The organism is Pelagovum pacificum, assembly GCF_016134045.1.
GTDB lineage: Bacteria > Pseudomonadota > Alphaproteobacteria > Rhodobacterales > Rhodobacteraceae > Oceanicola > Oceanicola pacificus_A.
Window position 1 is genome coordinate 3,929,810 of sequence record NZ_CP065915.1, and the last position, 111,057, is coordinate 4,040,866.

Annotated in this window: 112 protein-coding genes (1 of these 112 running past the window's edge); 53 read left to right on the top strand and 59 right to left on the bottom strand. The window is 65.7% G+C overall.

The annotated features are described in order from the left end of the window. The 3 genes from I8N54_RS19325 to secA form a co-directional block, all read right to left on the bottom strand. On the bottom strand, positions 1-963 hold the 5' portion of the coding sequence (locus tag I8N54_RS19325) for a phosphate ABC transporter substrate-binding/OmpA family protein (protein ID WP_232790412.1). Its footprint begins 450 nt before the window's first position; only the first 963 of its 1,413 coding nucleotides appear in the window; its start codon is at positions 961-963; its stop codon lies off the left edge, out of view. A 170-nt stretch (positions 964-1,133) separates the two neighbouring features. Then, positions 1,134-2,567, bottom strand: coding sequence for a hypothetical protein (locus I8N54_RS19330; RefSeq protein WP_140194856.1), 1,434 nt, complete (start codon positions 2,565-2,567; stop codon positions 1,134-1,136). 116 nt (positions 2,568-2,683) lie between these two features. Then, complete coding sequence (gene secA / locus I8N54_RS19335) at positions 2,684-5,437, bottom strand: preprotein translocase subunit SecA (protein WP_140194854.1); 2,754 nt, start codon at positions 5,435-5,437, stop codon at positions 2,684-2,686. A gap of 184 nt (positions 5,438-5,621) precedes the next feature. On the opposite strand from secA, the gene I8N54_RS19340 reads away from it, so the two are divergent. The 4 genes from I8N54_RS19340 (at position 5,622) to I8N54_RS19355 (ending at position 8,393) form a co-directional block, all read left to right on the top strand. Then, complete coding sequence (locus I8N54_RS19340; protein ID WP_140194852.1) at positions 5,622-6,464, top strand: foldase protein PrsA; 843 nt, start codon at positions 5,622-5,624, stop codon at positions 6,462-6,464. Positions 6,465-6,469: 5 nt separating this feature from the next. Then, on the top strand, positions 6,470-7,684 hold the full coding sequence (gene argJ / locus I8N54_RS19345; protein ID WP_140194850.1) for a bifunctional glutamate N-acetyltransferase/amino-acid acetyltransferase ArgJ: 1,215 nt from the start codon (positions 6,470-6,472) through the stop codon (positions 7,682-7,684). 1 nt (position 7,685) lies between these two features. Next, positions 7,686-8,108 carry an 8-oxo-dGTP diphosphatase MutT gene (gene mutT, locus I8N54_RS19350; RefSeq protein WP_140194848.1) on the top strand — a complete coding sequence of 141 codons (423 nt, stop codon included), beginning with the start codon at positions 7,686-7,688 and terminating at the stop codon, positions 8,106-8,108. Positions 8,109-8,252: 144 nt separating this feature from the next. Then, the gene (locus tag I8N54_RS19355; protein ID WP_197097565.1) at positions 8,253-8,393 is read left to right on the top strand and encodes a hypothetical protein; all 141 of its coding nucleotides are present in this window, start codon (positions 8,253-8,255) and stop codon (positions 8,391-8,393) included. Between the two features lie 191 nt (positions 8,394-8,584). Here I8N54_RS19355 and infB read toward each other — a convergent pair whose 3' ends face one another. The 6 genes from infB to pip form a co-directional block, all read right to left on the bottom strand. Continuing rightward, entirely contained in the window at positions 8,585-11,086 is a 2,502-nt protein-coding gene (infB, locus tag I8N54_RS19360; RefSeq protein ID WP_140194846.1) for a translation initiation factor IF-2, read from the bottom strand. 5 nt (positions 11,087-11,091) lie between these two features. Further along, the gene (locus I8N54_RS19365; RefSeq protein WP_140194844.1) at positions 11,092-11,712 is read right to left on the bottom strand and encodes an RNA-binding protein; all 621 of its coding nucleotides are present in this window, start codon (positions 11,710-11,712) and stop codon (positions 11,092-11,094) included. A gap of 9 nt (positions 11,713-11,721) precedes the next feature. Further along, entirely contained in the window at positions 11,722-13,341 is a 1,620-nt protein-coding gene (gene nusA, locus I8N54_RS19370; RefSeq protein ID WP_140194842.1) for a transcription termination factor NusA, read from the bottom strand. Further along, entirely contained in the window at positions 13,341-13,934 is a 594-nt protein-coding gene (rimP, locus tag I8N54_RS19375) for a ribosome maturation factor RimP (protein WP_140194840.1), read from the bottom strand. Before rimP ends, nusA begins: the two co-directional genes overlap by 1 nt. A 145-nt stretch (positions 13,935-14,079) precedes the next feature. Next, a complete protein-coding gene (locus I8N54_RS19380; protein WP_140194838.1) occupies positions 14,080-14,961 on the bottom strand; it encodes an ABC transporter substrate-binding protein in 882 nt (293 codons plus the stop codon). Beyond that, the gene (pip, locus tag I8N54_RS19385) at positions 14,958-15,953 is read right to left on the bottom strand and encodes a prolyl aminopeptidase (protein ID WP_140194836.1); all 996 of its coding nucleotides are present in this window, start codon (positions 15,951-15,953) and stop codon (positions 14,958-14,960) included. The genes I8N54_RS19380 and pip overlap by 4 nt, the downstream gene beginning before the upstream one ends. 65 nt (positions 15,954-16,018) lie before the next feature. Here pip and ubiG point away from each other — a divergent pair, with 65 nt between their 5' ends. Beyond that, complete coding sequence (gene ubiG / locus I8N54_RS19390) at positions 16,019-16,768, top strand: bifunctional 2-polyprenyl-6-hydroxyphenol methylase/3-demethylubiquinol 3-O-methyltransferase UbiG (RefSeq protein WP_140194834.1); 750 nt, start codon at positions 16,019-16,021, stop codon at positions 16,766-16,768. 24 nt (positions 16,769-16,792) lie between these two features. Here the strand turns inward: ubiG and I8N54_RS19395 are convergent, their stop codons facing one another. From I8N54_RS19395 to I8N54_RS19410, 4 genes are read right to left on the bottom strand one after another with little or no spacing between them, the layout of a single operon-like run. Continuing rightward, on the bottom strand, positions 16,793-17,236 hold the full coding sequence (locus I8N54_RS19395) for a MarR family winged helix-turn-helix transcriptional regulator (protein ID WP_140194832.1): 444 nt from the start codon (positions 17,234-17,236) through the stop codon (positions 16,793-16,795). Beyond that, positions 17,233-18,063: a carbon-nitrogen hydrolase family protein gene (locus tag I8N54_RS19400; protein WP_140194830.1), complete on the bottom strand. Its 831-nt coding sequence runs from the start codon at positions 18,061-18,063 to the stop codon at positions 17,233-17,235. The genes I8N54_RS19395 and I8N54_RS19400 overlap by 4 nt, the downstream gene beginning before the upstream one ends. After that, the gene (gene grxC / locus I8N54_RS19405; RefSeq protein WP_140194828.1) at positions 18,060-18,317 is read right to left on the bottom strand and encodes a glutaredoxin 3; all 258 of its coding nucleotides are present in this window, start codon (positions 18,315-18,317) and stop codon (positions 18,060-18,062) included. Before grxC ends, I8N54_RS19400 begins: the two co-directional genes overlap by 4 nt. A gap of 32 nt (positions 18,318-18,349) precedes the next feature. Next, positions 18,350-19,069, bottom strand: coding sequence for a ComF family protein (locus I8N54_RS19410; protein ID WP_140194826.1), 720 nt, complete (start codon positions 19,067-19,069; stop codon positions 18,350-18,352). 29 nt (positions 19,070-19,098) lie between these two features. Here I8N54_RS19410 and I8N54_RS19415 point away from each other — a divergent pair, with 29 nt between their 5' ends. The 9 genes from I8N54_RS19415 (at position 19,099) to I8N54_RS19455 (ending at position 27,645) form a co-directional block, all read left to right on the top strand. Then, complete coding sequence (locus tag I8N54_RS19415) at positions 19,099-19,926, top strand: methyltransferase domain-containing protein (RefSeq protein WP_140194824.1); 828 nt, start codon at positions 19,099-19,101, stop codon at positions 19,924-19,926. A gap of 58 nt (positions 19,927-19,984) precedes the next feature. Continuing rightward, the gene (gene hemH / locus I8N54_RS19420) at positions 19,985-21,043 is read left to right on the top strand and encodes a ferrochelatase (RefSeq protein WP_140194822.1); all 1,059 of its coding nucleotides are present in this window, start codon (positions 19,985-19,987) and stop codon (positions 21,041-21,043) included. Positions 21,044-21,150: 107 nt separating this feature from the next. Next, positions 21,151-21,816 carry an FtsZ-binding protein FzlA gene (fzlA, locus tag I8N54_RS19425; protein ID WP_140194820.1) on the top strand — a complete coding sequence of 222 codons (666 nt, stop codon included), beginning with the start codon at positions 21,151-21,153 and terminating at the stop codon, positions 21,814-21,816. Between the two features lie 75 nt (positions 21,817-21,891). Next, on the top strand, positions 21,892-23,022 hold the full coding sequence (gene queG / locus I8N54_RS19430; protein ID WP_140194818.1) for a tRNA epoxyqueuosine(34) reductase QueG: 1,131 nt from the start codon (positions 21,892-21,894) through the stop codon (positions 23,020-23,022). 47 nt (positions 23,023-23,069) lie between these two features. Beyond that, entirely contained in the window at positions 23,070-24,254 is a 1,185-nt protein-coding gene (locus I8N54_RS19435) for a PQQ-dependent sugar dehydrogenase (RefSeq protein ID WP_140194816.1), read from the top strand. Further along, complete coding sequence (locus I8N54_RS19440; protein ID WP_140194814.1) at positions 24,251-25,300, top strand: App1 family protein; 1,050 nt, start codon at positions 24,251-24,253, stop codon at positions 25,298-25,300. The genes I8N54_RS19435 and I8N54_RS19440 overlap by 4 nt, the downstream gene beginning before the upstream one ends. Before the next feature lie 146 nt (positions 25,301-25,446). Then, a complete protein-coding gene (locus tag I8N54_RS19445) occupies positions 25,447-26,370 on the top strand; it encodes a DMT family transporter (RefSeq protein ID WP_140194812.1) in 924 nt (307 codons plus the stop codon). Between the two features lie 66 nt (positions 26,371-26,436). Further along, on the top strand, positions 26,437-27,036 hold the full coding sequence (gene pncA, locus I8N54_RS19450; RefSeq protein ID WP_140194811.1) for a bifunctional nicotinamidase/pyrazinamidase: 600 nt from the start codon (positions 26,437-26,439) through the stop codon (positions 27,034-27,036). A gap of 24 nt (positions 27,037-27,060) precedes the next feature. Next, a complete protein-coding gene (locus tag I8N54_RS19455; RefSeq protein WP_140194809.1) occupies positions 27,061-27,645 on the top strand; it encodes a hypothetical protein in 585 nt (194 codons plus the stop codon). 12 nt (positions 27,646-27,657) lie between these two features. Here I8N54_RS19455 and efp read toward each other — a convergent pair whose 3' ends face one another. Continuing rightward, positions 27,658-28,227, bottom strand: coding sequence for an elongation factor P (efp, locus tag I8N54_RS19460; RefSeq protein ID WP_140194807.1), 570 nt, complete (start codon positions 28,225-28,227; stop codon positions 27,658-27,660). 74 nt (positions 28,228-28,301) lie between these two features. Here efp and epmA point away from each other — a divergent pair, with 74 nt between their 5' ends. Both epmA and I8N54_RS19470 read left to right on the top strand, forming a co-directional pair. Further along, positions 28,302-29,312 carry an EF-P lysine aminoacylase EpmA gene (gene epmA / locus I8N54_RS19465; protein ID WP_140194805.1) on the top strand — a complete coding sequence of 337 codons (1,011 nt, stop codon included), beginning with the start codon at positions 28,302-28,304 and terminating at the stop codon, positions 29,310-29,312. A gap of 233 nt (positions 29,313-29,545) precedes the next feature. Continuing rightward, a complete protein-coding gene (locus I8N54_RS19470; RefSeq protein ID WP_140194803.1) occupies positions 29,546-31,024 on the top strand; it encodes an NCS1 family nucleobase:cation symporter-1 in 1,479 nt (492 codons plus the stop codon). Positions 31,025-31,058: 34 nt separating this feature from the next. Here I8N54_RS19470 and I8N54_RS19475 read toward each other — a convergent pair whose 3' ends face one another. Then, on the bottom strand, positions 31,059-32,009 hold the full coding sequence (locus I8N54_RS19475) for an ABC transporter substrate-binding protein (RefSeq protein WP_197097564.1): 951 nt from the start codon (positions 32,007-32,009) through the stop codon (positions 31,059-31,061). Positions 32,010-32,172: 163 nt separating this feature from the next. On the opposite strand from I8N54_RS19475, the gene pncB reads away from it, so the two are divergent. Further along, complete coding sequence (gene pncB, locus I8N54_RS19480; RefSeq protein ID WP_140194799.1) at positions 32,173-33,465, top strand: nicotinate phosphoribosyltransferase; 1,293 nt, start codon at positions 32,173-32,175, stop codon at positions 33,463-33,465. A gap of 216 nt (positions 33,466-33,681) precedes the next feature. Then, a complete protein-coding gene (locus I8N54_RS19485; protein WP_140194797.1) occupies positions 33,682-34,683 on the top strand; it encodes a serine hydrolase domain-containing protein in 1,002 nt (333 codons plus the stop codon). On the opposite strand, the gene I8N54_RS19490 is transcribed toward I8N54_RS19485, so the two are convergent. The 7 genes from I8N54_RS19490 to I8N54_RS19520 form a co-directional block, all read right to left on the bottom strand. Beyond that, complete coding sequence (locus I8N54_RS19490; protein WP_140194794.1) at positions 34,684-35,613, bottom strand: L-lactate dehydrogenase; 930 nt, start codon at positions 35,611-35,613, stop codon at positions 34,684-34,686. A gap of 13 nt (positions 35,614-35,626) precedes the next feature. Continuing rightward, positions 35,627-36,046, bottom strand: coding sequence for an alternative ribosome rescue aminoacyl-tRNA hydrolase ArfB (gene arfB / locus I8N54_RS19495; protein WP_140194792.1), 420 nt, complete (start codon positions 36,044-36,046; stop codon positions 35,627-35,629). 267 nt (positions 36,047-36,313) lie between these two features. Further along, entirely contained in the window at positions 36,314-36,940 is a 627-nt protein-coding gene (locus I8N54_RS19500; protein WP_140194790.1) for a queuosine precursor transporter, read from the bottom strand. An 81-nt stretch (positions 36,941-37,021) separates the two neighbouring features. After that, positions 37,022-37,861, bottom strand: coding sequence for an esterase-like activity of phytase family protein (locus tag I8N54_RS19505; RefSeq protein ID WP_197097563.1), 840 nt, complete (start codon positions 37,859-37,861; stop codon positions 37,022-37,024). Position 37,862: 1 nt separating this feature from the next. Then, positions 37,863-38,807, bottom strand: a complete 945-nt coding sequence (gene mepA, locus I8N54_RS19510; RefSeq protein ID WP_140194786.1) for a penicillin-insensitive murein endopeptidase — start codon at positions 38,805-38,807, stop codon at positions 37,863-37,865. Next, the gene (locus I8N54_RS19515) at positions 38,792-40,171 is read right to left on the bottom strand and encodes an MFS transporter (RefSeq protein ID WP_140194784.1); all 1,380 of its coding nucleotides are present in this window, start codon (positions 40,169-40,171) and stop codon (positions 38,792-38,794) included. Before I8N54_RS19515 ends, mepA begins: the two co-directional genes overlap by 16 nt. Before the next feature lie 120 nt (positions 40,172-40,291). Beyond that, the gene (locus I8N54_RS19520; protein ID WP_140194782.1) at positions 40,292-40,825 is read right to left on the bottom strand and encodes an acyl-CoA thioesterase; all 534 of its coding nucleotides are present in this window, start codon (positions 40,823-40,825) and stop codon (positions 40,292-40,294) included. Positions 40,826-40,955: 130 nt separating this feature from the next. On the opposite strand from I8N54_RS19520, the gene I8N54_RS19525 reads away from it, so the two are divergent. Further along, positions 40,956-41,243 (top strand): YggT family protein, encoded by a 288-nt coding sequence (locus tag I8N54_RS19525; RefSeq protein ID WP_140194780.1) that lies wholly within the window; start codon positions 40,956-40,958, stop codon positions 41,241-41,243. A gap of 37 nt (positions 41,244-41,280) precedes the next feature. Here I8N54_RS19525 and I8N54_RS19530 read toward each other — a convergent pair whose 3' ends face one another. Further along, a complete protein-coding gene (locus I8N54_RS19530; protein ID WP_140194778.1) occupies positions 41,281-42,162 on the bottom strand; it encodes an SDR family oxidoreductase in 882 nt (293 codons plus the stop codon). Positions 42,163-42,300: 138 nt separating this feature from the next. Between I8N54_RS19530 and recQ the strand changes: the two genes are divergently transcribed. Further along, positions 42,301-44,340: a DNA helicase RecQ gene (gene recQ, locus I8N54_RS19535; protein ID WP_140194776.1), complete on the top strand. Its 2,040-nt coding sequence runs from the start codon at positions 42,301-42,303 to the stop codon at positions 44,338-44,340. Positions 44,341-44,386: 46 nt separating this feature from the next. Next, a complete protein-coding gene (gene yaaA / locus I8N54_RS19540; protein WP_140194774.1) occupies positions 44,387-45,160 on the top strand; it encodes a peroxide stress protein YaaA in 774 nt (257 codons plus the stop codon). On the opposite strand, the gene I8N54_RS19545 is transcribed toward yaaA, so the two are convergent. After that, on the bottom strand, positions 45,135-45,971 hold the full coding sequence (locus tag I8N54_RS19545; RefSeq protein WP_140194772.1) for a DMT family transporter: 837 nt from the start codon (positions 45,969-45,971) through the stop codon (positions 45,135-45,137). The two genes, yaaA and I8N54_RS19545, sit on opposite strands and share 26 nt — an antisense overlap. Then, complete coding sequence (locus tag I8N54_RS19550; RefSeq protein WP_140194770.1) at positions 45,968-46,405, bottom strand: VOC family protein; 438 nt, start codon at positions 46,403-46,405, stop codon at positions 45,968-45,970. The genes I8N54_RS19545 and I8N54_RS19550 overlap by 4 nt, the downstream gene beginning before the upstream one ends. A gap of 113 nt (positions 46,406-46,518) precedes the next feature. On the opposite strand from I8N54_RS19550, the gene I8N54_RS19555 reads away from it, so the two are divergent. Beyond that, positions 46,519-51,948 carry an alpha-2-macroglobulin family protein gene (locus I8N54_RS19555; protein ID WP_140194768.1) on the top strand — a complete coding sequence of 1,810 codons (5,430 nt, stop codon included), beginning with the start codon at positions 46,519-46,521 and terminating at the stop codon, positions 51,946-51,948. Beyond that, on the top strand, positions 51,945-53,978 hold the full coding sequence (gene pbpC, locus I8N54_RS19560) for a penicillin-binding protein 1C (RefSeq protein WP_140194766.1): 2,034 nt from the start codon (positions 51,945-51,947) through the stop codon (positions 53,976-53,978). The genes I8N54_RS19555 and pbpC overlap by 4 nt, the downstream gene beginning before the upstream one ends. Positions 53,979-53,981: 3 nt before the next feature. Here the strand turns inward: pbpC and I8N54_RS19565 are convergent, their stop codons facing one another. Then, a complete protein-coding gene (locus tag I8N54_RS19565) occupies positions 53,982-55,148 on the bottom strand; it encodes an acetyl-CoA C-acyltransferase family protein (RefSeq protein ID WP_140194764.1) in 1,167 nt (388 codons plus the stop codon). A gap of 306 nt (positions 55,149-55,454) precedes the next feature. Between I8N54_RS19565 and I8N54_RS19570 the strand changes: the two genes are divergently transcribed. From I8N54_RS19570 to selD, 6 genes are read left to right on the top strand one after another with little or no spacing between them, the layout of a single operon-like run. Next, positions 55,455-55,712 (top strand): hypothetical protein, encoded by a 258-nt coding sequence (locus I8N54_RS19570; protein WP_140194762.1) that lies wholly within the window; start codon positions 55,455-55,457, stop codon positions 55,710-55,712. A gap of 55 nt (positions 55,713-55,767) precedes the next feature. After that, positions 55,768-56,424 carry an ABC transporter ATP-binding protein gene (locus I8N54_RS19575; protein ID WP_140194760.1) on the top strand — a complete coding sequence of 219 codons (657 nt, stop codon included), beginning with the start codon at positions 55,768-55,770 and terminating at the stop codon, positions 56,422-56,424. Continuing rightward, positions 56,421-58,796, top strand: a complete 2,376-nt coding sequence (locus I8N54_RS19580; RefSeq protein WP_140194758.1) for an FtsX-like permease family protein — start codon at positions 56,421-56,423, stop codon at positions 58,794-58,796. Before I8N54_RS19575 ends, I8N54_RS19580 begins: the two co-directional genes overlap by 4 nt. After that, on the top strand, positions 58,786-59,823 hold the full coding sequence (locus I8N54_RS19585; protein ID WP_140194756.1) for a lipocalin-like domain-containing protein: 1,038 nt from the start codon (positions 58,786-58,788) through the stop codon (positions 59,821-59,823). Before I8N54_RS19580 ends, I8N54_RS19585 begins: the two co-directional genes overlap by 11 nt. Further along, positions 59,820-60,344, top strand: a complete 525-nt coding sequence (locus I8N54_RS19590; protein ID WP_140194754.1) for a PNPOx family protein — start codon at positions 59,820-59,822, stop codon at positions 60,342-60,344. The genes I8N54_RS19585 and I8N54_RS19590 overlap by 4 nt, the downstream gene beginning before the upstream one ends. Beyond that, positions 60,341-62,482, top strand: coding sequence for a selenide, water dikinase SelD (selD, locus tag I8N54_RS19595; protein ID WP_140194752.1), 2,142 nt, complete (start codon positions 60,341-60,343; stop codon positions 62,480-62,482). Before I8N54_RS19590 ends, selD begins: the two co-directional genes overlap by 4 nt. Here selD and mnmH read toward each other — a convergent pair. Next, positions 62,476-63,528 carry a tRNA 2-selenouridine(34) synthase MnmH gene (gene mnmH, locus I8N54_RS19600; RefSeq protein WP_140194750.1) on the bottom strand — a complete coding sequence of 351 codons (1,053 nt, stop codon included), beginning with the start codon at positions 63,526-63,528 and terminating at the stop codon, positions 62,476-62,478. The genes selD and mnmH overlap by 7 nt on opposite strands. A gap of 90 nt (positions 63,529-63,618) precedes the next feature. Here mnmH and I8N54_RS19605 point away from each other — a divergent pair, with 90 nt between their 5' ends. Continuing rightward, positions 63,619-65,181, top strand: a complete 1,563-nt coding sequence (locus I8N54_RS19605) for a hypothetical protein (protein WP_140194748.1) — start codon at positions 63,619-63,621, stop codon at positions 65,179-65,181. 4 nt (positions 65,182-65,185) lie between these two features. On the opposite strand, the gene I8N54_RS19610 is transcribed toward I8N54_RS19605, so the two are convergent. The 4 genes from I8N54_RS19610 to I8N54_RS19625 all read right to left on the bottom strand — a co-directional run bounded on the left by I8N54_RS19610 (position 65,186) and on the right by I8N54_RS19625 (position 68,143). Then, positions 65,186-65,935 carry a helix-turn-helix transcriptional regulator gene (locus I8N54_RS19610; protein ID WP_197097562.1) on the bottom strand — a complete coding sequence of 250 codons (750 nt, stop codon included), beginning with the start codon at positions 65,933-65,935 and terminating at the stop codon, positions 65,186-65,188. A 131-nt stretch (positions 65,936-66,066) separates the two neighbouring features. Further along, entirely contained in the window at positions 66,067-66,417 is a 351-nt protein-coding gene (locus I8N54_RS19615) for a VOC family protein (RefSeq protein ID WP_140194744.1), read from the bottom strand. Between the two features lie 3 nt (positions 66,418-66,420). Further along, the gene (locus tag I8N54_RS19620; RefSeq protein WP_140194743.1) at positions 66,421-67,353 is read right to left on the bottom strand and encodes an alpha/beta hydrolase; all 933 of its coding nucleotides are present in this window, start codon (positions 67,351-67,353) and stop codon (positions 66,421-66,423) included. A gap of 16 nt (positions 67,354-67,369) precedes the next feature. Then, positions 67,370-68,143, bottom strand: a complete 774-nt coding sequence (locus tag I8N54_RS19625) for a metallophosphoesterase (protein ID WP_231592581.1) — start codon at positions 68,141-68,143, stop codon at positions 67,370-67,372. Between the two features lie 79 nt (positions 68,144-68,222). On the opposite strand from I8N54_RS19625, the gene I8N54_RS19630 reads away from it, so the two are divergent. Further along, positions 68,223-68,366: a hypothetical protein gene (locus I8N54_RS19630; RefSeq protein ID WP_197097615.1), complete on the top strand. Its 144-nt coding sequence runs from the start codon at positions 68,223-68,225 to the stop codon at positions 68,364-68,366. 44 nt (positions 68,367-68,410) lie between these two features. On the opposite strand, the gene I8N54_RS19635 is transcribed toward I8N54_RS19630, so the two are convergent. The 3 genes from I8N54_RS19635 to I8N54_RS19645 all read right to left on the bottom strand — a co-directional run bounded on the left by I8N54_RS19635 (position 68,411) and on the right by I8N54_RS19645 (position 72,261). Continuing rightward, positions 68,411-69,298 (bottom strand): DMT family transporter, encoded by an 888-nt coding sequence (locus I8N54_RS19635; protein WP_140194741.1) that lies wholly within the window; start codon positions 69,296-69,298, stop codon positions 68,411-68,413. Positions 69,299-69,421: 123 nt separating this feature from the next. Next, positions 69,422-71,014, bottom strand: coding sequence for a phosphoglycerate dehydrogenase (gene serA / locus I8N54_RS19640; protein WP_140194739.1), 1,593 nt, complete (start codon positions 71,012-71,014; stop codon positions 69,422-69,424). Positions 71,015-71,106: 92 nt separating this feature from the next. Further along, on the bottom strand, positions 71,107-72,261 hold the full coding sequence (locus I8N54_RS19645; protein ID WP_140194737.1) for a phosphoserine transaminase: 1,155 nt from the start codon (positions 72,259-72,261) through the stop codon (positions 71,107-71,109). A gap of 258 nt (positions 72,262-72,519) precedes the next feature. Between I8N54_RS19645 and serB the strand changes: the two genes are divergently transcribed. Both serB and I8N54_RS19655 read left to right on the top strand, forming a co-directional pair. Next, entirely contained in the window at positions 72,520-73,389 is an 870-nt protein-coding gene (gene serB, locus I8N54_RS19650; protein ID WP_140194735.1) for a phosphoserine phosphatase SerB, read from the top strand. Between the two features lie 105 nt (positions 73,390-73,494). After that, the gene (locus tag I8N54_RS19655; protein WP_140194733.1) at positions 73,495-74,115 is read left to right on the top strand and encodes a TetR/AcrR family transcriptional regulator; all 621 of its coding nucleotides are present in this window, start codon (positions 73,495-73,497) and stop codon (positions 74,113-74,115) included. Here I8N54_RS19655 and I8N54_RS19660 read toward each other — a convergent pair. Beyond that, a complete protein-coding gene (locus I8N54_RS19660; RefSeq protein WP_140194731.1) occupies positions 74,112-74,837 on the bottom strand; it encodes an NYN domain-containing protein in 726 nt (241 codons plus the stop codon). The genes I8N54_RS19655 and I8N54_RS19660 overlap by 4 nt on opposite strands. Before the next feature lie 124 nt (positions 74,838-74,961). On the opposite strand from I8N54_RS19660, the gene I8N54_RS19665 reads away from it, so the two are divergent. Next, the gene (locus I8N54_RS19665) at positions 74,962-75,948 is read left to right on the top strand and encodes a DUF3137 domain-containing protein (protein WP_140194729.1); all 987 of its coding nucleotides are present in this window, start codon (positions 74,962-74,964) and stop codon (positions 75,946-75,948) included. A gap of 110 nt (positions 75,949-76,058) precedes the next feature. Here the strand turns inward: I8N54_RS19665 and I8N54_RS19670 are convergent, their stop codons facing one another. Further along, positions 76,059-77,171 (bottom strand): S-(hydroxymethyl)glutathione dehydrogenase/class III alcohol dehydrogenase, encoded by a 1,113-nt coding sequence (locus I8N54_RS19670; protein WP_140194727.1) that lies wholly within the window; start codon positions 77,169-77,171, stop codon positions 76,059-76,061. A gap of 101 nt (positions 77,172-77,272) precedes the next feature. Between I8N54_RS19670 and I8N54_RS19675 the strand changes: the two genes are divergently transcribed. Genes I8N54_RS19675 through I8N54_RS19685 form a run of 3 tightly spaced genes read left to right on the top strand, consistent with a single transcriptional unit; the run spans position 77,273 to position 78,303 of the window. Further along, a complete protein-coding gene (locus tag I8N54_RS19675; protein WP_140194725.1) occupies positions 77,273-77,602 on the top strand; it encodes a hypothetical protein in 330 nt (109 codons plus the stop codon). Further along, positions 77,599-77,916, top strand: a complete 318-nt coding sequence (locus I8N54_RS19680) for an I78 family peptidase inhibitor (protein ID WP_332872148.1) — start codon at positions 77,599-77,601, stop codon at positions 77,914-77,916. The genes I8N54_RS19675 and I8N54_RS19680 overlap by 4 nt, the downstream gene beginning before the upstream one ends. Before the next feature lie 45 nt (positions 77,917-77,961). Beyond that, on the top strand, positions 77,962-78,303 hold the full coding sequence (locus I8N54_RS19685; RefSeq protein WP_140194724.1) for a DUF2794 domain-containing protein: 342 nt from the start codon (positions 77,962-77,964) through the stop codon (positions 78,301-78,303). A 6-nt stretch (positions 78,304-78,309) separates the two neighbouring features. On the opposite strand, the gene I8N54_RS19690 is transcribed toward I8N54_RS19685, so the two are convergent. The 3 genes from I8N54_RS19690 to I8N54_RS19700 all read right to left on the bottom strand — a co-directional run bounded on the left by I8N54_RS19690 (position 78,310) and on the right by I8N54_RS19700 (position 81,028). After that, positions 78,310-79,146 carry a C40 family peptidase gene (locus I8N54_RS19690; RefSeq protein ID WP_140194722.1) on the bottom strand — a complete coding sequence of 279 codons (837 nt, stop codon included), beginning with the start codon at positions 79,144-79,146 and terminating at the stop codon, positions 78,310-78,312. Beyond that, complete coding sequence (locus tag I8N54_RS19695; RefSeq protein ID WP_140194720.1) at positions 79,146-80,537, bottom strand: leucyl aminopeptidase family protein; 1,392 nt, start codon at positions 80,535-80,537, stop codon at positions 79,146-79,148. Before I8N54_RS19695 ends, I8N54_RS19690 begins: the two co-directional genes overlap by 1 nt. Positions 80,538-80,620: 83 nt before the next feature. Further along, positions 80,621-81,028 (bottom strand): hypothetical protein, encoded by a 408-nt coding sequence (locus I8N54_RS19700; protein ID WP_232790416.1) that lies wholly within the window; start codon positions 81,026-81,028, stop codon positions 80,621-80,623. A gap of 129 nt (positions 81,029-81,157) precedes the next feature. On the opposite strand from I8N54_RS19700, the gene I8N54_RS19705 reads away from it, so the two are divergent. Continuing rightward, positions 81,158-81,805 carry a carbonic anhydrase gene (locus I8N54_RS19705; RefSeq protein WP_140195712.1) on the top strand — a complete coding sequence of 216 codons (648 nt, stop codon included), beginning with the start codon at positions 81,158-81,160 and terminating at the stop codon, positions 81,803-81,805. A 26-nt stretch (positions 81,806-81,831) separates the two neighbouring features. Here the strand turns inward: I8N54_RS19705 and fliP are convergent, their stop codons facing one another. From fliP to fliF, 4 genes are read right to left on the bottom strand one after another with little or no spacing between them, the layout of a single operon-like run. Next, positions 81,832-82,560 carry a flagellar type III secretion system pore protein FliP gene (gene fliP / locus I8N54_RS19710; protein ID WP_140194716.1) on the bottom strand — a complete coding sequence of 243 codons (729 nt, stop codon included), beginning with the start codon at positions 82,558-82,560 and terminating at the stop codon, positions 81,832-81,834. A 3-nt stretch (positions 82,561-82,563) separates the two neighbouring features. Beyond that, positions 82,564-82,851, bottom strand: a complete 288-nt coding sequence (locus I8N54_RS19715) for a FliM/FliN family flagellar motor switch protein (RefSeq protein WP_140194714.1) — start codon at positions 82,849-82,851, stop codon at positions 82,564-82,566. Next, positions 82,844-83,422, bottom strand: coding sequence for a FliH/SctL family protein (locus I8N54_RS19720; protein ID WP_140194712.1), 579 nt, complete (start codon positions 83,420-83,422; stop codon positions 82,844-82,846). Before I8N54_RS19720 ends, I8N54_RS19715 begins: the two co-directional genes overlap by 8 nt. A 1-nt stretch (position 83,423) precedes the next feature. Further along, a complete protein-coding gene (fliF, locus tag I8N54_RS19725; protein WP_140194710.1) occupies positions 83,424-85,067 on the bottom strand; it encodes a flagellar basal-body MS-ring/collar protein FliF in 1,644 nt (547 codons plus the stop codon). Between the two features lie 117 nt (positions 85,068-85,184). On the opposite strand from fliF, the gene I8N54_RS19730 reads away from it, so the two are divergent. The 9 genes from I8N54_RS19730 (at position 85,185) to I8N54_RS19770 (ending at position 93,938) form a co-directional block, all read left to right on the top strand. Further along, positions 85,185-85,676: a flagellar basal body-associated FliL family protein gene (locus I8N54_RS19730; RefSeq protein WP_140194708.1), complete on the top strand. Its 492-nt coding sequence runs from the start codon at positions 85,185-85,187 to the stop codon at positions 85,674-85,676. 10 nt (positions 85,677-85,686) lie between these two features. Continuing rightward, on the top strand, positions 85,687-86,040 hold the full coding sequence (locus tag I8N54_RS19735) for a hypothetical protein (RefSeq protein ID WP_140194707.1): 354 nt from the start codon (positions 85,687-85,689) through the stop codon (positions 86,038-86,040). Further along, positions 86,037-86,579, top strand: coding sequence for a MotE family protein (locus I8N54_RS19740; RefSeq protein WP_140194705.1), 543 nt, complete (start codon positions 86,037-86,039; stop codon positions 86,577-86,579). The genes I8N54_RS19735 and I8N54_RS19740 overlap by 4 nt, the downstream gene beginning before the upstream one ends. A gap of 67 nt (positions 86,580-86,646) precedes the next feature. Next, positions 86,647-87,516, top strand: a complete 870-nt coding sequence (motA, locus tag I8N54_RS19745) for a flagellar motor stator protein MotA (RefSeq protein ID WP_140194703.1) — start codon at positions 86,647-86,649, stop codon at positions 87,514-87,516. 131 nt (positions 87,517-87,647) lie between these two features. Next, positions 87,648-89,666 carry a hypothetical protein gene (locus I8N54_RS19750; RefSeq protein ID WP_198571740.1) on the top strand — a complete coding sequence of 673 codons (2,019 nt, stop codon included), beginning with the start codon at positions 87,648-87,650 and terminating at the stop codon, positions 89,664-89,666. 24 nt (positions 89,667-89,690) lie between these two features. Next, positions 89,691-91,778, top strand: a complete 2,088-nt coding sequence (flhA, locus tag I8N54_RS19755; RefSeq protein ID WP_231592579.1) for a flagellar biosynthesis protein FlhA — start codon at positions 89,691-89,693, stop codon at positions 91,776-91,778. After that, positions 91,775-92,539 carry a flagellar biosynthetic protein FliR gene (locus I8N54_RS19760; RefSeq protein WP_140194699.1) on the top strand — a complete coding sequence of 255 codons (765 nt, stop codon included), beginning with the start codon at positions 91,775-91,777 and terminating at the stop codon, positions 92,537-92,539. The genes flhA and I8N54_RS19760 overlap by 4 nt, the downstream gene beginning before the upstream one ends. Next, entirely contained in the window at positions 92,536-93,582 is a 1,047-nt protein-coding gene (flhB, locus tag I8N54_RS19765) for a flagellar type III secretion system protein FlhB (protein WP_140194697.1), read from the top strand. The genes I8N54_RS19760 and flhB overlap by 4 nt, the downstream gene beginning before the upstream one ends. Beyond that, a complete protein-coding gene (locus I8N54_RS19770; RefSeq protein WP_140194695.1) occupies positions 93,573-93,938 on the top strand; it encodes a hypothetical protein in 366 nt (121 codons plus the stop codon). Before flhB ends, I8N54_RS19770 begins: the two co-directional genes overlap by 10 nt. Positions 93,939-93,943: 5 nt before the next feature. Here the strand turns inward: I8N54_RS19770 and I8N54_RS19775 are convergent, their stop codons facing one another. From I8N54_RS19775 to I8N54_RS19815, 9 genes are read right to left on the bottom strand one after another with little or no spacing between them, the layout of a single operon-like run. Then, complete coding sequence (locus tag I8N54_RS19775; RefSeq protein WP_140194693.1) at positions 93,944-94,477, bottom strand: flagellar basal body-associated FliL family protein; 534 nt, start codon at positions 94,475-94,477, stop codon at positions 93,944-93,946. Positions 94,478-94,486: 9 nt separating this feature from the next. Further along, positions 94,487-95,239, bottom strand: coding sequence for a flagellar basal body L-ring protein FlgH (flgH, locus tag I8N54_RS19780; protein ID WP_140194691.1), 753 nt, complete (start codon positions 95,237-95,239; stop codon positions 94,487-94,489). Beyond that, positions 95,226-95,639, bottom strand: coding sequence for a flagellar basal body P-ring formation chaperone FlgA (gene flgA, locus I8N54_RS19785; RefSeq protein WP_140194689.1), 414 nt, complete (start codon positions 95,637-95,639; stop codon positions 95,226-95,228). Before flgA ends, flgH begins: the two co-directional genes overlap by 14 nt. Continuing rightward, a complete protein-coding gene (gene flgG, locus I8N54_RS19790; protein ID WP_140194687.1) occupies positions 95,639-96,424 on the bottom strand; it encodes a flagellar basal-body rod protein FlgG in 786 nt (261 codons plus the stop codon). Before flgG ends, flgA begins: the two co-directional genes overlap by 1 nt. Positions 96,425-96,435: 11 nt before the next feature. After that, positions 96,436-97,152, bottom strand: coding sequence for a flagellar hook-basal body complex protein (locus tag I8N54_RS19795; RefSeq protein ID WP_140194685.1), 717 nt, complete (start codon positions 97,150-97,152; stop codon positions 96,436-96,438). A 2-nt stretch (positions 97,153-97,154) separates the two neighbouring features. Continuing rightward, complete coding sequence (locus I8N54_RS19800) at positions 97,155-97,424, bottom strand: flagellar biosynthetic protein FliQ (protein WP_140194683.1); 270 nt, start codon at positions 97,422-97,424, stop codon at positions 97,155-97,157. Beyond that, positions 97,424-97,696 carry a flagellar hook-basal body complex protein FliE gene (fliE, locus tag I8N54_RS19805; RefSeq protein WP_140194681.1) on the bottom strand — a complete coding sequence of 91 codons (273 nt, stop codon included), beginning with the start codon at positions 97,694-97,696 and terminating at the stop codon, positions 97,424-97,426. The genes I8N54_RS19800 and fliE overlap by 1 nt, the downstream gene beginning before the upstream one ends. A gap of 10 nt (positions 97,697-97,706) precedes the next feature. Next, positions 97,707-98,099 carry a flagellar basal body rod protein FlgC gene (gene flgC / locus I8N54_RS19810; protein WP_140195708.1) on the bottom strand — a complete coding sequence of 131 codons (393 nt, stop codon included), beginning with the start codon at positions 98,097-98,099 and terminating at the stop codon, positions 97,707-97,709. Between the two features lies 1 nt (position 98,100). Then, positions 98,101-98,466 carry a FlgB family protein gene (locus I8N54_RS19815; protein WP_140194679.1) on the bottom strand — a complete coding sequence of 122 codons (366 nt, stop codon included), beginning with the start codon at positions 98,464-98,466 and terminating at the stop codon, positions 98,101-98,103. A gap of 90 nt (positions 98,467-98,556) precedes the next feature. Between I8N54_RS19815 and I8N54_RS19820 the strand changes: the two genes are divergently transcribed. Then, entirely contained in the window at positions 98,557-99,864 is a 1,308-nt protein-coding gene (locus tag I8N54_RS19820; RefSeq protein ID WP_140194676.1) for a FliI/YscN family ATPase, read from the top strand. A 6-nt stretch (positions 99,865-99,870) separates the two neighbouring features. Here I8N54_RS19820 and I8N54_RS19825 read toward each other — a convergent pair whose 3' ends face one another. The 5 genes from I8N54_RS19825 to I8N54_RS19845 form a co-directional block, all read right to left on the bottom strand. Then, positions 99,871-100,692 carry a DUF1217 domain-containing protein gene (locus I8N54_RS19825; RefSeq protein ID WP_140194674.1) on the bottom strand — a complete coding sequence of 274 codons (822 nt, stop codon included), beginning with the start codon at positions 100,690-100,692 and terminating at the stop codon, positions 99,871-99,873. Then, positions 100,689-101,096 (bottom strand): flagellar biosynthesis repressor FlbT, encoded by a 408-nt coding sequence (flbT, locus tag I8N54_RS19830; protein WP_140194672.1) that lies wholly within the window; start codon positions 101,094-101,096, stop codon positions 100,689-100,691. The genes I8N54_RS19825 and flbT overlap by 4 nt, the downstream gene beginning before the upstream one ends. Next, positions 101,093-101,461 (bottom strand): flagellar biosynthesis regulator FlaF, encoded by a 369-nt coding sequence (gene flaF, locus I8N54_RS19835; protein ID WP_140194670.1) that lies wholly within the window; start codon positions 101,459-101,461, stop codon positions 101,093-101,095. Before flaF ends, flbT begins: the two co-directional genes overlap by 4 nt. Before the next feature lie 88 nt (positions 101,462-101,549). Further along, positions 101,550-102,818, bottom strand: coding sequence for a flagellin (locus I8N54_RS19840; RefSeq protein ID WP_140194668.1), 1,269 nt, complete (start codon positions 102,816-102,818; stop codon positions 101,550-101,552). A gap of 558 nt (positions 102,819-103,376) precedes the next feature. Further along, on the bottom strand, positions 103,377-103,628 hold the full coding sequence (locus tag I8N54_RS19845; protein WP_140194664.1) for a rod-binding protein: 252 nt from the start codon (positions 103,626-103,628) through the stop codon (positions 103,377-103,379). A gap of 105 nt (positions 103,629-103,733) precedes the next feature. On the opposite strand from I8N54_RS19845, the gene I8N54_RS19850 reads away from it, so the two are divergent. Both I8N54_RS19850 and I8N54_RS19855 read left to right on the top strand, forming a co-directional pair. Further along, positions 103,734-105,173 carry a flagellar hook-length control protein FliK gene (locus I8N54_RS19850; protein WP_140194662.1) on the top strand — a complete coding sequence of 480 codons (1,440 nt, stop codon included), beginning with the start codon at positions 103,734-103,736 and terminating at the stop codon, positions 105,171-105,173. A gap of 9 nt (positions 105,174-105,182) precedes the next feature. Beyond that, complete coding sequence (locus I8N54_RS19855; RefSeq protein ID WP_140194660.1) at positions 105,183-105,842, top strand: flagellar hook capping FlgD N-terminal domain-containing protein; 660 nt, start codon at positions 105,183-105,185, stop codon at positions 105,840-105,842. An 89-nt stretch (positions 105,843-105,931) separates the two neighbouring features. Here I8N54_RS19855 and ubiB read toward each other — a convergent pair whose 3' ends face one another. Both ubiB and ubiE read right to left on the bottom strand, forming a co-directional pair. Next, positions 105,932-107,455, bottom strand: coding sequence for a 2-polyprenylphenol 6-hydroxylase (gene ubiB / locus I8N54_RS19860; RefSeq protein ID WP_140194658.1), 1,524 nt, complete (start codon positions 107,453-107,455; stop codon positions 105,932-105,934). Beyond that, complete coding sequence (gene ubiE, locus I8N54_RS19865) at positions 107,456-108,208, bottom strand: bifunctional demethylmenaquinone methyltransferase/2-methoxy-6-polyprenyl-1,4-benzoquinol methylase UbiE (protein WP_140194656.1); 753 nt, start codon at positions 108,206-108,208, stop codon at positions 107,456-107,458. Positions 108,209-108,293: 85 nt separating this feature from the next. Between ubiE and mutM the strand changes: the two genes are divergently transcribed. The 3 genes from mutM (at position 108,294) to rpsT (ending at position 110,424) form a co-directional block, all read left to right on the top strand. Then, positions 108,294-109,145, top strand: a complete 852-nt coding sequence (mutM, locus tag I8N54_RS19870; RefSeq protein WP_140194654.1) for a bifunctional DNA-formamidopyrimidine glycosylase/DNA-(apurinic or apyrimidinic site) lyase — start codon at positions 108,294-108,296, stop codon at positions 109,143-109,145. Between the two features lie 64 nt (positions 109,146-109,209). Beyond that, a complete protein-coding gene (locus tag I8N54_RS19875; protein WP_140194652.1) occupies positions 109,210-109,986 on the top strand; it encodes an enoyl-CoA hydratase-related protein in 777 nt (258 codons plus the stop codon). 174 nt (positions 109,987-110,160) lie between these two features. Then, positions 110,161-110,424: a 30S ribosomal protein S20 gene (gene rpsT, locus I8N54_RS19880; protein ID WP_140194650.1), complete on the top strand. Its 264-nt coding sequence runs from the start codon at positions 110,161-110,163 to the stop codon at positions 110,422-110,424. Positions 110,425-111,057: the final 633 nt, after the last annotated feature.

Below are 111,057 nucleotides of genomic sequence, written 5' to 3' on the forward strand. Positions count from 1 at the left end.
GTCGATCGGAATGCGCGACGCGCCTAAATCCACGAACCCGGCCCGGCGCACCACGAACTGGGCCGGCTGCGTGCGAAGCCAGTCTAGGAAATCGGTCACCACGGGAGGCACGCGCCGCATGGGCATGTAGAGGAACAGCGGCATCGACAGCGGATAATCCTGCGTCTTCAGCGTTTCGAGCGTCGCATCGATCCGCAGGCCGCAGCCACCGGAGACAGCCAGCGGATGCGCGTCGCCATAAGACTGATAGGAGGCGATGCCGATCGCCTTCGGGTCATGTCCGATCGAGGCGAGCAGGCCGGCCGGGCTCGCATGCCGCAGGATGTCGGGGCTCAGTTCGTCGCCGCTTTCGTTCATCACCGTGCCGGTGAAACCTTCCTCGTCCGCCGATCCCGCCGTGCCGAGGTGGGGGACGAGTTGCTCATCCGGCCCGCCGAGCGCGCTCCAGTTCGTGATGTCGCCCGAGAAGGCGGCGATCAGGTCGGTGATCGTGATCTCATGCAGGTCCTGCGCCGCCGAGACGACCGGCACGACCGCGTCGATGGCGACGATCCGGCTTCGCTCCGGCGCGCCGAGGTCGCCCAAGCCGGCGTCGATGCCGCGATCGCGTTCCTCTCTCGTGATCGGGCGGACGGAGAAGGCCATGTCGGCTTCGTTGGTGACGAGCGCTTCGATCCCGCCGTCCGATGTTGAGAGGCTGAAGTCGATGCGAAGCGAGACTATCCCGGATTCGGGATCGCTCAGGACGTAGGAGAAGGTGTCACGATCCGTCTCGACCCGCTCCGCGCTCAGGTTGCGTGCGTTGGCGTAGCCGGCGACGAGGGCCGGCATCAGGACTTCCCCCATGCGTCGCGCCCCGGCGAGGCGAAGCTCCGGCGTGAAGCCTTGCGGATCCGGGCAGGCGTCTCCGCTGCAACTGACCGTCTGATAATCCAGCGTGACCGGCCCGGCGGTGCTGTCCATGCGAAGATAACGACCATCGAAGCCAAGGTAGCGGCCCGTCAGTTCGACCCCGCCATCAAGGTGCGAGACGGTGATGTCCTGCGCCGCAGCCTGTTGGCCACAAAAGAAAAGTGCGGCGAAAATCGCCGCACGTTTCAATCGTCCAAATCGGGGTCGACAGGGATCGCGCGTCATCTCGAGGCGAGTGTCAGATCCGTCAGCATGTTTTTCAACACCAGAAAATCACCGACCGCATCACACTCCGGCATGGACATCGTGAGGTCCAGCGCATCGGGGTCGTGGTCCGGGCCGATCTGGATGGACTGGGCGGCAATCTCGCGGCCGCAATTGTCGGGCGTGATCTCCGCCTCGACGGTCAGTTCTACGACCCCCTCGCGACGTACGGTAGCGGTCGGGAACGAGTAGACTTCCGCCATCAGCGGCTCATTTCCGCGCGGGTCGCCGAGCCGGACGAGGAAGCCGCCTTCGCCGGCGATACCGCTTTCGGCGTTGCGCGCCGCGGCCTGCCAGACGTGGCCGGGATCGTCGTAGCCGGCGCCGAATTCGAGCGCGTGGATCTGCAGGCCGGTGTCGCCCTGCCATTGGAGCACGGCGCGGTCGTAGTTCACAAGCGCGGGAACCTGTGCGGTCGCGACGGCGCCAGTGCCTTCGTCGAAGGCCGCGATGAAGACCGCGTTGTCGGAAAGCGCGGGCACGACGACTTCGGCCTGACCGGCCCCGTCGGTGATGACGCTGAACAGCATACCCTGGTGGTGCATGGTCAGCTGCTCGTTCGGGTGACACGGCGCGTTGAGCGACAGGGTGACGAGCGCCGCAGTCCCGACAGAAGCGTCGAGCGTGCTGTCGCAGGTCATCGGCGCGGCGGCGGGGACGATGTTGTCCTCTTCACTCTGCTCCGGCATCTGGATCGCCACCGTACCGGAGGACGCGGGTTCGCTGTCGCTCTCGGTCTCACTGCTGGACGGCGGGGCACGATGGAAGACGGGCTGCGGCGCGATCGGAACGCCACCGGTTTCTTCTTCGGCGGCCTCCTCACCTTCGGCGGCGGCGACGTCTTCTTCGACGGGGCCGTCCTCTGTCATGTCTTCGACGGGGCGGTCCTCTGTCATGTCGGTGCTGTCTTCGGCGTCAGCCATGTCGGGCATCGGGGTCGGGACGCCGTCCACTGTCGGAGCGACGGGCATCGAGGGCGCCGCATCCATCGTGGCAACCGGCGGCTGGCTCTCGAACGGCTGTCCGCCTTCGGACGGCTGGATCAGATCGGCGACCGCTTCGTTCGGATCGCTCTCGGTTTCCATGGCCTGCGCCATGTTCAGCTCGCCCGGCTCACTGGGCGCGTCGGGAGCGATATTCTGCGTCGGAACCGTGGTGTCGGTCGCGACAACGGGCACCGGCGCGGTTTCCATGCGCGGCACGATCATCACGTCGTTGGCGTTCGCGGACACGGGGGAGACGCCATCGGAGAACGCGCTGTCGCTGTCCATCGTCGGCTCGTCCGAACCGAAGCGGGCAGCCATCGCGTCACCATTCTGCATGACGAAGCCGATAGACAGTGCGACCCCGAACGTCCCTGCGGCGACCATCACCTTGCGAATCTGCGACATCAAGAGCCCCTTTCCCTATGAGGAATTGGGACATGTCTTGCGATTCAGATGGGCCGCAGCACGACGGTGATGCGGAAATCTATGGACTCAAATGAGGCGGAAGTTTGCCGGCCCCGTCAGGTCAGCTTGCCGTGGCAATGTTTGAATTTCTTGCCGGACCCACAAGGACATAGATCGTTCCGTCCCGGGTTGCCCCAAGTCGTCGGATCGTCCTCGACGAAGCCTTCCTGCGGTTCGGCCTGCGGTGCCGGTGCCTCTGCCCCGGCGCCAGCCGGAACGGGGGCGGCAGCGGCAGGCGCGGCGGCAGCGGGTGTCGCCTCATCGGCAGGTTGCTGCAGCTTCTTCTGCTGAGTCATGAGCTGCTGCATCAGCTGCTTCTGCTCTTCCTCGGTCATCGGGCGGATCTGCGACAGCTTCTGCGTCACCTCGACCCGGAGCGAATCAAGCAGCGTTTCGAAGAGCTGGAAGGATTCCGTCTTGTACTCGTTCAGCGGATCGCGCTGCGCATAGCCCCGGAACCCGACGACGGAGCGCAGGTGTTCCAGCGTAAGCAGGTGCTCGCGCCATTTGGTGTCGATGGTTTGCAGCAGGATCTGCTTCTCGATGTTGCGCATCGTCTCGGCACCGAAGGCTTCCGCCTTCTCGGCCATGTACTTGTCGCTCTCTTCCTCGAGCCACTCGCGCATGACTTCGTCATCGACGCCGTCCTCGTCCGCCTTCTTCATCACCGGCACATCGACGCCGAGATACTTGATGACGTCGGCGTAGAGCGCTTCCGTCTCCCACTGGTCGGCATAGGACCGGGGCGGCATGTGCTGGGCGACGAGGTCCTCGATCACCTGATACCGCATGTCGCGCGCAATCTCGGAGAGGTCCTTGGCTTCCATGATCTCGCGACGCTGGGCGAAGATGACCTTCCGCTGGTCGTTCATCACGTCGTCGAACTTGAGGAGCTGCTTGCGGATGTCGAAGTTGCGGCCTTCGACTTTCGCCTGCGCCCGCTCGAGCGACTTGTTCACCCACGGGTGGACGATCGCCTCACCCTCTTTCATGCCGAGCTTGCCGAGCACGTTGTCGAGCCGGTCGGACCCGAAGATCCGCATGAGGTCGTCTTCCAGCGACAGGAAGAACGAGGAACGGCCCGGGTCGCCCTGACGACCGGAGCGGCCACGGAGCTGGTTGTCGATGCGCCGACTCTCGTGCCGCTCGGTGGCGAGCACGTAGAGGCCGCCTGCCTCGAGCACCTTCTTCTTGTCGGCGTCCGTCTCGGCGGCGAGCTTGGCGCGCAGCTCCTCGGGCTCGGCCTCCGGGTTCTCGGAGAGGGCCTGGAAGACCTTCATCTCGACGTTGCCGCCAAGCTGGATATCGGTGCCGCGACCGGCCATGTTCGTGGCAATGGTCACCGCGCCCGGCTTGCCGGCTTCGGCGACGATCTGGGCTTCCTGCTCGTGCTGGCGGGCATTGAGTACGTTGTGCTCGATCCCGGCTTGCGTCAGCAGCTGCGACAGAACTTCGGATTTCTCGATGGAGGTCGTGCCGACGAGGATCGGCTGCCCCTTCTGGTGCGCCGTGCGGATCGCGTCGACGATACCGTCGAACTTTTCCTTGGCGGTGCGGTAGACCTGATCGTCCTCGTCCTGGCGGGCGATCGGCTTGTTCGTCGGTACCTCGACCACGCCGAGACCGTAGATCGACATGAACTCCTCGGCCTCGGTGAGCGCGGTGCCGGTCATGCCGGCCAGCTTGTCATAGAGGCGGAAGTAGTTCTGGAAGGTGACCGAGGCCATCGTGATGTTCTCGGGCTGGATCTTGGCGCCTTCCTTTGCCTCGATCGCCTGGTGCAGGCCATCGGACAGGCGGCGGCCGACCATCATGCGGCCGGTGAACTCGTCGATCAGGACGACGTTGCCGTCGCGAACGATGTAGTCCTTGTCCTTCACGAACAGCTTATGGGCACGCAGACCCTGGTTCACGTGGTGGACCAGCGTCGTCGATTCCGGATCGTAGAGCGTCTGACCCTCGGGCAGCAGCCCGGCGGACATCATGCGCCGCTCGAGGAACTCGTTGCCCTCGTCGGTGTAGGTCACGTTGCGAGTCTTCTCGTCGAGCTCGTAATGTTCTTCGGTCAGTTCGGGGATGATCTTGTCGATCGACAGGTAAAGGTCCGACCGGTCCTGGCTCGGCCCGGAGATGATGAGCGGCGTCCGCGCCTCGTCGATCAGGATCGAGTCGACCTCGTCCACGATCGCGAAGTTGTGGCCACGCTGGCTCATCTGGTCCAGCTCGGACTTCATGTTGTCGCGCAGGTAGTCGAAGCCCAGCTCGTTGTTCGTGGCGTAGGTGATGTCGGCCTTGTAGGCCTCCTTTTTCTCCGCCTCGGGCTGCTGGGGATAGACCACGCCGGTCGTCAGGCCGAGCATGCCGTAGACTTTGCTCATCCATTCGGCGTCGCGTTTGGCGAGGTAGTCGTTCACCGTGACGATGTGGACGCCCTTGCCGGTCAGCGCGTTCAGGTAGGCGGGAAAGGTCGCGACGAGCGTCTTGCCCTCACCTGTCTTCATCTCGGAGATGTTGCCCTGGTGGAGGAAGATACCGCCCATCAGCTGCACGTCGAAGGCCCGCAGGCCGAGGGCGCGGCGCGCGCCTTCCCGGCAGTTGGCGAAGGCTTCGGGCAGCAGCGCGTCGAGGCTTTCGCCCCCCATCGCGCGCTTGGCGAGCTCTTCCGTCTTATCCTTCAGCTGTTCGTCGGAGAGCTTCTCGAACTCGGGTTCGAGGCTGTTGATCTTCTCGACGAGGGGGCGGGTGGCCTTGATCTTCCGGTCATTCGCCGTCCCGAAGACCTTCTTCGCGACATTTCCGATCCCAAGCATACTCTCTCCATGCGCGCCGATGCGCCAAGGTGTCATTCTCGTGAGAGGAGGTTGGTTGCCGTTCCTTGGCACGGCCCGTAGATACGAGGCCAGAAACCGGCCCCCTCGGAGCCATAGGGCGATGTAAGGGCCGCGAAACTCACTGTCAACGCCACGCCCCCTCGTGGCAGATCAAGGAAATAAGATGGTTCGCACTGTCAAGCTGCTGGCTCCGGTTGCCTTCGCCGCCACCCTCGCGGCGCCGCTTCAAGCGCAGGACGCCTCCGACGTGGTCGCCACCGTCAACGGCACCGACATCACGCTCGGAGAGCTCATCATCGCCAAGGCGCAGCTTCCCCAGCAGTATCAACAGCTTCCGGACGAAGTTCTGTTCTCCGGCCTGGTCGATCAGCTTATCCAGCAGCAGCTTCTTTCGGACCGTCTCGAAGAGGTCCCGACCCGCGTCGAGACCGCGCTCCGCAACGAGGAACGCAGTCTGCGCGCCGGTGAGACCATCACCCAGATCACCGACGAAGCCGTGACCGACGAAGCGCTGGAAGCCGCCTACGAGGCGCGGTTCGCCGATGCCGAGCCGGTGATGGAATACAACGCGTCCCACATCCTGGTTGAGACGGAAGAGGAAGCCGCTGCCCTGGTCGAGGAAGCCCGTGCGGAAGACGCCGACTTCGCAGCTCTCGCCGAAGAGAACTCGACCGGTCCGACCGCGACGTCGGGCGGCAACCTCGGCTGGTTCGCCGAAGGCATGATGGTCGAGCCGTTCCAGGAGGCCGTCGAAGGCATGGAGCCGGGCGAAATCGCCGGCCCCGTCCAGACGCAGTTCGGCTGGCATGTCATCAAGCTGAACGAGACGCGCATGCAGGAAGCTCCGCCGATGGAAGACCTGCGCGCCGAGCTGACGTCCGAGATCCAGCAGCAGGCGGTCGAGGACGCGCTTGCCGCCATGGAATCCGAGGCCGAGATCACGCGCCCCGAAGAGGGTGCCTTCGATCCCGCGATCCTCAGCGACATCAGCATTCTGGAGAACTGATCGACATGGCCGTATCGCCACTCGCCCCCGCGGGCTTTCCATCGCTGCCGGTGATCGGCGGTGTCCGCTTCGCATCCGCTCAGGCGGGTGTGCGATACAAGGGCCGGGTCGATGTGATGCTGGCCGAAATCGCCGAGGGTTCGACCATCGCGGGCGTGTTCACCACGTCCGCGACCCGGTCGGCCCCGGTGCTCGACTGCCAGGAAAAGATCGGCCGCGACGTCGCAGGGCGCGCGGCCTTTCTTGTGAACTCCGGCAATTCCAACGCCTTCACCGGCCGCGCCGGAGAAGAGAGCGTCTCCGCCGTCTGTGGCGCAGTGGCCGACGCGACCGGCATTCCGGTGGATCGGATCTTCACCTCCTCCACCGGTGTCATCGGCGAGCGACTGCCCCATGACCGCATCCTCGCGAAGGTTGAAGAGCTGAACGACAGCCTGTCCGAGGACGGGATCGAGGGCGCGGCCCGCGCGATCATGACGACCGACACCTTCCCGAAGGGCGCGACCGCGACGGTCGACATCGACGGCAGGCCGGTCCGGATCGCCGGCATCGCCAAGGGCTCCGGCATGATCGCGCCGGACATGGCCACCATGCTGGTCTACATCTTCACCGACGCCGCGATCGGGCGAGACGCGCTGCAGGCGCTGCTGAAGGCGCAGACGGACAAGACCTTCAACTGCATCACGGTCGATAGCGACACATCGACCTCCGACACGCTGCTGATGGCGGCGACCGGGGCGAGCGGTGTCAACGTGACCGACTCGGTCGCCTTCACGGACGCGCTCGGCAACGTGATGCTCGACCTCGCGCACCAGGTGGTGCGGGACGGTGAGGGTGCCACGAAGTTCGTCGAGGTCCGTGTGTCCGGTGCCGCATCCGACGACGACGCGCACAAGGTCGCGCTGGCAATCGCCAACTCGCCGCTGGTGAAGACCGCAGTGGCGGGAGAGGACCCGAACTGGGGCCGGATCGTCATGGCCGTCGGCAAGTCCGGCGCGCAGGCCGACCGGGACCTGCTGACGATCCGCTTCGGTGACATTCTCGTCGCGGAAAAGGGCTGGGTCTCGCCCGACTACACCGAAGAGGCGGGTGCCGGTTACATGAAGCAGCAGGAGCTGGTGATCGCCGTCGACCTCGGCCTCGCCGGGGGGATGTCCACGGTTTGGACCTGCGATCTGACCCACCGCTACATCGAGATCAACGCCGACTACAGGTCGTAGGATGGGTTCCCAAACCCATCCTGGCCGCAAGGTCGTGCTCGTCTCGGCAGTCGCGCTGATCGACACGGACGGTCGCGTGCTGCTTGCGCAGAGGCCGGAGGGCAAGTCGCTCGCAGGTCTCTGGGAATTTCCGGGGGGCAAGGTCGAGCCGGGTGAAACGCCGGAAGAGGCGCTGATCCGCGAGCTCGACGAAGAGCTCGGCATCGACACGTGGGCCTCCTGCCTCGCCCCGCTGACCTTTGCCAGCCATGGGTACGACGATTTCCACCTTTTGATGCCCCTCTTCGCTTGTCGAAAATGGAAGGGGACGCCGCAATCCCGTGAAGGGCAGGCGCTGAAATGGGCGCGAATCAGTGAGTTGCGCGACTATCCGATGCCGCCGGCCGATCTGCCGTTGATCCCGATCCTTCGCGATTGGCTGTGATTGCTGCACATCTTCAGGTAGAAAGCAGCGCAAGTTGTGAACAACTGTCGCGCATTCGTGCAATTCCGAGCGCATTTACTGAGTGAAAATTAACAATTTTGCGACTATATCATGACTTACGAGCGTTATCGGAGGAGTAGGTCAATGCTTCGCACCATCATCATCGGGACCTGCGTGTCGATTCAGGGCCACTTCGTACGCACTCTCGCCAACGGCCTCACGGTCGTTCAGGTCGGTGACCAGCTGTTTGCTGGCCGTCCTGTCGAGGGTCGTGTCGCCGCCTGACCGCAGGTTCTGACCCGAAGACCCGGTTCGCCCCAAACCGAACCGGCACGTGAATACCACCGCATCCATGCCGGTTCCCACTTGGCCGCGCGCGATGCGACGAAGATCAAGTAAGCAGTTCAAGTCATCCAACGAAGAACGCCCCGGATTTCTCCGGGGCGTTTCTTTTTGTCTGGACGCCGGGGGCGAGGTCAGAGCGAACGCTCGACCTCTTCCCGCGTGAAGATCTCGATCACGTCCTGCGGACGGATGTCGTCGTAGTTCTCGAACGCCATCCCGCATTCCTGACCGGAGATCACCTCGGACACTTCGTCCTTGAAGCGCTTGAGCGTCTTCAGCGTGCCTTCGTGGATCACCACGTTGTCCCGCAGGAGGCGCACACCGGCAGACCGGCGGGCGACGCCCTCGGTGACGAGGCAGCCGGCGACCTTGCCGACGTTCGACACCTTGAAGACCTCCTTGATCTCCGCGTAGCCGATGAAGGTCTCGCGAACTTCGGCGGAAAGCAGGCCGGAGGCGGCCGCTTTTACGTCGTCCACGAGGTCGTAGATGACCGAGTAGTAACGGACCTCCACACCCTTCTGATTGGCCGAGTTCCGGGCCGAAGCGTTGGCACGAACGTTGAAGCCCATGATCGGCGCACCGGAGGCTTCGGCAAGGCCGACGTCCGTCTCGGTGATTGCGCCCACACCGTAGTGCAGCACGCGCACGCGGACTTCGTCGTTGCCGATCTTCTCCATCGCCTGAACGATGGCCTCGGCAGAACCCTGCACGTCGGCCTTCACGAGGATCGGCAGCTCGGCGACGTTCTCGTCGGCCTTCGCTTTCGCCATCAGCTGTTCCAGCGTGGTGGCGGCACCGGCAGCGGCGCGCTTCTCCTTCGCGGCGTTGGCGCGGTATTCGGCGATCTCGCGGGCCTGCGCTTCGGTCGCGACGACGTTCAGGACGTCGCCGGCCTCCGGCGTGCCGTTGAGGCCGAGCACCTCGACAGGAACCGACGGACCGGCTTCCTTGACGCGCTTGCCCTGGTCGTTCTCCATCGCCCGGACCTTGCCCCACTGCTCGCCCACGACGAAGATATCGCCTTGGTTGAGCGTGCCGCGCTGAACCAGCACGGTCGCGACGGGGCCACGGCCCACGTCGAGCTGGGCCTCGATCACGGCGCCCTCTGCCTTGCGGCTCGGGTTGGCCTTCAGCTCGAGGATCTCGGACTGAAGCGCGATCGCTTCCAGAAGGTCGTCTAGGCCCTTGCCGGTGATGGCGGAGACTTCGACGTCCTGCACGTCACCCGACAGCTTCTCCACGATGACTTCGTGTTGCAGCAGGTCGGTGCGCACCTTGTCGGGGTTGGCGCCCGGCTTGTCGCACTTGTTGATCGCCACGATCATCGGGACCTTGGCGGCCTTCGCGTGATTGATGGCTTCGATCGTCTGCGGCATGACCGCGTCATCGGCCGCAACGACCAGCACGACGATGTCCGTCACCTGCGCGCCACGGGCCCGCATGGAGGTGAAGGCCGCGTGGCCGGGCGTGTCGAGGAACGTCAGCGTTTTGCCGCTGTCGCTCTGCACCTGGTAGGCGCCGATGTGCTGCGTGATGCCGCCGGCTTCGCCCTGAACGACCCGCGCATTGCGGATCGCGTCGAGGATGGACGTCTTGCCGTGGTCGACGTGGCCCATGATCGTGATGACCGGCGGGCGGTCCGTCATGTCTGCCGGATTGTCTTCCTCGGTCTTCAGCACGTCCTCGACGTCAGCGTCGGAAACGCGGTGCACCTTGTGGCCGAATTCCTCGATGATGAGTTCGGCGGTGTCGGCGTCGATCGTCTGGGTCTGCGTGGCCATGATGCCGTTCTGCATGAGCGACTTCACGACGTCAGCGACCCGCTCGGACATCCGGTTGGCAAGCTCGGAGACCATGATGGCCTCGGGCAGCTTAACTTCACGCACGACCTTTTCGCGCTCGACGGGACCGCCCATCGCCTTCTGGCGGGCACGTTCCTGCTTGCGCTTCATCGCGGCGAGCGACTTCTGCCGACCGCCTTCGCCGCCGGACAGTGCCTGGTTCAGCGTGAGCTTGCCGGCACGGCGGCCGCCATCGTCGCGCTGACCCTTCGCGTTGCGGGGCCGGTCGTCGCGGGAATCACGTTCACGGTCCGGCTTGCGCGGGGCCGAGTTCGGACGCGTGCCGGGATCGGCAGGCGGTCCGGGCTGCACGGCAGGGTCCGCGGCCGGAGCGGCTTTCGCGCTTGCGGCGCGGGCCTTTTCGGCTTCAGCTTCCTGACGCTTGCGTTCTTCTTCCTCGGCCTTGGCCTTGGCACGCTCTTCGCGCTCGCGCTCTTCACGCTCCTTCGCCTCGGCCTCATCGCGGCGGCGCTGACGCTCTTCCTCGCGGGCTTTTTCTTCAGCGGCGCGCTTCTCGGCATCTTCGGACTCGCGGGCACGGGCGAGGGCGAGTGCCTTCATCCGGCGTTCGAGTTCGGCTTCCGAGATCCCGGCAGGGCGTTTCGAAGGATCGCCCCCGGCCGGTGCGCCGTTGCCACCCTTGGCCTGTCCCGGCTTCGGGACGACCACGCGCTTGCGCTTGGTTTCCACCACGACGTTCTTGGTCCGCCCATGGCTGAAGCTCTGCTTCACGTTCCCCGGACGGGAGCCGCGCAGACCAAGTGTCTTCTTGCCGTCGGTATCGCTCATGTAGCTCAATTGTCCTTCCGTGCGGCCGGATCGCCGCCGTCTTTGGGCCGCAGGCCCCTAAGCTTTGCGGCTTCCTCTACAACACGGTCACTGAGTCCGCCAGTAGAGAGGGCGCCATGTATCACACTTTCCCGTCCGAAGGCCACACCGAGTTCCGACGACGTCAAGCAGTCGAAGTACCTCGCACCTTCGGGCGTCCAGAGCTTGGCCTTGCCGCGGACCGATCCGTCGCTTGCCTGCAGCAGAACGCGGACCGGTTTGTCGGCCAGCCAGTTCTTGACCTTCTCGAAGCCCGCCACGGCCAGCCCGGCCTTCCGGGCCAGCGCAATCAGTTCAGTGACACGCCGGGCGAGCTGACGCTCGACCTCGTCGGTCAGTCCTTCCGGAACGTCGACCTTGGCCTTGGCGGCGCGGGCGAACTGGCCTGCCTTCGCCTGGTCCAGAACGGACCGGTCGGCGGAAACCCAGATGCCCCGGCCCGGCAGCTTTTCAAGCACGTCGGGCACGATGACATTATCTGGGGATGAAACGAAGCGGATCAACCCCTCTCGCGGCTGAACCTCGCCGGTGACGATGCACCGGCGCTCGGGATCGCCGCGTTCCTTGCTATGTCCGCCTCGTGCCATGCTTGTGGATCAGGCCTCCGCCTCTTCCTCGGACGCCTCGGCGTCCTCTTCCTCGACTTCGGGGTTCAGGTCGTCGGGATCAACCCAGCCGAGCAGAACGCGGGCGGTCATCACCATGTCCTGCGCCTCTTCCAGCGAGACGTCGAACTTCTCGAGCACGCCGTCGTCCTTCACGCGCTCACCGTCGACCGTGGTCCAGCCGCCGGCCAGTTCCCAGTCGGCGCAGGTCGCGAAGTCCTCGAGCGTTTTCACGCCGTCCTCGGCAAGGGCCAGCACCATCTGCGGCGACAGGCCCTCGAAGTTGACGAGGCTGTCCTCGACGCCAAGCTCGCGCGCTTTCTCGAGCGCGACGCGGTTCTGCTCGTCGAGGTAGTCGCGGGCACGGGCCTGGAGTTCGGCTGCCGTGCTCTCGTCCACGCCGTCGATGACGAGAAGCTCGTCCTGCTCGACGTAGGCGACTTCTTCGAGGTTGGTGAAGCCTTCGGAAACGAGGAGCTGGGCGAAGAATTCGTCGAGGTCCAGCGTGTCCATGAACAGCTTGGTGCGCTCCTCGAACTCGGCCTGGCGACGCTTCGATTCTTCCTCTTCGGTCATGATGTCGATGTCGAGACCGGTCAGCTGGGAGGCCAGCCGCACGTTCTGACCGCGACGGCCGATGGCGAGGGAGAGCTGCTCTTCCGGAACGACGACTTCGATCCGTTCGGCTTCCTCGTCGAGAACGACCTTCGTCACCTCGGCGGGCTGCAGCGCGTTGACGAGGAACGTCGGAACGTCCTCGTTCCACGGGATGATGTCGATCTTCTCGCCCTGGAGCTCGTTCACGACGGCCTGAACGCGGGAGCCGCGCATACCGACGCAGGCGCCGACCGGGTCGATCGAGTTGTCGTAGGAGATCACGGCGATCTTGGCGCGCGAGCCCGGATCACGGGCGACGGCCTTGATTTCGATGATGCCCTCGTAGATCTCGGGGACTTCCATCTTGAACAGCTCGGCCATGAACTCCGGCGCGGTACGGCTCAGGAAGATCTGCGGCCCGCGCTGCTCGCGGCGGACGTCCTTGATGTAGCAGCGGATACGATCGTTCGGGCGATAGCTTTCACGGCCGATCTTCTCGTTCCGGCGCAGCACGGCTTCACCGGCGCCCACGTCGACGATGACGTTGCCGTATTCCTCGCGCTTGACCTGGGCGTTGATGATCGTGCCGGCGCGATCCTTGAACTCTTCGTACTGCTTGTCGCGCTCGGCTTCGCGGACCTTCTGCAGGATGACCTGCTTGGCGGACTGCGCGGCGATGCGGCCCAGTTCGACCGGCGGGATCTCTTCGACGAAGGTGTCGCCGATGACAGGATCGGTCAGATACTGCTTGGCCTGCTCGACGGTGAGCTCGGCCTGGTAGTTCTCCAGCTCCTCGTCCTCGACCACGGTGCGGACGCGCGTGAAGGTCGCACGGCCGGTGCGCCGGTCGATGGCGACACGGATGTCCATCTCGGCGCCGTAGCGGCTCTTCGCGGCACGGGCGAGCGACTCTTCCATCGCCTCCACGACCAGCGACGGGTCGATCATCTTTTCGCGCGCGACTGCCTCGGCGGTCTGCAACAGTTCAAGCTGGTTGGCCGATGTGATTGCCATCAGTCGTTCTCCTCATCCGAGCCGTCGAGGACGGTCTCAACCTCGTCGAAATTCTTCTCGTCGATCTGGCCCGCATCCTTACGGCCCTTCAGCACTTCGCGGATCAGCTCGTCCGTCAGGACAAGCTTCGCATCGCTGAGCCAGTCGAACTGGAGCCCGATCGTCAGAGGCTCCCCATGTTCCTCGATCTCGATCAGGACCTCGCTGCCTTCGGTCCCGTCCAGCACACCCTTAAAGCGGCGGCGGCCGTCGATCATCTCGGTCGTCTCGATCTTGGCGACGTAGCCTTCCCACTGGTCGAAATCCTTCAGCCGGGTCAGCGGCCGGTCGATCCCGGGGGAGGACACCTCGAGCGTGTAGGCGTCGAGAATCGGGTCCTCGACATCCATGACGGCGCTGATGGCGGTCGAAATCTCGGCGCAGTCGTAGACCTCGATCGTGCCGTCGGGCTTCTGCGCCATGACCTGCAGCGTCGGGTTGAGGCCGCCCTGAAGGCGGACACGCACGACCTCGTAGCCCATGTCCTCGACCGTGGGCGTGATGATCTCTGCGATTCTGCGGTCCATCGCCGTCTTGGCGATCAGGTCCGACATGTCACTACTCCAGACACAAAAAAACGGGCCAGCGGCCCGTTGAATTTTCCGGTGGAGCACCGGGTTTGGACCCCAGCGCACCGCTGTTGATCAGGCAGATACTCCCGGCCCCCGAGGATTTCAAGCCCTCTTGGCCGGGGGCGGGTCATGCCGCCCACCACCGCTCAATGAAACGGGCATCGTCCATCGGCCGCTTCGTGCCGATCCGGCCGGGCATTCCGACGCGGTGCGACACCGCCTGCACCCAGTCGCCGGCTTCGGATACGACGTGATCGCCCGACGCACGCAGCATGCCGACGGCGTGGAGGTCGACCCCGTCGATCGCATCCACCCGGCCCGAGCGCAGCGCGGCAAGCCGCACGGCGGAGGGATCGATGGCAAGGACGTCCACCTGCTCGAACCAGCCGGCGCGACCGTCTTTCCAATGCTCGTCCACCCGACGGCCGAGGAATCGGCGGCCCGGCTCGAACGCCCCAACGCGGTAAAGGCCTGTGCCGACCGGCGTGACCTCGCCGCGCGGCTGGACGAACAGGCGCGGGTCGGACAGCTCGAACGGCAGGTTGGCATTCGGCGCGGCGAGCGTCAGGCGCAGGCCAAGCGGCCCGGTCGCCTCGATCGACGTCACTTGCGCCAGCGGTCCGGCGGAGCCGAGCCGGTCGAAAGTCGCGACCACGTCCGCCGCGCTGAAAGGCGCGCCATCGTGGAAGCGGACCCCGTCGCGCAACGTGAAGTCCCAGGTGCGCGCGTCCGAGGACGGCTCCCATCCGGTCGCAAGCTCGCCCCGCAGGGCACCGTCGGCAGCGACTTCCGTCAGCGTGTCGAACACCGCACCAGCCGCCACGGCGGTCATGAAGAGCCCGTCGTGAGTTGCCCCGTCCCAGCTGTCCGTCGCGGACCCGCCGCCGAGCCCGGCGCGCAAGGTCCCGCCACGCACGCCACCGGCACGGACGGGCATACCCGACGCGGCGAAGACGGCGGCGGCAAGACCGGCGGCCAGCAGGTGACGACGATTGGCGCTGCCGCTCACGACGCCCACTCCAGCTTGTCGCGGCGCACCGCGAGCATGTCCATGATCTTGACCAGTTCGCTGCTGATCCCCGGTTCGGACAGCGCATGTCCGGCGCGCGGAATCATCTTCAGCTGCGCCTTGCTCCACTTCTTCGAAAGCTCGTAGGCGGAGATCGGAGGGCAGATCATGTCGTGGCGACCCTGCACGATCCATCCGGGAATCTGGTCGATCCGATCAACCCGGTCGAGGATCTGTCGGTCAGGCCCGAGGAAGCCGCTGTTCGTGAAATAGTGGTTTTCGAGCCGGGCGAACGCGCGGGCGTAGTCCGCCGGCGACTCGCCGCCCTGTCCGTCGTTGTGGATCGAGGCCAGCGCGTTTTCCCATGTCGCCCAGACCCGGGCAAACCGGGTTTCGGTCATCACCTCGCCCGAGAACAGGCGGCGGTGATAGGCGGCGATCAGGTCGTCGCGTTCATCTTCCGGGACCATAGATTCGAACTGGTCCCAGAGCTCCGGCCAGAACCGTCCGGCGCCCCCGCCGTAGAACCAGTCGAGTTCCTGCTGGCGCATCAGGAAGACGCCCCGCAGGACGAGTGCGGCCACGCGGTCCGCATGTTCCTGCGCGTAGATCAGCGCGAGAGTCGCGCCCCACGAGCCGCCGAACACGATCCAGCGATCGATGCCGAGCACGTCGCGGATCTTCTCGATGTCGGAGACGAGGTGCCACGTCGTGTTGTTCTCGACGCTGGCATGGGGCCGCGAGCGGCCGCAGCCCCGCTGGTCGAACAGGACGATGCGGTAGTGCTTCGGGTCGAAGTAGCGCCGCATGGCGGGCGAACAGCCGCCGCCGGGGCCGCCGTGCAGCACGACGACCGGCAGCCCGTCGGGGTTGCCGCATTGCTCCACGTAGACCCTGTGTCCGTCGCCGACCTCCAGCATCCGCTGATCGAACGGGTCGACCGGCGGGTAGAGGTGACTTTGCGTGCGCTTATGTCCCGAGACCTTGTCCATCTGAACTCTATATAGGGAACCGAGCGGGGGATCACCCCGGTTGAAATGACATTTCGCAGGGATCGATGCAAATGCCGACCAGCACCGTGGACGATGCCGAAGTCGCCAAGTTCCAGGCTATGGCCGAAGAATGGTGGGATCCGGATGGCAAGTTCAAGCCGCTCCACATGCTCAACCCGTGCCGCTTGGACTACATCGTGGCGCAGATCGCCGCCGAGTTCGGACGCGACCCGAAAGCCGCGCGGCCGTTCGAGGGGTTGCGCCTGCTCGACATCGGCTGCGGTGGCGGCTTGCTGTGCGAACCGATGGCGCGGCTCGGCGCGACAGTCGTCGGTGCCGACGCGGCGGAGCGGAACATTCCCGTCGCGCGCATCCATGCGGAGCAGTCCGGCCTCGATATCGACTACCGGCACACAACGGCAGAGGCGATGGCGGAGGCGGGCGAGCAGTTCGATGTCGTGCTCAACATGGAAGTCGTCGAACACGTGTCCGACCCGCTCGCCTACCTGACCGCCTGCCGGCAGCTGCTGAAGGCGGGCGGGCTGCACATCTGCTCCACCATCAACCGCAATCCCAAGAGCTTCGCGATGGCCATTGTCGGTGCGGAGTGGGTGATGCGCTGGCTGCCGAAGGGCACGCACGAGTTCACCAAGTTCATCACGCCGGACGAACTGTTCGCGCTGCTGCGAGAAGCCGGGCTGGACCCGGTGGACCGCAAGGGATTCGTGTTCAATCCGCTGGGCTGGTCGTGGTCGATCTCGGACCGGGACCTCTCGGTGAACTACGTGACGGCGGCGGTGAAGCCGGGTCAGTGACGATGCGCCCCCGCGGGGCACATCCTACTCGCCGTTGGTCAGCTTTAGTCGGAGTTCCCGCAGGACCGGCAGGGCGGCTCGGACCTTTTCCGCCCCGACCTTGTCCACGACGTCGGCGATCAGAGGTGTGATCGCCGAAAGCGCGGCGTTGCGAGCGGCAAGGCCGGAGGGCGAGATCGACACCATCTTGCGCCGCGCATCGTCCCAGTCGGGCCGGATGTGAACCCATCCGGCCCATTCGAGCTTGCCCAGCGTGTTGGTCATGGCACCGCGCGTCAGGTGGAAGCTCTTGGCGAGCTGCGCCGGCGTCCGCTCCAGCCCGGTATGGGCGAGATGATTGAGGACGGCGAACTGCGACAGCTCCATGCCCTTGGGCAGGACCTTGGCCACGTTGGTGCGGGCCAGCTGCTCGACCGTGATGATCTCCGAGAACAGCGTGACGGCAAGGTGATCGGACGCCTTGCTCATGGTCCCGAGAAGTCCCGGTCATGCGTCAGCGACGGCACCTTGCGCCGCGCCTCCGCCACTGCCGCCGGGTCGAGCTCGACGTAGCCGATGCCCGGGACGTCGCCGAGGTCGCACAGCACTTCGCCCCAGGGCGAGACCGCCATCGCGTGTCCCCAGGTCTTGCGCTGCCGGCCCTCCGTCGCAGGATGCTCTCCCACCTGTGCGGAGGCGAGGACGTAGCAACCGGTCTCAATCGCGCGGGCGCGCAGCAGCGTCTCCCAGTGCGCGGCGCCGGTGACGGGCGAGAAGGCGGAGGGCACGAGGATGATTTCCGCCCCCGCCTTCGCCAGCGCCCGATAAAGATAGGCAAACCGCACGTCGTAACAGACCGTCAGCCCGACGGTGCCGAACGGCGTTCGGGCCAGCACCGCTTCGGAACCGGGGCGGTAGCCCTTGCTTTCGTGGTAGGCTTCCGTCTCCGACACCGTGACGTCGAACATGTGCATCTTGTCGTAGCGCGCGACGATTGCGCCATCCGGCCCGATCAGAAGCGAACGGTTGGCGAACCGCCCGTCCGCATCGCCGGTCTTCACCGCGATGGAGCCCAGCGAGATCCAGATGCCGCGTGTCGCGGCCTCGTCCCGCAGACCGGCGAGAACCGGGTCGGAGGCTTCGTCCGTCAGCACCGCCTCTTGCCGGGTGCGGCTCTGACTGATGCAGTTCGAGACCTCGGGCGTCAGCACGAAGCCCGCGCCCTCGTCCGCCGCCTGGCCGATGAGGGTGCGGAGCATGTCGAGGTTCCGCGCGGGCTCGTCCGTCCCGGTGATCTGGAGCAGCGCCGCCTTCACGCCGCCAGCAGCGCGTCCAGCTTGCCCGCGCGCTCCAGCGCATAAAGCTCGTCACAGCCGCCGACATGAATGTCGCCGACGAAGATCTGCGGGACGGTGCGGCCGCCTTGCGCGCGCTGCACCATCTCGGCCTTGCGATCAGGATCCTGCATCACGTCGATCTCGTTGAAGTTAACACCCTTCTCGTTGAGCAGGCGTTTGGCGGCGTGGCAGAAGCCGCAGATGGGTGTCGTGTAGATTTCTACTGGCTGCATGGTCATATCCTCGGGAGGGTTCGACCCCAGACTTAAGGGTCTTTTGCCACTCTAGCCAGTACCAGCACGCGAACCTGCCCTGCGCCCTCCGCCATCAGTGCTTCGGTTGAGGCGGCGAGTGTCGCTCCGGTCGTCATCACGTCGTCGACCAGCAGGACAGCGCGCCCGGCCAGTCGCGCGAGGTGACGCGGATGTGTGCGTATCGCGCCGGAAAGGATCGCGAACCGCTCGTCCCGCCGATGAAAGTCGAGCGGTATCGTCCATCGGTGCCGTTGAAGCAGGTCCGGAACAACGGGCAGCGACAGCTCCCGCCCGATACGCTGCGCGAGCAGGGCGGACTGGTTGAACCGCCGCCGGGCGAGGCGGAGCCAGTGCAGAGGCACCGGAGCTATGATCGGGTTATCAGTGAGCAGCGGCGCGGCCGCGCGTGCCATCCAGCGGGCGGCGGGCCGGACGAGATCGGTCCGGTCGCCATGCTTCAGCGCCAAGGGGATCGACCGGCCGAGCCCGGAATAGGCGAGCGCCGCGCGGCCCTGTGCCCAGGGCCGCGCGATACGCAGGCAATCGTCGCACACCGTCTCCGGCCCCGGCGCCCCCGCGCCGGGAAGCGGCGTGCCGCAGAGGTCGCAGCACAGTCCCGTGATGAACGGCGTCTGCTTCCAGCAATCCGGACAAAGCCCGAACTCCGACCCGGTCAGCGTCTCGCACATCACGCAGGTGGCCGGGTAGATCGCCCGAAGAATCTTTTGCATCCCCGCCCTCCGCTGCCTACATGCGCCCGATGACCGACACGCCCCGCCTGACCGACCGCGACGCCCTGCTGCGCAACCGCCAGAAGGCGGCGCGCGCCCCGGCGACCTTCCTGCTCGACGCACTCGCCGACGAGACGGAGGAAAGACTGGAAGAGGTTAACAGGACGTTTTCGGATCAGGTGGTCGTGACTGGCTGGCCGGAGTTCTGGAGCGCCCGTCGACCCAGTGCCCGCATCGTGGCTGACACGCCCGTCCTCGATGTCGAGGAGAACAGCGCCGACCTCGTCATCCACGCTCTGTCCCTGCACTGGGCGGACGATCCGGTCGGGCAGCTCGTGCAGGCCCGCCATGCGCTGCGGCCCGACGGCCTTTTGCTGGCGTCGCTGTTCGGTGGCCAGACATTGCACGAATTGCGCGCTTCGCTGGCAGAGGCCGAGGCCCGCGTGACCGGCGGCCTCTCGCCCCGTGTCGCGCCGATGGGTGAAGTGCGCGATCTCGGCGCGCTGCTGCACCGGGCCGGCTTCGCCCTGCCGGTCGCCGACACGACGCCCTATACGGTGACGTACGAGACGCCGCTGCACCTGATGCGCGACCTTCGCGCGATGGGGGAGCAGAACGCGCTCTTCGGCCGGCTGCGCAAGCCGACGCGCCGCGCGGTGCTGATGGAGGCGATGGCGATATATGCCGACCGCTTCGCGCAACCGGACGGCCGGATCCCGGCAACGTTCGAGATCGTGACGCTGACCGGCTGGGCCCCGGACGAAAGCCAGCCGAAGCCGCTGCGACCCGGATCGGCGAAGTCCCGGCTGGCCGACGCGCTCGAGACGGACGAAATGCCGCTGGACCGCGAAGATTGACCCCCCGGTCGAGGGCGTTATCTGCCTGATCGGGATGCAGTCGGAGGGAAACGGACAGATGCTCGACAATTCGGATGCCAGCCGGCCGGCGCACGCGCCCGCCGATCACCCGCCGGTCAAACGCGAGAAGGTGGGCATCCTGCTCGCCAACCTCGGAACGCCTGACGCGACCGACTACTGGTCGATGCGGCGCTACCTGGGGGAGTTCCTCTCAGACAAGCGGGTGATCGACTACGCGAGCTGGAAGTGGCAGCCGATCCTGCAGCTGATCGTTCTGACCAAGCGGCCGTTCTCCTCCGGTGCCGCTTACCGGACGATCTGGAACAACGAGGCGGACGAGAGCCCGCTGATGACGATCACCAAGGACCAGACCGCAAAGATCGGGGACGCGCTGAAGGAACGCTACGGCGACGACGTCGTGGTCGATTTCTGCATGCGCTACGGCAACCCCTCAACCGAGTCGAAGGTGAAGGAGCTGATCGCGCAGGGCTGTCACCGGATCCTGTTCTTCCCGCTCTACCCGCACTACGCCGGCGCGACCTCGGCCACCGCGAATGACCAGTTCTTTCGGGCGCTGATGGCGGAGAAGTGGCAGCCGGTCGCGCGGATCGTGCCGCCTTACTTCGAGGAACCGGCCTACATCGACGCGCTCGCCCAGTCGGTGCGGCGGGTCTACGATGGGATGGCGCAGGAGCCGGACATGCTGATCTGCTCCTACCACGGCCTGCCGGAGCGTTACCTCCACGAAGGCGACCCCTACCATTGCCAGTGCCAGAAGACGACGCGCCTGCTCAAGGAGCGGCTCGGCTGGGACAACAGCCGGATCAAGACGACCTTCCAGTCGAAGTTCGGCCCCGAGGAGTGGTTGCAACCCTACACGGTCGAGGAGGTCGCCCGGCTCGCGAAGGCAGGGACGAAGCGGATCGCGGTCTGTGCGCCGGCCTTCTCCGCCGACTGCATCGAGACGCTCGAGGAGATCAACGAGGAGATCCGCGAGAGCTTCGAGCATGCGGGCGGCGAGAGCTTCACCTACATTCCCTGTCTCAATGACGACGCGGCGCATATCGACGCGCTGACGGGTGTGATCGAGACGAACCTGAAGGGCTGGCTCGACTGATCCGGGCCCGATGCCGCCGGTCCCCGCCCGCTTCGGGCGGGTGCTGTTGAAAAGCGGCGTCGTTCACGGCAAGACACGCGCATGTCCGACCATCCGAGCAATCCAACATGAACCGCCTGTACCACTACGCCCTCTCGCCCTTCTGCCGGAAGGTGCGCCTGACCCTCGCCGAAAAGAAGCTCGAGGTCGAACTGGTGGAGGAGCGGTACTGGGAGAAGGATCCGGAATTCCTGCGCCGCAGCCCCGCGGGCAAGGTCCCGGTGCTGCGCTACGGCAGCCGCATCCTCTCCGAGAGCACGGCGATCTGCGAATATCTCGACGAGACCGTGCCGACGCCGCCGCTGCTGCCGCGCGGGCCCGAGGCGCGCTACGAGGTGCGCCGGCTGGTCACGTGGTTCGACGACAAGTTCAACGAGGAAGTGACGACGAAGCTGATGGGCGAGCGGGTCTATCGCAAGGTGATGGGCACGGGCTATCCCGACAGCAGCAACGTGAAGGCCGGGGCGCGCGCCATTAAGGAGCACCTGTCCTACATGGAAAGCCTGCTAGACCAGCGGCGCTGGCTGGCCGGTAACGACCTGACATTGGCCGATTTTGCGGCCGCGGCGCATCTGTCGGTGCTCGACTATATCTCGGACGTCGACTGGAACCGGTCGGAGGTGGTGAAGGACTGGTATGCCAAGATCAAGTCGCGCCCCGCATTCCGGTCGCTGCTCGCCGACCAGATCCCCGGCTTTCCACCGCCATCCCACTACGCCGACCTTGATTTCTAGGGCCGTCGAATCTTCTCCGAAAATGCGGGGGCGTTGCCAGCCGGTGTCGGCTGCCTCCGGAGCAGTTCCGACCCAATGAGGGACGAGGGGCTCAAGGAGGCCCTGCGCCGCTACGCGCTGGAGGCCGGCTTCACCGAGATGGGTGTCTGTCGCCCCGATGCCGCGCCCGGCACCGCCGGGCGGCTGGCGGAGTTCGTCGCCGAGGGGCGGCATGGACAGATGCGCTGGATGGAAGAGCGGATGCACTGGCGTGGCGATCCGACGGCGCTCTGGCCCGAGGCGCGGTCGGTCGTGATGCTCGCCGAATCCTATACACCGGAGCATGACCCGCTTGAGGTGCTGGAGTACCGCGACCGTGGTGCGATCAGCGTCTATGCGCAGGGGCGGGACTATCACGATGTCGTCAAGAAGCGACTGAAGAAGGTCGGGCGCTGGCTGCTCGAGGAGGCAGTGAAGCGTGACCAGAGCCCGTCGCGGCACCGGGTGCCGCTTTCGGCGGGTTCTTCGCAAACGCCTGTCGCTCACGCGGCGGGTGCTATGCAACCGCCGGAGATCAAGGTCTTCGTGGATACGGCACCGGTGATGGAAAAGCCGCTCGCGGCAGCTGCCGGGCTTGGCTGGCAGGGCAAGCACACGAACCTGCTGGGGCGGGGGATCGGCAACTGGGTCTTCCTCGGCGCGATCTTCACAACCATCGATCTGGCGCCCGACGCACCGGGTGAGGAGCGCTGCGGCAGCTGCACCCGATGCCTCGACATCTGTCCGACCAACGCCTTCCCCGCGCCGTTCCAGCTCGATGCGCGGCGCTGTATTTCCTACCTCACGATCGAACATCACGGGCCGGTGGACGAGGCCCTGCGCCCGGGGCTCGGCAACCGGATCTATGGCTGCGACGATTGCCTCGCCGTCTGCCCGTGGAACAAGTTTGCCCAGACCGCGACCGAGACCCGCTATGCCGGCGGAAGCGAGCCGCCGCGTCTTGCTGAACTCGCCGCGCTGGACGACGCGAGCTTCCGGCAGCGATTTTCCGGCAGTCCGATCAAGCGCATCGGTCGCAACCGTTTCGTCAGGAATGTCGCGTATGCCATCGGCAATTCCGACGATCCGGCGCTTCGCCCGGTGGCGCAGACCCTGACCGATGACGCGGATGAGACTGTTCGTGATGCGGCGCGCTGGGCGGCGCTCCAGCTCGACAAGCGGGGTTGAGTAGCGCCCATGACCTTTGTCAGGATGCGCCCAGATTGGAGACCCTCATGCGTCTGACACTTGCCATTGCCTTCTGGCTGCCCGTCGCAGCTTGCGCCCAGCCCGTCCAGCAGGGAGAGCCGAACGCCGATTTCGAGCCTGCCTTCCCAGAACAGACCCGCGCCGAGGCGTTGCCCGAGACCGCCGTATCGGTCGAGGACTTTGTCACTGGCCTCGATGCCCCTTGGGGCATCGCGTTCCTGCCGGACGGCACCACGCTCGTGACCGAACGGCCCGGCCGCCTGCGCCACGTCGCGGAGGACGGCACCCTGTCCGATCCCATCGCCGGCGTTCCCGAAGTGGACGCCCGGCGGCAGGGCGGCCTGCTCGACGTCGCCGTGCGCGATGATTTCGCGGACACCCGTCGCGTCTGGCTGACCTATGCCAAGGCTGTCGACGGCGGCACCGTCACCGCCGCCGCGACCGGCCTGCTGTCGGAGGACGCGACGGAGCTGACCGAGGTCACGGACATCTTCGTGCAGGACCCGCCCTCGCAGAACCCGATGCACTACGGCAGCCGGATCGTCTTCGAGCCGGGCACCGACAACGCCTTCATCACCACGGGCGAGCATTCCGCCGAATCCGACCGCGTGCTGGCGCAGGATCTCGACACCACCTACGGCAAGGTGATCCGCGTCGATGCGGTCACCGGCGAAGCGCCGGACGACAACCCTTTCGCCGACGGGAGCGGGGTGGACACGATCTGGAGCTACGGCCACCGCAACATGCAGGGCGCGGCGATCGACCCGGACGGGACGCTCTGGACGATCGAACATGGCCCCGCCGGCGGGGACGAGCTGAACATGCCCGAACCCGGCCTGAACTACGGCTGGCCCGAGATCAGCTACGGCATCAACTATCGCGGCACGCCGGTCGGCACCGGGGACGCCGTGATGGAGGGGATGGAACAGCCGGTCTATTACTGGGATCCGGTCATCGCACCCGGCGGAATGATGTTCTATGAAGGCGACATGTTCTCCGACTGGCAGGGCGACCTGCTGATCGGCGGACTGGTCGCCGGCGCCGTCGTGCGTCTGTCACTGGAGGATGGTCTCGTGACCGGGGAAGAGCGCATTGCAGAAGGTATCGGCCGCGTCCGCGACGTCGAAGTCGCGCCCGATGGCTCGGTTCTCGTGCTGATCGACGCGCCGGCCCCGAACGGCGGCATCAAGAGGATCGTGCCGGCGGAATGAAGATGGTGGGCTATCTCGCCCGGTTCGTGCATCGCATCGAGGGGCTCTTCGACCGTCGCCAGCGACGGCGGCAAACCGGCGCGCAGCCAGTGATAGAGCCTTATATCGGCTACGCGACCCCGGAGGAGATCGTCCTTCGGGGGCGTGTGCTCACGGCGCTGCGCCGGTCCGAGCCGCGCCCCGACCAGCATTGGTTCACCAACTTTCGTCAGATGCTGCGGCTGTTCCTGACGGACGAGGTCTCCGGCGTCTCGATCCGGGCGCGGGGCTGCCGCGTGGCAAGTGACGAGGAAGGCTACTTCACCCTGTCTGTCCCGCGCGATGGCGTTTCGGGCTGGGTCGAGGTCAAGGTCGAACATCTCGACGAAGTGCCGGCGCCGGGCGGGCTGCCCTACGCTTGGGAAGACGGGGAAATGCCCGTGGCCGAGGCGGTGATGCCCGCCTTCGCTCCCGGTACGGACGCGGAGATTGGCGTGATTTCCGACGTCGACGACACCATGCTTCAGACCGGCGCTTGGTCGCGTATCCGGCTGGTGTGGACCTCGCTCATGGGCAACATCCACACCCGGCACATTTTCCCCGACGCGGTGGAGCTTATCAGCCGGCTCAGCGCCGGCGGGCGGAATCCGGTCTTCTACGTCAGCTCGTCGCCGTGGAACCTGCACGATTTCCTCGAGCGGGTCTTTGCACGGCACAACTTGGTTCGTGGGCCCATGTTCCTGCGGGACTTCGGGCTCAACGACAAGCGGCCCCTGGCGTCGAGCCACAGCGACCACAAGTCCCACGCCATCGACACGATCCTTGCCGCCAATCCGGGTCTGCCTTTCGTGCTGATCGGTGACACCGGCCAGTTCGATTCCGAGATCTACGCCGCCGCCGCCCGCCGTCACAAGGGACGGATCCAGCGGGTGATCCTGCGTGCGCCGCGCCGGAAGCGCGACGCCGCGACCGAGGTCAACGTTCGCACACTCCGCCAGAAGGGCATCCCGGTTCACGTCGGCCCCGATTTCAGCGAAGCGATCGAGGTCCTCGGCGGCGGTCGATAGGACGTCGCCGTCTCGACCATCTGCCAAACGACCGGCGGCACCGCGCGCCTGCGTAGCCGCGGCGGCGTCAGGAGTCCGTCGCGCCTCCTCGCTGACCTGACGAGGGCCACTGGCGGCCCGACGTGAACGGGCGTAGGTGAGGCGACATGTCAACTCAGCAAAGACCGATGCTCGGCGCGGTCCTCATGTCCCTCGCCGTGACCGCCTTCACGGTCATGTCCGCCTTCGTCAAAGCCGCCGACACCATTCCTGCCGGCGAGATCATGTTCTTCCGCTCCTTCCTCGCTCTTCCGGTGGTGATCGCGTGGCTCGCCATGACCGGCGGGCTGCAGGGCGGCATCAAGACGAAGAACTACAAGGGCCATGCGCTGCGCGGGATCGTCGGGTCGATGGCCATGGGGATCGGTTTTGCCTCGCTCCATTATCTCCCCCTGCCCGAGGTGACGGCCATACGCTTCGCAACGCCGGTCGTGATGGTCGTGCTGGCCGCGCTGATGCTGGGGGAGCGGCTCCGCGCAATCCGGATCACGGCGGTCCTCACCGGCCTGGCCGGGGTTCTCATCATCACCATGCCGCGCCTGAGCGCCGGAACCGGCACGTCCGAAGCGGTCGGCGCCGCGCTGGCGCTGAGCTCCGCCTGCCTCGCCGCGCTCGCCCAGATCTTCGTGAAGTCGATGTCAGGGAAGGAGACGACGGCGGCGATCGTCTTCTACTTCTCGCTGACCGCATCGCTGATGGCCCTGCTGACGATCCCGTTCGGCTGGGTCATGCCGCAGGGGACGGACTGGATCTGGCTCGTCGGCGCAGGCCTGATCGGCGGGGTGGGGCAGATCCTGCTGACCTCGGCCTACCGCTTCGCCGACGCCGGAGTTGTCGCGCCGTTCAACTACGTCTCGATGCTGTGGGCGATCATCATCGGCTACGTCTGGTTCGCCGAGATCCCGACCGTCGCGATGCTGGTCGGCTCCGCGCTCATCATCTTCGCCGGTGTCGTGATCGTCTACCGCGAGCGCCAGCTCGGCCTCGCCCGGACGGTCGAACGGCGGCAGGAGATGCGCGGCATGCAGTAGGATGGGGTTTTACCCCATGCGCTGCCGCAATAGGCTCGCGCCGACCCATCCAACCGGAGCCCGGACATGACCGACACCGCCCTCATCGTCATCGACGTCCAGAACGATTTCTGCCCCGGCGGCGCGCTCGCCGTCACCGGTGGGGACGAGATCGTTCCCGGCATCAACGCGTTGATGGACGAATTCGCCGCCGTCGTGCTGACGCAGGACTGGCACCCGGCCGGTCATTCGTCCTTTGCCTCGTCCCATCCGGGCAAGGCGCCGATGGAAATGACCGATATGCCCTACGGGCCGCAGGTGCTCTGGCCGGATCACTGCATCCAGGGCTCGAACGGTGCGGCGTTTCACGCCGACCTGCGCACCGACCCCGCCGACCTGATCATCCGAAAGGGCTACAACCCGGAGATCGACAGCTACTCCGCCTTTTTCGAGAACGATCACGAGACGCCGACCGGCCTCGAAGGATACCTGCGCACACGCGGTATCTCGAAGTTGGTGATGGTCGGTCTCGCGACCGACTTCTGCGTGAACTTCTCTGCCGTCGACGCCGCGAAGCTCGGCTTCTCGGTCGAGGTGCGCACGGATCTCTGCCGCGGGATCGACCTTGACGGGTCGCTTGCCGCGTCCCTCAATGGAATGGCGGCCGCCGGGGTTTCGGTGGCATGACTCGTTTCCGGGGGAAATATTTCAATGATCCGATTTCTGTTCGCGGCGCTGTTCTGCGCCGGACCCGCGTTCGCGCAATGCCCTGATCCGTCCCAACTCGACGCGGAGGGGATCACCATCGCCTTCGACGACGGGGCCATCGTCACCTACCAGCGGCTCGGTCCCGACCTCGTGCTCGAGATGAACGACCTCGAGTTCGACACCGGGTTCGGTGGCGTCTACCGCTTCGGAATGCTTCCGGTGGAGGAGTTCGATCTCGACGAGTCGGGCGGCATCATCGACGACTCGCGCTGGGTGACGAGCTACCCGCAGGGGGCACCCGGCGCGCTTCCACCGCCAAGCTCCAGCGTCGACGTCCCGTTCGAGCGCAACGCCCCGGGCGAAAGCATGTCGGGCACGATCACGTTTGAGGCTCTGGGTTACGGCAACCGCATCATCAGCGGCTGCCCGATCGCCACGCGGGGCTTCAAGGTGCGGGTGACCGAAGCCGACGGCTCATGGTACGAGCCGCGGTTCAACTACTTCACCGACTACGGCTTCTCGATCATGATCGGCTCGTCCAACAGCGCGGGCGAGGAATACAGCTACGATACGGAATGGATCGAGTAGGCGACTGCCACCTCAGTCCTTCGCACGCTCGACGTAGGAGGCATCCTCGGTGTTGACCACGACGCGGGTGCCGACGCCGATGTGCGGCGGGACCATGACGCGCACGCCGTTGTCCGCCTGCGCGGGCTTGTAGGACGACGACGCCGTCTGCCCCTTCACCACCGGTTCCGTCTCCACGATCTCGACCGTCACCTTCTGCGGCAGGTCCAGCGCGATGGCGATTTCGTTGTGGATCGACAGGAAGCAGATCATGCCTTCCTGCAGCCAGACCTTGCTGTCGCCCACCACGTCTTCCTGCGCCGCGACCTGTTCGAAGGTCTCGGGGTCCATGAAGTGGTAGCCTTCGCCGTCCTCGTAGAGGAACTGGAATTCTTTCTGTTCGACGTGGGCGCGCTCGACGCTGTCGGTCGTCTTCCAGCGGTCAGACACCTTCACGCCGTCGGAGATGCGGCGCATCTCGATCTGAGTGACGGGGGTGCCTTTGCCGGGGTGGAAGTTCTCCGCCCGGAGGATCACGTAGAGCTTCTCGTCAATGTCGACGACGTTGCCCTTGCGCAGCTGTGATGCGATGACTTTCGCCATTGGGCGTCTCCTTGTGGGTGTCTCTGGTTCGCGTTACCGGGTCCGTTACCGCATCAGCGCACGGAGGGCCAGTCATGTCGTGGTGGGACAGGGAGCATCACGCGGACCGTCGCCCTGTGTTGCTGGCCCGAAACCGGATTCAGCGGGCGATCCGTGACTGGTTCGAGGGCCGGGGCTTCGTCGAGGTCGATCCACTCTGCATGGTGACCTCTCCGGGGAACGAGACGCACCTCCACGCCTTCGAGACAGAAGAGATCGCGCCCAATCTCTCGACGCGTCGCCGCTACCTTCACACGTCGCCCGAGTTCGCGATGAAGAAGCTGCTGGCGGCGGGGGAGGAGCGGATATTCACCTTCTCTCACGTATGGCGCAACCGGGAGGGCGGTCCGCGCCACGGGTCTGAGTTCGTGATGCTGGAGTGGTATCGCGCGAACGCGCCCTACACCGTGCTGATGGAGGATTGCGCCGAGTTGCTGCGCGTCGCGGCCGAGGCGGCAGGGTCTTCCCTGCTGCGGCATGGTGAGGCCACCTGCGATCCATTGATCGCGCCGCGCCGGGTTTCGGTCGCCGACGCATTCGGCGAGGCCGGGATCGACCTGCTGTCGACACTGCCGGACGGCGTTCCGGATACCGGTCGCCTTGCGGCGGCGCTCGACCGGGTTGGCGTCAAACATATGGACGGGGAGACATGGTCCGATCTCTTCTCCCGCGTACTGGTCGGAGAGGTCGAGCCCGGGCTGGGCCACGCGGCGACCTTCCTCGACCGCTATCCGGCGCCCGAAGCCGCGCTCGCCCGGCGCTGCCCGGACGACCCGCGCGTCGCCGAACGGTTCGAGCTGTTCGCCTGCGGTGTCGAGCTCGCCAACGGCTTCGGAGAGCTGACCGACCCGGAGGAGCAGCGCGCCCGGTTCACCGCCGACATGGACGAGCGGGAGCGCATCTACGGCAGCCGCTATCCGCTGGACGAGGAGTTTCTCGCCGCGCTGGCCCACATGCCGCCGTCGTCCGGGATCGCCCTTGGGTTCGACCGGCTGGTGATGCTCGCGACCGGCGCCCCCCGGATCAGCGACGTCATCTGGGCGTAGGGTGCGCGCTCGATGCGCACCCCCGGTCGGACCCTTCGGGGTGCGCATCAAGCGCGCACCCTACGGATTCTGTTCTGCTCAATCGCTCGGCATCGGGCGGGTGGCCGGGGGAAACATTCCCGCATTCGTTGCATCCGGGCCTCGAAATGTCGGTCAGGGGCGAACCGGTCCCCCGGTGGGATGCAAAGGTTGATCCACGACTCGCGATAGATCGGGACACGGGGGATCACATCATGCCAGCCGACGATTTCGCCATTATCACTGCCGCCGAGACCGACGGCTCTCTCTACAACGAGGATCTCGCACCCCTGCCGCCGGAGAAGCGGAAGTGGGGCGCCTTCGAGATCTTCAACGTCTGGTCGAACGACATCCAGTCGCTGTTCGGCTACACGCTTGCCGCCTCTCTCTTCATCAGCTCGGGCATCAACGGCTGGTGGGTGTTCGCGGCCATCGTTCTAGCAGGGCTCATCGTCATGGGGCTGGTGAACCTCACCGGCCGGCCGAGCGTGAAATACGGCATCCCCTATCCGGTGATGGCCCGTGCGGCGATGGGCGTGCGGGGCGCCAACCTCCCGGCCATGATCCGCGGCATCGTCGCAATCTTCTGGTACGGGGTGCAGACCTACTTCGCCTCGACCGCCGTCGCGATGCTGATCTACGCGCTGTTCGGCGGCGCGGAGGGCGCGACCTTCCTCGGCCTGACCACCGTCGACTGGATCGCGTATGTCTTCGTCTCGATCTTCCAGGTGGCGCTCTTCATGCGCGGCATCGACTGGATCACGAAGTTCCTCAACTGGGCCGGCCCGCTCGTTTACGCGGTGATGATCCTGCTTGCGCTCTACATCTGGTTCCGTGCCGGGAACGGCCTGTTCTCGGAGCTCGGGGTCATCTTCTCCGGCGCGGCCGCGGAGGATGGCACGTCCGGCGGCGTCGGTGCCTTCATCGGTGTGGTCGGTACGATGATCGCCTACTTCGCGGCGGTCATCATCAACTACGGCGACTTCGCCCGCTTCGTGCAGACCGACGGCAAGATGCGTATGGGCAACTTCCTCGGACTGCCGGTCAGCCTCGCCGTCTTCTCGTTCCTCGCGATGTTCATCACGGCGGGCACGGCAGCGATCTTCGGCACGATCCTCACCAACCCGGCGGAGATCGTCGGCCAAGTGGACAGCGTGCTACTGACGCTGATCGCGGCACTCACGTTCTTCGCAGCGACAGTGGGGATCAACCTCGTCGCGAACTTCATCCCGCCGGCCTACGACCTCGCCAATCTGGCGCCCGCGCGCATCTCGGCGAGGACGGGTGGCATGATCACGGCGGGCCTCGCCTTCTTCATCGGGGCGTTCTGGGTGGCGGCGATCTCAACCATCGGCATCGCGGTGTTCGTCGACACGCTTGGCGCGATCCTCGCCCCGCTCTACGGCGTGCTGGTTGCGGACTATTACATCGTGAAGAAGCGGCAGCTCGACGTGCCCGCGCTGTTCTCGCCCTCTCCGACCGGCCTCTACTGGTACGAGGGCGGCTGGAACCGCAAGGCGCTCTATGCCGTCGGGATCGCGGGGGTCTTCTCCGTCGCGACGGTCTGGGTGCCGGTGCTCGGCGCGCTTTCGGGCTACGCCTGGTTGATCGGCGCGGCGCTGGCCGCGGCGTTGCATGTCTGGCTGATGGGCCGGGCGACGTACACGGCGCCGGCGCCTGCTCCCGCCGAATAAACAGAGGGGGCCGGGTCACCGGCCCCCGCATCGCCTAGTCGGCAGAGACCAGAGCCTCGATCTCTTCCAGGACGTAGTCCATCGCCGCGAAGGTCATCGGATAGACGTAGAACCGGTCCGAGGAGTGGAAGCGTCCGGCCGTCACCGCACCAAGCATATCCGTCGATCCCGGGGCGATCTGCTCGAGCGCGGTCAGCGCGGTCGTGTCGTCCTCGCCCCGGTCGGCGATGTGGGAGGTGAAGACCCAGTCGGCGTCGAGCTCCCTGATCAGTTCGGCCGAGATCGTCGTCTCCTGCGCCGCCTCGGGCACTTGGTCGACGACCGGCAGCGGCTCGAACCCGAGATCCTCCAGCACCTGCGACTGCGCGCCGTAGGTCCGGAACAGCCGGATCTGCACGTCGTCCGCATCCGGCAGGATGATGACGTAGGTCGGCGCTTCGCCCTGCGGCATGATCGCGGGTCGTAGCTCCTCGATCCGCGCGTCGTAGGCCGCCTGTAGCGCATCGAACGTTTCCGCCCGGTTCACCCAACCGGCGAATTCGGCATAGTTGGTCAGCGCGTCCTGCCCGTTCGCGGGATCGTAGATGATTGTCGGCGCGATAGCCGACAGCTGGTCGCGCAGGGACAGCGTATCGCCGAGGTTGCCGATGATGAGGTCGGGCTGCAGGGCGGCGATCTGCTCGACATCGATCTGCCCGTGCACGGAGGCAAGCGCGATGTCGTCGAACGTCAGCCCGTATAGCTCGCGGCCCGAGCGGACGAAGTAGCCGCCGTCGGACGTGACGCGGCCGGTGCTGCCGATCAGGTTCGCGCCCAGCTCCCACGCCATCACGGTCGCGGTCCAGTCGTGCAGGGACACGATCCGCTGTGGATCGGCGGGGAGCGTCACCTCGTGACCGGAATGGTCGGTGACCGTGCGCGTGTCCTGCGCGGCAGCGGGGACGGCGGACAAGAGGGCGAACGCGGCGAGGGCGATGTGTTTCATGGTCTTCCGGCACTTGATTCCTGGGGATCGGTCTCCTCCTGACCCTAGCCACAAAATACCTGACCACAATAGTAAACTATTATCGCCTTCCGCCGAGCGGGGCGAGTGCAGCTTTACGCCCCGCCGGACGGTTGCAATAAGAGGCGCAACTGAAGGAGCCGAAATGGTCGACATCGCGACACGTGTCTGGAACCACAAGTGGAAGATCGACCCGATCGTCCGCTCCCTGATCGACACGGATTTCTACAAGCTGCTCATGTGCCAGTCGGTGTTCCGCAATCACCCGGACACGAACGTCACGTTCTCGCTCATCAACCGCACGACCTCCGTGCGGCTCGCCGACCTGATCGACGAAGGAGAGCTGCGCGAACAGCTCGATCACATCCGCTCGCTCTCGCTCACGCGGGGGGAGAGCACATGGATGCGGGGCAACACCTTCTACGGCAAGCGGCAGATGTTCACGCCCGAGTTCATGGACTGGTTCGAGAACCTGCGCCTGCCGCCCTACGACCTGCAGAAGCGCGACGGCCAGTACGAGCTGACGTTCGAAGGCAAGTGGCCAGAGGTCATGTTGTGGGAGATTCCCGCGCTCGCCGTGCTGATGGAGCTGCGGGGCCGCGCCGTGCTGCGCGACATGGGTCGGTTCGAGCTTCAGGTGCTCTATGCCCGCGCCATGACGAAGCTGTGGGAAAAGATCGAGATGCTGCGCAAGATCGACGGCCTGAAGGTCGCGGACTTCGGCACGCGGAGGCGGCACTCGTTCCTCTGGCAGGACTGGGCTGTGCGCGCGATGGTCGAGGGGCTCGGCGATGCCTTCACCGGCACTTCGAACTGCGCCATCGCCCGCAACCGCGATCTCGAGGCGATCGGCACCAATGCCCACGAGCTTCCGATGGTCTATGCCGCGATGGCCGACGGGGACGAGGCGCTCGCCCGCGCGCCCTACGACGTGCTGTCCGACTGGCACGAGGAGCATGAAGGCAACCTGCGGATCATCCTGCCCGACACCTACGGAACGCAGGGCTTCCTCGACCGCGCGCCGGACTGGCTGACGGAATGGACCGGCATACGCATCGATTCCGGGGACCCCGCGGAAGGGGCGGAGACGGCGATCCGCTGGTGGAAGGAGCGTGGCGAGGACCCGCGCAACAAGCTGGTGATCTTCTCCGACGGGCTCGACGCCGACAAGATTGTGGAACTGCACGCCCGGTTCTCGGGCCGGGTGAAGGTATCTTTCGGCTGGGGCACGATGCTGACCAACGACTTCCGCGGCCTTGCGCCGGACGACGCGCTCGCGCCCTTCTCGCTGGTCTGCAAGGCCGTCGCCGCGGAGGGCCGGCCGACGGTCAAGCTGTCCGACAATCCCAACAAGGCGATGGGTCCGGAGAGCGAGATCGAGCGTTACAAGCGGGTATTCGGCGTCGGTGACCAGGTCGCGCGCGAGGTGGTGGTGTAGGGTGCGCATCGAGCGCGCACCCTACGACAGCGACAGGCCGTCCACGTAGGGTGCGCGTTCAATGCGCGCCACGAACGGGTATCCACTCGCGACAAACCTGTAGGGTGCGCATTCACTGCGCACCCGATCCCGCCCCCCACCAACCCCCACGCCCACGTGATTTCACCTTCGCCCGCGCCGCTCCTACCTTCCGGCCTGATATCACCCGGAGCGCCCATGATCACTCGCCGCACGACCCTCGCCTTGCTCGCCGCCGCCCCCCTCTCCGCTCGCGCGCAGGCGATGCCGCAGGGATGGGCCGACCTTCCCAGCCTTGCTGCGGAGTTGGACCAGTTCCACGCCATCGCCGTCGCCCACAGGGGCGAGTTGGTGCTGGAAGAGGCCGTGCGCGGGCCCTCCGTCGACACGCCGGCCAACATCAAGTCGGTGTCGAAGACCATCGTTGCAGGACTCCTCGGCTCCGTCCTCCAAAGCGGTGAGATCGCCGACATCTCCGCCACGCTGGAAGATGTCGCGCCGAACCTGATCCCAGGTGACGCCGATCCACGGGTCGGCTCCATCTCGATGGAGGATCTCGTGACGCTGCGCGCCGGGCTGGAGCGGACGAGCGGGCCGAACTACGGCAACTGGGTCGCGAGCGGCAACTGGGTGGCCAACGCGCTGGGCCGGGAGTTCGTGGACGAGCCGGGCGGTCGGATGCTCTATTCCACGGGCACGACCCACGTGCTCGGCGCGGCGCTGTCCGAGGCGACGGGCGACAGCCTCCTGACGCTGGCCCGGGACCGGCTGGGCGATGTGCTCGGCACCTACATCGTGCCGTGGACGCAGGATCCCCAGGGCCGCTACATGGGCGGCAACCAGATGGCCCTGACGCCCGCCGCGATGGTGCGGTTCGGTGAACTCTACCGCCTCGGCGGCAGCTACGACGGCACCCGTGTTCTGCCCGAAGACTACGTGACCGCCAGTTTCGAGCAGCGCACGCGGTCGCCCTATTCGGGGCTGTCCTACGGGTACGGCTGGTTCCTCGGCGAGGTGCAGGGGCATCCTTACGCGATGGCACGCGGTTACGGCGGGCAGATCATCTTCGTTGTGCCCGAGGCCGAGCTGACCGTCGCGATCACCTCCGATCCCAACCAGCCCGCGCGCAGCGACGGCTACTTCGGTGTGCTGCGCGACTTCCTCGAGCAGACCGTCGCGCCGCTGGCCTTGTCTGCCTGATTACAGCGACAGCGTCCCGACCTGATCCTTCAGCATGGCGGCGGAGGCTTCGAGCCCCTCCGCCTCTGCCGGCGACAGGTCGGGCAAGAGCTCCTGCGTCACGCCGTTCGCCCCGACGACTCGCGGCAGGGAGCAGGCGACGTCGCTGACGCCCAGAACGTCCGACACGGTCGACACGGTAAGGATCGCGCCCTCGTCCCCGCCGATGGCGGCGGCGATCCGCGACAGGCCCGCACCGATGCCGTACCACGTCGCGCCCTTGCCCTCGATGATGCGATAGGCGGCGCGGCGCACGCCGTCGTCGATCTCCTGCCGCACCTCATTCGTGATCGGACGGCCCACCTGCTCCGCTGCGCTGTCGGCAGGGACCGTGCCGGCGCGGGCCCCTGACCAGCAAAGCACCTCGCTGTCGCCGTGCTCACCCAGCACGTAACCGTGCACCGATTTAGGCGCGATGCCGAGGTGCCGGGACAGCAGCCACCGGAACCGCGCGGTATCGAGGATCGTGCCCGATCCGATCACCCGTCCTGCGGGGAGGCCCGAGATGCTCAGCGTGACCTGGGTCATGATGTCGACCGGGTTCGACGCAACCAGCAGGATCGCGTCGGGGCTGGCCGAGCGGACTTCACCCACGACGACGCGGAACACCTCGGCATTTCGCGCCAGAAGCTGCAGCCGGGTCTCGCCCGGTTTCTGTCCGACGCCGCAGGCGAGGATCACGATGGACGCGCCGGCGAGGTCACCGTAGCCACCTGCCTCGATCCGCGCGGGAGAGGCGAAGGGAATGGCGTGGGCGATGTCCTCCGCCTCCGCCCGGGCGCGCGCGTCGTCGAGGTCGACCAGCACGATGCGCGAGGCGACACCGCGCATGACCAGCGAAAAGGCAGCGGCAGAGCCGACCATGCCCGCGCCGACGATACCGATCTTCATGGGCGTCCCTCCCTCATGGATCGACCTTGCCGCGCAAGGTCTTCACTTCGCCGCGGCGCTTCTTCGTGTCCACGCGCTTGCGTTTCTGGTTGAGCGAGACGCGGGTCGGGATCCGCTTCTTCGGAGCCTCGCAGGCGCGGCGGATCAGTCCGATCAGCCGCTCCCGGGCGAGGTCGCGGTTTCGGGCCTGGCTGCGCTCTTCCGAGACCTGGATGATGAGCGCGCCGTCCTTCGTCCACCGCCGCCCCGCGATGCGTCGCAGCCGCCGCTTCACCGGGTCGGGCAGCGACGGCGACCGTTCTGCCTCGAAACGCAGCTCGACGGCGGACGAGACCTTGTTGACGTTCTGCCCGCCCGGACCGCCGGCGCGGACGAACTGTTCAACCAGTTCCCAATCCTGGATCTCGATCCGGTCGTTGATCTTCAGTGGCATGACGTCGTCCTTTCTCGTCCCTCCATATAACGAAAAGGGCCGCTCCGGCGACGGAGCGACCCTTCGAAAGTTCAGGAGGTGGGGTCGGTTAGGATCCCCAACTCAGGGGTTCAGTTCCCAAGGGCTGCCTCAGGAGCGGTCCTCCCAAGCTGTCCCGACACCTCTCTCCACCATCTTTCTAGACACTGGATCACCTCCTTTCATTGGTTTCGCCTGACTAGGAGGGTTACACAGAATTTGTGTAAGTCAAATAAATTTCCGCTATCCCTAGGCGGGCCCGGCCAGCAAACGCCCAACGATGAGGCGAAACGGAACGAGCGCAATCAGCGCAACCGCCAGTTTCACGGCCCAGTCCGCCACGCCGAGCGAGATCCACAGCGGAACCACCGGACCGACGGTCAGGAACGGCACGGCCTCGAGCGCCCAGCCGACTTGTTCGTCCGCCACTGCGCCGAAGCTCAGGAAGCCGGCGAAGGCGATGGTGAAGAACAGAACGCTGTCGACGGTCGAGCCGACGAGGGTCGATGCCAGCGGCGCGCGCCACCACGCGCCGTCGCGGAAGCGCGAGAACACGGCGACGTCCATCAGCTGCGCGACGAGGAACGCGGTGCCCGAAGCGACGGCGACGCGAAGCGGCACAGCCGGGCCGAATTCCAGCATGATCTGAGAGCCGATCAGCGAACAGATGATTCCGACGACAAAGCCGGCGAAGACCACGCGACGGGCCGGACCGGCGCCGTAGACCCGGTTCATCACGTCGGTGACGAGGAAGGCGAACGGGTAGGTGAAGGCGCCCCACGTGAGCAGGCCGTCGAGGATCAGGAATTGAACGAGGATATTGGAGGCCACCACGATGGCGGCCATGGCAAGGATGCCGGGCAGGGTGCGGGTCATGGACATGTTTCCGTTTTGGCAAGGTGCGGCACTTGGTTCCCCACCGCGGGGAACGGGCGGCCTTTAGGGGCCGCCCTGCTGTCAGTCAAGCCGGTATTCGACGATCTCGGTCTGCTGGATCGGATAGAAATTGTCGTCCGCGATCATCGTCAGGCGGATCGCGCCGCTCTCGTCCTGCCAGACGGCAAGCCCTTCGAGGTTGTCGTGCTGGTTGTACGGCGTGGTCAGCAGCACGGTCTCGTCCATTGTGCCGGGGACGATCCGCCGGACCTGGCTGCGGAAGCCGAAAGGACCCAGCTTGCGCCCCAGGAGGTAGAGTGCGCCATCCGGCCCGAAATCCGCACCGACGGCCATGAACCCCTCTCGCGGGCGGAGGCGAAAGGCGATGGACCATGTGCCCCCGGCATAGCGGTAGACCGGGAACAGGCCGTCGTCTCCGGGCACTTCGGGCAGCGTGTAGAGCGACCCGTCCGGTGCGAGGGCGAGCGCTTCTAACGCGCGGTTGTCGCGCATGCCCGCGAAGTCGGGATGCGCGGGAAGCTCTGTCGGGACCCCGTCGAGTTGAGAGTAGCGCAGGACGCGGGCCTCCCCTTCGAGCGAAATCCAGGCCGTGCCGTCCGGCGCGACGGCGAGGCCCTCCGTATCGTCCCGCATCTCCCCGCCGTCCGGCCGTCGAAGTCCCAGCTTCTCCGCCGTCACGCCTGTGATCCGGTCGCCATCCCGCGTGATCGTGCCGCGATAGAGGATCGACCGGTCGCTGATCGCGACGAAGCTGCTCCCGTCGTCCGAAAGCTCCAGTCCCGAGACGCCGCCGACGTGCCGCTCGTTCCAGATGTAAGTGCCGAGGTACGTCACCTCCGCAGACCCGACGAGGGGACAGGCGGCCAGAACGGCCGCCGTGAAAAAGGTTCGGAAGCTCAACTCAGTTCGACCGGGCAACGTCCTGACAGGCGCCGGGAAGCTGCGCCATCGTCACCGGACCGCGCGCCGGGGCGGGGTCCGCGTTCGGATCCGGCGGCGGCGGGTTGAGGATATTGTCGACCCACTCCTGCGCCTCCGCGCAGCCGTCGCCGGGGGGCGGTGGCGCCTGATCCTCACAGCCGGCAGCACCGGGCGGGCAGTTCAGGCGGACGTGGAAATGGTAGTGATGACCCCACCACGGGCGGATCTTGCTCAGCCATTCGCGGTCGCCGGTCTCGGCGTTGCACATGGCCACCTTGGCGCCGGCGAAGACGAAGATCCGCGCCACGCGCGGGTCCGACGCGGCCTGCCGGAGCAGCGCCATGTGCTGCGCGGTCCAGCGGTCGTTCGTGTAGGCGCCTTCCGCGCGCTGCATGGAGATCGAGGAAATCTGTTCCCGCTGATCGGTGGACAGGTCGAGCCGCTGCGGCGGCAGCATCCAGATGTCGGCGTCGAGCCCGATCTGGTGGCTGGCGTGGCCCGACAGCATCGGGCCGCCGCGCGGCTGGCTCATGTCCCCGATGTAGAGTCCTTCCCACCCCGGCAAGCTCGCCGCGAAGCGCGACAGGTCCTGCACGAAGTCGACGGTGATCGGCTGCGCCCAGTTGCGATTGCGGGACAGCCGCATCGCCTGCCAGGTCGGTCCGGTCTCGGGCAGCTGCACTGCGCCGGCCTGGCAGCCGCGCGAATAACCGCCGATCGGTTCGGATGTCTGGACGGACGCGGTCGACAGGTAACCGAAAACGTCCTTCGCGACGCGGCTGTCGGAGGGGTCGGCGGCTGCCGCGCTCGCCTCCGGCGCGCCGGGATTCGCGTTCTGGGTCGATGCGGTGGAGGTGCCGGAACTGCGCTGGCATGAGGCCAGCGCCAGAAGACAGGCACTGATGAGGACTAGGGTGCGGACCATGCTGCTCGATCTCCGTCTTTATTGACGAAGACTAGCAGAATGAGGCCGACCATGAAAAGAAGGATGACCGGCGAGATGCCCAGCCTCGGGTCCCCTGTGATGCTGGTGAAGACGAAGATCATCGCCGGGGCGAGGAACGCCGTCGCCTTGCCCGACAGCGCGAACAGTCCGAAGGCCTCCGTCGGGCGATCGGGATGGGTATGGCGCACCATCATCGTCCGCGAGGCTGCGTAGATCGCCCCGCCCGCGCCGCCGATCGCCGCGCCGCAGATGTAGAACAGCGTGTCCGGCAGGGTGGACCCTTCCGCGAGCGGGAAGCCGAAGACCATCTCCCGCGTCATGCCGACGATCACGGTGCAGACCACGATCAGGATCAGGATGCAGCCGACGATCACCGGCCTTGGCCCGTAGCGCGCGTCGAGCTGCCCGCCGACCCACGTCGCGATGCCGGCGGTCACCGCGCCGATGATCCCGAAGATCGCGATCTGGATCAGCGTCCAGTCGAGCACGAGCACCGCATACACACCGCCGAACCCGTAGAGCGCGTTCAGCGCGTCGCGGTAGAACATCGACGAGATCAGGAACCCCTTCAGGCTGTCCCGGCGGGCAATGCCTTTGATCGAGGTCCAGAGGTCGCCGAGCGCCTGCCGCACGCCGCCCTGTTTTGTCGCGGGCCGCGCCTCGCGCACCCAGGCGAAATAGGGGATCATGAAGACGACGAACCAAAGCGCGATGAACGGTCCGACGATGCGCGTGCCTTCCCGCGCCTCGGGGTCGAGCCCGAAGGCCGGCGGATTGCCGAGCAGCGTGGTCCCGGCTTCCGCGTCGGCTTCGAAGAACAGCAACAGCATGATGAACAGCGACGCCACGCCACCCCAATAGCCTATGGAAGCGCCGGTGCCGCTGATCTTGCCGATGGATTCCTCGGTGCCGAGCGACGGCAGCTGCGCATTCACGAAGATCAGGGCGAACTCCGCCGCGATGAAGCCCGCCGAGAACGCCCAGAGGCAGAACCACAGCGCGCTGCCGTCCGGCGCCATGGTCCAGAGCGCGGCCATCGCCACGATGTAGATCGCCGAGAACAGCAGGATCCACGGCATCCGCCGCCCCGTGCTGTCGGCGTAGGCGCCGAGCACCGGGCCGAGGATGCCGATGAACAATCCCGCCAGCGTCTGTGCCAGGGCCCAGACGGATTGCGCATGAGCATCGGCGGCAGTCGGGCTTTCGCCGGCAGCGGCAAAGTAGTCGGTCGCGACGGAGGCGAAGTAGGGGCCGAAGATGAAGGTGAGGCCGAGCGTATAGAACGGCTGGGTCGCCCAGTCGAAGGCCATCCAGCCCCAGATCCGTTTTCGCTCGTCGGTCATTTCGCCCCCACGTCCATCCCGCCGCGATCAAACGGAAAAGCTGACCCGCAGGCAAGGGGCGCGGGGTCGTCGGACTGGATCAATCCGGCAGGTGCGCCATCCATGCGACGCACCGCCCGTTCAATCCTGAAACGGCGGCCAGGGCCGGACCGCCTCGGCGTCGATCCATGCCTTCGCCCAGTCCGGGGGTGGATTGTCCTCGGGCAGGCCCATCGCCTCGGCCAGCCTGGCAGGCGGCACGATGCCGTCCGTGGAGGTAATGGCCGAGCGGATCAGAACATGGCTCGCGCAGTCGCCGGTCTTCTTCCACATCGACTGCTCGATATAGAAGAACCGGTGATCCCAGCCACAGCCCCGCGTCTTCATCTTCACCTTCTCGAAGGCCCGGACCCGGCGGCGGTAGCGCGTGGTGGATCCCGCGACCGTCAGACCCCAGCCCTTGTCCTTCATCACGGCCAGCAGACCGAGCCGCCGCGCCGCCGGAATGCGCCCGAGGTCGTAGAGCGTCAGCGTCCGCCCGTTGTTGAGCTCCATCCAAAGGTCGATGTCCCACGGCCAGCAGATGTGCTCGCTCTCGTGGATGTCCCGGATGCCGAGCGGCGGGTCGTTCCGGTGCCGGAAGTCCTGATAGAGAAGGCGGAGAAAGGGATACATCGGGCAGGCTCCTTCAACCCGGATTCGTGGGCGTGGGTGACGTAGACGTCAACAGTGACCCTGGGTCAGGGGATTGCTCCCGCGTCCCGGAATGCTTACCTGCCTTGCGTCAAGAACGGGACGGAGACATATGCAGTCGTTATTCCAGATCCTCCTGCTGGTGCTGGGCGTCGCGCGATTTTTCATCATCGTGCACTTCATCATGAGCTGGCTCATCAACTTCCAGGTGCTCAACATCAGGCAGCCTCTGGTCTCGCAGATCTGGTATGGTCTGAACCGTCTGCTGGAACCGATCTACGGGCCTATCCGGCGGATCCTGCCCGATCTCGGCGGGATCGACCTGTCGCCGCTGCTGGCGCTTCTGGCGATCTACGCGCTCGAGATCGTCATCCGGAACAACATGTACGCCTTCATGTGACGTGAAGCGCCGCCGGCAGGACCGGCGGCGCTCTTGGTCAGGCCGTCGGCGCGCCGCCGGTGACGCCGAGGATCTCGCCGATGGTGTAGCTTGCCTCGTCGCTGGCGAGGTAGACGAAGGCGCCGGCAAGTTCGGACGGCTGGCCCGGCCGGCCGATGGGTGCGCCCGCGCCGTGCTGCGTGACCGCCTCCTGCGTCTGCCCGCCCGATGGCTGAAGCGCCGTCCAGATCGGCCCCGGCGCGACGCCGTTCACGCGAATGCCCTTCTCGATGGCCTGCTTGGCGAGGCCGATCGTGAATCCGCGCATCGCGTACTTCGTCGTTGCATAGTCGAGCAGCTGCGGCGCCGGATCGTACCCCTGGATCGAGGTGACGGGAATGATCGACGAGCCCGGCGGCATGATCGCCATCGCCTCCTGGCACATCCAGAACATCGCGTAGACGTTCGTCTTCATCGTCTGATCGAACTGCTCGGACGAGATGCTGGCGATGTCGGGTTGCGTCACCTGCTTGCCGGCGTTCACGACCATGATGTCGAGCCCGCCCATCTTTTCTGCCGCGTCCTTCACCAGCTGCCGGGCGAAGGCCTCGTCCATCAGGTCGCCGGGCATCCGGTGCAGCGTGTTGCCGTCCGCCTCGAAGATCTCGGCGAGGGACTCCGCGTCGGGCTCTTCCTCGGGAAGGTAGTTGATGACGACCTCGGCCCCCTCGCGGGCATAGGCGATGGCAACCGCCCGGCCGATACCGGAGTCGCCGCCGGTGATGAGCGCCTTGCGCCCTTCGAGCCGTCCGTGTCCGACCCAGCTTTCGGCCCCGTCGGCCGGGACGGGCTTCATCTTCGCGTCGAGCCCGGGCGGGTCCTGAGGCTGTTTCTCGAACGGGGGTTGCGGATGCAGGGTGCGGGGGTCGCGGAGCGTCATTTCGGTCAATCCTTGCTGTTCAAGACGGCAACGACGAGTGTGGCAGAAGGTTTCAGCCGCCCGCTCTTGCCGCCGCACCCGCGCTGTGGGAGTCTGTTGAGTAACGAGCAGATAACTTGATGCTGGCAGGCTGCCCCCATGCGCGCTGAACCCCTTCTTCGCGAGGTTTTCGGATTCGACTCCTTCCGTCCCGGCCAGGCCGAGATCGTGGAGGCTGTTGCCCAAGGGGAAAACACGCTCGCCATCATGCCGACCGGCGGCGGCAAGTCGCTGTGCTTCCAGCTTCCCGCACTGATGCGCGACGGTGTGACAGTGGTGATCTCGCCGCTGATCGCCCTGATGCGCGACCAGGTGCGCGGCCTGAAGGAAGCGGGTGTGGAAGCCGGCGCGCTGACCTCCGGCAACACCGAGGAAGAGACGGCCGAGGTCTGGAGCGCGATCGAGGACGGGCGTCTGCGCCTGCTCTACATGGCACCCGAACGGCTCGCCTCTGGCGGGGCGCAGGCGATGCTGCGCCGGATCGGCGTCAGCCTGATCGCCGTGGACGAGGCGCATTGCGTCAGCCAGTGGGGGCATGATTTCCGGCCCGACTACCTCCGCATCGGAGAGCTGCGCCGCGACCTCGGCGTGCCGCTCGCCGCCTTCACCGCGACCGCCGATGCCGAGACCCGGGAAGAGATCGTCGCGAAGCTGTTCGACGGCGAGCGCCCGCGCGAGTTCCTGCGCGGTTTCGACCGCCCGAACATTCACCTCGCCTTCGCCGTGAAGGACCAGCCCCGCCGCCAGATCCTCGCCTTCGCCGAAGGCCGCAGGGGGCAATCCGGCATCGTCTATTGCGGCACCCGCGCCAAGACGGAGACGCTGGCCCAGGCGCTGCGCGAGCAGGGCCATTCGGCGTGCCACTACCACGGAGGGATGGACCCCGACGACCGCCGCGCGGTCGAGGGCCGCTTCGCCCGCGAGGACGGGCTGATCGTCGTTGCCACGATTGCCTTCGGCATGGGCATCGACAAGCCCGACATCCGGTGGGTCGCTCACGCCGACCTGCCCAAGAGCATCGAGTCCTACTACCAGGAGATCGGCCGCGCCGGTCGCGACGGCGCCGCCGCCGAAACGCTCACCCTGTTCGGCCCCGACGACATCCGCTTCCGCCGCAGCCAGATCGACGAGGGCCTCGCCCCGCCGGAGCGCAAGGCGGCGGACCACGGCCGACTGAATGCGCTGCTCGGCCTCGCCGAGGCGCTCGAGTGTCGGCGCAAATCGCTGCTGTCCTACTTCGGCGAGGAGGTGGAGACCTGCGGCGGCTGCGACCTCTGTGACAAGCCGCCGGAGCTTTTCGACGCCACGACCCCGGTGCGCATGGCGCTTTCCGCCGCGCTGCGGACGGGCGAGAGCTTCGGCGCCGGACATCTTATCGACATCGTGATGGGCAACGAGACCGAGAAGGTGCGCCAACGCGGCCACGAACAGCTGCCGACCTTCGGCGTCGGCAAGGACCTGTCCAAGGGCGAGTGGCAGGCCGTGTTCCGGCAGATGATGGGCCGCGACCTGATGCGCCCCGATCCGGAACGTCACGGCGCGCTCCGCATGACCGGTCGCGCCCGCCCCATCCTGAAGGGCGAGGAAAGCGTGACGCTTCGCCGCGACACGATCCGCGTCGCGAAGTCCGACCGGCCCGTCGTCCGCACGCTGGTCTCGGAAGAGGACGCGCCGCTGCTCTCCGCGCTGAAGGCCAAGCGACGCGCGCTGGCCGAGGCGCAGGGCGTGCCGGCCTACATCATCTTCAACGACCGCACCCTGATCGAAATGGCCGAGACCCGGCCCAAGACCCTCGACGACATGGCGCAAATCGGCGGTGTCGGGGCCAAGAAGCTCGACAGTTACGGGCGCGATTTCCTCGAAGTCGTCGCCGGCGAGGCGGAGAAGCTGCACCCCTCGCGCATGAAGCTCGCCGGGCGGAACGAGGGGATGATCTACGACCGCCTGATGCAGGTGCAGGCCGATCTCGCCCGCGGCGAGGACGGTACGGAAAAGCCGCTCTCCTGTTCCGCGACGATGCTGGCGAAGATCGCGCGGATGAAGCCGAGCGACGAGGCCGGAATCGCCCGATTGCTCGGCGACCGACATGCCGAACGCTTCGCCCGCGCCTTCCTCGACGTGCTGGGGGAGACGGCCTGAGCGGAGGGCGATGGACCTCCCCCCGCCGCCGTGCGATCACCCGCCCATGCTGGTCACCATCTCTCCCGCCAAGTCGCTCGCCGAGGGGCCGTTCCCCGGCGAGATCACCCGCCCCGTCTTCGAGGACGAGGCGCTGCGCCTCGCCAAGACCGCCCGCAACATGCCGTTGCGGGACCTCAAGGCGCTCATGGACCTGTCCGACGACCTCGCCCGGCTGAACCGCGACCGCTTCCGCGATTATCGCGATGACCCGGCGGACGAGGACCTCGCCCCCGCTGCCTTCCTGTTCGACGGCGATACCTATCGCGGGCTCGAGGCGAAGACGCTGGAGCCCGACGCGCTGTCATACGCACAGGATCACCTGCGCATCCTCTCGGGCCTTTATGGCGTGCTGCGCCCGCTCGACGGGATTCAGCCCTACCGGCTGGAGATGGGCGTGAAGCTGAAGACCCGCCGGGGCACCTCGCTCTACCAGTTCTGGCGCGACGAGGTGGCGAAGGCGCTCAATGCGCAGGCGGAGGAAGTCGGCACCGAAGTGCTGCTCAACTGCGCCAGCAAGGAGTATTTCACCGCCGCCGACCGTCCCGCGCTGAAGCTGAAGGTCATCACGCCGTCCTTCCTGGAAGAGCGGAACGGCAAGCGCACGATGGTCAGCTTTTTCGCCAAGCAGGCGCGCGGTGCGCTGGCGCGGTTCGTGATGGAAAACCGGGTGACGGATCCTGCCGACCTCTCCGGGTTCGAGACGGGGGGCTACCAGTTCGACCCGGAGGCGAGCACCGACGACGCCCCGGTCTTTAGCCGCCCCTACCCGGACGCCTGAGCGACACCGCGATCCCGCCGAGCACCAGCAGCGTCGCCAAGGCGAAGCGCAGTGTCACGCCTTCGGCGAGGATCAGCGCCCCGCCCGCCGCCGCGATGATCGGTACGGACAGTTGCGCGACCGCCGCCGTCGTCGCCGCGAGGCGTGGAAGTACCACGTACCAGAGCGCATAGCCGAGGCCCGAGGCAATCGCGCCTGACGCGACCGCGCAGGCGATCCCCGTCGCATCCGGCAACGTGCTCCCGACCAGCAGCCAACCCGCCAATCCCACCGGGGCGGCGAGTGCGAAGTTCACCGCCGTTCCCGCGAGCGCGTCCGCCTCTTTCCGCCCGCTCAAGGAGTAGAGCCCCCAGCCGACGCCCGCGCCGGCCATCAGGGCCGCGAAGCCGGGGCCCACCTGCATCGCCGCGCCGGGCCACAGCAGGACGACAAGACCGGTCAGCGCGATCCCCGCCCCGGCCCATCGTGTAGCCGGCACCGCCTCCCGCGACAGCAGCGCGGCGGCGAACATCGTCAGTTGCACACAGCCGAACAGGATCAGCGCGCCCAGCCCGGTATCGAGCCCGCGATAGGCGAGCGAAAACCCGAAGATGTAGACCAGCAGCCACGCGACGGACGCGGCACGCCCGGGTCGTCGCACCGCCGACCCCATCCGCCCACGCGCCAGCAGCGCCAACAGCAGCGCGCCCGACAGCAGCCGCACCGCGCCGAATGCCACCGGGTCCGTCCCGCCCGCGACTGCGACGCGATTCAGGACCGAGTTCGCCGCGAAGGCCGTCATCACCAGCGCGACGAGCGCGAACAGCTTCATTCCACGAGCAAGGTATCGTCGTAGGCGACCAGTTCGACCACGTTGCCTTCCGGATCCTCGGTGAAGATGCCACGCCAGCCGACCCAGTCGAAATGCTCGACACGGTAGGGCTGGCCGGTCTCCTCGTACCAGCGCATCACGGCCTCCTGCTCGGCGAACGGCAGGCTCAGCGCGATGTGGTGCAGCGACGATTGCGCCCCGGTGACCGGCCCGCCGGCAGCGTCCTCCTGCAGCGCCCGGTCGAACAGGGCGAGCACCGTCGTGTGACCGCCGAACCCTCCGGCGATCCGGAAGAAGGTGATCGGCGCGTCCTCTCCGCCCCGGAGCAACGTCAGCCCGATCCGGTCGCGGTAGAAGCGCACCATCGCGCCCATGTCCGCGACACGGATGGCCACTTCGCCGAGGGCGCGGACCGTGAAAGGTGGTTTGGACATGACGACTGCTCCGGAAAGTCAGGAAACCCGCACCCTATCTGCACGGGGGAATCGTTGCCAGCAAGCCGCGCCGCGTGGCACCTTGCGGGCATTATGATTTAGGAGTTTGGCCGATGACCCGTCTTTTTCTGACGCTGGTATTCGCTCTCGTTGCATCTGTCGCAGCTGCGCAGGACCCGATCCCGGACCGACGCGTCGCCATCTCCCGCAACCTCGATTTCTACGGCGCCGACCTCGCCACGATCTTCGATACGACACTCGACGCCTGTCAGGCCGCGTGTTTCGCCGACAATTCCTGCGTCGCCTTCACCTACAACCAGCGTAATGGCTCCTGCTTCCCGAAGAGCGGGGTCTCCGACGTGACCGCTTACGACGGCGCGGTGTCGGGCCGTCTGCTGCGCACCGATCCGCAGGTCTTTTCGACGATGGAGGCGCGGATCGAGTCCGCCTCGTTCCTGTCGCCCCGCGATTTTAACGCCGCGCGTGACCTCGGCCAGACGATCGGCCGGCTGCACAGCTCCGATGAGAATACCGCGCAGGAACTGCTCGCGACCGTGGAGACGAGCCGCCGCAACGACGACCTCTACACCGCGCTGCTATATACCGGCGCGGCGCTTGCGCTGACCGACCGCGCCGACCTCTGGGTCGACTACTCGATTCTCGCCCGCAGCGCGTCCGTCTCCGACACGTCCGAGCGCAACCGCATCCGCGACCGCGCGGTGCCCGCCGCGATCAACGGCTACCTTCGCGCCTCTGGTGCAGCGCAGCAGGCCACCGCCCTCGTCGCCCTTGCCGAGGCGCTCGAGGATGACGACCGGGGCCGTCTGATGATCGACGCGCTTCGCGCCGCGCAGGAGGCCGACTTCCGCCGCGACACCGAAACGCTGCTCGAGGATGCGATCGGCAAGTACGGCTTCAGGGTCACCGACACAGACGTCGAAAGCGACAGCGCCGAGCCCCGCCTCTGCGCGATCTTCAACGAACCGCTGGTCCCCGCCGGGGTCGACTACGCGCCCTACGTCCAGTTGCCGGACGAGAGCCTGACGGTTCAGGCCAGCGGCGAGCAGCTTTGCGTCGACGGTGTCGTGCACGGCTCCCGCTACCGGATCGTCCTGCGCGAGGGGCTCCCGGCGGAAAGCGGAGAGACGCTGATCCGCCCGATCGAGCTGACGATGTATGTCCGCGACCGCGCTCCGCAGGTCCGCTTCGCGGGCCGTGGCTATGTCCTGCCCCGTACCGGCGAGGCCGCGCTCCCGGTGGAAAGCGTGAACGTCGAAACGGTCGACCTGACGCTGTCGACCGTCACCGACCGCAACATCGTGCGCGCGATGCAGGAGGATCTCTTCGCCCGTCCGCTCTACGCCTACGATCAGGATTACTTCGAGACCTATATCGGCAACGAGGTCTGGACCGGCGAGGCCGACGTCCAGATGGAGCTCAACGCCGACATGACCACGCGGATCCCGCTGGCCGAGGCGATCGCCGACCAGCCGCCGGGCGTCTACGTGCTGCGCGCCAGCGTGCCGGGTCAGGACCCGTACGACGATCCGCCCGCAACCCAGTGGTTCGTGCTCTCAGACCTCGGCATCGCGACGATGATGGGGATCGACGGACTGACGGTCGTGGTGCGCTCGCTCGCCGACGCCTCCGCAACGGAAGGGGCGACGATCACGCTGATCTCCAACGCCAACGAAGTGCTTGAGACGGCGACCACCGATGCCACCGGCGTCGCGACCTTCGCCCCCGGCCTGACGCGGGGCACGGGCGCAGCCGCGCCCGCGCTGGTGACGGTGGAGCAGGGCGACGACATGGCCTTCCTGTCGCTGACCGGGCCGGCGTTCGACCTGTCCGACCGTGGCGTCGAGGGGCGGGAGCCGGCGCCGCCGGTCGACGTGTTCCTCGCCACCGATCGCGGCGCCTACCGCGCGGGGGAGACGATCCACGTCACTGCACTGATGCGCGACCAGACCGCGCTGGCGGAGGTGGGCCTGCCTCTCACCGCGATCCTGACCCGGCCCGACGGCGTCGAATATTCCCGCCACTACTCGGAAACGGACGCCGCCGGCGGCCATGTCTTCGCGCTGCCCGTCGCCGGCAACGCACCCCGCGGCGTGTGGGAGGTCGGGCTCTACCTCGATGTCGACGAGGCGCCGCTTGCCTCCGACACAGTGCTGGTCGAGGACTTCCTGCCCGAACGGATCGACGTCGCGCTCGACCTGCCCGAAACGGTCTCGCAGACCGATACGCCGCCGCTGAAGGTGCAGGCCGACTACCTGTTCGGTGCCCCTGCCGCTGGCCTCGACATCGTGGGCGACGTCATCATCCGCGCCGCCTCCTCCGTATCCGAATGGCCGGGCTATAGCTTCGGCCGTTACGACGAACCGCTCAGCCCGCGCGCCGTCTCGCTCGGCTCCGACTGGCAGACGGCGGAAGACGGCTCCGCCCTTGTCGATGTGAAGATCCCCGAGATCGAAAGCGGCGGCCGCCCGATGGAGTTGCTGGTCAACGCGTCCGTCAACGAACTGTCCGGTCGCCCGGTGGAGCGTCAGGCCACCGCGCAGGTGCTGCCCGACTCCGCGATGATCGGCATCCGGCCGGAGTTCGACGGAGTCGTCGGCGAAGGCACCTCTGCCGCCTTCTCTCTCATCGGCCTCGCCAGCGACCTGTCGGCACAGCCGATGGACGTCTCCTGGACCGTCAACCGCGTGACCACGACTTACCAATGGTATCGCGTGAACGGCCGCTGGAACTGGGAGCCGGTCACCCGGCGCGAGGAAGTCGCCTCCGACACCGCCACCCTCGGCGAGGACTCGGTCGAAGTCTCCGTTCCCGTCGACTGGGGGCGCTACGAGATCGTCGTCGAACGGACCGACGGCGCCTACCTTGCCTCTTCGCAGAGCTTCTATGCCGGCTGGTATGCCCCGGCGGACACCGGCGACACGCCCGACATGCTGGAAGCCTCGCTCGACGCCGAAAGCTACCTGCCGGGCGAGACGGCCGAGTTCCGCATCGTCCCGCGCTATGCGGGCACCGCGCTGGTCACCGTCATGTCCAACCGCGTGATCCGCATGGAAGCGGTCGACGTGACGGAGGGCGAGAATATCATCCCGCTCGAGGTCACGGAGGAGTGGGGCGCGGGCGCCTATGTCACCGCCAGCGTTATCCGTCCGATGGACGTCTCTGAAAGCCGCAATCCGGCCCGCGCGCTCGGCCTGTCCTACGCGCAGGTCGATCCCGGCGACAAGGCGCTCTCCGTCTCCATCGAGGCCCCCGAAAGCGCGACCCCACGCGACACGATGGAGGTCGGCGTGCAGGTCGACGGCATCGCCGAAGGGGAACAGGCTTACGTGACGCTCGCCGCCGTTGATGTCGGCATCCTCAACATCACCGGTTTCGAGAGCCCCGATCCGCAAGGCCACTACTTCGGTCAGCGAAAGCTCGGCATCGAGATGCGCGACATCTACGGCCGCCTGCTCGACGGGATGACCGGCGCGATGGGGCAGGTCCGCTCCGGCGGCGATGCCGGTGGCGTCGGCGCCATGCAGTCTCCGCCTCCGACGGAGGAACTGGTCGCCTACTTCACCGGCCCGGTTGAGGTCGGCCCGGACGGCCGCGCGGAGGCCAGCTTCGAGATCCCGGCCTTCAACGGCACCGTTCGATTGATGGCGATCGCGTGGTCCGGAACGGGCGTCGGACAGGCGGACGCCGACGTGCTGATCCGCGATCCGGTCGTGGTCAACGTCACCGTCCCCCGCTTCCTCGCCCCCGGCGACCGGAGCCGGATGCTGATCGAGGTGACTCATGCCTATGGGCCCACTGGCCCGGTCGAACTTGACGTGACCTCTGCGGGGCTGAACCTTGTCGCCCCTGACGGGTTCCTCGACGGCTCCGTGCAGGATCAGACCGGCTTCGTCCGCTCCGTCCCGATCGTCGCGGAGGGGGCCGGCGTGCATGACATCACCCTCACCGTCACCGGCCCAGACGGTGATGAACTGGTGAAGACGGTGACGATCCCGGTGCAGGTCAACGATCCGGAGGTCTCCCGCACCCATCGCTTCACACTCGCGGCGGGCGAGAGCTTCACCTTCGACGACCAGGTCTTCGCGGGCTTCGTTCCCGCCTCGTCGAGCGCCACGCTCTCCGTCGGGCCGCTGGCGCGGTTCGATGCGCCCGGCCTGCTCGCCATGCTGGACCGCTATCCCTACGGCTGCACCGAGCAGATCACGTCGCAGGCGCTGCCGCTGCTCTACTTCGATCAGGTCGCCACTGCGATGGGGCTGGAACAGGCGGGCGAAGTCGGTGAGCGGATCGACGACGCCATCACTGCCGTCCTCGCCAACCAGTCACGGAACGGGGCGTTCGGCCTCTGGGGGCCCTATTCCGGCGACCTCTGGCTCGATGCCTATGTCACGGACTTCCTGAGCCGGGCGAAAGCGCGCGGCCACGATGTGCCGGACGTCGCCTTCGAGATGGCGATCGACAACCTGCGCAACCGGGTGAACTACTATCCCGATTTCGACAGCGGCGGTCATGACCTTGCCTATGCGCTGATGGTGCTCGCCCGGGAGGGCGCGGCGGCCATCGGCGACCTGCGCTACTACGCCGACGAGAAGGCGGAGGATTTCACCGCCCCGCTCGCCGCCGCGCAGCTGGGCGCCGCCCTCGCGCAATACGGCGAACAGCGACGCGCCGACGCGATGTTCTCCCGCGCTGCGTCGCTTCTGAACGAGCGTCTGAAATCGGACACCGAGGCCTCCGTCTGGCGGGCCGACTATGGCACCGACACGCGTGACGCGGCGGCCGTGCTCGCCCTCGCCGTCGAGGCCGGGTCGGGGGCCGTCGACCGCGAGCGCCTGTCCGAGGTGATCGCCCGCCCCGGCCGTCCCTCCACGCAGGAGGCGACGTGGACCCTGCTCGCCGCCAACGCGCTGATCGACGACCTGCGCGAGACCGGCGTGACGGTCGACGGCGCCGCGCCTGCAGGACCGATCGTCCACATGCGCGAGGACGCGGTGAACTCTGCCCCCGTCGTGTTCTCCAACGAGAGCGACACGGACACCGAGCTGACCCTGACCACCTTCGGCGTGCCGGAACTGGCGGAGCCGGCGGGCGGCAACGGCTACCAGATCCAGCGCGAGTACTTCACGATGGAAGGTGAGGCCGTCGATCCGACCGGCATCACCACCGGCACGAGGCTCGTCACCGTTCTGACCGTCCGGCCCTTCGGGCGGCAGGAGGCGCGGCTGATGGTGAATGACCCGCTGCCGGCGGGCTTCGAGATCGACAACCCGAACCTGTTGCGGGGCGGTGATATCTCCGCGCTCGACTGGCTCGACCCGGTGCAGGGCGAGAATGCGGAGTTCCGGCAGGACCGCTTCCTTGCCGCCGTCGACTGGCGCGACGACGAGGTGTTCCGCCTCGCCTACATCGTCCGCGCCGTATCGCCGGGCGAGTATCATCACCCCGCCGCCAGCGTCGAGGATATGTATCGCCCGCAGATGCGTGCCAACACGGACACGGGCCGGGTGACGATCGTCGAATGAGCCGGCGCTGGGCATGGGTGCTGTTTGTCGCCGCAGTGGCGATGGGCGCGCTCGCCCACGGGCGGGATCGCTTCGATGACTGGGTCGACGCGACGGTCCTGCCGCCGCTGACGGTCGAGACCTCGGTCGAGGTTCTGGACCGGAACGGCGAACTGCTGCGTCCCTTCCTCGTCGCGGACGGGCGCTGGCGGCTCGCTGTTGGGTTCGACGGGGTGGACCGCGATTACATCGACATGCTGATCCGCTACGAGGACAAGCGCTTCTGGGATCACCACGGCATCGACCCGGTCGCGATGACCCGCGCCGTCTACCAGGCGGTGCGCTACGGGCGGGTGATCTCCGGCGGCTCGACCCTGACGATGCAGGTCGCGCGGATCATCGAGGACGGGACCACCGGACAGATGTCCGGAAAGCTGCGGCAGATGCGCGTCGCGCTCGCGCTCGAGCGCCGGCTGTCGAAGGAGGAGATCCTGACGATCTACCTCAACCGTGCGCCGTTCGGGGGGAACCTCGAAGGCGTGCGGGCCGCGACCTTCGCCTACTTCCGCAAACCGCCGAACCGGCTAACCCCGGCGCAGGCCGCGCTGCTGGTCGCCCTGCCGCAATCGCCCGAGGCCCGCAGGCCCGACCGTGACCCGGCGGCGGCACGCGCGTCGCGGGACCGGGTGCTGGCCCGTATGGCGCGGGACGGCATCCTCGATCCGGCAGAGGCGGAGGCCGCGATCACCGAGGCCGCGCCGCGGGGACGTCACGATTTCCCGGCGCTCGCCGCGCACCTTGCCGAACGAATGACCGAAACCGATCCGGTGGCCGGTATCCACCAGACGACGCTGAACGCCGGCCTTCAGGCCGAGCTCGAGGATCTCGCTGCCGGCGCAGTGCGCGACGCGGGGGACCGGATGCAGGTGGCGATCCTCGTCGCCGACCACACGACGGGAGAGGTGCTCGCCTCCGTCGGCTCCGCCGCTTACACCGCCGACGCGCGGCAGGGCTTCGTCGACATGACGCAGGCGCTTCGGTCTCCCGGATCCACGCTGAAGCCGCTGGTCTACGGGCTCGCCTTCGACCGGGGGCTGGTCCATCCCGAAACGCTGATCGCCGACCGGCCCGTCGGCTTCGACGGCTATGCCCCGCAGAATTTCGATGGCATGTTCCGGGGGGAACTGCCCGTCCGCCGCGCGCTGCAACTGTCGCTGAACGTGCCGGTGGTGAGCCTGCTCGACGCGCTCGGCCCGCAGCATTTGCTGACCGGCCTGCGCCGCGCCGGGGCGGAGCCCGCGTTGCCCGGCGGTCGTCCTGGCCTTGCCGTCGCGCTCGGCGGGATCGGCGTGACGCTCGAGGACCTGACACGGCTCTATGCCGCCTTCGCCAACGATGGTGTCGCCGTCGACCTGCGCACCCGCCCCGACCCGACCGAGGGCTTCGTGCCGCATCACCTGATGAACCGCGCCGCCGCGTGGGAGCTTGGCGATATCCTCCGCGACACGCCGCGCCCCGCCGGCGTGATGGGCGAGGGGATCGCCTACAAGACCGGCACGTCCTACGGATACCGGGATGCCTGGGCGATGGGCTATGACGGGCGGCATGTGATCGGCGTGTGGATGGGCCGCGCCGACGGCACACCGGTGCCGGGCATCTTCGGGGCGGGCCTCGCCGCGCCGGTGCTTTTCTCCGCTTTCGACCGGCTGAAGCCGGAGGCGGACTCGCTGCCGCCCCCGCCACCCGAGACGCTGCTGGTGAGCAATGCCTCCCTGCCGCAGGCGCTTCAGCGGTTCCGCCCGCGCGGCGAGCTGGTCGCGGACGGCCCGCGCATCGCGTTCCCGCCACAGGGCGCCGTGGTCGAAGGAGACCTGCTGGTGGTGAAGGTCCGCGACGGGGCCGCGCCTTTCACGTGGCTCGCCAACGGCGCGCCGGTGGGGCAGGGGCACCGCCGCGAAATCCAGATCGACGGGCTCGGACCCGGCTTTTCCGATCTTACCGTCATCGACGCCGAGGGGCGGGCGGCGCGCGTGTCGGTCGAAATGCGCTGAGGGTCAGACGCTCTCGATCGCCAGCGCGATGCCCTGACCGCCGCCGATGCACATGGTGACGATCGCGCGGCCGCCACCGATGCGCTTCAGCTCGTAGAGCGCCTTCACCGTCAGGATCGCCCCCGTCGCCCCGACCGGATGGCCAAGCGCGATGGCGCCGCCGTTCGGGTTCACCCGGTCCGGGTCGATGCCGAGCTCGCGACTCACCGCGACGGCCTGCGCCGCGAACGCCTCGTTCGACTCGATGACGGCGAAGTCGCCGATAGACAGGCCCGTCCGCTCCAGGAGCTTCCGCACGGCAGGGACCGGGCCGATGCCCATCACTTCGGGCCGGACCCCGGAGACGGCGTAGCCGAGCACTCGCGCCAGCGGCGTGCCAGCGTCCGCGTCCGCCCGCGCCAGGATCAGCGCCGCCGCGCCGTCGTTGATACCGCTGGCGTTGCCTGCGGTGACGCTGCCGTCCTTGCGGAAGGCCGCGCGCAGACCGGCGAGCGCCTCGGCCGTCGTTTCCCTCGGGTGTTCGTCGGTGGCGAAGCTGATCGAGCCCTTCCGGGTCTGCATCTCCACCGGGACGATCTGATCCTTGAAACGGCCTTCGGCGATGGCCCGCGCGGCCCGGGTTTGGCTGTCCAGCGCGAAGGCATCCTGATCCTCGCGGCTGACGCCATGTTCGTCCGCAACGTTCTCCGCCGTCACGCCCATGTGGCCGGTGCCGAACGGGCAGTTGAGCGCGCCGAGCATCATGTCGAGCGAGGCGACATCCCCCATCTTCGCGCCCCACCGCTGCTGGGGGACGATGAAAGGCGCGCGGCTCATCGACTCCGCGCCACCTGCAAGCGCGACGTCCGCGTCGCCGAGCATCAGCGACTGTACCGCGCTGACGATCGCCTGCGCACCCGAACCGCACAGTCGGTTCACGTTCATCGCCGGAACCGTCTCGGGAACCCCGGCCTCCATCGCGGCGACGCGGGACAGGTACATATCCCGCGGCTCCGTGTTGATGACGTGCCCGAACACGACGGTGCCGACCCGGTCGGGCGCGATGCCCGCCCGCTCGATCGCGGCCGAGGCGACCGTCGCGCCGAGCGTGATCGGCGGCACGGCGGCGAGGGATCCGCCGAAGGTGCCGATGGCAGTGCGCGCGGCGGACAGAATCACGATGTCGGACATGGACGGCTTCCCCTCATTCTTTGTTCGGAGAGCTTAACCGGCTGCAATCGCGCGGTCATTCGGGACGGCGCGTCACGAACCTGCGGCGCAAAGGCCGCAGTTGCGATGCAAAACTCACACACCTCATGGGGCGACGTTGACCACGGCGTCAGGAGCGACTTCGCTCGACTCCGGGCACTGTGGGGGCTGCCCTTGTATGAATAGATTGCTTTGCGAGGCATTGAGGTTCGTGCGCGTGGTCGCGGTGTCTTACGCGATCGGTTCGACCCTGCCGATAATGATACTGCTCGTCATGGAGGCCATCGGTTGATCTGGCCGGTCGTCCTGTTCCTTGCCCTTCAGGCTTTCGTGTTCCTCGTGTGGGCGGCGCTCGCGTTCCAGACGCTGTTCCGGTTGAGGGCGCGGGCCGTCGACCGGACCGGGCGGCAGTTCCCCGGCCCCGTGACCTTCATCAACACGACGAGCGAATGGATGCGCGACCCGGCCGAGGCGCGGCAGCGGCGTATCCTGCTCGCGGCCACGCTGCTGATGATCTCGCTGACGCTGATCTCCGCCTACCGTTGAGCCTTTTCCTTTGCCGGCCCACGGCCTAGGTCGTTTGCGGTCAAAAGGGACGGGCATGCTTCTTACAATCGCGGACGTTCACAAATCCTTCCCCGGCGCGGATGAGCCCGTGCCGGTGCTGCGCGGTGTGTCGCTGACGTTGGACGCCGGCGGCACGCTCGCGCTGACCGGCGAATCCGGCAGCGGCAAGAGCACGCTGCTTCATATCGCCGGAGGACTGGACCGCGCCGACAGCGGCAAGGTCCTGCTTCTTGGCGAGGATGTCGCGCAGATGGACGAGCGCGGCCGCGCCCGCGTGCGGCGCGGGACGGTTGGCGTGGTGTTCCAGCAGTTCAACCTGATCCCGTCGCTCGACGTTGCCGCCAACATCGCCTTCCAGGCGCGGATCGCGGGGCGGCATGACGAAGGCTGGTGCAGGACACTGGCCGAAAGGATGGGGCTTTCCGGACATCTGTCGCGCTACCCGGAGGAACTTTCCGGCGGGCAACAGCAGAGGGTCGCGATCGCCCGCACGCTCGCCGCGAAGCCGAAGCTGGTGCTGGCGGACGAGCCGACCGGCAACCTCGACGAGACGACGGCGGAGCAGGTCCTGTCCCTGATGCTCGACCTCGTGACCGAGACGGGAGCGGGGCTGTTGATGGTCACCCACTCCGACCGCCTCGCCAGCCGAATGGAGCGTCGCCTGCACCTCGCGCTTGGGGCGGTGACGTGAACCGTGCGGCACTCGCCGCGCTGCTGAGCCACTGGCGGCGCAATCCGTTGCAGCTGTTCACCCTGATCGCCGGCCTGTCGCTGGCCACCGCGCTCTGGTCCGGGGTTCAGGCCGTGAACGCCGAGGCGCGCGCCAGCTACGACGCCGCTGCCGCGACGCTTGGCGAGGGGCAGTATGCGCAACTCCTGCCGCCGGAAGGCGAAGAGGTCGGGATGGACCAATATGCCGCGCTGCGACGCGCCGGCTGGCGTGTCAGCCCGGTGATCGAGGCACGGGTTAACGGCGTGCGCATCGTCGGGCTCGACCCGCTGACCGCTCCGGGCGGGCTGGGGCCGGTGGACCTGTCCGCTTCGCCCGATGTCGGGACCTTCCTCGGTGGTGACGGACAGCTGTTCGGCACGGCGGAGGCGCTCGACGCGCTGGGCGAGGTCGCACCGGAAAAGGTGCTGGCCGACGATGTCGCGCCGATGACCGTTATCACCGACCTGTCCGTTGCCGAACGGCTGACCGGGAACGGGCCAGCGCGCCTCTTGGTGTCGCCCGAGCAGCCGCTTGGCCGTCCGGCGCTGGAGGACATCGCGCCCGGCCTGTCGCTGCGGCCGGCGCAGGGCGGGTCGGATGTCGGACGGTTGACCGATTCCTTCCATTTGAACCTGACGGCCTTCGGCCTGCTCAGCTTCGCCGTCGGACTGTTCATCGTGCACGGCGCGATCGGCCTCGCGTTCGAGCAGCGGCGGCCGATGGTGCGCACGCTCCGTGCGCTGGGGGTGCCGCTCGACCGGCTGGTCTGGCTGATGGGGGCGGAGCTGATCCTGATCGCGCTCGCCTCCGGGATCGTGGGCGTCGTGCTCGGCTACGTGATCGCGGCGGCGTTGCTGCCCGACGTGGCCGCAACCCTACGGGGGCTCTACGGCGCGTCGGTCGGCGGCACGCTGGAGCTTCGCCCGGTCTGGTGGCTCTCGGGCCTCGCCATCGCGGTGCTCGGCACGATGGCGGCGGCGGCGAGTTCACTGGCGCGGATCGCGCGGATGCCGCTGCTCGCCTCCGCCCGGCCGAGGGCGTGGGCAATGGGCGCCACGAAGGGACGGCTCGTGCAGGGCGGCGCGGCGGGGCTGTTGCTGGCGGCGTCGGTCGTGCTGCTGTTCATCAACGGGATGGTCGCCGCCTTCGCCGCGCTCGGCGCGTTGCTGATCGGGGCGGCGCTGCTGCTGCCGCTGCTGCTCGACACCGTGTTGCGGCTCGCGCAGCGCCCGGCCCGCCGCCCGGTGGCGGAGTGGTTCTGGGCCGACAGTCGCCAGCAGATGCCCGGCCTCTCGCTGGCCCTGATGGCGCTGCTTCTCGCGATGGCGACGAATGTCGGCGTGACGACGATGGTGTCGTCCTTCCGTCTGACCTTCGTCGGCTTCCTGGACCAGCGGCTTGCGTCGCCGCTCTATGTCTACGCGACGGGCGACGAGGAGGCCGAACAGCTGGAGGCGTTCCTCCAGGACCGCGCCGACTCCGTCCTGCCGGTGATCTGGGTCGATGGCGACGTCGCGGGCGTGCCGACCGAGATCTATGGCGTGCGCGAGGATGCGAACTACCCGGACAACTGGCAGTTTCTGGACTCCCGTCCGGATGCATGGGCGCGGACCTTCGCGGGTGAGGCGGTCATCGTGAACGAACAGCTCTACCGCCGAGCGGAGCTGTCGCTCGGCGACGAGATCGACGTCGGGGGAGAGACCCTGCCGGTGGTCGGCTTCGTCGGGGACTACGGCAACCCGGGTGGGCAGGCGATCATCGGCGAAGCCCTGTTTGCCGCGCAGAACCCCGACGCGATCCCTGAGCGCTTCGCAGTGAACACCGCCGATCCAGAGGCCCTGTCCCGGGCGCTGGTCGACGAGCTGGGGTTGCCGCAAGCGCAGATCGTCGATCAGCGGGCGCTCAAGGACTTCTCGCTGTCGATCTTCGAGCGGACCTTCACCGTGACCGGCGCGCTGAACGTGCTGACCTTGGCCGTCGCCGGCTTCGCCATCCTGATGAGCCTGCTGACGCTGGCGGGGATGCGGCTGCCGCAGCTCTCACCGGTCTGGGCGATGGGGCTGACGCGGCGCAGCCTTGGCTGGCTGGAACTGGGGCGTGCGGTGCTGCTCGCGGCGCTGACCGCCGTGGCCGCGCTGCCGCTGGGGCTGGCACTGGCGTGGGTGCTGCTGGCGAAGGTGAACGTCGCGGCCTTCGGGTGGCGGCTGCCGATGTTCCTGTTCCCCGGCGACTACGCGCTGCTCGGCCTGTTCGCGCTGCTCGCGGCGGGGGTGGCCGCGCTGTGGCCCGCGCGGCGGCTGGCGACGGTACCGCCGTCGCAACTGCTCAAGGTGTTCTCCAATGAACGGTAAGATCGCGCTCCTTTGCATGCTGCCGGTCTGCGCGTCGGCGCAGGGGTTCGCCGGGCTCGGCACAGAGGCGGAGGATTTCCTGTCGCCCGAACGCGGCACCGCGTTGACCTTTCCCGAGGACCACGGCCCGCATCCCGGTTACCGGATCGAATGGTGGTACGTCACCGCCAACATGACCGGGCCGGACGGTACGCCCTACGGGCTGCAATGGACGCTGTTCCGCTCCGCACTTTCCCCCGACCGCGAGGACGGATGGGAGGCCTCGCAGCTCTGGATGGGTCACGCCGCCCTGACCACGCCGGACGCGCATTATTCCGAGGAACGCCTGTCGCGCGGCGGGATCGGAACGGCGGGGGTCACGGCTGACCCGTTCGAAGCATGGATCGACGAGTGGCAACTGGCCGGCGAGACTTTCGACGAGATCGGCATGACCGCCTCCGGGACCGATTTCGCCTACGATGTCGACCTCGTCGCGCAGGGGCCGCTCGTGCTGCACGGGGACGCTGGTTACTCCGTCAAGTCGGCGGAGGGGCAGGCGAGCTACTACTACTCGCAACCGGCCTATGCGCTCGAGGGCACGATCACCCTGCCGGACGGCGAGGTCGAGGTGACGGGCGAGGCCTGGCTCGACCGGGAATGGTCGTCTCAACCATTGTCGGAGACCCAGTCGGGCTGGGACTGGTTTTCGCTCTCGTTCGACGATGGCGAACGGCTGATGGGCTTCCGGCTGCGGGACGAGGCGGGCGGGGACTATACCTCCGCGACTTGGATCGGCGCGGACGGCACGCCGGAGGCCTACAGGGACGGTGCGCTTACCACCGAACCGCTGGACGACGCAGAGGTCGAAGGACGCGACATCCCCGTGCGCTGGCACCTGACCCTGCCCGACCGGGGGCTCGACGTGACGGTTGGGGCGATCAACCCGCAAAGCTGGATGCACACGTCCTTTGCCTACTGGGAAGGGCCTGTCACTGTGACCGGCAGCCATGACGGACGCGGATACCTCGAGATGACGGGATACGAATGAGCGACATCGATAGCTTGCCCGGCCTGCTCGCCAGCGGCTGGAGCGTTCTGCAAAAAGGCCGGCAGGTCGCCTTCGCCAACGTCTCGAACGGGCCGGACGTGCGCACCGTCGTGCTGCGCGGCGTACGACCGGAATTGGGAGAGGTGGACGTTCACACCGATATCGGCTCGTCCAAGGTGGCCGCGCTGCGGGCCGATCCGGCCTGCGCCATCCTGTTCTGGGACGAGGCGGCGGCGATACAGGTGCGTCTCTATGCCGAGGCCACGATCCTCGCGGGCGACGCGGTGCGCGACGCGTGGGATAAGGTGCCCGACGCCTCGCAGACCGCCTACGGCAAGGTGCCGCCGCCGGGGACGCCGATCGACGGATCGCTCGACTACCGGCTGACGCCGGGGCCGGAGAACTTCGTGATCCTTCTGTGCCGGGCCAGCCGGATCGACCTGGTGCATCTTGGCGAGGATCACCGCCGCGCGGTCTACGAGAGGGCCGACGGTTGGGCCGGTCGGTGGCTGAGCCCATGAGGGCCGACGTCCCGCTGACCCGCGACCTTGTGCTGATCGGCGGCGGGCACACCCATGCCCTGGTCCTGCGGAAATGGGGGATGCAGCCGTTGCCGGGCGTGCGGCTGACATTGATCGACCCGAACCCGGCAGCGGCCTATTCGGGGATGCTGCCGGGCATGGTGGCGGGTCATTACGAGCCGGATGAGCTGCAGATCGACTTGGGCCGGCTGGCGCGGTTCGCCGGGGCGCGGCTGGTGACGGGTGCAGTCGACGGGATCGACCCGGACGCGCGGACAGTGCATGTGCCCGGTCGGCCCGCCATCGCCTATGACATCTGCTCGGTCGATGTCGGCATCACCTCGGGGATGCCTGACCTGCCCGGCTTCGACCGCTTCGCCGTGCCGGCAAAGCCGCTGGCCGCGTTCGCCGACCGCTGGACGGCGTTCCGCGCGGGCACCTCGCAGCCGCGCGTCGCGGTGATCGGCGGTGGCGTCGCCGGGGCGGAGCTGTCAATGGCCATGGCGCACGCGCTGCGCGACCGGGATGCCAGCGTGACGCTGATCGACCGGGGGGAGGCGCTCGACGGGTTCACCGACGACGTGCGGGACAGGCTGATGGCCGCCGTGACCGCGACCGGTGTCACGGTGCGCGAGAACGTGGACGTGTCGGAGGTCGAGGAGGGGGCGCTGCTCACGTCCGAAGGCCGGATCGAGGCCGATCTGATCGTCGGAGCCGCCGGCGCGCGACCGCCTGCCTGGCTTACCCAGACCGGACTGGACCTGCACGACGGTTTCATCGCGGTGGACAGCCGGCTGCGCTCCTCCGTCCCCGAGGTCTTCGCCGCCGGGGACTGCGCCCATCTCAGTCATGCGCCGCGTCCGAAGGCCGGGGTCTTCGCGGTGCGCGAGGCGCCGGTGCTTTACGACAACCTCCGCGCAGCGCTGTCGGGCGGGCGGCTGCGGGTCTACCGGCCGCAGAAGGATTACCTCAAGCTCATCTCGCTCGGCGGGAGATCGGCGGCGGCGGAGAAGCGCGGCCGCCTGTTCGCGGGGCCGTTGATGTGGCGCTGGAAGGACTGGATCGACCGGCGCTTCATGCGGAAGTTCGCGGATCTGCCGTCGATGGCCGAGCCGCCGCCGCTGGTCGCCGCGGACGGCGTGCGAGAGGCGCTCGGGGATGCGCCGATGTGCGGCGGTTGTGGCGCGAAGCTCGGCAAGGGCGCGCTGGGCGATGTTCTGACCGCGCTGCCGCACGGGCGCGACGACGTGGAGACGCGGCCGGGCGATGACGCCGCCGTGCTGCGCTTCGGCGACACGCGGCAAGTGGTGACCGTCGATCACCTGCGTGCCGTCACCGACGACCCGGTGCTGATGACGCGGATCGCGGCGATCCATGCGCTCGGCGACATCTGGGCGATGGGGGCGACGCCGCAGGCCGCCCTGCCGAGCCTGATCCTGCCGCGGATGGCCCCGGCCCTGCAGGTGCGGACGCTGCGCGAGATCATGGAGACCGCGACGGAGGTCTTCTCGTCGGAAGGGGCGGAGATCGTCGGCGGGCACTCCTCGATGGGGTCGGAGATGACCCTCGGCTTCACGCTGACCGGCCTGCTGGAGCGGCCGGCGATCACGCTGGCCGGGGCGCGGCCCGGCGACGCGCTGATCCTGACGAAGCCGATCGGGTCGGGCGTGATCCTCGCCGCCAAGATGAGGGGGCTCGCGAAGGGTCGCTGGGTTGTCGGGACGTTCGAACAGATGACCCGTCCGCAGGGCGACGCCGCGCGGCTGCTGTCCGGGGCGCATGCGATGACGGACGTGACGGGTTTCGGGCTTGCCGGACACCTGCTCGGTATCTGTCAGGCGTCCGGTGTTGCGGCGGAGCTGGACCTCCACGCGATCCCGTTGATGGAGGGCGCGGCGGAGCTGGCGCGGACAGGTGTCCGATCGACGATCTGGGCCGAGAACCGGGCGCTGGTGCCCGCGCTCGGCGCGGGGGACGTCGCGGATCTGCTCTATGATCCGCAGACGTGCGGCGGGCTGCTCGCTGCTGTCGCCGACCCGGATGCTGTGCTGCCGGGTCTGCGCGCTGCGGGCGTGGAGGCGGCTGTCATCGGACGGATCGTCGAGGGCGCGCCGGGGATCCGGCGCTCCGGTCAGTAGCGGGCGAGGACCTTTTCGATCTCGTCCGCCGTGCGGTTCAGGCCGTCAGGGTCGAGGGTCTCGGACTCGATGGTCGCCAGGATCGTCGGCGCGTAGGACTTGCGCGATTTGGCGTAGGCGAGGTCGTAGTGCTGCTCCATCAGCGCACGGGTCAGCGCAGGCTTGTCGCCCTCGGCCAGCAGGGTGAGCCAGCCCTCCACGACGTCCCGTCCCCGATGCTGAACGAGCGGGCGCAGTTTTTCGGTCAGCCGTCCGGCATCGGACAGAATGTCGTCGTAGGCGCGGGTCAGGTAGGCTGTGCGGGCCGCGATCGGGGCGGTGACTTCGATCCTCGGCGCGGCCTTCATGGCGGCCCAGAGGGCAGGCGGCACGAGCAGTTCGCCGACCTTGTTGCTCTCGGCCTCGACGATGACGGGCTTTTCGGGATCGAACGGGTCGAGCACGCCGGCGATCCGGCTCTCGAAGCCTTTCTGAAGTGGCTGGCCGCCCGGCATGCCGCCAAGCAAAGAGCCTCGGTGGTTCGCCAGCCCCTCGAGGTCGAGAACCTGGTGTCCGCGTTCGGTCAGCAGGTGCAGCAGGTCGGTCTTCGCGGTGCCGGTGTAGCCGTCGATCAGCACGATCCGGTGCGGCAGGGCGGGACCATAAAGCGCGTCGTGAACGAGCCGGCGGTAGGTGCGATAGCCGCCATCGACGGAGTCCGCCCGCCAGCCGATCTGATTCAGCATCCACGTGAAGCTGCCCGACCGCTGACCGCCGCGCCAGCAATAGACCAGCGGCCGCCAGCCGCCGTCATGGTGCGCGAGGGGGCCCGCGATGTGGTTGGCGGCGTTGTGGAACACCTTCGCCGCGCCGAGCTTGCGGGCAAGGAACGGGCTCTGCTGGACATAGATCGTCCCGACCTCGGCACGTTCCTCGTTGTCGAGCACGGGCAGATTGATCGCGCCGGGGACGTGATCCTCGGCGAATTCCGCAGGGCTGCGGACGTCGATCACGGTGTCGAACCCGTGGGAGAGGAGGCTGTCGAGCGTGGGAAAGGTCAGGGCCATGACAACGGGTTTATCCCGCCCGGAGGGAGGGCGGAAGGGCCGGTGGCAAGCGCTCTTGCCCGCCCCGCGTCCGCGTGACAGCGTTCGGCCATGGCGGACGAAGATTTTCGAACACCTTCCACCCCCGCGGAAGAGGCGCTGCTCGCGGCGGTGACGGAGAACGGGCGGGCCCTCCTGTCCGAGGCGCTTCCGGATGAGGCGGTGCCGAAGGTGACGGTCCGGGCCGGCTACATCCGCCACCTGCTGATGGCCGAGGACAGTCCGCTGCGCGGGCGGGGCCTGCGCCTGCGCGGAGCGTGGATCAGCGGCATGATCGACCTGCACGGCGTCGATTGCCCGCGCGACATCACGCTGCGCGACTGCGTGCTGGACGAACCTCTCGACCTCGTCAATGCGTCGCTGCGGGGCCTGCACCTGACCAATGTCCGGCTGCGCGGACTGGCGGCGGACAACGCGAAATTCTCCGGCTCGGTCTATCTGCGGGACGGCACCGCGAGCGATCGGGAGATCAGCCTCGCCGGGGCGCGGATCGGCGGGGACCTCCAGCTGTGCGGGGCGGAATTCCGCAGCGAGAGCCAGGACGCGGTATTCGCCCCGTCGCTGCAGGTCGAGGGGTCGATCTACCTTGGCAACTACCCGTTCTCAGAGGGGGTCACGACGCTGGTCGCGCAGGGCACCCTGTTCTTCGCGAGCGCGATTGCCGGGCACGACATCTTTGTCACCAACACCTCGGTTTCGGTGAACGAGGGGATTGTCGGCAGCGTCTTCGGCGCGACGGAAGAGCATGGGCCGGGTATCGCGATCAGTCTCGGGCGGGCGCGGATCGGCGGCATCCTCTATTTCGACGACAACCAGATCGGGCAGGGGATCGTGAACCTCGCCGGGGCCACCTGTGCACGGTTCAAGGACGAGCCGACGGGGCCGGGCGCGAACTACCCGATCCGGCTGGACGGGTTCCGCTATGGCGATTTTTCCCGGCACGCGGAGACGGATGTGCAGCAGCGGCTCGACTGGCTGAAGCGTCGTCCGGAAGAGACTCCCTTTACCGCGCAACCCTACGAGCATCTCGCCAACGTGCTGCGCGGCCTCGGCCACCGGGACGACGCAAACCGCGTACTGATCGAGAAGGAGCGGCTGATGCGCCGCGCCGACCTCGAGTTGATCCGGCGCGAGCGGGGGCATTCGCTGGAATGGGGACTTACGGGGTTCTGGAACGGGTTCCTGCGTATGACGGTCGGCTATGGCTATCACCCGGCGCGGGCGGTGGTCATCGCGCTCTTGCTGATCGCGGGCCTCGGCCTGTTTTTCGAGAAGACCTGGGATGCCGGTGACATGGCGCCGAACCTCGCGCCCATCCTCGTGTCCGCCAACTGGGTCGCCGCGACCGAGAGCCATCCCGAGAACCCGGCCGCCTACTGGTCGCAACCCGGTCAGGCAGGGCAGGATTACGAGACGTTCAACGGGCTGGCCTATGCCGCTGACCTCGTGCTGCCGGTCATCAACCTCGGGCAGGAAAATGCCTGGGCGCCATCGACGTCCCGGTCAGACTGGGGCCGGGCCGGCTGGTGGATCCGCTGGTTCGCCAAGGGGATCGGCTGGGTGGTCGCGGCACTCGTCGCGGCGGCGATCACCGGGGTGATCCGCAAGGAGTGACGCCTCAGACCGAGAGCAGGCCGCGCGTGAGCGCCAGCGAGAGCGCCTGGTCCGTCGTTTCCGCCCGCATCCGGCGCGAGGCAGAGCGGATCAGGCGGACCACGTCCGGCTCTGTCAGGGAGAGCGTTTCGGCGATCAGCGCAACATTGTAGCCGTTCACGAGGTAGGAGAGCACGTCGCGCTCCGCCGGGTCGAGGTCGCTCCACCCCGATCCGAAGGCGAGACCGTCACGCGCCGACCCGTCCGGTGGGGTGAGGCTGTGGGTCAGCATCGCGGACACAGCGCTCAGCGCCCGTTCGGTGCCGGGGCCGAACATGTCCGTGGGATCGTCGCGGCAACTGAAGACGAGGCACTTGCCGGCGGTGCCTTCGAACCAGCTTCGGGTGATCATGTAGTTATAGCCGTGGGACATCATGCCGTCGTGCAGGGCGCCGTGCGTCCGATCCGGACCTGCGGCTGCCTCGAGCCCGGCAACATCGTAGGTCCGCGGCGCGGTGCCAGCCATCGCGGCCCGCAACAGGGGGTCGGTCTGGTGGAAACCTTGCGCTCCGTAATCCTCGAGCCACCTGCTGTTCATCGAACTTCGCATCCACGCGATCTGCTGGTCGGACCTGAGGAAGGCGCCCGCATTGACGGCGATTGCCCCGATCCGGTTCGCGACACGGTTGATGGCCGCCCAGGTATCGCCCTCTTGCTCGGCAACGGCGAGCACGTCGGCCGTGTCGATCAGCAAATTGGCGAAACGTGTCGTCATCCTCGGGGTCGCAATTCTCACGTCGGGCCTGCGCGGGCCGGAGTGTGCTAAATCGTTGCCAAGGTGTCCAGAATTGCCCCGGAGGTCGCCTTTCCGGCGGGCGGGCTGTGAGGAAACGGCAACGCGTCGGGTCAGCGCTGGAGGAATTCCACGCGATTGCCGAACGGGTCGGCGACGAAAAAGCGGCGCACATGGGGCAGGGACTCGTCCCATTGCGGCTCCACCTCCGCCGCCAGCAGCCGGTCCGCGAGTTCATCGAGGGCATCGACGGCAAAGCAGGGATGCGCCTTGCGGGCGGGTAGGAACGGGTCCTCCACCCCGAGATGCAGTTGCGCCTCGCCGGAGCGGAACCAGACGCCGCCACGCGCGCGGAGCGGTTCGGGCTTCTCCATCTCCTCCATGCCGACGGCGCCGATCCAGAAAACGCGCGCCGTGTCCTCCTGCCCCTCGGGCATGGCGAGCTGAACGTGGTCGATGCGCATCTGTCAGCTGTCCTGCAGGAAGGTCATCACGCGCTGAACGATCCTGTCGTGGTGTTCGGGGCGGGCGGACGGATCCTCACCGCAGATGGCGGCGGTGCTGCCGTCCTCCTCGAGGATCTGCGGTGCTTGCTCGGTGCAGGCGGGGAACGCGTCGACGGGGGAGAGGTCCGGCATCGCCTCGGTCCCGATCAGCTCGGGTGCGGGGCGCGGCCCGAGAGTCAGTACCAGCGCGGGGATTTCGGGCGTTCCGGCGAACATGTCGAGGTATTCGGCGCCAAGCGCGACGACGCTGCCGATGCGCTCATCCCGACGTGGCTCTGTCAGGGGGCCGCTGTCGATCTCGGCGAGGCTTGCGCCTTCCGCCTCGAACCAGAAGCAGTCGGGTGGGGGCAGGTCCGCATCGCAGGCTGCTCCGACCGAGGCGGCGTCGAGCGTCGCGCCGGCCAGTGACAGCACGGCGGTACCGCCGAGCGCAAAGCCGACTGCCGAGATGTCGTCCCGAAGTATGTCTTCGGACCAGTCTTCGTCCGCCAGAAGCGTGTCGAGTGCCGCGGTCAGGTCCTGCGGTCGGCGCCAGAGCTCGTCCAGTGCCGCGGCGGCCGAATCGGGCCGCGGCGCGTTCACTTCGACCGCGAGGTATCCGGCATCGGCCAGCGCGGCGGCCAGCCAGGCGCCGGAATCATCCGCCGACCGCAGGCCACCGTGAGACAGCAGGACGAGCTCCACCGGACCGCCCGAAAGCGGCGCGTCGGGGATCGCCTCGTTTCCCTCGAAAACGGCATTCCCGCCGATCATCTCGGGCTCACCTTCGGTCGCGGGATACCAGAGAGACAGCGCAAGTGGCCGGTCGGAGTCGCCGGCGTCGAGCCTCGTGTGCCCGACCTGGGCGAACGCGGGCAGCGGCAGGAGAAGGGCGATGACGAGCAGGGTCTTCATCGGTCGGTGTCCGTCGTCAGGCGTGGGGTGGTCGCAGCGGCTGGCGTCCGTCCTCGGTCAGGGTGAACCACTCGGAGCCGTCGAATACGCCGGGCACGAGGGGCCGTCCGTAGCCGGCGCCACCGTCGAAATCGATGCGGTTCCCGAAGTGTTCCGGCGTGTCGAGCGCGGTGTGGCCGTGGACCACGAGCTTCGGGAAGGGCGCGTCGTAGTCGAGGAAGCCATCGCGAATCCAGACGAGGTCTTCCTCGTCCTGCTCGTCGAGCGCGACGCCGGGCCGGATGCCGGCATGGACGAAGATATGCTCGTCCGTCTCGATCAGGCGGGGCCGGTCGGTCAGAAACTCGAGGTGTTCCGGCGGGACGGAGAGCCGGGCCGCCTGAACCAGCCGGTCGAGGTCGGGTTGCGGCACCGGGTCGAGCCCGTCGTCGAGCAAATGCTCAAGCGCCGCGTCGTCGATGTAGGAGGCCAGCGTGCGATTGCCGCCGAGGGCCGGGTGGAGCCAGCCCTTGCCGGAGCTGATCTGGCTGTCATGGACCTTCCCCTCGGTGACGAACTTGAGGAACATCCGGTCATGGTTTCCCAGCAGGAACTGCCAGTTGCGCCCCTCACGGTGCCCCTCGAACAGGCGCTGGATCACTGCACGGCTGTCAGGACCCCGGTCGACGTAATCGCCGAGGAAGATGATCTGCGCGTCCGGGCCGCCGTCGGCCTCGATCAGGGAAAGTGCGGTTTCGAGGGAAGAATTAAAGCCGTGGATGTCACCAACGGTATAGATGGGATCGGTCAATTCGGAACGGGTCCTGTTGTCAGTAGCGGGCTCGTGCCTCCCCAAGGCAAAGACTAGGGCGTAACGGGGAGGAGTCGACGTGGCATCGGACAGAAGCATCGTGGACCACATCGTCACGCAGGCCGCAAGCGGCGGGGAGATGCGTGCGAACGCGATGTCGGGGGAATACGGGCTCTGTTGCGATGGGCGGATGGTAGCGCTGTTCTGTGACAACCGCTTGTAGCTCACGCCGAGGAGCTCGGCGGCCGGGCGCAGGAGGAAAGGGCGTCAGGACGGCCGGCGTGTCGTGGGCCAGACTTCGAGGATACCCGCGATCAGGACCAATGCACCGCCGGCGATCTCGAGCGGGTGCAGGTGCTCTGCGGCGAGTACGGCGGCAGACACCGCGCCGACCAGAACTTCGGCCATGAGCAGGATACCGACGCGGGCAGGCTCCAGCCGGACGGTCGCCCACATCAGGCCACCGATCGACAGCGCCCACCACGCGATGCCGGTGCCGATGGCGATGGCGGCGAGGGCCGCCGCGTCGCGCGGCGGCTCGACCGGCAACGGCTCGAGCAAAGGCGCCATGAGCAGCGTCGCGAGGACCGCACCGACGACGAAGACAAAGGCCGAGGGCACGGGATCGAGGCTGGACCGAGTGCGGATACCGGTCGTCGCGACGGACCAGAGGATGCCGGAGACCAGCCCCATCCACTCGCCCGCGCTGCGTGGGATCGGCGCGTTGCCCTCCGCGCCAAGCATCACCAGCAGCCCGAGAAGGCCGACGACGATCGCGAGCAGGCGCATCCGCGTCGTCCGCCAGCCCATCAGGTAGCGCCCGATCAGGGTGCTCCAGACCGGCGTGAGGAAGTAGAGGAGGATCACGATCGCCACGCGCCCGTAGACGAAAGCGACGGAGTAGAGAGCGAAGGCCGCCCCGCCGAGCGCGATGGAAGCCAGCGCCACTGGCCCGGCCCGTCGGATGGCGGTCCGGTGGCGCAGCGCGAGCGGCAGCAGCGCGAGCGCAGCAGCGGCGGTGATGGCGAGCGTGCCCCATGCCCCGGGCAGGCCGGCGTCGGTCAGGTGGCGCACCGGCAGCCAGTAGAACCCCCAGAAGGTGCCCGTCACGAAGACGATGAGGGTGGCGAGGCGCGTGGTCCGGTCGGTCTGCATGAACCGCGAATATCCTGCCGCGAAATCGGCATCAACGGCGCTCTGAAGCATGGGGGAGACAAGAAAAAAGACCGGACCCTCGCGGGCCCGGCCTTCCTTCGCCGTCTGAAAAAGGGAGGAGGATCAGACGTCGAAGACGAGGGGGCGCACCTGCTGGAACTTGCCGGTGGCCTTGAGCTCTTCGACCGCTTTCGCGGGTACGACGTCATCGACATAGAGAAGCGCGATCGCCTCGCCCTTCTCCGCGGAGCGGCCGAGGGTGAAGTTGGCGATGTTCACGCCGTTGCTGCCGAGCGTGGTGCCGAGCGTCCCGATGATGCCGGGAAGGTCGGTGTTGGTGGTGTAGATCATGTGGCGGCCCACCTCCGCGTCGAGGTTGATGCCCTTGATCTGGATAAAGCGCGGCTTGCCGTCACTGAACACGGTGCCGCCGATGGAGCGTTCGCGCTGCGTCGTGACGACCGTCACCTTGATGTAGCCCTCGAACGCGCCGGACTGGTCCTGCTTGGTCGTCGAGATGCGCACGCCGCGCTCTTTGGCGATGACCGGGGCGGAGACCATGTTCACGTCGGGGTTAGTCACCTTCATGATGCCGGACACGACGGAAGACGTCAGCGCCGAGAGGTTCATCTCGGATGCCTGACCGTCGAACAGGATGTTGATCGCCTTGATCGGCTCGTCCGTCATCTGGCCGATGAAGTTGCCGAGGTGGCCGGCGAGCTTGATCCAAGGGCCCATGACCTTCGCCTCTTCCGCGGTGACGGAGGGCATGTTGAGCGCGTTCTGCACCGCGCCGGTGAGCAGGTAGTCGGACATCTGTTCGGCGACCTGCAGGGCGACGTTTTCCTGCGCTTCGGACGTCGCGGCGCCGAGGTGCGGCGTGCAGACGACGTTGGGCAGGTTGAAGAGCGGGTTTTCCTTCGCCGGTTCCTCGGCGAAGACGTCGAAGGCCGCGCCGGCGACGTGGCCGTCCTTGAGCGCCTCGGCAAGCGCTGCCTCGTCCACCAGGCCGCCGCGTGCGCAGTTGATGATCCGCACGCCTTTCTTGGTCTTGGCGATGTTTTCCTTGCTCAGGATGTTCTTGGTCTGGTCGGTCAGCGGCACGTGCAGCGTGATGAAGTCGGCGCGCTTGAGCAGGTCCTCGAGCTCGACCTTCTCGACGCCGAGTTCGGCGGCGCGATCGTCCGACAGGAACGGGTCGTAGGCGACGACCTTCATCCGCAGGCCGACGCCGCGGGTGCAGACGATGCCGCCGATGTTGCCGGCCCCGATCACGCCGAGCGTCTTGCCGGTCAGCTCGACACCCATGAACTTGGACTTCTCCCACTTGCCGGCGTGGGTGGAGGCGGAGGCCTCGGGGATCTGGCGGGCGACGGCGAACATCATCGCGATGGCGTGCTCCGCCGTCGTGATCATGTTCCCGAAGGGCGTGTTCATCACGATGATGCCCTTGCGGGACGCCTCGGGGATGTCGACGTTGTCGACGCCGATGCCGGCGCGGCCGATGACCTTGAGGTTGTCGGCGGCGGCGATGATCTTTTCCGTGACCTTGGTCGCGGAGCGGATGGCGAGGCCGTCATACTGGCCGATCACCTCGAGGAGCTTGTCCTTGTCCTTGCCGAGGTCGGGCTGGAAGTCGACGTCGATGCCCCGATCCTTGAAGATCTGAACGGCGGCGTCGGAGAGTTTGTCGGAGATGAGAACGCGGGGGGCCATGATGGTGGTCCTTTGATATGGGGGGCCGGTGCGCACCAAGGGCGCACCCTACGTAGGGTGCGCGTTCAATGCGCACCCCGGGGCTGGAAAGATCAGGCCGTTTCGGACTGGGCTTCGATCTCGGCGTGGAACGCCCAGTCGAGCCAGGGGAGCATCGCCTCGATGTCCGCCGTCTCGACCGTGGCGCCGCACCAGATGCGCAGGCCGGCCGGCGCATCGCGGTAGGCACCGATGTCGAGCGCGATGCCCTCATCGGCGAGCCGCTTGGCGACCGCCTTGGCAAAGGCGCCGCCGTCCTTGATCCGGTCATCCGTGAACTTCAGGCAGACGGAGGTGTTCGACCGGGTGGCCGGGTCCTCTGCCAGGTTCGCGATCCAGTCGTTGGCCTCGCAGAAGTCCCAGACGGCCTTCGCGTTGGCGTCGGCGCGGGCCATCAGGCCGGAGAGGCCGCCGACCTCGGCGCCCCATTTCAGCGCGAAGAGGTAATCCTCGACGCAGAGCATGGAGGGCGTGTTGATCGTCTCGCCGACGAAGATGCCCTCGATCAGCTTGCCGCCCTTGGTCATGCGGAAGATCTTCGGCAGCGGCCAGGCGGGGGTGTAGTTCTCAAGCCGCTCGACGGCGCGGGGCGACAGGATCAGCATTCCGTGCGCGGCTTCACCGCCCATCACCTTCTGCCAGGAGAAGGTGGTCACATCGAGCTTGTCCCACGGCAGGTCCTGCGCGAAGGCGGCGGACGTCGCGTCGCAGATCGTCAGGCCGGCGCGGTTGGCGGGGATCGCGTCACCGTTCGGCACGCGCACGCCGGAGGTGGTGCCGTTCCACGTGAAGGTGACGTCGGTGTCGAAGTCGATCTCGGCGAAATCGACGATCTGGCCGTAGTCGGCGGTCTTCACCTCGGCGTCGAGCTTCAGCTGCTTGACCACGTCGGTGACCCAACCCGCGCCGAAGCTTTCCCACGCGACCATCGTCGCCTTGCGTTCGCCCAGCAGCGACCACATGGCCATCTCGACGGCGCCGGTGTCCGAGGCGGGTACGATGCCGATGCGGTAATCATCCGGCACGCCGAGAATCTCGCGCGTGCGGTCGATCGCCTCTTTCAGCTTCGACTTGCCGACGGCAGCACGGTGCGACCGACCGAGCGGGGCGTCGGACAAGGCGTCCGGAGTCCATGTGGGGGGTTTGGCACAGGGGCCAGAGGAAAAACGCGCGTTAGCCGGCCGCGCTGCCGGTTTGGTCATAGCCATTATCTGATACCCTCTCAGATATACGCCCCTCGTTGGGGAGGGGTGTCCCACGGACGCAGATACGGGCCCTCGGATCGCCTTACAAGGACTAATCCCGCGAGAGGCGGCACTTTGACGGCTGACTGCGGCGCGTCGCTGGCGCCTATCGGAAACTTGTGCACTCTGCCGCTCGCTCGGTCTTAATTTCAGTCAGGCGCGGCAGGTGGGCTTGCGATTCCCCCGGTCATCGCGCTTTGAGGAGGGCAGGAGGATGCGCCGATGCAGACCGTAACCCTGATCTCCCGTCCCGGCGGACTGAGTGCGCCGCTTGTCGAGTCCCTGCGCAACGCGTGGGGCGGCGGTGATGCCGTCTGGCTGTCGCCCGACGAGGCGGCGGAGTTCCCGGTTCTGCGACTTGCCGACAACTTCTGGCAGGTCTGGGAGGATCTTCAGGGCGAGGGCGTCGACCTTTGCGCACAGACCACGGGGCACCGGCGCCGCAAGCTGCTGATCGCCGACATGGACAGCACCATGATCGCGCAGGAATGTATCGACGAACTGGCCGACGCGGCCGGTGTCGGCGACCAGGTGAAAGAGATCACGGCCCGCGCGATGAACGGCGAGCTCGACTTCGAAGGGGCGTTGATCGAACGGGTCGCACTGCTGGAGGGGCTGCCGGAGACCGTGATCGACGACGTGCTCGACTCGCGCATCACCGATGCGCCGGGCGGCGTGACGCTGCTCTCCACCATGCGGGCCAAGGGGGCGTTCAGCCTGCTCGTGTCGGGCGGGTTCACCGCCTTCGCCGGGCCGGTGGCCGAGCGGATCGGTTTTGACGACCATCAGGCGAACGAGCTTCTGGCCCGGGAAGGCAAGCTGACGGGCGACGTGGCGCGACCGATCCTGGGCCGGGAGGCGAAGGTCGAGGCGCTGCGCACCGCGGCCCGCCGGCACGGGATCGGGCCGGAGGACGTGCTCGCCGTCGGCGACGGGGCCAACGACCTCGGCATGTTGTCGGTCGCCGGGACCGGGGTCGCGATGCATGCCAAGCCGGCCGTGCAGGCGGAGTGCGATCTGCGGATCAACCATGGCGACCTGACGTCACTTTTGTTTTTGCAGGGCTACGCGCGCTCCGAGTTCCTTGGATGACACCCATCTGCAACCCACATGAGAACTGTGGGACCGTGATGTGTCGCCACGCTTGTCGGAACTGAACTGTCCAGTTTAAGGTTATCGGACAGTATGGAGGTCGCGATGCCGGACGGCAGCAGCTCTACGATCAAGAAGGGACGGAAGTTCGACCAGGTGCTCGAGGGCGCCCGGGAGGTCTTTACCGCCGACGGATTCGAGGGCGCGAGCGTGGACGATATCGCGCGGGCGGCCAACGTCTCCAAGGCGACGCTCTATTCCTACTTCCCGGACAAGCGTCTGCTGTTCCTTGAAGTCGTGAAGCGCGAATGTTCGCGGCAGGCCTGCATGGCCGAGACCGAGATCGACGTGAAACAGCCGATCGCCGGCGTGCTGACAGAACTTGCGCACATGATGGTCGGCATGGTCGTATCGAATTTCGGTCAGGGCGTGTTCCGGATCTGCGTTGCCGAAAGCGAACGCTTCCCGCAGCTCGGCCAGGAATTCTACGAGAGCGGCCCGGCCATGGGGCGGCGCAAGCTGTGCGACCTGCTGGAACTCGGCATCTCGCGCGGGGAGCTCGCGATCGACGACATCGAACTTGCCGCCGATCAGTTTCAGGAACTCTGCAAGGCAGACCTCTTCGCGCGGATGATCTTTACCGGGCAACGGTCTTTCGCGCCCGACCGGATCGAGCGCGTGGTGAATGGCGCAGTGACGACCTTCATGGCGCGCTACGGCGCCTAGTCGATCCGCCGCACGAGAAGCTGGTTGTCCGGGCCGCGCTTCGTTTCGAACACTTTCAGGTCCTTGACGAGATCGGACAGCTTCTTGCGCCCGTAAGTGCGGGTGTCGAAGTCCGGGTCGGCCGCGGTGATGTACTGGCCGAGCGGACCGAGGCCGTACCATTCGTCTTCCTGATCGATCGCGTCCATCGCGCGAAGGATGATGTCGCGGGCCTCATGGACGGAGCGGGCGTCACTGGCGGGCGCGGCGCTTTCCGGCCCTTTCTGAGCGGGCTGTTCGGCCGCGCCTCCGAGGTTCTCGAGGAAGATGAATCGGCGGCAGGCCTTGCGGAACGCGTCCGGCGTCTTCTTCTGGCCGATCCCGTAGACTTCGAGCCCCTGTTCGCGGATCCGGCTGGCGAGCCGGGTGAAGTCGCTGTCGGAGCTGACCAGCACGAAACCGTCGAAGCGGTTGGTGTGCATCAGGTCCATCGCGTCGATCACGAGGCTGATGTCGGACGAGTTCTTGCCGACCGTGTTGGCGGGTGAGTGGTGCGGCACGATCCCGTGCTCGGCCTGCACGCGGTTCCAGCCGGACATCTGCTGGCTGGAGAAGTCACCGTAGCAGCGGCGCACGGAGGCTTCGCCGAGCGAGGCGATCTCGTCAAAGATCGCGGCGGCGTGTCGGGGCGAGGTGTTGTCGGCGTCGATCAGGACGGCGAGCAGGGGGCGGTCATCAGCCATTGGGACCTTCCGGTATTCATTACCTCCTCTCCCTAACCGAGTTGGGCAGGCTTGCCCAACGGCCATTTCCGGCACAGGCTTTCCGGCACAAAAACGGATCATTTTCAGATCAGGAGTTGGAAGGATGGCATTTACCGAGAAGAGCCCGATCGAGGCGGGTTTCGCCGCCGTCTATAACGAACGGATCGCGCCGAAGCTGGACGCGCTCGAGGCGGAGCGGCTGAACCACACGGCGACGGCGGGCAAGTGGCGCAACATCGGGTTTGGCGTCGCCCTGGTCGTGCTGGCCGCCGTCGGACTGTTGTCCGGCAACTGGGTGGCGGCGGTGATCGCTGCGCTGGTCGTGGCGGCCATCGGGGCGATGGTCAGCTATTCCAGCCAGTCCGGAAGCTGGAAGGAGAAGATCTACGGCACGGTCATGCCGCCGGTCTGCGATTTCCTCGGCGACTGCAGCTACGATCGCAAAGCCTCCGCCGGGTTTTCGACCTCGCGAATGCGGGATCTGAAGATGCTGCCGGGCTACAACCAGTCGGCGTTTTCCGACCGGATCGAGGGGACCTATCGGGACACCGCCTTCGAGATGGTCGAGGCGCACCTGATGCGAACGCAAGGGTCGGGCAGCGACCGCAAGACGACGACGCTGTTCCGCGGGCTGCTGTTCCGGATCGGGATGCCGATGACGGCGCCGACACCGATCGTCGTGCTTCGGGACCGGGGTGGCGTGGGCAACCGTCTGGCGAGCATGTTCACCGGCGAGAAGGGGCGCGGGATGCCGAAGGTCGACGTCGATCATCCCGGCTTCGAAGAGGTGTTCGAGGTCCATGCCGAGGACCCGGCGGCGGCGCGCGCGTTCCTGCCGCCGCTGTTCCTCGACAACCTGCTGACCATCGCCCGCGAAGAGGGCGGGTCGAAGGGCGAGGACGGAATGCGCGCCGGGTTCGACGAGAGCGACTTCTACCTCGCGCTCGACCGGCGGGAGCCGTTTCTGGAGTTCGGAGGGATGGGCAGCACGGTCTATGAGATCGAGCCGCAGTTGCACGAGGTCTTCGACGACATGGCGCTCGTGCGGCGGATCATCGACCGGCTTCATGGCGACGCCGCCAGCCGGTAGCGCGGCTGGCGAGGGCGGACCGGGGGCGCTTCGCCCCCCGGACCCCCAGAGAATATTTCAGGCCCGAAGAATTCTGGGGCGCGCGTTAACATTAACGCGCCCCTGCCGGGTCAGTAGAGGACGACCGAGCGGATCGACTCGCCCTTGTGCATCAGGTCGAAGCCCTCGTTGATCTGGTCGAGGCCCATCGTGTGGGTGATCATCGGGTCGATCTCGATCTTCCCTTCCATGTACCAGTCGACGATCTTCGGAACGTCCGTCCGGCCCCGTGCGCCGCCGAAGGCAGTGCCGCGCCAGCTGCGCCCGGTGACGAGCTGGAAGGGGCGGGTGCTGATCTCGGCGCCTGCCGGAGCGACGCCGATGATGATGCTTTCGCCCCAGCCTTTGTGAGCGGACTCGAGCGCGGTGCGCATGACGTTCACGTTGCCGGTCGCATCGAAGGTGTAGTCCGCGCCGCCCTTCGTGAGGTTCACGAGGTAGGGAACGAGATCCTCGCCGACCTCGGTCGGGTTCACGAAGTCTGTCATGCCGAAGCGTTCGGCCATTTCCTTCTTCGAGTTGTTCAGGTCGACACCGACGATCTGGTCGGCCCCGGCCAGGCGCAGGCCCTGGATCACGTTGAGGCCGATGCCGCCCAGGCCGAAGACGATCGCGCGGCTGCCGATCTCGACCTTGGCGGTGTTGATGACAGCGCCGACACCGGTGGTGACACCGCAGCCGATGTAGCAGATCTTGTCGAAGGGCGCGTCCTCGCGGACCTTGGCGAGCGCGATCTCGGGCAGGACCGTGTGGTTGGAGAAGGTCGAGCAGCCCATGTAGTGCAGGATCTCTTCTCCATCGAGCGTGGTGAAGCGCGAGGTGCCGTCGGGCATCTTGCCCGCGCCCTGCGTCGTACGGATCGACTGGCAGAGGTTCGTCTTGGGGTTGAGGCAATATTCGCACTCACGGCACTCGGGCGTGTAGAGCGGGATGACGTGATCGCCGGGCTTCAGCGAGGTCACACCCTCGCCGACTTCCATCACGACACCCGCGCCCTCGTGGCCGAGAATCGCGGGAAACAGGCCCTCCGGATCGGCACCCGACAGGGTGAACTCGTCAGTGTGGCAGATGCCGGTCGCCTTCACCTCGATCAGGACCTCTCCGGCGCGCGGGCCGTCGAGGTTTACATCCATGATTTCAAGAGGTTTTCCGGCGGCGGTTGCGACTGCGGCCTTGGTGCGCATCTGGGCTTCCTTATTCGGGCATGTCTTTCAGGCAACGCTGGTCGATGGATGGGAAAAGATCAACCTTGCACCGGCCCAAGCTGCATGGCCTTACTCTCGCCATGAAAATCAAAGCTCTTACCCTGCTTCTCGCGCTTGTCGCCTGTGAAGAAATCCCCGTGGCCGTGAGCGGCGACGAGGAGAACGCAGTGCCGGTCGTCGCGCCCTTCGTGCCGCGCGAGCCGGAAGTCAACGACTCGTCCGATCCCTGTTTCGCCGGGTCCTACCTCGGCCTGCTGGGACGGCAGATCGACAACGTCCAGATCGCTCCGGCCGGCGGCCTTCGCGTGGTCCGCCCCGGCGAGATCCCGACCGCCGAGGAACGGCTGGTTCAGCGTCTGTCCGTGCGGGTCAACGGGTCCGGCACGGTCGAGCAGGTCTACTGCGGATGATGCGCTTCGCGCCCGGCCTCTTGTGCCTGGCGCTCGCGGCCTGCGGCGGCGTGCCCGTGTCGGAGGTCCCGACACCGGGGGCGCCAGCGGCGGGCACCGGCCCTGCCGTGCCTGCGCCCGAAGATGACAGCTGCGGTGCGGCGCCTTACGCGCGCCTTGTCGGGCAGCCAGCGACGGCGCTCGAACGGGAGCTCATCATGGACGAGGTCCGGGTCATCCGGCCCGGCATGGCCGTGACGATGGATTACCGCGCAAATCGCATCAATTTCGAGATCGGCGAGACCGGCGGCATCGTTCGCATCTACTGTGGATAAGCACCGCCTCTTGATTTGAGCGGGGAAGGGCGCAAGTCTGGGGGCATGACGATGCAGCCCCCCGTGCCGTTCCCCCGTTCCATCGACAGCCAGGTGAACTTCCACCGGACCGAGCTTTCGCTGATCCTGTCCGTCTATGGTCGGATGGTCGCCGCCGGGGAGTGGCGGGACTACGGAATCTCCGCGCTCCGCGACGTCGCGATCTTCTCCGTCTTCCGGCGCACGGCGGAGCATCCGCTCTACCGGATCGAGAAGCGGCCCAAGCTGCGGATGCGGCAGGGGCAATATTCGGTCATCGGGATGGAAGGCCAGATCCTGAAGCGCGGCGACGACCTGAAGCAGGTCCTGCGCGTGCTCGAGCGCAAGCTGATCCGGGTCGTCGAGTAGCGCGTCCTAGAGCCTCCGGCGCGAGGTGACCGGCCCGTCGCCCTGCGTCTCGATCCGCTCGATCGCATCCTTCAGCGGTTCGAAAGCGACGGCCATCGCGTAGGCGTTCGCGTGCAGGATCGTGTCGGGGTCGGCAACCCAGGCGACGTGGCCCTTCCAGAACAGCAGATCCCCCCGACGCAACGGATCATCGGCGAGCAGGGCGCGGCCGAGCCGTTCCTCCTGCTGGTCGCTGTCGCCCGGACAGTCGATGCCCGTCAGGCGGCAGCCGATCTGCACAAGCCCGGAACAGTCGATCCCGTCGGCAGAATTTCCACCCCAGGCATAGGGCGTCCCGAGCAGCCGTTCGGCGACGCTGACCGGGTCCGTAGCCAGTTCCCCGAGCGGGGCGAGGTGCGCGGTGGGCAGGAAGGCGGTGCCCTGCCCGAGCGTGATTTCCGACCAGCGGCCAGAGTCGCCGGTTACGCTGACGAGCGCGCCGAGGCCGAGGCCCGTGGCCGGTCCCTGCACCTTGATGTCCGGCGCGGAGAGGGCGCGCGTGGCGCGGACGTCGATCCGGTGGGTCGGCTCCGGCAGATCGGCGAGCGTCTCGGCGGCGATGTAGCCGACATAGCCGTCCGGCTCCGAAAAGCCGAACGCGGTACCATCCCGATCTTCGAGCACGCGGAACGGTTGGCCGAAGACGAGCTCCCGCTCTTTCCGGCCGCCGGGCTCGTCGAGGATCGCGGTGACCGGGCTAGTCACGCGGCGGACGGTTCCTTCGATGAAGGACTCGGCCTCCACCTGACCTTCGAGCGAAACATGCGCCACGCGGCCGTTCGATGCGGTATCGCGCCTGTCCATCAGAGGTCCAACATCTGCGGCAGGGCCTCGAACAGCGCCCGGGCGCCCTGACCCACGCCGCCTTTGGGACGGCCTGGCGCGGTGGCTGGGTTCCACCCGTAGATATCGAAGTGCATGTAGCGCGGCGTCTCCGTCACGAAGCGGCGCAGGAAAAGCGCGGCGGTGATGGAGCCGGCCATGCCGCCCTTCGGCGCGTTGTCGAGGTCGGCGATGCCCGGTTCGATCATCGCTTCGTAGGGCGCATGGTAGGGCAGGCGCCAGACCGGATCGGCGGCTGCGACCGCCCCGATGGCCAGCGCCGAGGCGTCGCTGTCGGTCGTCGCGTAGAAGGGCGCGAGGTCGGGGCCGACGGCCACGCGGGCGGCGCCGGTGAGTGTCGCCATCGAAACCATCAGGTCCGGCGGAGTCTCGTCCGCAAGCGCCAGCGCGTCGGCCAGAACGAGCCGGCCTTCGGCGTCGGTGTTGTTGATCTCGACCGTCAGCCCCTTGCGCGACGGCAGGATGTCGCCGGGGCGGAAGGCGTCGCTGGCGATCGCGTTCTCCACCGCGGGGATCAGGACGCGCAGCCGGACCTTGGTGCCGGTCTGCATGATCATCCGCGCAAGGCCGAGCACGGTCGCCGCGCCGCCCATGTCCTTCTTCATCAGGCCCATCGACGCGGCGGGCTTGATGTCGAGGCCGCCGGTGTCGAAGCAGACGCCTTTGCCTACGAGAGTGAGGGTCGGCCCGCTGTCACCCCAGCTCATGTCGATCAGGCGCGGGCCACGTGCCTCGGTCGCGGCGCGGCCGACGGTGTGGATCAGGGGAAAGTTGTTCTCGAGCAGATCGTCAGCGCCGGTGACGGTCATCGTCGCGCCGAATTCGACGGCGAGCGCGTTGGCGGCGCTTTCAAGTTCCGCCGGGCCCATGTCGTTGGCGGGGATGTTGATAAGGTCGCGGGTCAGGCATTCGCCCGCCGCGATCGCCTCCACCCGCGCGGCATCCACGCCCTCGGGCGCGACGAGGCTGGCGAGCGGCACCGATTGCGTGCGGTAGCGGTCGAAGCGATAGGATTCGAGCAGCCAGCCTAGCGCGGCCTCCATCGTCGCCGCGTCATCCAGGTCGCCTTCGAGGCGCCACGGACCTTCGGGCAGGCGCGGCACGACGGCGGCCAGCGTGAAGCGCTGACGCTCGCGCAGGTTCTCCGGCCCCAGCCCGGCGAGCGCGCCGGCCACCTTGCCGTCCTCGCCCGGCAGCATCAGCAACTCCCCCGGACCCGCGCCAAAGGGCTGTGACCGCGCGAACGCGGCGGCGATCGGGGTCAGCCTGTCGAGAACCGACGGAAGCGTTGCGGGCGACACGGCATAGAGCGGCAGGGCGTTGTCTGCGGACTCGGAGAAACGGGGGGACATGGCGGGCCTTCCATTTGTTCGGATGGCGACACTACGCCTCGTCCCGCCGGACGCAAGCCGCTGTGTCCCGCAGGCCCGCTGCCTCAGGTCCCCGAGATGTCCCAGATCTCGTAGATCGAGCGGTCGCAGTGACGCGTCAGCCGGGCAAGCGTTGACGCGACTGCGGCCGGGTCGCGCCGGATCGCGGTCTCCTCCACCATGGGGGCGATGCGGGCGACGCTGCGAAACCCGATCGACGCGCCGAGCCGACTGATCTGCCGCGCGTAGGTCGATACTTCGGCGAGCCGCCCGTCGGCGATCGCGCGATCGGCCCCGGCGAGCGCACCTTCGAGCGCGGTGATCGTCCGGCATATCTGGCGTTCGGCGCCGGTATCCCCGTGATCCAGCCAGAGCTGCCGGATCACGCCGCGATCATACTCCGACGGTTCGGAAGGCGTGATGGTGCTGGGCACATCGCGCGCGTCGAAAGTCGGAGTCGGATCAGGCGTCATCGGTCTCATGAGGATTGGCCTAAGGCAAAGGGGTTGTCCCTTAGTGAAGCCCCGATGCAAAAATCTCTCGAAACTTCGGCCAATTGGACGTAACCATCCCGTGCCCCGTCCGGAAACATGGAAGACCACATGGATTTCGCCCGTCCCCTCCCCGAATACCTGATCAAGAGATACCAAGGGTGGCGTGCCACCACCTATTCCGAAAACAAGGGTTGGTATCGCCGCCTTGCCGACGAGGGGCAGAGACCCCGGGCGATGGTGATTTCCTGTTGCGACAGCCGGGTCCACGTGACCGCGATCTTTGGCGCGGATTCGGGTGAGTTCTTCATTCACCGCAATGTCGCCAACCTCGTCCCGCCGTACGAGCCGGACGGCGATCACCACGGGACCTCCGCGGCGGTCGAATATGCGGTCTGCTCGCTGAAGGTTTCGCACGTCATCGTGCTGGGTCATTCCGGCTGTGGCGGCGTTCAGGGTTGCTACGACATGTGCGAAGGCAAGGCGCCGGAGCTCGAGGAAAAGACCAGCTTCGTCGGACGCTGGATGGACATTCTCCGCCCCGGTTACGAAGCGCTCGACACGGGGGACGATTCCGTCCGCGTTGCCGAGCTGGAGAAGCGCGCCGTGCTCGTTTCGCTCGAGAACCTCTGGACATTCCCCTTCGTTCGCGAGGCGGTGGAGGGCGGCACACTCTCGTTGCACGGTCTCTGGACCCACATCGGCGAAGGCGGGCTAGAGGCCTTCGATCCGGCGTCGAAGCGGTTCATGCCGGTCTAGGCCGGGTTGGTCCAGAACGGGCCTGCCTAGAAGTAGCCGCGCACGAGACTTTCCGCGAGGAGCGACCACCCGTCGGCGATCACGAAGAACGACAGCTTGAACGGCAGCGATACGATCGCCGGCGGCACCATCATCATGCCCATCGACATGAGCACGGCCGCGACGACGAGGTCGATGATTAAGAACGGGATGAACACGAGAAATCCCACCTGGAAGGCGCGCGCGATCTCGCTCAGCAGGAAGGACGGTACGAGGATCGACAACTGCGTGTCCTCAATGTTGTCCGGCACCACGATGTCGGGTCGCAACCCGGCGAGGCGGTCGAAGGTCTCCGGGTCGAGCCGCGCCGACATGAAGGACCGGAACGGCACCATCGCGGCGTTGAACGCCTCCTCCGGAGTCGCCTCACCCGCCGCGAACGGGGCGCCCCCGGCCTCCCAGGCGGCGCGGAAGGTCGGCTCCATCACGAACCACGTCAGGAACAGGGCGAGCGTGACGAGCAGCATGTTCGGCGGCGATTGCTGAAGGCCGAGCGCCTGTCGCAGGATCGCCAGAACGGTGACGATGAACGGAAAACAGGTCACCATGATCGCAAGGCCGGGCGCGAGGCTCAGCAGCGTGATCAGAACGATCAACTGAACTGACCGGATGGCGAGCGATCCGCCCGCGCCATCGTCGATGGTCACCGACATGCCCTGCGCCACGGCATCGTCAGCCAGCAGAATCACCAGCAGGACAGACAGGATCAGGCGCATCTATCAGGTCTGACCGACGGCGGCGCCGACCACTTCGGTCAGGCGGATGGCGAGCTGACCCGGCTCCCCGCCTTCCATCTCCTGCAGTTCGCCGCGGGCGATCAGGCGGTCCCCGACATAGAGATCGACAGGATCGTCGATCGTCTTGTCGAGCGGCAGCACCGCATTCTCCGTCAGGGCGAGCAGTTCGCCGACCGAGGGCCGCGCCCGGCCAACCGCGACGGTGACTTCGATCGGCACGTCGCGGAGCGGGCCGCCCTCTGTCGGTTCGGTCCAGCTTTCGTCATTCATTGGCGACCCTCGTCGTCGGTTCGGTGAACAGGTTCTGAAGCGCCTCGCCGATCTCCGTCACGAGGCGGTCGAGATCGAGCATCGTCTCGCGTTCGGGGGTGCGGATCAGCACCTCTCCCCCGCCGAGCGTCGCAGTGGCATCCACGGAAATGCGCAGGCCCTTCTGCTGCTCCGCGATGGCGGACAGCGCTGCGTGGGCCTCTTCCGAGACCAGCAAGGCGATGGGCGCGCGGGAATCGGCGCGCGCTGCGTCCATGATTGCCTCGACCACCCAGGGGGAGAGGCTGGCGCGCGCCAGCTCCGGTACCAGGGTGTCGACGAGCCCACGCAACATTGGTTCGAGCGAGGCGAGGACGCCGGACCGCGCCTCCTCCAGCGTGAAGGCGAGTTCCGAGAATTTGAGGGCGACGTCTTCGGTCAGGCGGGCCTGTTCCTCTTGCGCCTCGGCCAATCCGGCTTCCCGACCCGTGGCGAACCCGTCTTCGTAGCCGAGAGCCGGCGATGCTGGCGGCTCTGGCGCCGGTTCTGCCGTGTGGCGGTCGAAACATTCCAGACGCAGGGCCTGTGCCATGTCACGCCGCCTCCTGTTCGGTGTCTTCAAGCCAGTTTCGCAGGATCTGGAGCGACTCGTCCTGCCGTTCCTCGATCAGCCTGCGAAGCCGCGCGACCGGGTCGAGGCCGGAGAGATCCTCCTGTGGTCCGCTCGGCTGGGGGTCGTCGTCGTACATCGCCATGTCGAACGTCGGCAGCGCATCGAGATCGAGCTCCGCCTGTGGCAACTGATTGCCTCCGGGCAGTGCGGGCAGCGACGCGGTGCCTGGCGCGCTCGCGTCACCGATCGCCGGTAGCGCCGCAGGTTCAGCCTTGGCAACGCGCCCGCCGGCGAGGATGGGTCGGACGACGAAAAGCCCGAGGATCAGCGCGACGAGTGCCAGAACGCCGATCTGCACCAGCTGCATGATGTCGAGCGGCGTACCGGCGGCCGCAGCATCCAGTGCCTCCGTCCCGAGCGGGACTGTCGGTTCGAACGGCATGGAGCGCAGAGTAATGACGTCACCGCGACCCTCGCTGAAGCCCACAGCCGACGATACGAGCTCCTTCAGCGCGTCGAGCTCCTCCGGCGTTCGCGGCACGATGGTGGCGGTGCCGTTGGCATCCGTTTCAACCGTGTCGTTGATCAGGACAGCGACGGTCATCCGGGTCACCGCGCCGGGCGCGCGACTGACCTCGCGCTGCGTCTCGGACACTTCGTAGTTGGTCAGCTGCCGGGATTCGGTCGAGTTGCTGCTGGATTGATCGCCGCCGCCTGCCGCGTCGCCGTCCGGCAGGTTCGACGCAACCGTCACATCGCCGCTGCCGGTGTCGGAAGCGCTTTCATTTCGCTCCTCCACTTCGGTCGAGATGGCGACCCGAGTTTCGGGATCGAATGTGCGCTCGAAGATCTGTTCGGTCTCCGTGGCGGTTTCGATGGAGAGCTCTACCACCGCGTTGCCGGGCCCGACCCGCGCTTCGAGCAGGCGCTCGAGCCGGTCGCGCATCTCGGCTTCACGGTCCGTCTGGTTGGCCATCGCGGCGGCGTCGTCCGTGACACTGACAAGCCCCCCTTCGCTGTCGATCACTGCGACATCTTCGGGGCGCAGGTTCTGGACGGCCGAGGCCACGAGGTAGCGCAGCGCCCGCGCGCGGGCCTGAGACAGCGCGCCATCGACACTGGTCACGGTCACGGCGGCGGTCGCGATCCGGTCCCGCTCGAAACCGCGAGTTGCCGGGGTCGAGAGGTGCACGCGGGCGAGCCGGATGTCGGGGCTCGCCTGGATCGTCCGGGCGAGCTCACCCTCCTTCGCGCGCCAATAGGCGGCATCGAACATCTGGGAGGTGGTCCCGAATCCGGTGAGCGAATCAAGCAGTTCGTAGCCCTGCGCGCCGTTCGCTGGCAGGCCTTCGCCGGCAAGCGACATGCGCAGAAGATCGCGTTGCGCCGCCTCGACATAGATCGCGCCGCCGCGCACTTCGTACATCGCGCCGCGCCCGTCGAGTGCGGTCAGGACCTCCCCCGCCGCCGCGCCGTCGAGCCCGCCGTAGAGCAGCGCCATCTCGCGTGAACCGCCGCCGCGGCCCAGCATCAGCACTGCGCCGAACACGGCAAGCGTCGCGACGATGACGATGACCTTCCGCCGCGAATCGAGCCTGGACCAGACGGAACCGAGACCTTCCAAAACTGCTACCTCCGATCGTTGGGGCTTTCTGCCCTCCGACCCCGTTCTGACCCATCCGGCTTAAGAAACGGTTAGCTGTTGGTCGGTTATGAGGGGGCTCGGAAGAAGGGAGCCGCCATGACCGATGCGACGGTTGATCCGGGCGAAGCGGGTGATGACCCGAAGCCCGCGAAAAAATCGAAACTGCCGCTGATCCTCGGCATTGTCCTCGCCCTCGCGGGGGGCGGCGGCGGCTTTTTCGTCGTGAGTTCCGGCATGCTTGGCGGTTCTGCCGAGGGGGGGCATGACGCGCCCCCGCCACCTGACCCGTTGGACCCGGTCGCTTTCGTCCCGCTCGACCCGATCGTTATCGGTCTGCCCGACGGGGCCGGTCACCTGCGATTTACGGCGCAGCTCGAGGTGCCGCCGGACATGGCGGGCGATGTCGAATCTATCAAGCCGCGGATCGTCGACGTCCTGAACGACTACCTTCGCGCCGTCGACATTGCCGAGTTCGAGGACCGGACGTCCCTGCTTCGGCTGCGGGCGCAGATGATGCACCGGATAAGGATCGTCGCCGGCCCGGGCCGCGTGAACGATCTGCTCATCATGGAAATGGTGGTCAACTGAAGGGACCGAAATGGCTATGATCGCTGACATTCTGCTTGCTGCCGGGGCGCTTGGTGCTGGCATCTACTGCTTTGTCCTGTCGCAGAGGCTGAGGCGTTTCACCGACCTCGAGAAGGGCGTCGGCGGCGCCGTTGCCGTTTTTTCGGCACAGGTGGATGACTTGTCGCGGGCGATCTCCAAGGCGCAGGCACAGGCGCGAGAGCAGGGAAAGGCGCTCGCAGTGCAGACGGACCGGGCAGAGGCCGCGGGCAAGCGTCTGGAATTGCTGGTGGCCTCGCTTCACGACCTCCCTGCGGAGGCTGAGCCGACGCCGCGAAACAGCTTCTTCGTCCGGCACCCGAACCGGCAGGGGGCGGAGGCATGACGCGACGCGGGGCGCTTCATGTCATCATCGCGCTTCTGCTGGCATCCGGTGTGATCCGGCTCGGCGCCAACACGGGAGCGGCCTTCGCCAATGAGGACCCGACCCCTTCCGTGCCTGAAGTTTGCGAGGCGGACAGCCCGCCGGCCCTGCTCGAAGCGCTCGACGCGCGTGAGGCGCGGATCGAAGAGCGGGAACTCAGACTGGTCGACCGGATGCAGGCGCTTCGTGTCGCCGAGGTCGAAATAGAGACGCGCCTGCAGGAGCTGACCGCCGCGGAAGAGCGTCTCTCCGCCACCATAACCCGCGTGGAAACCGCGTCGGAGGAGGATCTGGTGAGGCTTGTTGCTGTCTACGAGAACATGAAGCCCGGTGACGCTGCGGCCCTGTTCCAGACGATGGCACCGGAATTCGCGGCCGGTTTTATCGCCCGCATGGCACCGGAATCAGCCGCCGCCATCCTGACTGGTCTGGAGCCGGAAACCGCATACTCGATCAGCGCGATCCTGGCGGGCCGGAACGCGAATGCACCCACGGAATGAGGCCCTTTGACCGCTTCTTAACCCGTCGCCGCTAAGCAGGGGCGAAGGGTGTTCGGGACGGAAGAACATGATCGGTATTGTCGGCATCGTCATCATCTTCCTGATGGTTTTCGGGGGCTATATCCTCGCCGGCGGCAAGATGGGCATCATCCTGAAATCCCTGCCTTTCGAGATGATCATGATCGGTGGGGCAGCTGTCGGCGCCTTCGTCATTTCCAACGATCTCGCCTCGATCAAACACACGCTGAAGGACATCGGGAAGGTCTTCAAAGGACCGAAATGGAAGGCCGACGACTACCGCGATCTGCTGTGTCTCCTGTTTGAGCTCATCCGCGTCGCGCGTAACAACCCGGTCGAGATCGAGGAGCACATCGAGTCCCCAGACACCTCCTCGATTTTCGAACGCTATCCCCGCATCGTCGCCGACAAGGAGGCTCTCGCGCTGATCTGCGATACCCTGCGGTCGGCCTCGATGAATTACGATGATCCGCACCAGGTAGAAGAGATCCTGGAAAAGCGGATCGAGGCGACGTTGCATCACAACATGCACTCGTCCCATGCGCTTCAGACCGTCGCCGATGGTTTGCCAGCCCTCGGGATCGTGGCGGCGGTGCTTGGCGTGATCAAGACGATGGGGTCGATCGACCAGCCGCCAGAGGTGCTTGGCAAGCTGATCGGCGGTGCGCTTGTGGGAACGTTCCTGGGGGTCTTCCTCGCCTACGGACTCGTCGGGCCGTTTGCCGCGCGCGTGAAAACGGTCATCGAGGACGACATGCACTTCTACCGGTTGATCCGTGAAGTGCTGGTCGCGAACCTCTATCAGCACGCAACCAACATCTGCATCGAGGTCGGGCGACAGAACACGCCCAGCCACTGCCGGCCCAGCTTTTCCGATCTCGAAGATGCGCTGAAAGCCGTCAAGCAGGGCGCAGCCTGATGTGGAGGCTGGCTGCTACCCTCCTGCTCCTCCCAAGCCTGCCGAGCGCGCAGCCGGTCAGCATTCGCAGCGGCTGGCATGAGGGCTTCACGAGACTTGTTCTGACGATTCCCGTCGGGACGGAGTGGGTCGTGGCGCCAGAGGAAACCGGGTACCTCGTCACGCTGGACGACGGGCTGGAGATCGACGTCGCTGGCGTTTTCGACCGCATTCCGCGCACACGTATTGAAGATCTGGAGGCAGAGGCGAACCGTCTTCGGATCGTGTCGACCTGCGTCTGTCGGGTGGAGGCATTTCTCTGGCAACCCGACCGGCTTGTGGTCGATGTCATCGACGGGCTGCCACAGGAGCCCGAGGGGACGGAAGAGGTCGTCGAAGACATCGCAACCGACGTTGTCCGCCTGCCGCTGGTTACCGAGCGTTCTCCCTCGCCGCCGTCTCCTCTGATGCCCGACGCTTTCGTCGCGCGGGCCGAAAACGACGAGAGGCTCTCAGACGCCGAGTCGGCGCTGTTGCGCAACGTGGCCCGGGCGGCTGGCCAGGGACTCCTGGCGTTGTCTGTGGACCCGATCCAAGACCGCCCGGACGACGAACCCGACGAGCCGGTGGAGGTCGCAGCGCCTCCGACGATCGTGCAACGACCGGGTATCGCTGCCCACACGAGCATCGATCGGGATCTCGCCGACATCGACCTGGGCCAGGAACTTCTCGGGGACATCGACTGCCTCCCAAGTGAGTTCTTTGCCATGAGGGAGTGGGGTGGCGATGCGCCCTTCGGTCCGGCGATATCGGGACGGCGCGACAGCATTCTGCGCGACAGCGGCGAAATAGATGAAGATGCGGTGATGGAGCTTGCCCAAGGCTATCTTGCGTATGGCTTCGGAGCAGAAGCGTCGTGGGTGCTCGCACAGCTCGACCGGGGAGGCAGACGGATCGGCAGCCTGAGGGCGATCGCCGCCGTGCTGAACGGTCAAGTCGCGCCAGAGATTCTGAATGGTCAGCTGCATTGCGACAATGATGCCGCGTTGTGGACGCTGCTCGGCACATCGGCCGGGAGTGAAATCCAGATCGACAGTCGAACGCTTCTCGTCTCGTTCGAGCGACTTCCATCGCCGGTCAAGCAGCTCATCGCACCACGCCTTGTCGCCCGATTCCTGGAGATGGACGACAAGGATTCAGCCACGATAGTCGGGCGCAGCATCGGCATAGAAGAGGACCCTTCGCCGGAGGCTATGGTGTCCTCTATTGAATTGGAATCGGCCCTCGGTGGGCAGGACAATTCGCTTGATGCGGTTCTCGATCTTCTGGCCGACACGCAGCAGGCCGATCCTGCACTTGTGTTGCGAGCGTTTGAACTGGCCCATCAGCAGGACCGGCACTTGCCCCCGGAGATCATGGATCTCGCGGAGACCTTGCAATTCCAACATCGCGACAGCGCTACAGCGCAGGACCTGCTACGTGCGAGGGTCATCGCGGAACTGGACCTCGGCCATTACGATAAGGCTGCCGCGATTGCGGTCAGAGAAGGCGATGACATCGAGCTGAATTCGACGGCCTACGGGGCGCTCGCCGCGAGCGCGCCGGACGGGGTCTTCCTCGACGTCGTCCTCGGAGAGCATGTGCCCCAGCTGCGCCCTGCTGTCGAAAACGAGATCGCCGAACGTCTCCTGTCTCTTGGATTGGCCGATGCTGCGGAGGAACGGTTGATCGCGACACCTTCCGGCCACGACGCACGCGACCGACGGTACCTGCGGGCACGTGCGGCCCTGATGCAGGGCGACGTCGACAGGGTCAGGGAGCTCTTGGTCGGCTTGACAGATGAACAAGCTGAGAACCTGAGGCGACGGGCAGCGATCGAGGCAGGGGACTTCGAAACGGCGCTGTCAGATGCGGGGGCACAGCCCGATGAGCCGACCGCGCCCGAGCTGGCCTGGCGTGCCGGTAACTGGAACCGGCTCGCGTCATCGCCGGACGTGCAGCTGCGAGAAAGGGCGGACGTCATGCTGGCGTCGGACACTCGCCCGCTAACCGATGTCCTTGAGGAACCGTCGCTAAGGGAGGGGCGGGACGCCTTGTCCCGCGCCGGATCAAGCCGTGATTCGATTGCCTCGATGCTGGACCGCTTTTCATTGCCGGAACAGACGGAGTGACCCTGGTCTGATGGGACAGGACATATGACGACGACGCCCCGAACCGGCTGGCCCAGCCTTATGCAGCCGACGGTGCTGCTGGCGCTCGCGCTGATGGCGATCATCGTGATGATGATCCTGCCGGTCCCGGCTTTCATTCTGGACCTCGGCCTCGCCGCGTCCTTCGGGCTCGCGATCCTTATCTTCACCGTCACGCTGTTCATTGAGCGGCCCTTGGACTTTTCGGCCTTTCCGACTGTGCTGCTGGCGTCGCTGATGTTGCGCCTTTCGTTGAACGTCTCCTCCACCAAGCTGATTATCGGCAACGGCCACACCGGAACCCGCGCCGCCGGCGACGTGATCGAAGGTTTCGCGAATTTCGTCATGGGCGGCAGCGTGTTCCTGGGCCTCGTCGTGTTCGGCGTCCTGCTGATCGTCAATTTCATGGTAATCAACAAAGGCGCGACCCGGATGGCCGAGGTCGGGGCCCGTTTCGCGCTCGACGGAATGCCGGGCAAACAGCTGGCCATCGACAGCGACATGAGCGCGGGCGCCATCGACCACGCCGAAGCTCGCCGCCGTCGTGAGGTCGAACAGGCGGAAACGACCTTCTTCGGGTCGCTCGATGGTGCGTCCAAGTTCGTGAAGGGCGATGCGATCGCCGGCTTGCTCATCACCCTTCTCAATATCGTCGTCGGTCTTCTCATGGGAACGGCGGTTCATGGCATGCCGATGGCTCAGGCCTTTGAAACTTATGCGATTCTCACCGTCGGTGATGGGCTCGTCAGCCAGATCCCGGCGGTCATCATATCGATTGCGTCCGCGCTTCTGCTGGCTCGCGGCGGGGCCACTGGGGCCACAGATCTTGCGATCGTCGCGCAACTCGGGCGGCATCCGGCCGCGCTTTTTGCCGTCGGCTTTCTGATGGTCCTTTTCGGGCTGGTCCCGGGGCTTCCATTCGTGCCGTTCCTTCTCGGCGGCGCGATCCTGTGCGCGTGCGGCCTGATGACAATGCGTCGGAAGCCGGAGCAGATCGCGGGAGAGGAAGGCAAGAGCGAGATGACGAGGCCGGTCACATCGCTCGGAGACATACTCGACGTTGACGAGATCCACGTGCAGTTCGCGGGCGATCTGGTGGAAATGGTGCTTGATCCCGGTATCGGCCTCGACGCGCGCATCTCGAACATGCGCAATCACATCGCGTCGACCTACGGCCTTCTCATCCCGGACATCCGGCTGACTGACGATACCGGGCTCGCAGATGGTGAATACGTTATCCGGATCCAGGGCGCCGAGCAGGCTCGTGCGTCCCTACGGCCAAACCGGATGCTCGCCTTGTTGGGGGCTGAGCAGCGCAGCGAAATTCCGGGCGATGATGTTGATGAACCGGTATACGGCGCGCCGGCGCGGTGGATTGATGTGGAGGCGACCGAGGACGCGGCCATCGAGGGTCTTACCGTTGTCAGCCCTCCGGAGATCATAGCGACGCACCTGCTCGAAGTGATCCGGTCAAATCTTGGCCGTCTGATGACACATCGCACTCTGCGCAGGTTGCTGGACGAGATGGTTAACCTTTCGGATCAAACCAGGGCGGCCTCCAACCGACGGATGCTGGATGAGCTGGTGCCAGACAAGGTGCCATTCGATCTGCTGCTCGCAACGCTTCGAAATCTGCTCGATGAACGGGTTTCCATTCGGAATTTACCGCTGATCCTGGAAGCCGTTGCCGAGGCAAGGCCGATGTATCCGACGATCGACGGCATCGCGGAGCACGTTCGCCAGCGCCTTGGTTTCCAGCTCGTCGCGGAACTGCGACGTGAAGACGGAACATTGCCGTTGATACAGCTCGCGCCGGAGTGGGAGCAAACTTTCGGAAACTACCAGATAGGCGGAGACAAGGGTGGCGACGTGGCTCTGCCACCGGACGAGTTCAATCGGCTCGCCAATGCCATCGCGGAGAAGGTTTCAGACGCGGCGAGCACGGGTGTTCATCCCGCTGTCATCACGAGTGTGAAGCGTCGCCGGTTCCTCAGCACCGTTCTGGCGGCCAAGAAAATACAAAATCCGGTGCTCTCTTTCGAGGAAATCGGCATCGATGCCCGGCCCTCGTTGGTAGGATTGGTCCCTGCATGACGGACGTCCTCGCCGCCCTGCCAATTGCGACTGAAACCTACTGGGTCGCTTGGGCCGTCTTCCTCAGAATTGCGGGGCTGGTCGCGCTGCTTCCCGCATTCGGAGAGCAGTCCATCCCCGTCCGGGTCAGGTTTGCCTTGGCAAGTGCCTTTACACTGCTGACGTTTCCGCTCGTATCCTTCGAGGTCTCCCCGGCACCGAACCTGTTGGCGGTCCTGACAGAGCCGCTCGTGGGGCTCATCTTCGGCCTTTGGTTAAGGTTAATGGTGCATGCGATGCAGATCGCGGGAACGATCGCGGCTCAATCGACATCGCTCAGCCAGATATTCGGCGGATCGGCAGGTATCGATCCGATGCCGGCGATGGGCAACGTTCTGGTTTTGTCGGCCCTTACGCTCGCCGTGATATCCGGCCTCGGGCCGAGCTCCATCGAATACGTCCTGTTGAGCTACACCATCGTTCCATACGGAACTGTGCCGTCAGCCTCGGTGCTCGTGGAACTGGGTGCTTCCCGGATCGCCGACGCATTCGCGCTTGGTTTCGCGTTGGCGGCACCGTTCCTGATCGCCTCGATGCTCTACAACGTCACGCTTGGGGTCATTAATCGGGCGATGCCGCAATTGATGGTGACCTTCGTCGGGGCGCCGGCGATCACGGCAGGTGGGCTCTCGATGCTGGCGCTGTCCTTTCCCTATCTGCTTTCGGTCTGGCTGACGCGGCTGGCGGGAGTCCTCGACGGTTCGGCGTTGCTTTCACCATGAACGATGACGTCGGCGACAAGAGTTACGAACCGACTCCGAAAAAACTGGATGACGCGCGAAAGAAGGGTGAAATTACTAGGTCGGCCGACCTGACGACTGCCGCGGGTTACCTCGGTTTTGCGATCGTCTGTCTGCTGTTCGGGGAGGCGATGGTGACCCGTCTTGGCGGGCGCCTCGCCTTGATTATCGACCAAGCTGGGTCGACGCGTGCTCCGCCGATCGTAATCTCCAGCCTTGTCGGGCCGGTCGCTCCGATCATCTTTCTACCCGGCCTTGCCGCACTGATCTCGATCGTCGCCCGGAACGGTCTGCTGTTCACAACCGACAAGCTGAAGCCGAAGCTCTCGCGAATTTCGCCAATCGCAACCGCGAAGCAGAAGTTCGGGCGGTCCGGTCTGTTCGAGTTTCTGAAGAGCTTCACCAAGCTGCTCGTCCATTCGGTCGTGCTTGGTTTCTTTCTGAACGCAAACATGCCGCGAATATTGACTGCGCTTACGCTCGAACCGTCTGCGGTGCCGGGCGAGCTCTGCACCCTGGCGCTCGACCTCATTCTTCTCGTTCTCATTGTAGCGGCGATTATTGGTGGCATCGATGCGATTTTCCAGGCTCAGGAGCATCGGCGCAAAAACATGATGAGCCGCAAGGAAATCATGGATGAAACGAAGGAGTCCGAGGGCGACCCTGCGATGAAGCAATCGAGGCGGCAGAAAGCGGTGGAAATTGCGACGCGCAAGATGGTCGCTGAAGTCCCGAACGCGAACGTTGTCATCGTAAATCCCACGCACTTTGCCGTCGCACTGAAATGGAGCCGGGAGGCCAAAGGCGCTCCCGTTTGCGTCGCCAAGGGTGTCGATGAGATCGCGCGCCGGATCCGTGAGATTGCTGAAGAAAATAACGTGCCGATACATTCCGATCCACCGACTGCGCGTGCGCTTCATGAACTGGTAGATGTCGGCAAGGAAATTCCTCCGGACCATTACAAGGCGGTGGCCGCTGCGATCCGGTTCGCCGAACTTGTGCGGGAAAAAGCGAAATGGCGGTGAAAGCTCAGGTCGAAAATGCCGAACGGCTCTGCCAGTTAACGGATGCCGCCTATCTGGCGGAACAATCCGGCCTCGCCCGGATGAGTCGGGAGGCGGAAGCGCTTCGCGCTCACCTGGTCGGGCTCGAGGTCGGTCAGGTGCAACGCGCGAAGACACTCGCAACAACCGGGCCGGACGAGGCACTTCTGTCCGGAAGCGATCCGCTGTGGGAGGCGTGGGTGGAGTCTCGACGCTCGGACCTTCGGACAGAACTCGCACAGCTTCGGGCGCGGATGGAGGCGCAGAAGGATCGTCTTCGCGTGGCTTTTGGCCGCCGTCAGGCTGCCGAGGCCATACTGGGTAAGCTTAAGGGATAAGATCGTTAGTCCTGAACGTCCTGCCGAACGATATCAATGATCAGGACGTCAACAACACGGTCACCAAGCGTCGCTTTTGCCGCTTGTCGAAGGCCCGAACGCAAGATCTGCATGTTCGATGCGCTCGTGAAATTGCCGCTGAAGCCACCGATGTTCGCATGATCGAATAGAACCTGCAGGAACTGGTCCCGAAGGCGTGGTTCTCGGGAAAACACTTCTTCCGTGGCCCCGGGTGCAACCTCGAGGCTGATCGACAAAACAACGAGCGCGCCGACTTCTTCCTGCTCGACCACCGGGACGATGAATTGATTGTTCAGCCTGACGAATTCGCCGTCTTCGGTTGGTCCGTCATGGTCGTCTGAAATAGGCTCCTCCGCGTGCTCCTGTTCGGCATCCCCACAAGGCGGAAGCGCGCCATCGATGAGATCGGCGCCGGCAGGTTCGGCATCATCGTCGGACCCACCAAGGACAAGACCAGCACCCACCCCGGCACCAGTGCCAGCAATCAGCAGAATTATGGGTAGAATTAGCGCTTTCATGGCGTGTCCTCAGAACGGCAGCATCGCGTCGACGGCCTGTTGCCCGTAGCGAGGCTGCTGAACATCTGAAATATCGCCCCGTCCACCATAGGAAATTCGGGCGGAGGCAATCTTGTCGTAGGTGATCTCGTTCTGGCGGGTGATATCCTCGGGCCGGACGAAGCCGGAGACGAGAAGTTCGCGCAATTCATTGTTAACCCGCACTTCCTGGCTGCCTGATATGGACAGAACACCGTTCGGCATGACGTCGAGGATCGTCGCGGCCACGCGCAACTCGAGCCGTTCGTTCCGGCGGACGGATCCGTCCCCGTCGGCGGAGCTCGACGAGGTGACCGAGACCGCGTTCTCGAAACTCGCACCCTCCGGCAGTTCGGGCGCCAGTCTTTGAGGGATGCCAAGGAGTTGTGGTAGCGCCAACGACTCCGCTCCCGACCGCGATCGAGATGTCGAGTTCGATATCTCCGCGCTGTCGTCGATTTCGATCACCACGGTCAGGATATCGCCGCGCTGCACGGCACGGCGGTCGCCGAGCAGGGAGCCCCGGTCGCCGGTCCAAAGCGATGCGCTGTCGAGCGGCGGCGTGACCGGCGCCGTTACTTCCACCAAGGGTAAACCGTACGTCATCATCGCGTTGTGCTCTGACGTCGCGCGGGCCGGAGATATGTCTGGCGCGCGGCCAACGCGGCTCAATTGGTCGCAGCCGGCGAGGGCGAGGCACAAGACCAAGCCGACGCGTGCGGATAACACATTACTCAGAGACATAGGCGGACCCATCCGTTCCGATGCGGGCTGTCACGGTGTTCCGGGAGGAGAGGTTCATCACCCGGATCAGATCACCCTCAGAAGCGCGGTCGAGCGCCCGACCTTCGGTCGCGATGCGCAGACCCGAGCCGTCGTAAATGAGCGAAACCAGTTGGTTGCGCTCTACGATCGTCGGCGGCCCTACGTCCGCCGCGCGTACTGGGCGACCCGCATAGATTGCAACGCGGGCTTCCAGACCGATCAAGCTGGACGCATCGTCGGTACCGCCAGAATAGCTCCCCCCGTCGAGCGTGAGGTCACCGGGGGCGATCAGTTGGAACGGCCTGATGGTCCGCGTCGCAACCAGGGTGTCTGCGCCGGCTGGCGGCGCCAGTAACAACAAGAGCGCCAATCTGCGCATCAGCGCACCTGCACGGTCGCCGCAAGCATCTGATCTGCGGCTGTGATTACCTTGGAATTGAGTTCGTAACCACGTTGCGCCTCGATCAGGTCGGTCACTTCCTTCACCGGGTCTACCGAGCTGTCCTCAAGGAATCCCTGCTGCAACGTGCCGAGACCGTCTTCGCCGGGGACCGCGACCAGCGGGGGGCCGGACGCCTCGGTTTCGACGAACATGTTGGAACCGATCGCCTCCAGCCCCTTGGGATTCGTGAAGCCGCTCAGGTTCAGTTGACCAAGGCGCTCGGCCGCGACGCGATCGCCGAAGTAGGCGTAGACTTCACCCTCCGCGTTAACAGAGATGGAGCGCGCGTCCGCCGGGATCGTGATTTCGGGGATGACCGGAAATCCTTCGGAGTTGACGATCAGCCCGTCGCCCGTCCGCTTCAGTGCACCATCTCGCGTGTAGGCCGCGCGACCGTCCGGCAGGGTGACCTCAAAATAACCGCTACCCTCGATCGCAAGGTCAAGATCGCCGCCTGTCGCGGAAAGCGCGCCTTGAGCCAAAACCATGGACACGGATGCGGCCTGAACGCCGAGTCCAAGCTGAACACCCGTCGGTAGCACAGTGCCGTCCGACGCGTTGATCGTTCCGGGACGCGCGGTTTGCTGATAATGAAGGTCCGCAAATTCCGCGCGTCGCGGGTTGTAACCGGTCGAGTTCATGTTCGCGAGGTTGTTGGAAATAACCTCGACCCGAGTCTGCTGAGCGGACATGCCCGTTGCGGCGATCTGAAGTGCTCGCATGGTTAATCCTCCTATTTACCTAGTGTGCGGATCGCTTCGCGGACTCTTTCATCCTCTCGATCGAGGAAATTCTGCCCCAGTTCGTAAGCCCGCTGGACCTCGATCATCCGCGCGATCTGCAGAACCGGGTCGACGTTGGAGCCTTCCAGAAATCCCTGGACCAGTCGTGATTCACCATCTGGCTCGAAACCACCGTCAGCCCGAAACCGAACGCCGTTCTCCCGAATTAGGTTGGTCGCATCGAGGGGGCGAACCACGCCAATCTGCCCGACGGGCTGTCCGTCGGCGGAGAGCGTTCCATCCGAAGAAATCGCAATGGTGCCAGCGCCTTGAGGGATGAAAACCGGCGCGCCTCCGGCGTCGAGAACGGGATAGCCGTCCGAGGTCACCAAGTCGCCCTGCGCATTTGGAGTGAAATTGCCGTTCCGGGTCAGCCGCTCGCCGTTCGGCGTAAGGACGAGAAAGAAACCCTCGCCCTCGATGGCGAGATCGAACGTACCACCGGTCCGGCTTAGTCCACCCTGCGACAGGTCATTGACCCGAGTATTCGCGCGGGCCATCGACAGGCTTTCATGGTTACCGCCGAGACGAGACACCCATTCGGAAAAGGTCACGCCTTCGCTCCGAAAGCCGGTGGTTGAGCTGTTGGCGATGTTGTTCGCGACGACCCGCATCTCGTCGAGAAGTCCGGACTGCCGTGTCAGCGTGGTGTAGGTCGTGTTGGTCATGGTTAATAACCGATGATGAGCGGGATGAGCGAAGTGGCGAAGAAGTCGACGAGCGTGTCTGTCATGAACCCCATGGTCACCCAGAAGACGGCGACGATCGCCGCGAGTTTTGGCACGAAGGTCAGCGTCATTTCCTGGATCGAGGTCAGCGCCTGAAACAGGCCGACACATAAGCCGGCGACCAGCGCGACCGTGAGGATCGGAAGTGAGGTCGCCACCGCGATCCAAAGACCTTCGCGGACGACATCGTAGAACTCGCCCTGCCGCATCATCAGATCGGCATCCTCAGGATCTCTTGATACGCTTCGACGACCTTGTCGCGGACTGCCACCACGGTTTCGAGCGCCAGTTCGGTGCGGGCGAGCGCCTGAACCATGCTGTGCGGGTCGACTTTGCCGGCCATGCCGCCCATCGCCGCGTCTTCGCCGGCCTCAAGGGTCGCCATGAACTCATTGGCAGCCTGCCCAATCGGGGAGGATGTCGGCGCGGTGGCATCGCGGTTCTTGTCATAGCCGTGGGGGAGGAGGCTCGTTCTGAGGTCCATCTCTTTGCTCCTATCTGCGCAACAGTTCGAGCAGTGAGGATGACATCTGTCGGACCTGCTCGAATATCTTGAGGTTCGCCTCGTAGCTGCGTTGTGCTTCGCGGGCGTCTGCGATCTCGATCATCAGGTTGACGTTGGAGCCGTCGTAGTGGCCGGTTGCGTCGGCCAGCGGATGTTCTGGATCGTAGATGCGGGACAGCTGCGACAGATCCAGCCGAACCGGGCCGACCTGAACCGCGCCAGTCCGTTTTCCGCTTTGTAACTCTTCCCGGAATGCTACGGTTTTACGGTGGTATCCGGGCGTGTCGGCGTTGGCGATATTTTCGGACGTGTGTCGGATCCGGGCCGCTTGCGCGCTCATCCCGCTGGCCACGATGCCGAAGGTATCTGAGAAGCCAGCCATGTCATTTCCGCCCGATCGATAGACGGAGAACATCCATGGCGTGCTTGTAGATCGCCAACGCCTGGACGTGCTCGCGCTGAATTTCGACGGCGTTCACCATCTCGACCTCGATCGAGACGGCATTGCCGTTCGGTGCAGGCTCTGCCCGGGTCGGCGTCGCTTCAGGCGCCTTCATGGCCTGGTGCCCGCTTCTACTGGCCCTCGGCGCGAGACCGCCTTCAGCGAAATCCCGGAACGGCGGGAGCTGCCGGGCGATGTACCCGGGTGTGTCCGCGTTCGCGATGTTCTGCGCGGTCAGAGTTTGGCGTTGCGCCGCATGCTCGGCCATTGCGGCCGAGGTCCTCATTACAGTCAGGTTTTCGTACATCGGGGCTTCTCCCTCGATTGGCTTCAACCAAGCCTTAAGGGGCATTTCTTAAGGTCGGGTTGTCGCCATTGGGAAAAGGCATCGAATCTTATGGAGTCTCTTCAGTTGGTCACCAATCGAATGCAGGACCTGCGCGCGCGCCACCTCATGGGTCGGGTGACGGAGGTTCGCGGCCCGACGCTGATGGTCTTGGGGTTCGGCACGGGCGTTCGACTGGGGGATCCGGTGTCGTTGCCGTCGCTGAACAATCGCCGTGGCGAGGTCATTGGCTTGGCGTCCGACGCGGCGATTGTTCTGCTGGAGGGCGGCACCGCAGGCATCAGCCTCCGGACACCTGTCCGGCTGGAACCTGCGCTTCGGTTTGCGCCAGGTAATCACTGGCTTGGTCGGGTCATTGATCCGGAGGGTCGGCCGCTGGATGGAAGGCCGTTGCTGCCTGGGATCGGTGCGACGCCGCTTTCGCCGGAGCCGCCGCCGCCACATGATCGGCGGGCTATGGGCCCACGCCTTTCAACGGGGTTTGCCGTATTTGATACATTGCTTCCCTTGGCTCGCGGACAACGGATCGGGCTGTTTGCGGGTTCTGGCGTCGGCAAGTCGACTTTGCTCGGCGACTTGGCGCGGAATGTTGAAGCGGACATCGTGGTGATCGGTCTGGTCGGCGAACGCGGACGCGAGCTGCGACAATTCGTTGAAGATGTGCTCGGCGATGCCGGGATGAAACGCTCGGTTGTGGTCACGGCCACATCGGACACATCCCCGCAATTGCGTTTGAAGTGCGCCTCCGCAGCAATGGCAACGGCCGAATATTTCCGAAATCAGGGTCGGCAAGTCCTGCTGCTGCTGGATAGCGTCACACGATTTGCCGAAGCTCAGCGAGAGGTCACGGCGGCGCGAGGCGAATCCACTGGCCTTCGCGGTTTTCCAGCCTCGACTGCGACCGCGATTGCGAACCTTTGTGAGCGAGCTGGTCCGGGTGTCGGAGCCTCTGGCGACATCACCGCGATTTTCACCGTTTTGGTTGCCGGATCTGACATGGAAGAACCGGTTGCAGACATGCTGCGGGGAGTACTGGACGGTCATGTGGTTCTGGATCGGAAGATCGCTGAACGCGGTCGGTTTCCGGCCGTCGATCTGTTACGTTCGACCTCCCGTTCGCTACCAGGCGTTGCGTCGGAGAGTGAGAATGCGCTGATCTCTGAAACGAGGCGCTTGCTCGCCACATACGAGCGCTCGGAAATGATGATCCAGGCTGGCCTGTACGTCTCAGGAACGGACAAGCAACTTGATCGGGCCGTGCGGTTGTATCCTGATTTGGACTCGTTCTTGGCAAGACGTACCAACCCCGGAATTCGCGACTATGATGTTCTTCGCCGTTTGCTTCTTGATCAAGGATGAACCTTCTCAGGAGAAGTAGGAGCGATAATTTTCTGCGGCTGATTGTACCAGTGCCAAGGCGGTATTCGCACCGCCATTGGCTGCGATCGCATTTGCCTCTGATCTGATCAGGAACAGACGGATGAGCTTCTCCTGAACTTCGGGTTTGCTGAAGTCGGCTGGCTCGTCCGTGCCGAGAACAGCCTTCGATCGATCCATCAGCTGGTCTCGCTGTTGGTCAATGTCGATGCGTCCGAAGCTTGTGGAGAATCCCAGCGCCGTTTCAAACACCGATCTGAGAGGCGGGCTCCCCATGATGCCGAACCATCTGGCGTTCGACGTTTGGTGCAAAGTCAGGACCTGGTCGATACCGTCCGAGAGGTTCAGCGCGAGCCGCATGTCTTCGTTCGTCTCACCGACGGCCAATTCAAATTGACGGTCCTGATACTTGTTCAGGATCTCTTCGGGAAAGCCTTCGTACCACGTCCGACCTGCGCCGCCGACATCTCCAAAACCCATAGCCTTGGACAAGCTGAGGTAGCGCTTGTCAGACAGCCTGTTGGCGAATGACCCGCTATCGATCGACCCCTCTTCCAGAACCTTTCGAATGAAGGCGGTCGAGTTGACGTCCTTGTCCAAACCGAACGCACCGAGGGCGACTTGGACAAGTTGCCGGTCTGCCATGAATTCATCAAGTGATGTAATATTTGCGATATTCTCCCGGAAGTAATTTGTCGCTCTGCTGATTGGGGCCGATGACTCGAATGCTTGTTTCTGGATCTCCAACGTTCTTTGCAAAAATTGCCAGCCAGCATATCCAGACAGGGGAACCGCTGGACGGAATGTCATGCGTCCCGTCCCATGGCGAGGAGCCGTGCCTCTCGCGGCAAAAGTGCTCTCAGGTGTTTAAGTGACTTGTAAAACTCTCTCTCGGCAACCGCGTCCGTTGCTGCTGAGAGATGTGACACACTGTCTTCATCGCGCAATACGAGGCTCAGTTGTTCTATTCCACGCATGAGTTGAAGCGCTGCGTCTTCTTCTTCGACGTCGCCGGAAAGCACCAGTTGCGCGATGTAACAGACCCTTCGGACTGGGCTGTTTACTTCAGTTGGTCGAATGGCGTCCCTCAGTCGCAAGATGTTCGCGTTCGGTGTCAGAATAGAAAGCCTCGAGCGACGGTCCCCATTCTCGATTACGGCGCCGTTCACCAGGACACGTTCCCTCGGGCCCAGCTTCAATACGAGGCAAGTCATCTGGCTGATCCCGAAGACAGACCGCGCATGACCGCTGTGTTTACTTCGATCAAGGTATCTATCGTAGCCTCTCCTCGGAGAACCTTGCGGCTATGAGCGGCGACGAACTCGGCCAGATAGAAGATCCGCGCGCGCAGTTCTTCGGGCAGGCCGTTTTGCTCGTCCACGACTTCACCGGCCAGATGGTTCCATATACGGCGGTTGTCGAAGAGCGCTTCAGAAAGTCGAGGCATGTCTTGGCTCTGAGCTGCATTCCGGATGCGGGACGTCACTTGCCCCAAGAGTTGCAACTCCGTCGCCCGCTCCGTCCTCACGGCAGAGGTCTTGGGCGCGTAGCCTTGGCGGGCACGTTCAATGACGTTCACGTCGTCATCCTTTCGGGACTGAGTGTCGGCAACGCAATTTCATCGGGGAGCTGTGAAGGGGAGGCGCGATAACGCCTCCCCGACGCTCTTACCGGAAGAGCGAAAGGATCGACTGCGGCGCCTGGTTGGCGATGGACAGCGCTTGAGTGCCCAACTGTTGCTGGACCTGCAGCGCCTGGAGGCGGGCCGAAGTCTCTTCCATGTTCGCATCGACGAGGCTCCCGATGCCGGACTTCAAAGAGTCGGTCAGATCGGAAATGAAAGTCGCCTGCGTTTCGATACGGCCCTGAACCGAGCCGAACGAAGACGCTGCTTCCGTCGCAGCCTGGATCATGCCCTCGATCGCACCGAGCGCGGTCTGAGCGCCGCTCTGGGTGGAAACGTCGAGGGTTTCCAGCTGAGCAAGCGCACCGGTGCCGCGCTCTTGGGTGAGCGTGATGCCGATACCCGCTTCGCTGGTGAGGTTCTGAACATCGAGCGTGCCGGAGCCGAGCGTCAGCGAGAACTTCGTGTCGTCGAGTCCGGCAGCCATTAGCCCGTTCTTCAGGCCGGACAGAACGGCGTCCGCGTTGTCTCCTTCACGAACGACATAGCTGCCCTCCGTATTCCCCACTTTGAGCCGCATCACGTCACCTTCGACAAGGCCGGTCGTCACTGCCGTGTCAACGCCAGCGTCGCTGGACTTGAGCGCCGTGGAGCCGGCAGCGGCACCGGCTGCATCAAGGAAGGCGGCGCCGAGCGCGACCTGAGTGGTATCGTTGGCCCCGCCATTCTCGGTCAGGCTCGCCACCGAATTGGTGGCGGCGGTGAGCGCATCACCCGTCGTCGTCGAGAGGTTCTGAGCATCGATGCCGATGCTGGAAACAGCGACGCCACCATTGGAATCGCGGTCCAGCGACGACAGGATGTTGGTGCCGACGTTCCCGTTCGTGTTGAAGTCGGAGGCAGAGCCATCAACAAGGTTCAGACCATTGAACTGGGCTGCGCCCACGACTGATTTGATCTGGTCGATGAAGGCATTGACGTCGTCCTGGATCTTCGAGCGATCGACGTTGTCCGCCTGTGCATCGACGATCTTGTTCTTCATCTCCGTCAGGAGGTCGGTCACGGCCTCGGAGGCCTGCCGGGCCACGGCGACAGTCGATTCACCGAGAGCGAGGCTGTTCGAGATCGCCTTGAACCCCTGAACGTCGGACTCCATGACTTTGGAGATTGCCCAGACCGCCGAGTTGTCCTTTGCGGTGGCAACGGCCTTGCCGGTGGAGATCATCGACTGGGTCTTGCCGAGATCCTGATTGATGGACTTCAGGGTCTGCAGCGCCACCATGGCGCCGTTGTTGGTCAGAATGCTGGACATTTGGACTTTGGTCCCTTTCTTTCGGGCGCTTTGCGCCTTTGGTCATAGAAACAAGAACCGCGGGATTTCCTGCGGCGTCGATCGTCATTCTGACTGAGATTAGACTGAACGTTTCTGTCCAGGTTTGCGCAGCCGTTCGACTGCAGTGCCGAAACTGAACTTACTTCCTGAAGAAAGTTCTAACGGCGAGGCTCAGTATTACCAGACTTTGTGTCGATTCTTAGACTTTCTTTCTGAAATGACTCGACGTGGTAAATCGTACCTCAGTATTGCCCGCCGGCGCGTAGAACAAAGGTCCATTACGCACCCTTCGCACCTCTTCGAGTCGTCGTTTCGCGGCAGAAACGCCATTCATCGCAGACCGCAGTAGGGTCGCGTTTTGTTCTGCCTTCTCCTCTAGTGCTGTAAGAGAAGATTCGGCGACCTGGTTTCTCGCGAGCCGCTCCAAATGGAGGCGCTTCTGTTCGGCAATCAGGGCAAGCTCGCTGAAATCACCTGAAAGGATAGCAGTCCGCTCTTTCCGAAGTAATTCAGTCAGCAGTGATATTGTATTGTCGGTCAAGCTTGCAACAGAAGGTGTTGGTAAATTGCTTCTGAAAGCCCGAACCCTCCGTTCTCCACGATGATCGAAGAATGTGCCTCGACTAGCAGTGATGTGAATTGCTCCTCACCTATGCCGCCGCTGAAGCTTTCTGAAAATTCATGAAGCCCCGCCGACTTTAACATTTGAGATACAAGGGTCGTCTCGATCTGTTTCGCAGCAGTCCAGATAGATTTGTCTGGAAAACTTGAGGGATATGTGTGGGTCATGCTGCCTCCAAAGTGGGTCGGGCGGAATATAAACTGCCGCGTATGAATATTCCGTTAGTAATTTTGCGCTATTAACTTGCGTGATCGTAGTAGCTGAATGAAATCATGCAGAATATTTCGGCCCTTCGGGCAGACCAAACGGGCGTGTCATTCGAGATCGGCAACCTGTCGCCCAAGTACTCTTCGGCGGACTTTGCAGCGGTGCTCGCTGTTCTGAGCGACGGGGAACTTACAGCCGCTAGCGAGTTCGGGCTGCCCACGGAGTCAGCGGTCGGAGAAAGCGCTTCCGATACTGAGGCGGCCGCAGACGTGCTTGATATTGGCAAGCTAGAAGAGGGCGCATTTCCTGCTGAGCAGCATCACGAATTGACTTCGTCCGCGGGTGCCGAGGTGCTATCGCCGCCGGTATCCGCGCCGAGTTCTACTGAGGTTGAGGGCGGATTTTTCAGTTCAGCGGATACCATCAACCTTGAAGACCCTCACGGTGATGAAGCAGCGGCTGACCGCAACCAAGCCCCAATCCAGACGCCTCATCAAGTCCTAGTCGAGTCTGCTTCGAACCGCAGTTTCGACGGTGAAACAGATCTGACGCGGATAGAAACGTCGGCCAGAACGGAGGGCGCTCTGATACCGGCTGACCGTCAAGGGTCGGAAACGAGCGCGGTTACTGCGCGTGCGCTTCAGGCGGCTGAGGAGGCGCCAATGCTGGAGAATCAGGAGCGCTCGGTCGAGATGCTTGAGCGCGAGGTGGTCGAGTCTCCAAGACAGGTGCCCGGTGAGTTGGTTTCCAGTTTCGGGCTGACAGGAAACGCGCTCGTCCAGAAAGATGCGTTTCTCAAGCTTGCTGAGCCAACGGACCATATAGATCGACTGTTCGTAGCTGTAACAGCCAGCCCCCGGTTGAACCGGCCGGAGGTCGATTTGACTGAAGTCGTGCCAGATCGGAAATCTGCCTTATTAGATTCCTCTGCTTCGATTCAAGTGGAGCCCAAGACTGAGCCTGCTACCCGAGGCACTTCTTCCGCTCTTCTCGCCTCTCAGGCCGAAGCCAAACTGGCGCAGGGCCGAGAGTTCGAACTGCCAGCCACAACTGCGCCAACAGATCGGCTCGCCCCAAACCCAACTCCAAATGCTATGCCGCAGTCTCAGTTGGCCCATCAGGTCAATCGGCAACTGGTCGTCTCAATCCAGAACAACCCGACAGGGACCACGGAGATCCGGCTCGATCCGCCAGAGCTTGGGAACGTCAGGGTCAGCGTCAGTCACACCGAGAGTTCGTTGCTGATCACGCTTGTCGCCGATCGTGCGGACACGTCCGAGATGCTTCGCCGGCATGTCGCTGTTCTGAGCGAAAGCCTACGCAGCGCTGGTTTCGCGGAGGTTAACATTCAACTGCCAGAGCGAGGTCAGCAGTCATTCGACCGGCGGGGTCAGGGGCAGGCAGAAGGCGACTCGATCGAAGTCGACCCCGACGGAGTGCTCGAAATCGTCGAGCGGCCCACCACAAAACTTGTCAGCCTGACCGGTCTAGACCTGAGGCTTTGAGGAGGAATCATGTCTGGAATTGAAGCGCTTCAGAATGGCACAGCGGCCCGGAACGCATTCGCGGGGGCGGCGACGGAGGAAAGCAGTTCGATCAGCTCGGATTTCGAGACGTTTCTCAAGATGCTGACGGTGCAGCTGGAAAACCAGGACCCCCTTAATCCAATGGACTCGGCGGAATATGCTCTTCAGCTTGCGACGTTTTCCGGGGTGGAGCAGCAGGTCCTGACCAATGATCTGCTGAAGGCGATGACCGTCCAGATGGGAGCAGCGGGTTTGGGCGAGTACGCCTCCTGGGTTGGCCGTCAGGCGCGCGTCGAGTCGCCGGTTGCGTATGATGGCACCGCTATTCCGGTCGTGGTCGAGCCGCCGGACGGGGCCGAAGCGGCATTTCTGGTGGCTCGCGACGATACAGGCCGGGAGCTTGACCGCCGCTTGATCGATGTCGCCGACGGCGAGATCCAGTGGAGGCCGGACGTGGCCCTTACTGAAGGGACGATAGTGTCGTTCAGTGTCGAATCGGTCGCCGAGGGAGAGGCACTCGACGCTGTGCCTGCGCAGGTTTACGCGCGGATTGAAGAAGTCAGGGTCGAGCCGCGGGGCACAGCTGCCGTCCTGCCCGGCGGCACAGTGGTCCCGGTCGATGAGATTACGGCGCTCAGGGATGGCTGATGTCTTGGCGCCGGCCTGATATCGTTGCGCGTACGGTAAGGCTGCTGAAGCGTGCTGCCAATCCTAACGCCAGGCGCGGCGAACGAGGGTCACAGCCCGGCGCCGATCAGAACGCCGGCGGCCATCACGACGGCGCCGCCAAGTGCTGCCCACGGCCAGCTGACCGGATGAGACGTTGGTTTCGACGGCGTCGACTGCCGGATCAGCGCCGCTTCGGCGATGTGAGGCAGCTTCGGACCGAACCGGGCGAGAACCTCTGCCGTACGGGTCAGATCCTTGGCAAGCGCCGTGGGGCCAAGGCTCTTCTTGATGTACTCTTCGACGACGGGTTGGGCGACTTCCCAGATGTTCATATGCGGGTCGAGCGATCGAGCGACGCCCTCGACAACGACCATGGTGCGTTGAAGGAGGATCAACTCCGTCCTTGTCTCCATGCCGAATCGCTCGGTCACCTCGAAGAGATAGGCCAGCAGACGGCCCATCGAAATCCGGGAGGCGTCCATGCCGAATATCGGTTCCCCGACAGCGCGAAGGGCGCGGGCGAACTCGTCAACGTCGCGATCGGCGGGAACGTAGCCAGCCTCGAAGTGCACCTCGGCGACCCGGCGGTAATCGCGGCGGATGAACCCGAACAGGATCTGGGCATAGACCCGACGCGTGTATTCGTCGATGTGCCCCATGATTCCGAAGTCGTAGGCGATGATATCGCCGTTCGGCGCGACCTTCAGGTTTCCGTGGTGCATGTCGGCGTGAAACATGCCGTCCCGCAGCGCGTGGAGCAGAAACAGCTCCAATACACGTGCGGCGAGGCGTCGCGTATCGTGGCCGGCAGCTTCGAGCGCCGCGACATCTCCGAAACGCGTGCCGTCGGCCCATGTCTGGGTCATCACGCGGCGTGCGGACAGGTTCCAGAGGATCGAAGGCAGGCGGAAGCCTTCGTCGCGCGCAGTGTTGGACGCGAATTCGGACGCGGCGGAACTCTCAAGCCGAAGATCGAGCTCACCAAGAACTACACCTTCAAAATGCGTCACGACGTCGATCGGATGAAGGCGACGAGACGCGGGAGACAGGAACTCGATCACCCGGGCTGCGAAGTAGAAGGCGTCGATGTCCCGGCGGAAGGCGCGTTCGATGCCAGGGCGAAGGACTTTCACCGCGACATCCTCACCCGTTTCGGCAAGGCGGGCGCGGTGAACCTGCGCGATCGAGGCGGCGGCAACCGGTTCGGAGAACTCGCTGAAGGTCTCGTCGACCGAGATCTCAAGCTCCCGCTCGATCTCGGCCTTGGCGACCTCTCTCGGGAAAGGCGGGAGCTGATCCTGCAACACGCGCAGCTGCGAGGCGAGGTCCGTGCCGACGACATCCGGGCGGGTCGACAGGATTTGGCCGAACTTGATGTAGGCCGGGCCAAGCGCGTTGAGCGCCCGCGTCGTCGGACCCATGTCCGGATCGCCCTTGTAGCCAAGCCACTGGAACGGCCACATCAGGCAACGGATCACGATACGGACGAGCGGCGGCGCCTCGAACGCATTCATCACGAAGGTCATGGCTCCGGTCCGCTCGAGCGTCGCGCCGGTGCGGATCAGGCGAAAAATGTTATGCGGACCGCGCACTTACAGCTTCCAGCCGGAATGCAGGCAGGCGACGCCCATCGTCAGGTTCCGATAGGCGGCGTTTCCAAAGCCGGCATCGCGGATCATCGAAAGGAAGGTGTCCTGATCGGGGAACCGGCGGATCGACTCGACAAGGTACTGATAGCTGTCCCGGTCGTTGGCGATCATCTGACCCATTCGGGGAATGACGTTGAACGAGTAGAGATCGTAAAGCTGCCTAAGCCCCGGGTTCGGCACACGCGAGAATTCGAGCACCATGAGCCGGCCGCCGGGACGCAGGACTCGATAGGCCTCGACCAGCGCATCCGCGGGGCGGGTCACGTTCCGGATGCCGAAAGAGATCGTGTAGACGTCGAAGCTGTTGTCGTCGAAAGGCAGCGCCATCGCGTCGCCGACCACCCAGTCGAGCTGGTCGGACAGGCTCGCCGCCTCGGCGCGTTTGCGCCCTTCGACCAGCATCGGCTCCGTCAGGTCGAGAACGGTGGCGTGGCCCTGGCCCGCGCGTTTGAGGAACCGGAACGAGATGTCGCCGGTCCCGCCGGCGACATCCAGCAGGGCCTGCCCGGGACGCGGCGCAAGCCAGTCCATCATGGCATCCTTCCAGACCCGGTGGATACCGACGCTCATCACGTCGTTCATGACGTCGTAGCGGTTCGCGACCGAGGTGAAGACGCCCCGAACGCGACCGGATTTCTCGTCTTCGGGTACCTCCTGGTAGCCGAAGTGAGTGAACTTCTCTTTATCGTCTGTCATCGGCTCTTGCGGTCCCTGGCACCCGCGCCTTTCTATAGGCGCTCCCCGGCGCAGACAACGCGCCGTGAAGAAAGGAAAGCGCGCGATGCCCGAATTGCCAGAGGTCGAGACAGTCCGTCGCGGGCTGGCCCCGGCTATGGAGGGGGCGGTGATCGACCTCGCGCAGGTCAACCGCCCGGACCTGCGCTGGCCGTTTCCGGAGCAATTCGCGGACCGCCTGACCGGGCGCCGGGTGCTGCGGCTCGGCCGACGATCGAAATACCTGCTGGCGGAACTGGACGGAGACGAAACCCTGATCGTGCATCTCGGCATGTCGGGGCGGATGACCGTCAGTGGCGACCCGCTTGGTCAGTTTCACCACGACCACCCGATGCCGGAGAAGCACGACCATGTCGTTCTGAACATGGGAAACGGGGCGCGGATCACATTCAACGACCCGCGTCGGTTCGGGGCGATGGATCTCTGGCCCAGTGCGGAAGTCGAACGGCACTGGCTGATCCGGAACCTCGGTCCGGAACCGCTCGGTAATGCGTTCAGCGAGGGATACTTCGTCGAGCGGTTGAAGACGCGCAATACGCCGATGAAGGCGGCCCTGCTGGATCAGCGCGTCGTCGCGGGACTCGGCAATATCTACGTGTGCGAAGTCCTCCACCGGGCCGGAATCGACCCGCGTCGCACGGCGCGGCGGGTGTCCGACCGTCGCCTTGCGGCAACGGTTCCGATCGTGCGCGACGTGCTGTCGGAGGCGATCGAGGCGGGCGGTTCTTCCCTGCGCGACTATCGCCGGGCTGATGGCGAACTGGGCTATTTCCAGCATGTTTTCAGGGTCTACGACCGGGAAGGTCACCCCTGCCCAAGGGAAGGCTGCGGGGGTACGGTGACACGCATCGTACAATCGGGGCGTTCCACATTCTGGTGTCCCGCCTGCCAAAGATGATTTGACCCCGGTCGCGCCTTTGTTAAGCGTGGGGCCTCCGCCTTTGGCTACTGGGAACCGAGACATGGCCTACGAGACGATCATCGTCGAATCCTCCGACGACGTCTGTACGATTACCCTCAACCGCCCCGACGCCATGAACGCCATCAACCGGCAGCTCCTGAAGGAGCTGGTGAAGGCGCTCGAAGAGGCGGACGCGAGCGACAAGGTACGCTGCATCATCCTGATCGGGTCGGAGAAGGCCTTTGCCGCCGGCGCCGACATCGCCGAGATGGCCGACAAGAGCTTTGTCGAGATGTACACGGAGCAGTTCTTCGCCCGTGAATCGGACAAGTTCGCCGGCATTCGCAAACCGATCATCGCCGCCGTGTCGGGCTACGCGCTCGGCGGCGGGTGCGAGCTTGCCATGATGTGCGATTTCGTCATCGCCGCCGATAATGCCAAGTTCGGCCAGCCCGAGATCAACCTCGGCATCATGGCCGGGATGGGCGGCACGCAGCGGCTGACCCGGCTCGTCGGCAAGTCGAAGTCGATGGACATGCACCTGACCGGTCGCTTCATGGATGCCGAAGAAGCGGAGCGTGCGGGGCTTGCCAGCCGCGTCGTGCCGCTGAAGAAGCTCAAGGAAGAGGCCCAGTCGGCCGCCGGCAAGATCGCCGAGAAGTCGCTGCTGGCGTCGTCGGCGGTGAAGCAGGCCATCAACCGCGCCGAGGAGGTGTCCCTCTCCGAGGGCATGCGCTTCGAGCGGACGCTGTTCTACGCGCTCTTCTCCACCAACGACCAGGCCGAGGGCATGGCCGCGTTCCGCGAGAAGCGCGAGGCGCAGTTCCGCGACAAGTAGTCGGGGCACTGCCACAGATTACCGGTTTCCAACCGCGAAAATTGTCGTTATAGGGCCGCGCTACATGCGCGTGATGCCCGCTTTGGCAAGAGTCGCCGGGACAGATGGTCCCGGACCCGGGGATCCGTGCGCCGAATTTGAAACGTATCCGACCCCGGAAGAGGACCCAGAGACATGGCAAATACGCCCCAGTCCAAGAAGCGCGCCCGTCAGAACGAGCGCCGCAACGCAGTCAACAAAGCCCGCCGCTCGCGCATCCGCACCCAGCTCCGCAAGGTCGAAGAAGCGATCGCCTCCGGTGACAAGGACGCGGCGACCTCCGCCCTGCGCGCCGCCCAGCCCGAGCTGATGCGTGGCGTCACCAAAGGCGTTTTCCACAAGAACACTGCGTCCCGGAAGATCTCCCGCCTTTCGGCCCGGGTCAAAGCGCTCGGTTGACCTTACGGTAAAGGCCTTTTGCAGTTCCGAACAAAGCGCGCCAACTCGGCGCGCTTTGTCATTTTGGCAACAGTGCGATTACAGCAATTCCTTCGAGTCATGTGGATTCAAGGCGCTCTCAGATTCTCTTCACGGACCCGCGACGGAAAGCACTGAGTCAAGCGAGTTGTTCTGTTGTGGGGGCTCCGAACCCCTTGCTAGCTTGAGCAGGCGATTCACGAGCGCACACCTGGGGGAACATGGAGAGTCGTCCCGGGGGAAAGCGAAATGGCCGGAACCAGCTGCTTTGGTTCCTGTCTGCTGACCCTGACGCGACTCTGGCGAGACACCACGGGACGGCACAAAGCTGCCGTCGTCCCGGAGGGCGTCCTTTGCCCGCGGAAGGTCGATGGATTTATCCACACGGCCCGGTCCGAACCATGATCCAGAGTGACCCGTGCCGGCGCTGCCGTCGATGGGCGGAGTGCCTGCACGGGCCACTCGAAAACTGGCCAAGTCGCCCTGCCATTAGGCGTGGCAGGGGACGTTGACGGCTTGCTTTCTCCCAGGCGTGCGACGCGGTCGCAGGTCGAAAGGGGCGCGGGGTCGGGACAGACCTCGTCCGGGCAAATCGAAAACAGGACAGGCTGGTCA

Excerpts from the sequence above, each read along its gene's own strand:
- I8N54_RS19500 (WP_140194790.1), bottom strand. The coding sequence starts at position 36,940 with ATGACCCGCACCCTGCCCGGCATCCTTGCCATGGCCGCCATCGTGGTG.
- grxC (WP_140194828.1), bottom strand. The coding sequence starts at position 18,317 with ATGCAGCCAGTAGAAATCTACACGACACCCATCTGCGGCTTCTGCCAC.
- I8N54_RS19660 (WP_140194731.1), bottom strand. The coding sequence starts at position 74,837 with ATGGCTGATGACCGCCCCCTGCTCGCCGTCCTGATCGACGCCGACAAC.
- I8N54_RS19695 (WP_140194720.1), bottom strand. The coding sequence starts at position 80,537 with ATGTCCCCCCGTTTCTCCGAGTCCGCAGACAACGCCCTGCCGCTCTAT.
- flhA (WP_231592579.1), top strand. The coding sequence starts at position 89,691 with ATGACGACGACGCCCCGAACCGGCTGGCCCAGCCTTATGCAGCCGACG.
- I8N54_RS19820 (WP_140194676.1), top strand. The coding sequence starts at position 98,557 with ATGGAGTCTCTTCAGTTGGTCACCAATCGAATGCAGGACCTGCGCGCG.
- yaaA (WP_140194774.1), top strand. The coding sequence starts at position 44,387 with ATGCTGGTCACCATCTCTCCCGCCAAGTCGCTCGCCGAGGGGCCGTTC.
- rpsT (WP_140194650.1), top strand. The coding sequence starts at position 110,161 with ATGGCAAATACGCCCCAGTCCAAGAAGCGCGCCCGTCAGAACGAGCGC.
- I8N54_RS19575 (WP_140194760.1), top strand. The coding sequence starts at position 55,768 with ATGCTTCTTACAATCGCGGACGTTCACAAATCCTTCCCCGGCGCGGAT.
- queG (WP_140194818.1), top strand. The coding sequence starts at position 21,892 with ATGAGGGACGAGGGGCTCAAGGAGGCCCTGCGCCGCTACGCGCTGGAG.
- I8N54_RS19705 (WP_140195712.1), top strand. The coding sequence starts at position 81,158 with ATGGATTTCGCCCGTCCCCTCCCCGAATACCTGATCAAGAGATACCAA.
- secA (WP_140194854.1), bottom strand. The coding sequence starts at position 5,437 with ATGCTTGGGATCGGAAATGTCGCGAAGAAGGTCTTCGGGACGGCGAAT.
- mnmH (WP_140194750.1), bottom strand. The coding sequence starts at position 63,528 with ATGGCCCTGACCTTTCCCACGCTCGACAGCCTCCTCTCCCACGGGTTC.
- I8N54_RS19490 (WP_140194794.1), bottom strand. The coding sequence starts at position 35,613 with ATGAAGATCGGTATCGTCGGCGCGGGCATGGTCGGCTCTGCCGCTGCC.
- I8N54_RS19775 (WP_140194693.1), bottom strand. The coding sequence starts at position 94,477 with ATGAAAGCGCTAATTCTACCCATAATTCTGCTGATTGCTGGCACTGGT.
- efp (WP_140194807.1), bottom strand. The coding sequence starts at position 28,227 with ATGGCGAAAGTCATCGCATCACAGCTGCGCAAGGGCAACGTCGTCGAC.
- flbT (WP_140194672.1), bottom strand. The coding sequence starts at position 101,096 with ATGACTTGCCTCGTATTGAAGCTGGGCCCGAGGGAACGTGTCCTGGTG.
- flgC (WP_140195708.1), bottom strand. The coding sequence starts at position 98,099 with ATGGCTGGCTTCTCAGATACCTTCGGCATCGTGGCCAGCGGGATGAGC.
- I8N54_RS19435 (WP_140194816.1), top strand. The coding sequence starts at position 23,070 with ATGCGTCTGACACTTGCCATTGCCTTCTGGCTGCCCGTCGCAGCTTGC.
- flhB (WP_140194697.1), top strand. The coding sequence starts at position 92,536 with ATGAACGATGACGTCGGCGACAAGAGTTACGAACCGACTCCGAAAAAA.
- I8N54_RS19610 (WP_197097562.1), bottom strand. The coding sequence starts at position 65,935 with ATGACGACACGTTTCGCCAATTTGCTGATCGACACGGCCGACGTGCTC.
- I8N54_RS19875 (WP_140194652.1), top strand. The coding sequence starts at position 109,210 with ATGGCCTACGAGACGATCATCGTCGAATCCTCCGACGACGTCTGTACG.
- I8N54_RS19665 (WP_140194729.1), top strand. The coding sequence starts at position 74,962 with ATGGCATTTACCGAGAAGAGCCCGATCGAGGCGGGTTTCGCCGCCGTC.
- I8N54_RS19855 (WP_140194660.1), top strand. The coding sequence starts at position 105,183 with ATGTCTGGAATTGAAGCGCTTCAGAATGGCACAGCGGCCCGGAACGCA.
- I8N54_RS19330 (WP_140194856.1), bottom strand. The coding sequence starts at position 2,567 with ATGTCGCAGATTCGCAAGGTGATGGTCGCCGCAGGGACGTTCGGGGTC.
- I8N54_RS19675 (WP_140194725.1), top strand. The coding sequence starts at position 77,273 with ATGAAAATCAAAGCTCTTACCCTGCTTCTCGCGCTTGTCGCCTGTGAA.
- rimP (WP_140194840.1), bottom strand. The coding sequence starts at position 13,934 with ATGTCGGACCTGATCGCCAAGACGGCGATGGACCGCAGAATCGCAGAG.
- I8N54_RS19685 (WP_140194724.1), top strand. The coding sequence starts at position 77,962 with ATGACGATGCAGCCCCCCGTGCCGTTCCCCCGTTCCATCGACAGCCAG.
- I8N54_RS19815 (WP_140194679.1), bottom strand. The coding sequence starts at position 98,466 with ATGTACGAAAACCTGACTGTAATGAGGACCTCGGCCGCAATGGCCGAG.
- I8N54_RS19690 (WP_140194722.1), bottom strand. The coding sequence starts at position 79,146 with ATGGACAGGCGCGATACCGCATCGAACGGCCGCGTGGCGCATGTTTCG.
- mepA (WP_140194786.1), bottom strand. The coding sequence starts at position 38,807 with ATGGTCCGCACCCTAGTCCTCATCAGTGCCTGTCTTCTGGCGCTGGCC.
- I8N54_RS19565 (WP_140194764.1), bottom strand. The coding sequence starts at position 55,148 with ATGTCCGACATCGTGATTCTGTCCGCCGCGCGCACTGCCATCGGCACC.
- infB (WP_140194846.1), bottom strand. The coding sequence starts at position 11,086 with ATGAGCGATACCGACGGCAAGAAGACACTTGGTCTGCGCGGCTCCCGT.
- I8N54_RS19590 (WP_140194754.1), top strand. The coding sequence starts at position 59,820 with ATGAGCGACATCGATAGCTTGCCCGGCCTGCTCGCCAGCGGCTGGAGC.
- I8N54_RS19515 (WP_140194784.1), bottom strand. The coding sequence starts at position 40,171 with ATGACCGACGAGCGAAAACGGATCTGGGGCTGGATGGCCTTCGACTGG.
- I8N54_RS19795 (WP_140194685.1), bottom strand. The coding sequence starts at position 97,152 with ATGACCAACACGACCTACACCACGCTGACACGGCAGTCCGGACTTCTC.
- I8N54_RS19760 (WP_140194699.1), top strand. The coding sequence starts at position 91,775 with ATGACGGACGTCCTCGCCGCCCTGCCAATTGCGACTGAAACCTACTGG.
- I8N54_RS19720 (WP_140194712.1), bottom strand. The coding sequence starts at position 83,422 with ATGGCACAGGCCCTGCGTCTGGAATGTTTCGACCGCCACACGGCAGAA.
- I8N54_RS19585 (WP_140194756.1), top strand. The coding sequence starts at position 58,786 with ATGAACGGTAAGATCGCGCTCCTTTGCATGCTGCCGGTCTGCGCGTCG.
- I8N54_RS19545 (WP_140194772.1), bottom strand. The coding sequence starts at position 45,971 with ATGAAGCTGTTCGCGCTCGTCGCGCTGGTGATGACGGCCTTCGCGGCG.
- I8N54_RS19525 (WP_140194780.1), top strand. The coding sequence starts at position 40,956 with ATGCAGTCGTTATTCCAGATCCTCCTGCTGGTGCTGGGCGTCGCGCGA.
- pncB (WP_140194799.1), top strand. The coding sequence starts at position 32,173 with ATGGTCGACATCGCGACACGTGTCTGGAACCACAAGTGGAAGATCGAC.
- I8N54_RS19700 (WP_232790416.1), bottom strand. The coding sequence starts at position 81,028 with ATGACGCCTGATCCGACTCCGACTTTCGACGCGCGCGATGTGCCCAGC.
- I8N54_RS19800 (WP_140194683.1), bottom strand. The coding sequence starts at position 97,424 with ATGATGCGGCAGGGCGAGTTCTACGATGTCGTCCGCGAAGGTCTTTGG.
- I8N54_RS19735 (WP_140194707.1), top strand. The coding sequence starts at position 85,687 with ATGGCTATGATCGCTGACATTCTGCTTGCTGCCGGGGCGCTTGGTGCT.
- I8N54_RS19740 (WP_140194705.1), top strand. The coding sequence starts at position 86,037 with ATGACGCGACGCGGGGCGCTTCATGTCATCATCGCGCTTCTGCTGGCA.
- pncA (WP_140194811.1), top strand. The coding sequence starts at position 26,437 with ATGACCGACACCGCCCTCATCGTCATCGACGTCCAGAACGATTTCTGC.
- flgG (WP_140194687.1), bottom strand. The coding sequence starts at position 96,424 with ATGCGAGCACTTCAGATCGCCGCAACGGGCATGTCCGCTCAGCAGACT.
- arfB (WP_140194792.1), bottom strand. The coding sequence starts at position 36,046 with ATGCCACTGAAGATCAACGACCGGATCGAGATCCAGGATTGGGAACTG.
- epmA (WP_140194805.1), top strand. The coding sequence starts at position 28,302 with ATGTCGTGGTGGGACAGGGAGCATCACGCGGACCGTCGCCCTGTGTTG.
- hemH (WP_140194822.1), top strand. The coding sequence starts at position 19,985 with ATGCTCGACAATTCGGATGCCAGCCGGCCGGCGCACGCGCCCGCCGAT.
- selD (WP_140194752.1), top strand. The coding sequence starts at position 60,341 with ATGAGGGCCGACGTCCCGCTGACCCGCGACCTTGTGCTGATCGGCGGC.
- serA (WP_140194739.1), bottom strand. The coding sequence starts at position 71,014 with ATGGCCCCCCGCGTTCTCATCTCCGACAAACTCTCCGACGCCGCCGTT.
- fzlA (WP_140194820.1), top strand. The coding sequence starts at position 21,151 with ATGAACCGCCTGTACCACTACGCCCTCTCGCCCTTCTGCCGGAAGGTG.
- fliP (WP_140194716.1), bottom strand. The coding sequence starts at position 82,560 with ATGCGCCTGATCCTGTCTGTCCTGCTGGTGATTCTGCTGGCTGACGAT.
- I8N54_RS19455 (WP_140194809.1), top strand. The coding sequence starts at position 27,061 with ATGATCCGATTTCTGTTCGCGGCGCTGTTCTGCGCCGGACCCGCGTTC.
- I8N54_RS19615 (WP_140194744.1), bottom strand. The coding sequence starts at position 66,417 with ATGCGCATCGACCACGTTCAGCTCGCCATGCCCGAGGGGCAGGAGGAC.
- I8N54_RS19845 (WP_140194664.1), bottom strand. The coding sequence starts at position 103,628 with ATGACCCACACATATCCCTCAAGTTTTCCAGACAAATCTATCTGGACT.
- ubiE (WP_140194656.1), bottom strand. The coding sequence starts at position 108,208 with ATGACAGACGATAAAGAGAAGTTCACTCACTTCGGCTACCAGGAGGTA.
- pip (WP_140194836.1), bottom strand. The coding sequence starts at position 15,953 with ATGGACAAGGTCTCGGGACATAAGCGCACGCAAAGTCACCTCTACCCG.
- I8N54_RS19410 (WP_140194826.1), bottom strand. The coding sequence starts at position 19,069 with ATGCAAAAGATTCTTCGGGCGATCTACCCGGCCACCTGCGTGATGTGC.
- serB (WP_140194735.1), top strand. The coding sequence starts at position 72,520 with ATGCAGACCGTAACCCTGATCTCCCGTCCCGGCGGACTGAGTGCGCCG.
- I8N54_RS19440 (WP_140194814.1), top strand. The coding sequence starts at position 24,251 with ATGAAGATGGTGGGCTATCTCGCCCGGTTCGTGCATCGCATCGAGGGG.
- mutM (WP_140194654.1), top strand. The coding sequence starts at position 108,294 with ATGCCCGAATTGCCAGAGGTCGAGACAGTCCGTCGCGGGCTGGCCCCG.
- fliE (WP_140194681.1), bottom strand. The coding sequence starts at position 97,696 with ATGGACCTCAGAACGAGCCTCCTCCCCCACGGCTATGACAAGAACCGC.
- I8N54_RS19550 (WP_140194770.1), bottom strand. The coding sequence starts at position 46,405 with ATGTCCAAACCACCTTTCACGGTCCGCGCCCTCGGCGAAGTGGCCATC.
- pbpC (WP_140194766.1), top strand. The coding sequence starts at position 51,945 with ATGAGCCGGCGCTGGGCATGGGTGCTGTTTGTCGCCGCAGTGGCGATG.
- I8N54_RS19475 (WP_197097564.1), bottom strand. The coding sequence starts at position 32,009 with ATGAAACACATCGCCCTCGCCGCGTTCGCCCTCTTGTCCGCCGTCCCC.
- I8N54_RS19670 (WP_140194727.1), bottom strand. The coding sequence starts at position 77,171 with ATGCGCACCAAGGCCGCAGTCGCAACCGCCGCCGGAAAACCTCTTGAA.
- I8N54_RS19415 (WP_140194824.1), top strand. The coding sequence starts at position 19,099 with ATGACCGACACGCCCCGCCTGACCGACCGCGACGCCCTGCTGCGCAAC.
- I8N54_RS19770 (WP_140194695.1), top strand. The coding sequence starts at position 93,573 with ATGGCGGTGAAAGCTCAGGTCGAAAATGCCGAACGGCTCTGCCAGTTA.
- I8N54_RS19635 (WP_140194741.1), bottom strand. The coding sequence starts at position 69,298 with ATGCAGACCGACCGGACCACGCGCCTCGCCACCCTCATCGTCTTCGTG.
- flgA (WP_140194689.1), bottom strand. The coding sequence starts at position 95,639 with ATGCGCAGATTGGCGCTCTTGTTGTTACTGGCGCCGCCAGCCGGCGCA.
- I8N54_RS19605 (WP_140194748.1), top strand. The coding sequence starts at position 63,619 with ATGGCGGACGAAGATTTTCGAACACCTTCCACCCCCGCGGAAGAGGCG.
- I8N54_RS19850 (WP_140194662.1), top strand. The coding sequence starts at position 103,734 with ATGCAGAATATTTCGGCCCTTCGGGCAGACCAAACGGGCGTGTCATTC.
- I8N54_RS19340 (WP_140194852.1), top strand. The coding sequence starts at position 5,622 with ATGGTTCGCACTGTCAAGCTGCTGGCTCCGGTTGCCTTCGCCGCCACC.
- nusA (WP_140194842.1), bottom strand. The coding sequence starts at position 13,341 with ATGGCAATCACATCGGCCAACCAGCTTGAACTGTTGCAGACCGCCGAG.
- ubiG (WP_140194834.1), top strand. The coding sequence starts at position 16,019 with ATGCAAATGCCGACCAGCACCGTGGACGATGCCGAAGTCGCCAAGTTC.
- I8N54_RS19355 (WP_197097565.1), top strand. The coding sequence starts at position 8,253 with ATGCTTCGCACCATCATCATCGGGACCTGCGTGTCGATTCAGGGCCAC.
- I8N54_RS19365 (WP_140194844.1), bottom strand. The coding sequence starts at position 11,712 with ATGGCACGAGGCGGACATAGCAAGGAACGCGGCGATCCCGAGCGCCGG.
- I8N54_RS19520 (WP_140194782.1), bottom strand. The coding sequence starts at position 40,825 with ATGTATCCCTTTCTCCGCCTTCTCTATCAGGACTTCCGGCACCGGAAC.
- I8N54_RS19680 (WP_332872148.1), top strand. The coding sequence starts at position 77,599 with ATGATGCGCTTCGCGCCCGGCCTCTTGTGCCTGGCGCTCGCGGCCTGC.
- recQ (WP_140194776.1), top strand. The coding sequence starts at position 42,301 with ATGCGCGCTGAACCCCTTCTTCGCGAGGTTTTCGGATTCGACTCCTTC.
- I8N54_RS19655 (WP_140194733.1), top strand. The coding sequence starts at position 73,495 with ATGCCGGACGGCAGCAGCTCTACGATCAAGAAGGGACGGAAGTTCGAC.
- I8N54_RS19470 (WP_140194803.1), top strand. The coding sequence starts at position 29,546 with ATGCCAGCCGACGATTTCGCCATTATCACTGCCGCCGAGACCGACGGC.
- I8N54_RS19715 (WP_140194714.1), bottom strand. The coding sequence starts at position 82,851 with ATGAATGACGAAAGCTGGACCGAACCGACAGAGGGCGGCCCGCTCCGC.
- flgH (WP_140194691.1), bottom strand. The coding sequence starts at position 95,239 with ATGTCTCTGAGTAATGTGTTATCCGCACGCGTCGGCTTGGTCTTGTGC.
- I8N54_RS19645 (WP_140194737.1), bottom strand. The coding sequence starts at position 72,261 with ATGGCTATGACCAAACCGGCAGCGCGGCCGGCTAACGCGCGTTTTTCC.
- I8N54_RS19620 (WP_140194743.1), bottom strand. The coding sequence starts at position 67,353 with ATGAAGACCCTGCTCGTCATCGCCCTTCTCCTGCCGCTGCCCGCGTTC.
- mutT (WP_140194848.1), top strand. The coding sequence starts at position 7,686 with ATGGGTTCCCAAACCCATCCTGGCCGCAAGGTCGTGCTCGTCTCGGCA.
- I8N54_RS19730 (WP_140194708.1), top strand. The coding sequence starts at position 85,185 with ATGACCGATGCGACGGTTGATCCGGGCGAAGCGGGTGATGACCCGAAG.
- motA (WP_140194703.1), top strand. The coding sequence starts at position 86,647 with ATGATCGGTATTGTCGGCATCGTCATCATCTTCCTGATGGTTTTCGGG.
- I8N54_RS19395 (WP_140194832.1), bottom strand. The coding sequence starts at position 17,236 with ATGAGCAAGGCGTCCGATCACCTTGCCGTCACGCTGTTCTCGGAGATC.
- I8N54_RS19825 (WP_140194674.1), bottom strand. The coding sequence starts at position 100,692 with ATGACATTCCGTCCAGCGGTTCCCCTGTCTGGATATGCTGGCTGGCAA.
- argJ (WP_140194850.1), top strand. The coding sequence starts at position 6,470 with ATGGCCGTATCGCCACTCGCCCCCGCGGGCTTTCCATCGCTGCCGGTG.
- I8N54_RS19485 (WP_140194797.1), top strand. The coding sequence starts at position 33,682 with ATGATCACTCGCCGCACGACCCTCGCCTTGCTCGCCGCCGCCCCCCTC.
- I8N54_RS19530 (WP_140194778.1), bottom strand. The coding sequence starts at position 42,162 with ATGACGCTCCGCGACCCCCGCACCCTGCATCCGCAACCCCCGTTCGAG.
- I8N54_RS19555 (WP_140194768.1), top strand. The coding sequence starts at position 46,519 with ATGACCCGTCTTTTTCTGACGCTGGTATTCGCTCTCGTTGCATCTGTC.
- I8N54_RS19840 (WP_140194668.1), bottom strand. The coding sequence starts at position 102,818 with ATGTCCAGCATTCTGACCAACAACGGCGCCATGGTGGCGCTGCAGACC.
- I8N54_RS19445 (WP_140194812.1), top strand. The coding sequence starts at position 25,447 with ATGTCAACTCAGCAAAGACCGATGCTCGGCGCGGTCCTCATGTCCCTC.